Consider the following 115343-nt stretch of genomic DNA (forward strand, 5'->3'; position numbering starts at 1 on the left):
GCACGGACGTTACAACAGTGGTTGGAGGATGCTTCGATTGATGAAGCGACGAAACAGGAGCTTCGTGATTTGCAGGATCAGCCGAAAGAGCTGGAAGATCGTTTCTATCGAAATCTGGAGTTTGGTACAGGTGGATTGCGCGGGGTCATTGGCGCCGGAAGCAACCGGATGAACAAGTACACCGTTGGCCGGGCGACTCAAGGTTTTGCACGTTATCTGCTCGAACAGCATGGGGACAAAGAAGGGAGACCTTCTGTGGTCATCGCCCATGACTCCCGTCACTACTCGCCTGAATTCACGCTGGATGCTGCCTTGGTTCTTGCCGGAAACGGCATTGTTGCCAAGCTGTTCAAATCCTTGCGCCCTACACCGCAGCTGTCCTTCAGTGTGCGTCACTTGCAAGCGACCGGCGGCATTGTGGTAACGGCAAGTCATAACCCACCGGAATATAACGGATACAAAGTGTACAACCACGAAGGTGGCCAACTGGTACCGCATGAAGCTGAGAAAGTTATCCAATACATTCAGGAAGTTCCTTCCCTTGCCGATGTGAAAAAGCTGACCCAAGAAGAAGCCGAAGCACAAGGCTTGCTGGTATGGCTGGGTGAAGAGGAAGATCAGGCATTTGTCGATACAGTTGCCAGCGTGAGTCTGAGTCGTGACCTGATTCAATCAGGCATAGGCCGTGACTTCAAAATCGTCTTCACGCCACTGCACGGCACAGGAAACATTCCAGTACGTCGTGTATTGGAGCAGATCGGTTTTGAGCAGGTACATATTGTGGCAGAACAGGAACAGCCGGATGCTGAATTCTCCACAGTGAAGTCCCCTAACCCGGAAGAACGCGAAGCATTCACGCTTGCCATGAAACTGGGTGAATCCGTAGGTGCTGACATTCTGATTGGTACGGATCCGGACGCAGACCGCATGGGTGCAGTTGTGAAAGACAATGATGGCAAGTACTTTGTTCTGTCTGGTAACCAATCCGGTGCGATCATGGTGCACTACGTGCTGAGCCGTCTGCAAGAGACAGGCAAGCTGCCAAGCAACAGCGCAGTAGTCAAAACGATTGTAACGAGCGAGATGGGCGCGGTCATTGCAGAGCACTACGGTGCAGAAGTGATGAACACCCTGACAGGCTTCAAATATATCGGTGAAAAAATGAACCAGTTCGAAGCAACTGGCAGCCATACCTTCTTGTTCGGATATGAAGAGAGTTATGGCTACCTGGCAGGTAGCTATGCTCGTGACAAAGATGCCATCCTGGCTTCGATGCTCATTGCAGAAGCTGCTGCATATTACAAAAACCAAGGTAAAACACTGTACGATGTCCTGCAGGAGCTCTATAGCCAGTTCGGGTATTTCCTGGAGAAGCTGGAGTCCCGTACGCTGAAAGGCAAGGACGGCGTAGCGCAAATCCAGGCGAAAATGACGGATTGGCGTTCCAATCCGCCACAAGAAGTAGCGGGTATCGCGGTACAAGATGTGCTCGATTACTCTCTTGGTCTGGATGGCTTGCCAAAAGAAAACGTCCTGAAGTTCATTTTGGCAGATGGATCATGGTTCTGCCTGCGTCCTTCCGGTACAGAGCCGAAGATCAAAGTGTACTTCGCAGTACGTGGTGAGAGCTTGGAAGATGCGGAAGGCCGCATTGAACGTTTGGCTTCCACGGTAATGTCGCGAGTAGACGCACAATAAGTACGATTGTTGTACAAAGCACGAATGGTTAAAAGCCTCTCCGCACCGTAAGGTTGGTTGGCGGAGGGGCTTTTCTTTTAGGTGTGATTTTTGCAGAAGTTGAAACAGATTGATCGGATATTCGGAGGCTTGTTGACACAAGCTGTGTATATACCCGTTAATTATTTGAATGAATTACTTGAGCTGAACGTGGATTTGGTTCCAACACTTGAGGAGGTACATGTTGTGCGTCAAAAATGGCTTTATTGGAATACCGCTTCCCGGAAGTGGCTGTGGCTTGTTGTCATTATAGGAATGATCGCTTCCATCCCTGTTATTAGTGATCGGGTACAGACGGAGTCGTCCGCCAAAAAGGTGGAGCTTGTATTCAATTACAGAGGTCTGTTGGATATATCGGCTTATCAAGCCCATCCCCAGGATTTTATGAATGAGCAATTGACTCGTCTGAAAGATGCCGGAGTCACAACGATGGCCGTATTCGAAAGTACGCTGGATGAGCTTAGAAAGTCACGGAAACTGACCGTATATAACGGGCAGGATGTTGCTAACCTGACTCAGAACGTGGTTTCTCCTAACGAGAACTTCACGTATGTATTGTTCACATCCGAAGAAAATGCTCAAACGTATACACCCATTATTGAACAAACGTTCGCGGATCGTCAGATTCCGGTGGTACCATGGGAATTTGAAGGTCGTAGCGGCTTGATTTTGCAGACTCCTCCGGAGAATGCCAACATGCAGCCGATGCAGCCGGATCCGGTTGCCATCCAAATGCTGCGTGATAAAGGGTTTTACATTTTGCCAAGGATCGCGGATAGCGTGCCATACAGCCAAGAATCCATGGAGCGCCTGCTGACCTTCTTCGAAGAGAATGGCGTGAAACGCATCCTGTTTGATGGCGATGCAGTGAAAGGGTACAATGATAATGCGGAGATGAAGAGTCTCGATCAGTTTGCACAATTGTTGAACAAACATGACATTGGACTTGCAGCCATTGAAAACTTGAAGAAACCTCAATCCGGATTTGAAACTCTTGCCTACAAAACGGACTACAACGTTGCTCGTTTGTATTCGTTAAGTGAGGGAGATGCCAACCTGGATGTAGACGTGATTGCGGACCGTTTTGTGCTCGCTACCAAAGACCGTAACATCCGCATGCTCTATTTGAATGCAGGGCCTAGCCGGAACACGGCCAAAGCCATGATTACGGATCCGATTGAGAACCTGATTAACAGTCTGGGTGAGCCAGGGCATGCTATTGAACGCATGGAGAAGCGCGGATTCGAGCTTGGACAGGCTGAGGCTTTTACAGTAAAAGAATCTTCGATTCAGCGTTATGCCAAGCTGGTTGCACTAGTTGGTGCAATTGCCATGATTACCTTGATGGTGTCATACTTCGTACCACTGTTGACCTTGCTTGTGTTTGTGTTAGGTTTGGTTGGAAGTGCGGGCTTGTTCCTTCTGAAACCGACCTTGCTTGAGCAGGGGATTGCCTTGCTTGTTGCGATCTCTGCACCAACCATTGCCATGGTGCTTGCGGTGAGAACCGTGAATTATCAGCAGCAGCGTCAACCCAATGCATCTGCAGGTCGTCGATTGGCACAAACGTTGATCTTATATGTAAGAACGTCCATTCTGTCGTTCCTTGCTGTGCCGTTTATGATCGCATTGCTCAACAGCATTACGTACAGTCTTGTCATTAACCAGTTCAGGGGCGTGAGCCTGCTGCACTTTGCTCCGATGGGACTGGTAGCTATTTATATCTTGTTTTACCGTGGATCGGGTACGATTTCCATTAAGCAGCTCAAAGGAATTCTGCGTACACCGGTTAATGTACTGATGGTTGTTCTGGCGGTTGTTGCAGCCGCAGCTGGATATTATTATTTGACACGTACAGGGAACTCGGGTTCAGTAACCCCATTTGAGATGTTCCTGCGTACAACGCTGGAGGATACATTTGGCGTACGACCAAGGTTCAAAGAATTTGTGCTGGGACACCCGCTGTTTATCGTTGGCGTGTTCGCCGCTTTAAAATATCGTCAAGTCATCTTTGTACTCATTATTGCAGCGATTGGACAGTTGTCCATGGTGGATACGTTCGCGCATATCCATACACCGGCTGTATTATCTCTCATTCGCGGAGTGATGGGACTGGGAATCGGCTTAATCTTCGGTATCATTGCTGTGGGTGTGTGGCAAGTAGCGGAAGGATGTTGGAAAAAATGGTCACCACTTCTCAAAAGTTAGTCATCTCAGGATATTACGGATTCCGCAATAGCGGAGACGAAGCGGTACTTAAGTCGATTCTGACTGCACTGGAAGAGGAGAGTCACAGATCCGGCGTCAACATTGAGCCGATCGTGCTCTCCATCGATCCGGAGTCAACGACCTCCATGTATGGGGTACGTTCCGTTCACCGTATGAAATTGAAGGAAGTTCGCGAAGCAATCAAGGAAAGTGACGGATTGATCAGCGGCGGCGGAAGTTTGCTGCAGGATGCAACCGGACTGAAATCCATTCCCTACTATTTGGGTGTAATCAAGCTGGCCCAGTGGCTGAAAAAACCTACGTTTATTTATGCTCAGGGAATCGGGCCCGTTAACCGTAAATTCTTTAATCCGATGATCCGATCTGTATTCAAGGGTTGTAAGTATATATCGGTGAGGGATGAACAATCCGCAGATTACCTGCGCGGACTTGGACTGCAGTGGAATCAGATTCATGTGGTGCCAGACCCGGTTATGGGACTGCCTTTGCCTGAGGCTAGCAGAAAAAATGATGTTACGACGGGAACTGTGCCGGATCAAGCGAGCGATGGTTCGTCTGTGGGACAAACTAAACTTCCGGTCATCGGTATATCCGTGCGTTTCTGGGAGTCCGATCGGAAGGAACTGACGGCGATTGCCTCAGGACTGAAGAAGCTATGTGCCAAAAAAGCAGTGCATCTGCGTTTTATGCCATTTCATTTGCCAAAAGACGAACAGGCCTCCCGTTTTCTTATGGAGATGCTCGGAGACGTTACTAGTAAAGGCAGCGAGGTCAGTATCACTCCGAATCTGACCGATCCGCAGCTTATGCTGGAGGAAGTCAGCAAGTGTGATATTGTCATTGGCATGCGTCTGCACAGTTTGATCTACGCCGCATCGCAGTATGTGCCACCTGTGGCCATCTCATACGATCCCAAAATCGATCAGTTCATGCTCCGTCTGGATAGTAAGCCTGTAGGGAACACGACTGCACTCGATGGGGACAAACTCGCGAAGAGCGTAGCCTCTCTTCTCGATCAACGTTCACAGTGGTTGAAGGAAAACGAAGATCGCATTACCGAACTGAAGCAGGAGGCCAGAGTCCCTGCACAGCAAATTATTAACTATTTAGGCCGCAAAGGGTGAGATAAAGATGAATCAGACCGGACCAATACCTACCGTTTCGATCTATGGCATTCCTTTTTCAAAACTGACGATGAAAGAAACGGTGGAGACTCTCAGGGAAGCCGTGTTGTCGAAGAAGCCTCATCAGGTCATTACAGCGAACCCGATCATGGTGATGGCAGCACTGGAGAATCCGTCCATGATGCAAGTGATGCAGTCTGCCGAATTGATTGTACCGGATGGTACAGGTGTCGTGTGGGCTGCCAATTATTGTGGGGATCCTGTAGCTGAGCGAGTACCCGGATTTGAGCTTTTACATGAATTGCTGCGGGTTGGAGAAAACTATCGCTGGGGTGTGTATTTGCTCGGTTCCACCCCTGAGGTGATTCAAGAAACGGCAGTTCGGTTACAACAGCAATATCCGGCGATCCGTATTGTGGGTTATCGCGACGGTTATTTTGGTCCGGCTGAGGACGAAGAAGTGGTTGCTTCCATTCGGGAAGCTGCTCCTGATCTGCTGTTTGTGGCACGCGGCGCAGATACGCAGGAGCCCTGGATTCACAAGTATAAGGAGGCGCTTCAGGTTCCTGTAACCATGGGCGTTGGCGGCAGTTTTGATGTCATTTCCGGCAAAAGTAAACGTGCCCCAAAACTGTTCCAGAAGCTAAGACTGGAGTGGTTCTACCGACTGCTTCGCGAACCGAGTCGTGCAGGCCGCATGCTTGCGCTTCCAAAATTCGCGATTAAAGTAATCCAGGACAAAGAAAACGTGACTAAAGCCCGTTAAATACAGGCTATTACGAGAAAAATGCACGTTTTTGCTAAAAATTGAGGTTGGCGTTTCGCGTGTGATCAGCGTATAATTCATTCCGGATTACATGTGTACCAAAGAATGAATCAAACTTTTATTTGCACCGTGTCACTCCGACGTCAGAACAACCTTTCGATCGCTCTTATCCCCAGATTTTTCTGATATCCATTTTAATGGATAAAATCCGGTAATAAAGGCGAACGCTGCGCTTCTACAGGTTATTTCTGACTTCTCCGTTGTAGTGCAAGTGTATTCATTAAATATGGCTAACAATATTTCTTTATATATAAAAAAGAGATCAGGGGATTTATAATTTCGTATGGGTATTATAATTGGGGGTCGAATGTTCAAATGGTAGCGATCTTTATCATTGGATTTATCGTGTCGATGGGACTGGCTCTTGCCCTGACACCGCTTGTCAAAAAGTTTGCGGTTAGAATAGGTGCAATGGACACACCGAATGCGCGTAAAGTGCACACTCGGATCATGCCACGTCTCGGTGGATTGGGAATCTTTCTTGCTTTTATAATTACAGTAGCTGCACTTCTTCCATTTGTATCTGCATGGTTTACGACGAGAGATATGAGTTTTGTCAGTGCCTTTCTGATCGGTGGATCCATTATCGTTCTGATCGGAGCGCTGGATGACCGTTTCGAACTGTCAGCCAAAGTAAAACTGCTCGGGCAGCTCATTGCTGCAGCAGTCGTAGTATTCGGATTTAACATCCGAGTGGATTTTGTGAACATTCCTTTTCAGGATGCGTACTCTTCACTTGAAGCATGGGTATCCATTCCGCTGACGATTCTGTGGATTGTTGGTGTAACGAATGCGATTAACTTGATTGACGGTCTCGATGGTCTTGCAGCCGGTGTATCCGGTATTGCGATTGGTACCATTGCCGTGATGTCCTTCCTGATGGGCAATATGATGATTGCCTTGATGTGCCTTGTGCTGCTGGGCAGCATTATCGGGTTCCTGTTCTTCAACTTCCACCCAGCCAAGATCTTCATGGGAGATACGGGATCACTATTCCTTGGTTTCTCTCTGGCGATGCTATCCATGCTTGGGTTTAAACAAATTGCAGTCGTGTCCTTCATCACGCCGCTGATCATTATCGGTGTACCACTCTCGGATACCTTCTTCGCGATCATCCGTCGTGCGGTACAACGGAAACCGATTTTCTCACCGGACAAAGGTCACTTGCATCACTGCTTGCGTGAACTTGGATTCAGCCACCGTCAGACGGTGCTGATCATCTACGGTATTGCCGCATTCTTCGGTGTACTGGCGATCATTCAATCGTCGGCAGCCATGTTCGAAGCCAACTGGGTAACGTTTGTCGTGATCTGTATCATGATGTTCTTCCTCCAGGTTGGTGCAGAAGTGATTGGACTTGTAAGCAAAACCAGAAGGCCAGTTATTAATTTCCTGATGCGCATGCGCGTCAAGATGAATCCGGAAACTCGCTCGAAATCCTAGATATAAATGGTTGTTTACTGCAATTCTTGAATATTATCCAAGCCCCAAACCTTATCCGTTATGGATAAGGTTTTTTTGTTTAATTTGCTGTTTTTACTAAATAATTGGAACCTGATCGCCGATATAAGAGGTAACTGACTTAAAAAGAGGAGAGATGATTGCATGCAGCGTACGAAGAAGCCGATGATTTGGCTTATGATGGTGGCACTGGTTGTATCGTTGATACCGGCAGGATTTGCACCAGTCGCATCGGCGGCAGACAAACAGACGAGTTATTTTACTCCCGATATTTCTGAATTCAGAAATACGGTTGATCTGACATTGACAGCAGGGGCAAATCAGATAACACGAGATAAAGTATATAAAGTAACAGATGCTCAACAAGCGATTACGGGTACGTATACCAAAGTAACGGGTTCAACACTGGGTGCAAACATTCAATTGTTGAACTGGGACCAAAGCACAAATCGCTGGGTAGAAGATCCTGCACGTGTTGCTCCAGCAGTAGTCACGTTAGATACAGATAGACCTGATAATCGTTTCAAGGCAAATCTCACTCTTTATCCGGGGATGAACCGCATCACATTTACGGGTGCACAAGGACAGAATGAACGTTCCGAAACGTTTTACATCTTATTTGACCAAGTACCATACGTAGAAAAGCTGCAAGTACTCGGTGGGTCCGATAACTTGGACCTTAATGAAGGGACTCAAATTGTAGTAAACAAGGACGAGATTACACTTCAAGGTACAGCTGTGAACGCTACGAAAGTGACGGTGTCTGTAAACAATGGCCAAGCTTTGGCTACACAGCTTTTACAAAATTATTCATTCTTCTCTCCGCAGCTTAAGCTGAATCCCGGCGTGAATGATCTGAAGCTGGTAGTACAAAATGGTTCTGACACACTAACGTTCAACTATTCACTATTATATTATGATGAGAAGAATCCAATCGTGAAGTTGGATCTGTTGGATTCCAGTAGAAATGCACAAAGTTTGCTTGGTGTTGAACCCGTATTTACTGAAGATACGGACCAGGCTAAAGTTCATGTGCAAATGTTAATACCTTATGATGAAGTAAATAAAAACAAGTTCAGTGAAGGCGCTGAAATTTATGTTGACAACAATACGACAAAAGAGACACCTACTTTTACCGAGGAAGTTTTCATTCCAAGTCTGAAAGATAACACACCTTCGTATTGGTTAGTTGCTTTTGATATCAATGCTGTGAACTTTAACAAGGATACAGCTGGCGTGGTTTTGCAAGACCAAAATCATACATTGTCCGTAACTTACGGAACAAAGACTATAAGCAAAAATATGGATTTTCAGTACATGAAAGGTCAGACCGTCATTACTGATCTGAAGTATCTCAAGGGATATAGCGGAAGTGGGACCACTAATCTTCCGACTGGTGAGCCCTTGAACGGTGCTAAAGTGGACTCAGGTGACTTCTACATTATGGTCAACACGAACGGCAAACCAGCTGATCCGTTGACAGGATTGAAAGCCAATTACCTTCCACTCGGGACAAGCGGAATCACGGTGAACCATGTGGCTACAGTGTCAGATACCAGTTATATCTTCAAAGTGGTTGGATTAAAGAACGGTAACCAAACCGTTCGTTTTAACTACGATAGTTCTACAGCCTATAAAGACGTTACAATTTCTTATGCATCCAAAAATTATATTTACGTTGAAAATCTGACCGATGGTCAAACGTATAATGTGGATTCTGGAGCCGGAAAAACACTTGCTGTCAAAGGACAATACATTGACTTTGAAGACACGATCAATAGTAATTATTTCGTTGCAGAAGTGTTTGCTAACGGTGAGAAAGTTAAATCAACCAATACTTCAGAGACTCTTGACCCTACCTGGTTAAATAAAACTACTGGCGCCTTCAATTTCACACTAAATATTTCTTTAGAGAATGGACCTTTGGTCTTTGGGGAAAACAGAATTATTTTGACAGGTACAGGTAAGGATGATAAAGGCCAAGCTCGTGAGATCCGCAAAGAGCTACGGATATATGTTGTAGATAATAATGTATCTACGATTACTAACTTCCAGCCTGCTGTGGGAAAAGATCGTCCTAGTTTTCCACCGAAAGAATTCAGCGCGGACAACCCGCAGCTTGCACAGATTTTCAATCTGACGCCTGAGTTTATTTACAATGATAGTAAGTACACGACTAGTTTAAAGAACTACGATTTGGTTCTGCGTGGTAGCGGTGCAGTCAAAATGAATTTAAATATGGGAACCAAAAATATTCTGTCAGTGGACTTGCCGGTTAACTCAGTAGATAATGCCGTGGTCACTTTTGCCGGTGAACGCTATACTTATGATTTCGCAGGTAATCAAAAAGACTTTATTATGCGCGTTCAGGATTTGGTTGCAGATGCACCGGGAACGTATGTGTACACCTTGGAACTAATCAATGAGACCGGGGCTAAAACTTCGCAAAGACTGGAGATTGTCAGAGAAGTGAGTGCCTATCGCATTCTGTCTCCACAACCGACCGTTGGTAATCAAATTGTGGTAAACAAAAACTTTGTTCACTTTGACATTGAAGCGGAGGGTGCAACCGAAGTTCTTATCGGTAAAGATCCTGCTGTGAAACGTACAGATTTGGGAGAAAACCGTTTTGTATATGACTATGTAGGATTGAAACAAGATAAAGAAAATAAAATCAAAATCACAATCACACGCGCTGGTACAAGTAACACGGATACCATTGAAGTGTTCTACACAGGTACTGTGGGTGTAGATGCTCAGTACATGGCACCGAAAGTGGCAACAAAATATACCGTATTCAACAAGGGACTTCAACTCAGTTTCCCAAAAGGTACTGTAATGCAAAGCACAAGCACAAGAGGTATTACGAAGTACTATCCGGATACGAAGCTTCTATTCGGTATTGCAGACCCTACTACGGGGATTGTAGAACGTCGCAATGACTATGGTAACATTATTGGCTTCCCTGGAACGGGTGAAAATAGTGGTGCTCCGGCTTGGAGTATTCCGGATGAGTACTTGCTTAACTTTGGATCAACAAGTGCATCAAGTAACTTTGGGGCAATCTCTGAAATCTACTGGATTAATGGTGGCTTGGGTGAGTCAGGAGATCTGGGCTCAGCTACGTATGCAGCTCCAACGAATGGATTGACGCCTTACTCCGTAGAAGGGTTGTTTGGAAATCCTCAGACACCTACAGAGCGCAAAATAACACCATCACAGCGGGGAACTCTTACGTTGGCCTTTAATCCTAACGTGGTAGACGAAGCTGGTTCTACAATTACTGTATATCGGTATACAGCAACTCGTCAGTGGGAAAATATTGGTGGTGAAGTTGATACCAAAGCACATACGGTCACTGTGCCATTTGATGAATTCGGCTACTATAAAGTAATGAAGTTGAGTCGCAGCTATAATGACATAACGAATCATAACTGGGCTCGTAATATTTTGAATGGTCTCTATTCCAAAGGATTTATGAACAACTTGCGTTTTGAGCAATTCGGTACAGATGATCAGACAACACGTGGCGAGTTCGCGACATTGCTGGTTAAAGGTCTTAACTTGCCAATTAACTCGGACAATAATCGTACGTTCGTGGATCTCGTACCAGGTGCAAGATCTGCAACATGGGATTATGACCGTATTGAGACAGCGGCAAGAGCAGGGATTGTAACGGGTCTGACGGACGGTGTGTTTGGACCGGATCAACCGTTGACACGTGAACAAGCAGCAGTCATGATTGCTCGTGCTCTGAAGCTGAAATTGGCAACGAATGATAGTAAACTGGATGCTTCACTTGCTAAGGCATTTTTGGATTCAGGCAGCATTGAGAAATATGCAGGTCCATCCATCATGGCAGTTTCGAAAGCTAAAATCATGGAAGGAGCCGCTGTAACGGTTCCGGGCCAGAAGAAGCCACAGTACAATTTTAATCCAAAAGGTAATTTGACTCGTGCAGAAGCGGGTAAAATTGCTGTTGAACTTCTCAAGAAAAGCACCAAAGTATTCCCTAAAAACTTGAGTTAATTCATCCAAGTTCATTTATGCATTATTGGAAGGACCTGTCCCTTGTGCTAAAGGGGCGGGTCCTTTTGACTGTTAAGGAATTGGAAAAGAACACTTTTATAATAGTAGAAAACTGTTTTTTACCAATAACTATTTTTGTAATTTGCTAGAGTTTAAGATACAATAACGGTAAATACACAATGATCTAGAGGGTGAAGTTAGCTAATGAAACCGATTTATTCGAAGGCCCAGCTGGGCTACATGAAAGCAAAGACACAGTTCGAGAAGCAGGCAGTCATTCTGGAGAAGAAAATAGAAGATACACGTAAAACGCAGGAAATTTCCCAGGAGGTAATGGAAGGGCTTGTACAAGCGACTGGCTTCCATGATGCGTATAATAATTTGACTCTGGCTGAGAATGAATTGATTGAATGGTCTCACACCACCATGAAGCATGAAAAGACGTACCGGGAGAACAGACAACCGATTGATGATATGTATCTCAGATTGAACAGTGATCCTAAGATGCGTGCTCAAATTATCGATCTTGCAATGAAAATTCGCTAATTGTTATATAGAAATAACTGGGTAAGAAGGCATTCCTTAAGGAATGCCTTTTATTTTTCTTATGAGGCAATTTGTCGCTTCATGTATAGGCTGAGCGGGTATAAATAAACGTTCAGACCAATTCAGACGCGGTAGAGACCCGTTATGGCTACCACAATAGTACTGATTTTAAAGTTTTGGACCCAGTAAATTACCCGCACTGCATCAATACATAAATAAGTTCAAAACTTTTTTTGAAGAACCCGCAACTTTTTGAAATCTACTGCGTTTAAGATGTAGAGTCAAAAACATTGGGCCTCTTACCAAGAATGACCTCGTGAAGAATCTTGTCTATTTATTAGAAAAAATTGCTTTACGGCGAGAGGAACCCATTGTATAATACGTTAGGTAGGATTAGGAAACTACTCTATTTTCGTATGATTCTAAGGTTAAGCTAGTTTACAAGTTTCTGTGATAAGCTCACAGACATCATTTATATTAACTTGCTCAGGACTCTGGAAAGGGGGTGCAACAATATATGAGGAACACGAGCGAAACTATTAAAGAAAATTCCCATGTTATGAACACCCAAGGAGGAGAAAAAAAGGTTATGAAGAAAATTTTATCCGTCGCTTTGTCTACAGCAATGGCATTCTCGATGTTTGCATCTGTAGCATTTGGTGATACAGCTACTACACCACAACAACAGTTTGATGCATTGAAAGCAAAAGGTATCTTCAATGGTTATCCAGATGGCACAGCTGGTCTGGACAAAGAGATGACTCGCGCTGAGTTCGCTAAAGTTATCACTAAATTGCTTGGCCTGAAAGAAATCACTGGTGTATATTCTTACACTGACAAAAACTACAATGCTAAAAACTGGGCTGCTCCTTACATCGAAGCAGTAACAGCTGCAGGCATCATGGAAGGTAAAAACACTGAGAAAAAAATCTTCGATTTCAACGGTAAAGTAACAATCGAAGAGATGGCTACCATCTTGACTCGTGCACTTGACCTCGAAGTTCCAACTGAAACTAACAACACAGCATCCGCATGGGCTAAAGGTTATGTTCAAGCGGCAATCAATGCAGGATTGCTTGATTCCAGCCTGAACTTCCAATCCAACGCTTCCCGCGAATTGCTCGTTGGCGCTGCTTATGCAGTTGATCAAGAGCAAAGCCTGAAAGTTGCTTCTTACGATGTAACTGAAGCTGGTAAAGTTGTTACTTTCAAAATGAGCGACGGTGAATCCGTTAAAGTAACTTTGGATAAAGCTCTCGAAGCTAACAAAGAAACTGAAGTGAAATTTACTTACAAAGATAAAGAGTTCACTGAGAAAGTTACTTATGTAACTACAGTAGCTCAAGCAGTATCTTCTGTATCTGCTACAAACCTGAAAGAAATCACAGTTAAATTTGATGGTACTGTAGATCAAATTTCTGCTGAAAGCAAAAACAACTATGTTGTGAGTGGCGTGACTTTCAAAAGCGCTACATTGTCTGATGACAAAACAACTGTAACATTGTTGGTGGAACAGAATTCTTCTGCTCTGACAAACCAAAGAGCAACTAGCCTGCAAATCAACAACGTTAAAAACGCTGATGCAACTAAAACTATTACACAAAAAGTTGAGTTTACTCCACTTGATGTTGCAGTTCCAGAAGTGAAAGAAGTTCAAGCTCTGGGAACTAAAGCATTCAAAGTAGTATTCAGCGAGCCTGTTAAACCTGAAAGTGTTATCTCTTCATCTTTCCGTGTAGATAACAATGTAATTGCTGCTTCTGTTAAGTATGTTTACCCTAACACAGCAATCGTAACTACAGACTTGTCTGCTGGTGAGCACACATTGCGTGTGAGTGGCGTACAAGACTACTCTGGTCTGACTATCGTTCCAGTGGAAAGCAAATTCACTGCAGCTGTAGACACAGCGGCTCCTAAAGTTGTAAGTGTAAAATCTAACGACTTGAAGGAAGTAACTGTTGAGTTTGATGAAACTGTGAAAAGTGTAGCAAGTGCTTATGCTAACACTACAGGCAACAACGCTCAATCCATTGAAATCAACGATAACAAAGTTACGCTGACATTCAACAACCCGTTGAACGTATCCGAGAACACAGTCTACCTGACTGCAGTTTCCGACTACAGCAACAACTCTGCTTCCGTTGATGCAAAAGTAACTCCAACACTGGATACTGTTCGTCCTACAGTTGTAGCTACTGAGTTCAAAGTGGAAAATGGTAACTACTTCGCTGAAATCACATTCAGCAAATCGTTGCAAAATGATCCAAGCAGATCTGACAGAGCTTCAAACCCAGAAAATTATGTTCTGAAAGATGCTGACGGTAAAGTTGTGACTGTTACAGGTTTGACTTCTAAAGGTAACCCTGTAATTGCACCAACTTACTACCCTGCTGACAAAAAGGTTAGAGTTAACCTGGGTAGCAGCTTGAAAGAAGATGCAACTTACACGTTGACTGTATCTGGTGTCGCTGACACTGCTTACATCGGAAATGTATTGTTGCCATACACTGCTACACTGAACGCTAACACTGCTCAAAATGGTAAAGTAACTCGTGTTTGGTCTTCTGTTAGCGAAGGCACTCGTTACGTTTATGTTCAATTCAACAAAACTTTAGCTACTACTGGCGAAGGTAATGCTCTTGAAGCAGCTAAATACACTGTATCTTCTGTAGATGCTAGTGGAAATGCTACTGGATCTTATCAAATTGCTAAAGAGAACAATGACATTAACTTGATCTCTACAAACACTGTTCGTATTGCGGCTACTGGAAGCAATATTCCTACTGGTTTCAATTGGGATAAAGCAGTTGTAACTGCAAGCTACATCAAAGATTCTGAAGGTAATTACTTCAATAACGGATCTTACAATGTTGGAGATAAAGTAAGTGATTCAAGAGTTGGTGTTACTGGCGATGTTTATGCTACTAGTCACAATGAAATCAAAGTTAAATTTGATGCAGCATTGTCAAGTGTTAACTTGGGAGATTTCGTAGTGAACGGTGTTAAATCCCAACCAACTTCTTACACTTTGGCTGATAACAACAAAACACTGTTGTTGAAATTTGCTGACAATGCAGTACCAGTAAATGCAGTTGGTGTGACTTTGGAAACTGTTTCCACTCTCACTCAAGACGCTTTCGGTAACAAAATTGAAGAAATTGAAACAGCAATCCCAGTTCTCGATGGAATTGCACCAACAGTTTCTTTGACGAATATCGTTGCTGATGCTGCTACTGGTAAAGCAATTACTATTACTGTTAAAGGATCTGAAAGTCTTAAAGCAGATCTGGATAACTACAAGCAAGATTACATCAACGGACTCTTCACTGTTGATGCAGGTACTGGTGTGAAAATTACCAATGTTCAAGCTATTGTTGAAACTGTTGGAACTGATTCTATCATCACTATCACAGCAACTGCAGATACGAATGTAGCTGGTAAAGTTGTAAATGTTAAATTTGATGGTGCTAAAAACAAAGCAGCAGAAGCTATCACTGATGGACGCGGTAACGCACTTGGTGAGTTCACTTTCGGTAAGCAACTGCCTACTACAAATAACTAATATTATTTTTTCTGAAACAGCCTTGCATCTTAATAAATGCAAGGCTGTTTTTTGTTTTATTTTAATAAATCTAAACAAGATTGCTGTACTAAAAGTTACCTCTTTGAAACTTCCTGTATATATTGTTCGTCTATAATATATGTATTATGGAAATCTATGTATGGAGGTTTCAAGTGAATAATAAATTGAAGAAAGTCATTGTCGCAACTACCGTGCTGGGGTTGACTCAGGCCGCTTGGATGAACAATTTTCAAATTGCAGAAGCTGCAACTTCTTCTAGCAATACAGCTCAAGCTCAAAAAGCTGTCAAAACATTATCTAATGTCCCGGCTGTCAAGCTATCATCCAAAAGCAGTGTTAGACTTACAGATGTCAATGTTCTGACTCAAGACGAAGGCAAGTTGATTACGTATACCCTCACATATACCAACAATGAGAAAAAAAGCTTACAACTGGTTGATTACTGGACAAAGGTTCGAAGCAAGGGTGGAACAAGTTATACTTCCACATTGCTGACGCAAGATGCAGAGAAAAAGAGTGTTGCTGCTGGCTCTACCTTATCCGTTACATATATGACAACTGTTGGAAAAAACATGCAGCTCAGCAATCTGAATTTTGAAATTGTTAAATGGGACTTCAGCAAGCCAAATTATGAAAGCAATCTGGGGAAAATCAATATTCCTGCCTCGTACACAGTGGCTACCCCAGTGAATACAGTCAAAAAGGTACGGATCAATGATATTCCGGTAAAAATTAAAGTCCAGGGCCTACAGACATTCTCTGCCTCGGACACATCCAACTATGCAAGTGTAAAAATTAATCTGCATAACGTTGGTTATAAGGGGTTGGAAAATCCTAACGTGAAGTGGGTTCTGAGAACAAAAGGTGGCAGCAGCTACCCGCTTAATCTAAATTCGAACGATACAACGTACAGCGTACAGCCTCAAGAGTCCAAGAGCATCAACTATATAACAACTGTCCCCAAGAAGGTGAAGCTGGATGGGGCTGAGCTTATTATGGTACAAGAGAACGAAGCTGAGAAATCGGTTATTCCTCTCGCGACCATGCAAATGCCGAAATCAACTTCATTGCAGAATACAGAAATTAAGGTTGGAAAGGTCCATACCATAACGCTCGAAGATAACAAAGGCAAAATGGCTACGAGTGTGGGAGATGTCAGTGTCAGTCAGACTCATGGCAATAACTACTATACGGTCAACTTCAAATTTAAAAACACGGGATCAAGGGAAGTTTCCGTACCCAAATATGATTTCTCGGTTCAAAACAAAAAGGGAAATGATTATCCGTTGTCTACCAAGGCACTGGATAATTTGAAATTGAAACCAGATGAAGAACGCTTAGTTCGTCTGACATTTAGTTTGCCTTACGATGAAGCTGAAGGAACACTGAAATTGGTTATGAATACACCAAAAGCTGAAGGCACCGAGGGTACAGAAAACAAAGAAATTAAATTTTCGTATCCTGCGGGAACGTACATCCTTCCCAAAGCCACTTCCATGCAGCAATCTATTGGTACAGAGAGCACCCTTCAGATTGAAAATGGAACATTGGGTGTCACATGGAATTCTGTTCAACGTCTTCCTTGGGAAAACGCGGATGTTCTGTCTGCGAGAGTTACTTTACGCAATGTTTCAACCAATACTCTTAAACTCCCACAGTTAAAGGGTATGCTATCCATAGATTCAGCAGATATAGCAGATACTCAATTGTTAATTAGTCAGAACTCCGCTTTGCTTGGGCCAGGCATGTCGCTTGATGTACATCTATTAACATCGTTACCTACCAATTTGGATGTAGCTCAATTACAAGTCGCCTTGTCTGAAGTTGTGGGCGAGAATTCATCTGAATTGATCAGACTGACTCACATTGGTCAGCTTCCGCAGGTACCGCAAGTAGAGTTGGGGACCAACTATGCGTTGAATACGCCTGGGAAGAAATCCGAACTCCAAGTAAAGAGAACACTGATCTATCCAGGAACATCTTCTGATATCGTATATACCGAGCTCCAGGTGAAAAACATTGAGGATCGGCAGATCGACCTGGCCAAATTAACGGGATATTACGAATCTAAAAATGGTGAGTATTATAAAACAACGGTTAAGCAGATTGATTATCCAGCAGGACCAGGTGATTCTGCATTAGTAACCATGTGGTCAAAAATCCCAAGGAAAACGGTAGTGTCTGATATGAGGCTGTTGATCGGAGAGACAGTAAGTGGGGATACGGGGAAGGAAGGTTCCACTACAGGCGCTAGATATGTTGATGCGGCTTCGTTTGAACTAAAACCGGATCAGGAGTCCACATTAAATACAATTAAGAATCTTGAGATTTACCCATACAGTCTTCAAACGAGAGATTTTAAAGCTTCTCTTAGTGGTGGGTCTACCGTAAACCTTTCATGGAATTATGATGCTGTACGGAATAATGAATTGAACTTGCCAGAAAGTGAACACAAACTTATTGTGCAGCTGATTGAACCTACTGGAAAAGTATTCGACAAAGAGATTGTGCTTGATAAAGACATGAAGGAAGGTAACAATCAATTTTTGAATTGGACCATTCAGGATGTTGTTTTTGAAGATCGACGCAGTGGAGCTTATACCGTTGCCATATATGATGAGTTCCAAGGTCAACGGATTAAGCTTGCAACACAGGCGATGGGCTTTGTTCCAGCTGTCGGCAATCTACCAGGTGTTGAATAATTGATAGCGTAAGCATCGTTGTTAAATCTTTCTATTAAAGATATGATAGAAAATGACGACAAATATATGTAGATTGTTTTAATAGAAGGGAAGGTACAATCATTAATGAAACCTTATATGAAAGTATCCCTGGCTGCACTGGCTATCGGTGTTGGCGTGTGGGTTGGGTCTGTATACAGCAACACAGCTATCGGTGCAGGAACAAGTCAACCAGGCACAGCGGATGATCCAGTTGTGACAAAGAGCTATGTAGATCAACAGATTCAAAAGGCTTTAAACGGAGGTACTAATGCCGGATCGGGAAGCTCCGCAGGCAGTAATAGCGTATCTACCGGGACAGGCAGCACAGGTGGTGACACCACGCTTCCTCCGTTGGTATCCGGTGCATCTGATGCGGTAGAGATCGTTACCGTGAAGCCGGGTCAACAGCTGATCGGTGCTTCTGGTGCGGAGTTCATCGTACGCAGCGGCAAGGCTGTGATCGTCAGTGAAGGTACGAACGGTGTAGCTGATCTGACGGACGGAGTTGACCTGACGAATGGACAGGCAGCGCCGACCAATCACCTGCTCTCTTTTCCAAGGGATGGACGGGGTATAACGGTATTGGATGGAAACAAGTACAGTCTGACAGTTATGGTTCGCGGCGGATATTCTTTGAAGTAGGTTAAGCATTTATTCGCATTTTTATACATTTCATATGTGTAGATTAACCAGTTCTAACAAACATTTATACGGCTAGGCATGAGGGTTCCTGCTCACTCTATAATTGTACAAAACCAATTAACGGAGGTGCAGGAATCATGGCTAGAAGTAACCGCAAAGTGGTGCCGGAAAGTCGTCAGATGCTGAATCAGATGAAGTATGAGATTGCTGCCGAGTTTGGTCTGAATGTAGGGTATGGTCAAAGTGCCCTTGCTGGTGCAGATACCGAGTTTGGTTCTGAGCTGGGAGCTGTGAGTGATCATTCCTACGGTCAATACAAAGGCTGGGGTCATCTGACTTCCCGTGAGAACGGATCGGTTGGTGGCGAGATAACAAAAAGGCTGATTCGTCAGGCAGAAAAGCAGTTATTATAAGGTTTTTCCTTATCCCACATGGTTTGACACGGCTTGACAAATGCGATAAGATGGCATTTGAGGTATGCAACCTTTTCCAGGAGGAAAAGGTTGATTTTTTGTTAGGGCAATTACCTGAAAAATCCTTATCTTCGTAACTGCGGACCCTGCGTCCTTATTCCGCCCGGAAAGCTTTCGAGGGTACAGTGAACGAATCACCGTAAATGTTTTGTTCGGGCAATCGCCATACTACTAGTTATGGGAGGTTGAAACTTCATGTCTGTTAAAGGCCGACATCTATTCACATCGGAGTCTGTAACCGAAGGACATCCGGATAAGATTTGCGACCAGATCTCGGACGCCGTATTGGACGCGTTTCTGGCGAATGATCCAAACGCTCGCGTAGCGTGCGAAGTTTCCGTGGCTACAGGCCTTGTGCTTGTCATCGGTGAAATCAGTTCAGCTTCTGAATACGTAGACATTCCGGCCATTGTACGTAATACGGTTAAGGAAATCGGGTACACACGTGCCAAATATGGTTTTGACTACAACACTTGTGCCGTTCTGACATCTCTGAATGAACAGTCTGCGGATATCGCACAAGGAGTTAACGCAGCACTGGAGAACCGTGATCCGGCTCAAGTCGCTCGCGAAACAGAAAACATCGGTGCGGGTGACCAAGGTCTGATGTTCGGGTTTGCAACGAACGAAACACCAGAACTCATGCCATTGCCAATCGCATTGTCCCACCGTATTGCACGCCGTCTTGCTGAGGTACGTAAAAACGGTACACTGGATTACCTCCGTCCGGACGGTAAAACTCAAGTAACCATTGAATACGACGGTGACAAAGTCGTTCGTGTCGATACCATTGTAGTATCCACTCAGCACGCTGAAGAGACTACCCTTGAGCAAATCCAAAAAGACATCAAAGAACAAGTTATCCTGCCTGTTGTTCCGGCTGAATTGCTGGATGAGCAGACTAAATATTTCATCAACCCAACAGGACGTTTCGTTATTGGCGGACCTCAAGGAGATGCAGGCCTGACTGGACGTAAAATCATCGTAGATACTTACGGCGGTTATGCACGTCACGGCGGTGGCGCGTTCTCCGGTAAAGATCCGACAAAAGTAGACCGCTCCGCTGCTTATGCGGCTCGCTACGTAGCGAAAAACCTCGTTGCTGCAGGTCTTGCTGACAAAGTGGAAATCCAGCTCGCTTATGCGATTGGTGTAGCCAACCCGGTATCGATCAACGTGGATACATACGGAACTGGCAAAGTCAGCGAAGAGAAGCTGGTTGAGTTGGTACGTAACAACTTCGATCTGCGTCCGGCTGGCATCATCCGTATGCTGGATCTGCGTCGCCCAATTTACAAACAAACGGCTGCTTACGGTCACTTCGGCCGTACAGACTTGGATGTACCTTGGGAGCAAGTGGACAAAGCAGATGCTTTGAAAGCTCAAGCGGGTCTGTAAGTTTCATTGCGATAGATCAAAGCCTTTGGTTCCGATCAGGAATCAGAGGCTTTTTTGCGTACATAAGTGGTTAGCTAGGTAGGGGGTTTATAAAACGAAATAGGATTCCTTTTATTCCCTTTTGGCTAAATAAAATGTCTGTTCTAACCGACATACATAATGAGGTCTGTTCATTAGAGACAGGAGAAGAAATATAAGATGAGGGGGACGAATCGGTGCGTTTGAAACGAATGACCATGAAGAGTACAATCGGGCTTTTAATCGTACTATTAACTGCCCAAGGTTGGCTAACAGGTCTGCTTGGAGTGGAAAACACTGCTTATGCAGCAGATGACTTGACTACGTTAGGGGTCACGGCAACGTTACCTGTAACAGGAGAGAAGAACGTAAATGGAGCAGCCCCATTGGAGATCGAATTTGGCCAACCTGTTCGAAAAGCAGCGGGGACTACCAGTGGATACATATCAATAAAACGTGTGTCAGATAATTCTGAGGTTATTCCACCTATCTTAGTGGACCCTACGGAAGCAAGTAATATTAGCATTACACCAGATGACGCCAGTGTTCCGGATGTAGGGAGAAAAGTGACCATTAATCATGCACCTCTGCCAGGAGGAACATATTATGTTCAAATCGACAAAAATTCATTTGTTTACGCGGATGAGAATAATACTGCTTTCGATGGACTGAGCAAAGAATGGACGTTCCATACACAAGGTGTAGGCACAGCATCCTTGGTAGAGAAGGTTCCCGCGAATGCAGCGATGCAGGTATCACCTTCATCTAACATAACAATGACATTTAGTAAAAAGGTTTATGCAGGTGCTGGGAAACTGCAGATTTTTCAAGGGACTACATTATATGAGGAAATACCTGTGAATGCAGGTTCTCCACGTGTTAATGGTCTGGGGACGAATTCCATTGTGATTGATCCAGAGAAAAACTGGAATAGCAGCAGCACATATTATGTTGTTATGCCAGAAGGTCTTTTAAGGGATGAACTGGGGAACGACACCAGCGGAATTATCGGAACCGAGTGGGGTTTTGGCGTGATTTCGGATCCTACTGCTCTCACCGTATCATCTGTTTCTCCAACGAACGGTACGACGAATGCACCTTTGACGGGAGAACTAACGGTTACATTTAATAAAGAGCTTGATACCAATTATCCAGGCAATGCGACGTTGAGAAAGGCCAATGGTGGAACCGTAGCCGTAACAACAACCATTAGCACTTCAAACAATAGACAGCTGCGAATTGTTCCGCAGAGTACACTGGAAAGCAATACGAATTATTATGTGGATATTCCTGCAAATGTGTTTAGGGACAAGGCCGGTAACCTCTTTACAGGTTTGACAGGTACCAGTTCATGGGGCTTTAAGACGCTTAGCAGAGATACTACAGCTCCGGTTCTCAAAACAGTTAAGATGTATAGTAACAATACGATTCGACTTACTTACGATGAAAGTTTGTTCAGTGCGAATCCAGCTTACAGCAGCTTCACAGTAACAGTAAATGGGGAAGCGCGTAATGTCAGCACTGCATATGTATCAGGAGATAGCGTATATGTCGTACTCGATACAGGTGTAGCTGTAGGGCAGGTTGTCCGGATCGGGTATACCCCTGGATTGCGTCCAATACAGGATAATTCGCTGAACCCGGCTGCTTCGTTTGCAGCACGAGATGTGGAAAATACACTGGACTCGGTCATGTCCAAACCACGGGAAGGCACTGTATATTACAGTACAATTAACCTATACTACCCGGAGACAGTATATATCAACTCCAGTGATGCGGTGTCACAATTCAGTGTGACTGCAGACCAGTCTTCAGTAGGAATCAACAGTATATCCTTAACAAATAGCTCGATGGTTACATTAAATCTGAGTCGTCCCATCACGGATGGGGAAGTGGTGCGTGTCTCGTATGCACCAGGCTCATCTCCTGTGAAAGATAGTCGAGGACAAGCCCTTGCCGGATTTACCGGGTTCTATGTCCGTAATAGCATCGACACCAAGGCGCCTGAATTTCAAAGTGCCGAAATAAGTGGCTCTAAGCTATGGATTCGTTATAATGAACCACTTAGAACAACCAACAAACCGTTAAAAAGTCAGTATTCTGTTCTTGTAGACGGTAAACCATTATTTGTAAACGACACGGATATTGAAGATGAAACAGTCACGTTAACTTTGGCCTCAGCTGTAGGCACGAACCAGAATGTAACACTTTCTTATGTACCGGGTGCATTGCGTTTGACGGACCTAAACGGTAATCCTGCTGGTTACATCAACTTAACACCTGTAAGCTACACATCGGGTAATGGTATGGTGAAATCAGCTATATTGCAAGGAGATACCGTGACTGTTACTTTTAGAGAATCTCTACAGTCACAGACTCTGCTTACCCCATCTCAATTTGGTGTACAGTTGGGAGGCTCACAGGTAACTGTGGTTTCTGCAGCATCAAGTGGTACAACACTAACTCTGAAGTTATCCAGTTCGGGCACCAACGGACAGACAGGAACTGTAAGTTATGCACCGGGGATAATTCCGCTGCGCACGCTTGATAACGTTATTGTTGAAGCATTCGGACCTTTATCGATTAGCCAGACTCAAAGCACGGGTTCAACTACTAATACTGGAAGTTTAAGTGGCAACCTGCCATCATGGCTAACCATATCGGACACATCGGCTTTTAACCAGTCCATGTATGTCATGAGCACGGATGCAGCGACAATAACTTCCGCCCAGTCGCGCAATAGTCGCTCTACCCGTCAATTTAATGTGGATGCTAGCAAGTTAAATCAGGCTTTTCAATATGCAAGCCTAAGCAACAATTCAAGTCGAATGGTCGTATTTGAAGTTCCTGCAACAGAAGCATCAGCTTATGTAGGATTCCCAATAGACACGCTAACAGAAATCGCTTCCCGTGAACGTTTTTCATTTATTGGGGTGAAATACGGAGATCGTCTGTGGTCAGTGCCTTTGTCAGATTTGAATCCTTCCAGTATTGCGCAAAGCGTGAATGCAGCTTCGGGCTCTTCATACTTTTATGTTCAACTCGAATCGGTTCCTGTAACGGTCTCCGGTACAATGGACGGTATGCTTGCATCCGCCGGAGCACAAAGAGTATCTGACATTACGGATGTTTATCTATCAGCATATAATGGCTATAGTGGGCAGCGTGCAGAACAACTGGTGAAGAGTTCAATTGCACTCAGATTGCCTTCCACGACAACAGGACCAGCTACGGGTCTGGTCTACATTGATCAAGGTACTTCAGCTCTGGCTAATATTCCTCATCATTTCTCCAATGCAACTGGAGCGGTTATTATAACAGGACAGCTGAAAGGCAATCAGGCTATTGTGGCTGCATCCCATCCCGTTTCATATCGGGATACTGCTTCACACTGGGCTAAGGACGTCATTGGTGAGTTGTCTGCAAAATGGATTATTAATGGACAAAATGGAACCTTGTATGTTCCTGATCAGCAAATATCACGAGCAGAATTTGCTACTTTAGTGGCAAAAGGGTTGGGATTACCAGGTGACTATGCTAGTGCTCAACAATTCAAAGATGTTCGTTATGGAGATATATCAGGTGCATATATTGGTGCAGCGGCTAAAGCGGGTATCGTCACGGGTAATACGGATGGTACTTTTAAACCGGATAGCCTCGTGACTCGTGAGCAGATGGCCATCATGATGGTTCGGGCTTTGGATTATGCAGGTCAGCCAACCGTTCTGAATACTTCGGCAGCTTCAACACTGTCCAAGTTTAAGGATAGTAACAAAATTCAATCTAAGGATTCTGTTGCTAAGGCAGTACAGGAAGGCATTATTCAGGGAATGACATCGAAGACGTTTGTACCACAAGGTAATGCAACTCGTGCACAAGCAGCAGTAATGTTGAAACGTGTACTGAACAAATTGGGTTATCTGTAATCCGAGTGGAGTTAAACTTTACTATCTAGTTCAAAGCAGAGAGTGAGAGTTTATCGGATTGAGTTTCTCTTTTTTGGCAAGTTAGTAGCAGTGTAAACAATAATCTATGATTTAACATGCGACTTCAAGTGTGGCAATTCCATGCCATACTTGGGGTCTTTTTTTGTGCGGAATACCCTCAAAGTTGGCTGCGGGCGTAACTTTTTCCACGAAAAGCAGTCTATTAATAGTAGAGTATACTAGGGATCTGGCTGTTCTCTGCCATCTGGCAGGACACATGATGTCTAAGATTGATATACAAGATGGGAGAGTCGTTTCAAACATGCTGGGGAAACACGGGAAACCGCTGGAAGACGTGAAGGGCAGCAAGGCGAAGAAATGGGCAATTGTGACACTGGCAGGTGTGATCTGGATTGCACCGGTCTTGGGAGCAGGGCAGCAGGTATGGTCGGGAACGACGTGGCAGTCGGTAGCTGCTGCGGCATCTACAAGTACAAGCAAGTTAAGTGAGGAAATTCTGACTTCCGGTGCGAAGCTCATGAAATACAAATATACAACCACAAGATCCGGCTCGAAAGTGAATGTGCTGGCAGACGTAATTCAGGTAGATCTGCAAAACCCTTATGTGAAACTCGATGTGATGACAGGTAAGGGCGGCAACTTGAACAGTAAACAAAGCACAGGCGGTATGGCCAAGGAAAATGATGCGGTTGCTGCTGTGAACGGTGATTATTTTAACGTTTCCGGGGAGCTTGCTCCAATTGGTGGACAGGTCTCTGATGGGGTTCTGATCTCCACACCTTCGGAACTGACAGGCATGTATGCCCTCACCGTGACCAAGGATGGCAAACCGATGATCGACGAATACTCTTTCGACGGTACGGTGAAGGCCGATGACGGTTCAACGTTTGCTCTGCGCGGAATTAACAAGGAGGATTACACGGTAGAATCAGGCTCGGTCAAATACAGTCACGCCAACTCGATGTATATTTATACACCAGCCTGGACATCAACCAAACGTCCAAATGATCCTTCTACCACACCAACAGAAGTACTGGTACAGAACGGCGTCATTACGCAAATTTCCGATAAAAAAGCATTAGACATGACGGTGCCGGAAGACGGGTACATTTTGCGTGCCCACGGAACAGCAGCTACCTGGATTATGACCCATCTCTCCGTAGGACAGACGCTTAATGCGGACTACAAGCTTGTAGCCAAAACAACGGGACAATCGGTTGATCCGAGTAATCTCGAGATGATGATTGGTGGTCATACCATCCTTGTCAATGGAGGCAAAGCAGCTACGTTCTCCCGTGATATCGCCTCTTCCGGTATTGGTGGTATTCGTGCGAGAACAGCGGTAGGCTATTCTCAGGATGGTCGATATGTCTATATTATTGCGGCTGAGAAAAACAGTAACAGCAGCGGCATGTCGCTGACTGAATTGCAATCCTTCATGACCAGTATCGGCGTATGGAAAGGCATGAACCTGGACGGCGGCGGCTCTACCACCATGGTGACACGTCCGCTTGGGGAAGAAAATGCAAGTCTGACGTTCAATACGGAATATGGTACAGAGCAGCGTCAGGTCGTAAACACGCTCGGCGTATTCTCTACGGCTCCGGAAGGCAAGCTGAAAGGCTTTGCTGTAAGTGGCAGCCAAACGCTGTTAGTAGGACAAGAAGGCAAGTATTCAGCCAAAGGCTATGACACGTATTACAATCCGATTGCAACAGGCGATATCAAGCTGACCTGGAAATCAAGCAACAACGGTATCGTCAGCGTGAGTAATGGCGTAATCAAGGGTGTTAAACCAGGAACGGCTACGCTGACAGCAACAAGCAGCGGTGCATCTTCTACCATTAAAGTAACAGTACTGGGCGGAAGTGAGCTATCCTCTCTGACTGCAGGTTCCGGTCTTGGCTCGCTGAAAGCGGGAACGACCATATCCATCCCTGTGACTGCGAAGACGAAAGACGGGCAAAGTGTAACGGTCCCGGCTGATTCGCTGACATGGGAATTTATCGGATTCAAAGGTAAAGTGGCTGGCGATCAATTAACGGTATCTTCTGTAAATTCAGGAGCACAGGTTGGATATGCCATCGGTCGTTATGACGGCTACAGTACGGTCGTTGTTCTTACGGCTGCTGACAGCGAAACCACCTGGGAGAACTTCGAGAATGTAAGTTATCCAATCAACTTCACAACGAACGCGACTGGCGTAACGGGTTCAGCAGCCGTAACAGCGGGTACAGGTGAAAAGGCTGGCTCCAAAGTGCTGCAGCTGAGCTACGACATGACTGCAGGTACAGGGAAAATGTATGCTTATGCCCAATTGAACGGGACAACAGGTAGAGAAGTATCTTCAGCCGCAACGTCCATGTCGATGGATGTAATGGGTGACAAGAGCCTGAACTGGCTCCGTGCAGAGTTTACGGATGCCAATGGCAAAACCGTGTATGCCGATCTCGCGAAGGCCATTGACTGGAGCGGGTGGAAAAAAGTGAACGTGGACCTGAGTGGTCTGAACATTGCATATCCAGCCAAGCTGAAACGTGTCTATGTAGTCAATGTAGAAGAGGGCCAGGATGAGCGCGCTATGACAGGTACCGTTGCATTTGATAACATCGCCTTCACCATGCCATCGAAATCCAGTGAAGTGGGACTGCCTACAGGAACAGCTTCCCTGGTACTTGGACAGAAGTCGATGACCGTGAACGGAACGAAAAAGGCAATTGATGCAGCACCGGTGCTTAAAAATGGTACAACATATGTCCCAATCAAACATGTACTGGATGCTTTTGGCGGCCAAGCAAGCTGGGATAGCAAAAATCAGCGGATCACCGTTATTCGCGGCGGGAAACTGATTGATCTGGTCGTGGGACAGAAAGAATTCATTTTAAATGGAAAAAGACAAAGCGCAACAGTAGCCCCATATGTATCCGGAGGTAGGACTTTAGTCCCTCTTCGACTCGTTTCCGAGCAGCTTGGATTGACTGTAAAATGGGAACAGAAAACGAAGACCGTTACCATCTCATCGTGATATGGTATGATATATACCGGAAACGATAGAAATGGAGTCGAACTAACGTGGATTTACAAGCCGATGCCATAGACCGCGTCATTAAAAACGCCATACAAGTCATGGAAAACAGCAAATATCAAATGTTCGAAATCATGGACTCAACCCGTGATGAGCTGAAAACTCTGAACGAGGAGTTGAAGTCGGTTCTGAAAGAGACGGCGGAAACGATCGAGAAAGTAGATCAATTGGAGCTCAACTACCGCCGCTCCCGGATCCGTCTGACTGAGGTTAGCCGTGACTTCGTCCGTTATTCCGAGCATGATATCAAGCAGGCGTATGAGAAAGCGACGCAGTTGCAGCTGGACCTGATGATTTATCGTGAGAAGGAAATGTATCTGAAGGCCCGTCGGGATGATCTGCAGAAGCGTGCCAAAAATGTGGAGGCTTCTGTGGAGCGTGCCGAAACGATTGGTTCGCAGATGGGGGTCGTACTGGAGTACTTGTCGGGTGAGCTGGGTCAAGTGACCCGGATTATCGAATCTGCCAAGAATCGACAAATGATTGGTTTGAAAATAATTTTGGCCCAGGAAGAAGAGCGGAAGCGCATTGCACGTGAGATTCATGACGGGCCTGCGCAGATGCTCGCCAATCTAGTACTTAGGACGGAAATTGTAGAAAGAATGCTCATTAAGCAGGATTTTAAGATGGTCCAGGCCGAAATAATAGATTTGAAAGGCCAGGTTCGTTCCAGTCTTGAAGAAATGAGAAAAGTAATATTCAATTTGCGTCCTATGGCACTGGATGACTTGGGATTGATTCCAACGCTTCGGAAATACGTGCAGGATTTTGAAGTGAAAACAAAAATCCGCTCGATTTTTGAAACAAGAGGCAAGGAACACCGCTTGTCTTCTGCAATGGAGGCTGCAATCTACCGTCTCGTGCAGGAGGGTCTGTCCAATGCTGCAAAGCATGCTTATCCCACTCATGTTGTAGTGGAAATTACATACCAGGCTCAGCTCGTCAAAATTGTCGTTCAGGACAATGGGCTTGGCTTCAAACCGGAGCTTCTTGCGAAGAAAAGCAAGGATCACAACCATTTCGGTCTGATTGGGATGAGAGAACGGGTTGAACTGCTGGAAGGCAGAATAGAAATTGAATCCGCAGAAAATCAAGGAACCAAAATCGTGATTCATATCCCGACAAACGTGGATAAGGGAAAGGAGTAGCAGGATGGAAAACCGTGATACTGGTAATACATCAATTAAAGTTCTTTTGGCTGACGATCATCAGCTGTTCCGTGAAGGGCTAAAACGCATTTTGAACATGGAGGACGATATTGAGGTCATCGGCGAATGTGGCGATGGGATTCAGGTGCTTGAATTCTGCAACCAGGAGAAGCCGGATATCGTTCTGATGGATATCAACATGCCTGTGGAGAACGGGGTTGAAGCGACGGAGAAACTGCGTGAGCTGTTCCCGGACGTTAAAGTCATTATTCTATCCATTCATGATGATGAAAGTTATGTATTTGAGACTTTGCGTAAAGGTGCCAACGGATACTTGCTGAAGGATATGGAAGCTGAATCCCTAATCAATGCGATTCGTTCCGTACATGAGGGGCATGCGTTCATTCACCCTAAAGTAACAGGCAAACTGATCATGCAGCTGCGTCGTATGACGTATCTTAATGAAACAGGTGCGATGAGCGAAGGGGCTTCAAAAGAAGCTGGGGTTAAGTTTGTCGCTGGCGATAACAATCCGCTCACTCGTCGTGAAGCAGAAGTGCTTCGTCTGATGGCTGAAGGTAAGAGTAACAAAATGATTGGTGAATTCCTATTCATCAGTGAAAAAACGGTGAAAAACCATGTCAGCAGCATTCTGCAGAAGATGGAAGTAGATGACCGTACACAAGCCGTTATCAACTCCATCAAGTATGGCTGGGTTACGCTCTAATACAAGTATAAGATGTCCTGATAATAAAATAAGAATGGTATCATAGTTATCTGTTCACTCGCACCCTTCCAGATTGCCCGGATTGGTCTGCGGGTTAATGGACTTTATCACTGCATAGGAACAGAGTGTGAAATCGTGCGGAACAAATGTTCAAGCTTGGTATGAATGAGTGGATGAATGACCTGGACTGTCGTTTCCTTCGCGGATGTCATCCAAAAGAAATATGGCGCCTGCAATGTACAGGTGTAACCCTTTCGGGAGTACGGCATATACTGTCGTATACAGGGATGTTCGCCATGGGTGAGCATGACCTTCCGAGGAGGTGCAGTTGCCATGGTTGCTCATTTGACTATGATTCTGCTCATATACTTCCTGGCGGCAGTGGCCGTTCATGCCATGCACCAGCGTCATCTTTCTCGTCCGGAACCCGAGGGTTACGAGCAGATTCTGCTCATTCCTTCCAATCAGGAGCAGCGGATCGAAGGCGTTGTAAGAGCACTTTGCCGGGAGCTGTTTTACCGTGGAAAGAGCTTCACATTGACAGTTGTTGCTGATCGTATGGAATCGGAAACGGTTCGGATTATTGAAAAGCTGATGCGCAAGCAGGGGTTGGAGACTTCATACCTGGCAGTTGTACCACCCGATATGGAACGTCCGGAACCAAATGGAGATCGTGCGTTTCGACTTATTGATCTGCGTGAGCCTGAGCATTAATTTTATTTAACGCCTAATCGAATTTGTTTCCATAGATCCACATGAAGATTACAGCATAGCTGTAATCTTTTTTGTTCATTGTAGCCAAGTCTGCTGTTAAATTAAAAATGGGTTTTTATGCAATCTATGGTTATTGTTTGGATGTGGAGCTCCTGAGATTGAAGTAAGAAGCGATTCGAATCCGTACATCTTAACTTAAAAGTATAGACGGTGCCGATTGGAAAAAGTTTCGCATTTTATGAGATTGATTCGGGGTATTCGTTAAATTGGTAAAATGGGCCTAAAACATGAATTTTAAATTCCTAAAGCTTGTCCTGCACGGGAGCAATTGATATAGTAAAAAGACAATAAGATAAGACATTGTGAAATCAGGACATGAAGCACATGCTCCGGCAGATAGCCGGGTAAGCGTGTGCTTTTTTTGCGTTTCTAGAAATTATTAAGTTTGGGGGAGGGGATTGGATGAGAGTTGCGCTCTATGTGTGCCGAGGCAGGGATAGGTGGAACATGCTACTGTCCTTGGATCTGCGGGTGGATTTCACTTGGTGGTTGGAGGGAGCGAGTGGTCAGCAGGTGCTGAGCTGGTTGTTGTTGGATGAAGCGTTGCCGCTAAGTCAGGCGTCATGGCTGGTTGAACATTTTGAGCTGGAGCGCGGAATGGATCAGTGGAGTGAAATGCATTGGTTGGCATATATGCGCCGTAAAGTGGATGAGTATGACAAGCTGTCTGGGGAACAGGCAGCCAGAAAAGAAGGAGCAGGCTTGGCGGGAAAAGCGGGGATGACTATCGCTGAACTTAGGGCTGGGACAAGTGGGATGGCTGCTGCTCCAGGTGGAGCTGGGGTGGGCGGGATGCCAGCTGCTTATCCCGCCCAAGGGTGGGCTCAGCTGGAGCAGGGCGCGGCTCTGCTGGCTGAGCGGCTTCGCGGCCGCCAACTGCTGGCGGCCGAGGCAGAGGCGCTGCTGGTGGACACCGTCCCGCAGCTGGCCTCCTGGCGCGCGGCTGCGCAGCTCGCGCGCTTGCATGGGCGGCTGAGTATCACAGCCGCCCTGGAACTGCCCACGCGCCGCCGGCCCGCGTGGTTCAGCGCGCAAGGCGCGCCCCGCTGCCGCCGGTGCGGCAGCGATGCCAGGCAGCGCGTGCCCTGCGCTGCCTGCGGCCTGGCGGCGTGCGCCTACTGCGAGGCATGCCTCGCATTGGGGCGCAGCCGTGCCTGTGCGCTGCTGCTGCGCAGCACAGCGCCTGCGGCCGTGCGGGGCACGGCCGCTCTTGCCACCGGCGGCGGGCTCGCCCGGTGGGGGCTTAGCGCAGCGCAGAGCGCGGCAGCTTCTGCTGCGCTGGCGTATTTGGCCCGGCCTACCTCTGCTGAGGATGGGCCGGGGCGGTTCTTGCTGTGGGCCGTGACCGGGGCCGGCAAGACCGAGATGATCTTCCCGCTGCTCCAGCATACGCTGGACCGCGGAGGGCGAGCGCTTGTAGCAACGCCGCGCAGAGACGTGGTGTTGGAGCTGGCGCCACGTCTGGCCAAAGCCTTTCCTGACGTTGCGCTGGCCACCCTGTACGGAGGTAGTACCGAACGGTGGAAAGATGCACAGCTCACCCTCGCGACCACGCATCAGCTGATGCGCTTTTATCAAGGATTCGACCTGGGCATTATTGATGAGCTTGACGCCTTTCCCTATCACAATGATCCCATGCTCGCTCATGCCGCGGCAGCTTCCTGCAAAAGGGATGGGAATTTCATATATCTGTCTGCTACCCCGCCAGCACGTTTACAAAAAGAAGTATCACAGCGGAAACTTGCTCATGCGAGGGTGCCGGTACGCTTTCACCGCTATCCCTTACCTGTGCCGCATTTGATCAAGATACCCACTGTTGCTGAATGTATCAAAAAAAGGAGTCTTCCCGCTGCCCTGAAGAATAGTATCCAAACCTCCTTGCAGCGTGATGCCCAGGTGTTTGTATTCGTAACGCGCATTGCCCAGATCGAGGCCTTTGTTAACCTGATGCGGCGCATATTTCCCCAAATCCATATCCAAGGGACATCATCCCAAGATACGGACCGGGCAAGTAAAGTCATGGCATTCCGCGAACGAGACATCCGTCTGTTGGTGACGACCACCATTCTGGAGCGGGGAGTGACCATTCCGCGCAGCGATGTCTTTATTTTGGATGCAGATAATGGGCTTTTCGATGAAGCTTCACTGGTACAGATGGCAGGCAGAGCAGGGCGTTCCATGGATGATCCGGCAGGCAGAGTCGTCTTTGCATCCTCTAGGCGCACACGTTCTCAGGTGAAGGCGGTGGCACAGATCCGCAAAATGAACACCATTGCACACCGCAAGGGTTATCTGCATCAGCAGAACCAACGATAAATCCGTTCCAATTAGGGAGGTACTGGCATCATGTTGAATCGGCTTAATATAATCGATTTTGTTCACCAACTCACCCATCGCATACATAACCTGCTTGCCCCGCCTGGGGCAACCTGCCTGACCTGTGGCACTCGTGCCGTACTATCTCCAACCTACCCGGGGATTTGTGCACGATGCGCTCAGCAGATTCCATGGATTCGCTCCATCCGCTGTTTGCGTTGTGGCCGGGCCATCGGTTGTCCGGACTGCATCCGCCCACATATGAACAATCGTTCGTTTATCTGCAATCGCAGTGCCGTCCAATACAATGCTCTTATGAAAGAATGGATCGGCATGTACAAATTCAGGGGCCACGTGCGCTACGCACCGCTGTTAACGACACTACTCATTCAAGCCTTTCAAGCCATGAGTGAAGAACTGAGTCTGGTTGCGGCAAAAGAAACCCAGGCTTCTGTGGCTCATTCCGCCACCTCTACTCTACCTCCGGTGGATGCCAGCTTGCATCCACCGAATCCGCGCGCGTCAACTTACGCGGGCGTTCAATCGCCTGGCGCACACGCATCAACAGCCGTCCGCGCCAACCCTCAAGCAGCGACACGCCAACCGAAGTCGCTGCTCCCAAGCCCCAAGCCGCGATGGCGGCCTGACGCGGTGACTTACGTCCCCGTCAGCAACGAGCGCCTTGCCGAGCGTGGCTTCAACCAGGCAGAGCGGCTCGCTACCGGACTCGCCGCAGCCTGCCGTCTACCCGTAGTTGATCTGCTGCAGCGCCGGATCAACACCACCAAGCAGAGTTCCAAGACACGTGGCGAACGGATTGAGACGATGAAGGAAGCTTTTTCAATAAGCCCCGGCGTAATGGATACTTTAAGGGGCCTTTACATTGGCAAAGCAGGATCTAATTCTGCTAGAGAGCACTCTTGTCCACTTCAATTGCTATTAATTGATGATATATACACAACGGGCAGTACCTTGGATGCTTGTAGTATGGTTATTTTAAATGCGGCTGTCTCAAGTGATATTCCAGTAGAGATATATACCTTATCATTGGCGCGATCATAGTAATATTTAAGATTACAGGAGTGTTTGAATTTTAGAGATGTAATAGATTATCATGAAATAAAAGAAAAAAATCTTTTTCACAATGAGGAGAGTATAGGAATTATTCAATTATAGCCATAAAATATCTTCTGAAAATTTGCGTATGTACGCATTCTTGGTCCTCTTGGTGCGCAAATAGACTATGGACTAGATGTGAGAAAATAAGGTAATGTATAGGTATTATCCATCGGAATGAGGAAGTTTGAGAGGGGCGTTTAAGCGATGAATCTGGGTAATTGTCCTCGCTGTGGCAGGTTATATGCATTGAACTTTCGGGATGTATGCTCGAATTGCATTAAGGAAATAGAACAGGAATATCAGACTTGCGTAGATTATTTACGGGAGAATAAAGGCACTAATATACAGGAACTATCTGATGCAACGGAGATTTCCATTAAGCAGATCACCAAGTTCATCCGGGAGGGACGGATTTCCATCGAAAACGCCCCGAATATGATGTATCCTTGTGAGGTATGCGGAACGCTAATCCGTGAAGGGCATATGTGTGACTCGTGCCGTAATCGCTTAACGAAAGACCTGGCTGGAGCAGCACGTGAGGTAGGTCAGAAGGATAATGCCAATATAGGTGGGCGAACCTACACTGCTGTCGACAAACTACGCGATTCATAGGAATGAGGGCTTAAATGCAGTTCCTGCTATAACAAATGTTTTAGAACGTACCGATAAACTTATTAAAGATTATCGGTTTTTTTATTATCCTAATTGTTCGTTAACATAAAGATAATGTAAAAATCCTAAGGCAAAGGAAGTGCACTTCGTATGAAAATCAATGAACCGAACCGAATTGGAGCCATTAACTCTTATCAGCGTAATATTGAAAATGCACTGCAAGGGGAGAGTAAGAAAACCCGACGCAAGGATGAGGTGACTATTTCCCCGGAGGCGATGGAACTGTTGAAGACAAATGAGTCTAACACGGATTCTGCAAGAATTGAGCGAATTGCCGAACTGAAAAGTCAAGTCGAATCAGGAACATATAATGTGGATGTCGGTAAGTTAGCTGAAAAGCTAGTTCCTTATTTTAAGACATACACGAAAGAATAGAGGTAAGTGATGTCTGAAAATCAGATTATTTCTACATTAGATGAACTGAAGTCAACATATGCTGACCTGCTGGAGAATTCTTTAAGTAAGAAGCAATGTATTATCAGCAAAGAATATGGTGAACTCATAACAGCGATGAACTTGGAATCCAGACTGGTAAAGAAGGCTGAAAAACAAGAGCAGGCACTATCGGAATCCATTCAGTATTTCCTTCGTGAAAAAGGGATACAATCCAAATTGAAATTAACGGTTACAGAGACCATGAGACTCGTTTTTGATCCTTCAATCAAGGCTATATTGGATGAAAAACGAAGCCAGCTCGAACATAAGATCCATGAGTTGGGGCGGGTCAATGCATTGAATCAAGAACTTATTCAACAGTCGCTTACATTCATTGATTTTTCACTTAATCTTGTAACCAATGATATGGATGATGTTTCAACGTATTCGTCCTCGCCTGATCGTGAGAAAAGGACACAGCAAAGAAACATGTTTGACACAAGAGCATAGCCGACACAAGTAAGGGAGGAGCGAACAAATGACTTCTACATTTCATGGTTTGGAGACAAGTAAGAGAGCGCTGTTTGTAAATACAACCAGCATGCAAACACTAGGTCATAATATAGCTAACGCTAACACCGAGGGATATACACGTCAGCGAGTTAATTCATCAGCTACTACGCCGATCTGGCAGATTGGTATGACGAAGAGCGCGATGCCAGGACAATTGGGGACAGGCGTTCAGGTAGACAGCATTACCCGTTTACGTGACAGTTACCTGGATACACAATTCAGGAGGGAAAATACATCACTTGGTGCATGGGAAGTACAGAATACAACCATGACTGCGATTCAGGATATTATTAATGAACCTTCGGGTAACGGACTAAGTGCTGTTATGGATGATTTTTGGAACTCATGGGAAACGCTAAACAGAGATCCTTCACTGCTGAGTGCCCGCGTGGCAGTTGCTGGTGCAGCTCAAAATATGACGGATACACTTAAGCATATTAGCGAGTCCCTCACTAACTTGACAACTGACACCGAGTCGAACATTGACAAGAAATTGCAACAGGCCAACAACATTGCGAATAATATAGCACAACTCAATGTGCTAATACGAGACAATGAATCACAAGGAGATCATGCAAACGATTTTAGGGACCAACGTGATTTGTTAATTGACCAGTTGTCCAGAATTGTCAATATTACGGTCACTGAAGAAGCGAATGGGATGGTAAACATTAATGCAGCTGGTGGAACGGCTCTTGTCGCTGGGACCGCTGTTACTGCTCTTACGGTAGTTGATGCTGATATGGCAACTGGAGGAGAACTAAACGGGTACGCCAAGTCATTGCAGGAAGTGGATACGGTCCGCAGTCAGCTGGATGCCATGGTCAATACATTGGTGCATGGGAAGATCAACGTGACGTTGAGCAATGGGTATATCACTCCTCAAGCAATGACAGCTCTCAATAATGTAACTTTGAAAGACGGAAGCACCATCAACGCAGGCACCCTCATTCCAAAAGGTTCCGAAATTACTTCTTCCATGCAAGTGCAAGTGAATGGTTTTAATGGACTTCATGAGCTGGGGTACAGCTTGTCTGATCCGGCCCAGGCTGGCATTCCCTTCTTTGTTCAGTCGACCGGTGGAACACTAACAATAGAGAATATTGGAGTGAATCCTGCCATTACCAAGGATACAAACATGATCGCGGCATCTTCCAAGTACGAAACTGTTAACGGTGTGGACAAAACAATCCGTGGGAACAGTGATATCGCAAATGCGCTTGCGAGTCTGCGGGACGCAACGTTTACTTTTCCCGATAGCATGACCTCCCTGTCACAGGGCACAACAGACGATTATTTTAGGGCTTTGACTAGTGATTTGGGGATTCGGGCAAGCAACGTTGAACGGAATCTGAATAATCAGAATGATATTACAGACTCTCTTGAAATGTCCAGACAATCCGTAAGCGGGGTATCAATGGACGAAGAGTTGGCTGACATGATTCGCTTTCAGCAAGCTTATAATGCTGCAGCTAGGGCAATGACTACTGTAGATGAAATGCTTGATCGTATCATTAACCAGATGGGTATAGTAGGACGTTAATATAAATTAAAGGAGGTCTGTGTTAAATGCGAGTTACTGGAACAATGCAAAATATGCAATTGTTGTATAATCTTCGCAATATAAACTCTTCTATGGTCAAGGGACAGAATCAATTGGCGAGTGGACAAAAAATAAATCGCCCAAGTGATGATCCGATTGGTGTAGGTTATCAGATGCGATATGATACGGATCTGGCCCGTAGCGACGAGTTTCTGGAGAATGCGAAGACAGGTAGCGATATTTTGAAGACTATGGATTCATTGCTTTCTCAAGCTAGTAGTGTCATGCAGAGAGCGAGAACACTGGCCCTGCAAGCATCGAATGATACGTACGACAACAAGCAGCGTGAGGTGATATCCTCTGAAATTAAGCAATTGAAAGAACAAATGGTTACCATAGGGAACAGTACGTACAATGGAAAGTATTTGTTTAATGGGCAAAAGACAGATCAACCTCCTTATACTTCGGATGGAGCAGCAACTGAGAATACGGATCAAGGTCTGTTTTACCTAAACGTAAGCCCAGCAGTCAAGGTTCCGGTAAGCATCACAGGGGAGATTGTTTTTGGTGAGGCAGGAACGGATAACGTATTCAAAGTGTTGGACGATTTGGCCGCAGCACTGGAAACAAATAATAAGGATGGTATAACTGCTAGTTTGGATAAAATTGATACGGTAGCAGACAAAATGATGTTAAGCTGGGCTGAAATTGGTGCACGTATGAATCGCTTTGACTTAATGGTAAGTCGTATTGAAGATGAACAGGTTAACATTACAGAGCAACGTTCGGAAGTTGCCGACGTGGACATGCCTTCTGCAATTACCGACTTGAAAAGTAAAGAAACCGTTTTGCAAGCGGCCTTATCTACAGGCGCAAGAATTATGCAAACCTCCTTGCTTGATTTCTTAAGATAACGTTGGACTGCATTCCTGATGTTTTTTGAGAGGAGAGTGAAGAGAATGAATATCGACACTCAGTCGAGCTCATGGGGAGCGTATATACCAGCCGAAATAACAATCAGCAGGCGTGATGCGGAGATGAGCGTTGACTGGACAGAGGTTTTTAATGATATGGATCTGAAGAGACCTGGTGCTTTAATGAAAGATTTAAAGCAAAGGACTGAGATCCAATTTATTCAAAATCTAGCGACAAAAAGTCAAGAAGGCGACAGGATCGCCAATATTGCATCAGGAGAGAAGAACGTTTTTGGCAATATTGCACATGCTCGCTATATGCGGAATGGTCAGAAGGAGATTAATGTTGAATTAGTTCCTAAACAAGGAGTGCACATTGATTTTCGAATTTTTCCTCCAGAAATTCATATTGAAGCTCGAGGTGTTCTTCCGAGGTGATACAAATAAAATCAGCTGCTTATGGTGTGTTGGAATGTGATGAAAATCAAATTTATCAGTTTGATCAGGAGATCCCTGGTATCCCTGATGTGAAACGTTATGGACTGTTCCCTTTGGAAGACACCCCGTTTTACATTTTACATGGACTTGAAGAAGAAGTCAGCTTTGTCTTGTTGCCAGCACAGCCCACCATGCCAGATTACAGTTTTGAACTTCCTGATGAAGTAACCTATCTGCTTGAAATCACGGAACCTGGCGACTTGGGTATCATGCTTGTTGTTAACATTGTGAATGACGAACTCTTTGTTAATATGGCTGCTCCTATCCTGTTATCTCCGGATGCATTAAAGGGCTGTCAGTATATTATTAAAGATCAGCAGTTACCGATCCGATACCGCTTGCATCCAAAGGAGGACAAGTAGAATGCTTGTGCTCAAACGCCGTATAGGAGAGTCCATTCTCATTGGAAATGATATTGAGATTCAGATTCTGGGGGTTGATGGGGACCAGGTGAAAATTGGATTCAATGCTCCCAAAGACATTCAGATTCTCAGAAAAGAGTTATATGAAGAAGTTGTCGCAGAGAATCAAGCAGCCAAGGACCAGAATAATCATTTACAACAGGAGCAAGTTCTTAATCTGCTTAAACAATTTAAAATGTGATCATTTTAATATTTAGGTGGGGAATTAATGAAAATTCATCAAAACAACGCGTTGAGCCGAGAAATTCATGCATTGCGTGACTCTAACTCAAACTCAAATGTTCTAAAGACATCAGAAGTGAATAGTAGTGAGTTTATCCAGCAGAAGGTTAATTATACGGCTCTGACAGATGAAGAAAAGACAAAAATGGAAGAGCATCTCGCCAAGTTGAATAAATCCTTAATTGATGTAAATAAACAGATTCAGTTCAAATACAACGATGAGACGGAAGAATTGAATGTGGAAGTAATAGACACGTCTACTAAAGAAGTTATTGCAAGCTTGCCTCCCGAATTTTTAATAGAACTTTCGTTGCAATTAAAAGAGATCATTGGCATGTTTTTTGATGAAAAAGTATAAACAAGAAAGGATTGATTGAAAATGACGATTAGTTTTTCTGGTTTGGCTTCAGGTTTTAAGTCTGATGAGTATATTGAAGCCATTATGGCCCAAGCCAAAGTTCCTTATAATAAACTCAACACCAAAAAAAGTACAATAACAGCTTACCAAAATGTATTTAAAAATATTAATACAAAATTGGCAACTTTAAAAGAGGCATCTACAGCACTAAAAGATGCAAGTACATTTAAGACTACAACGGCAACTCCTTCAGACACTACTAAATTAACCGCTACAAGTGGAGATAACGCTATAACCGGCAGTTATTCTGTAAAGGTAGAGAGCCTCGCCCAACAGCAGGTAGTTGCAACTAAGGCATTTACGAGTGCTACAGTAACAGATGCCTCTCTCCCTGATTCTATTACGATAAATGAAAAATCAATTGATCTCTCTGATTTGCAAGGTAAAACCATGGATGAGGTACTCAGTGCAGTGAGTAGCAGAATTAATGCACTTGGCGAGAAGGTTTCAGCGTCGATAGTTCAAACGGCTGCAGGTGAGAAAACATTGACATTAACAGCAACAGAAGCCGGGGAAGCCAATGAAATTTCCTTTGTTGATGATGCTGGTTTTTTTGGATTCACAGAGAAGCAGAAGGCGTCAGATGCTAAATTGACGGTTAATGGAATTGAAGTAACCAGTACAACCAATGCAGTCAAGGATGCCATCCCTGGAGTCGTACTGGAATTGACGGACACGGGTAATTCTACTGTAAAGGTTAGCTCGGATACGAGCGCCATTACAGCTAAAGTTGAAGCTTTTGTCAAGGCATACAATGACATTATTACAACTATAACAAATAATACTCAAAAATCGACTGAGAATAGCGATGGTACCCTTTCTCTTACATTACAGAGTGATCCGTTGCTTCGGGATCTGAAAAGTCAAATGAATCAGATGTTGAATACGCTTGTCAGTGATACGAGCGGTTTTAGAATGCTTTCCGAGATTGGACTTGAAATTGATAAAGGCATTACTTCAGCTTCTCTAATGACAGGAACCATTACTTTTGACAAAGAAAAGTTTGCAGAAAAAATTACAGAGAATCCTGCTGGAATCCAAAAAATGTTTGCTAGCTCAACGGCATCAGGTGATGCTTATGATGGACTAGGAATCATTTTTGAGAATAGAATGAAAGTTTGGAATAACAGTGTTGATGGTTTAATTACAAGTAAGGTCAAAGGGTATGATTCTGAAATCGGCTTTATTACAGAGCAGATGGAGAGCATGAGCAGTCGTCTGGATCTAAAAGAACAGTCACTTAAAAAACAATACGCGCGACTGGAAGTTGTTATATCCCAAATGAATAGTCAAAAAGATTATCTTACAAGTCAGTTGTCGTCTCTAACTAACAGTTCAAGTAGTAGCTAAGGAAATTGAATTATAGGAGTTGAAAATAATGGCGACTAATTTTGGGGGCTATCAGGCTTACCAAAAAAATAAATACCAGACCGCTTCACCTCATAAGCTGACGTTGATGCTCTATAATGGTGCAATTCAGTTTGCGGGTAAAGCGAAGGAAGCCATCCTCCAACAGGATATTCAGCAGACGAATACCTGGGTTCAGAAAACTCAAGATATCGTGTATGAACTTATGTCTTCGTTAAACCTTAAAGAAGGCGGAGAAATTGCAAAAAACCTTAAAAATTTGTATTCGTATGTTGTGGATCAGTTGATACAAGCCAATATTAAAAAACAGCCCGAACTCATTGATGAAGTCGTTCACATTCTAAGTGAATTGAAATCGGCTTGGGAGAGCATTGGAAAGGGTGGTACCCTTGGTTAATCGAATGGCTATAATGAATGCGTTGTTACAACAACGAATGGACCTGTATACTCAATTACTGGAATGTACCGAACTGCAAAAGAACATCTATTTGAATGGAGAGCAGGAAGAGATGCTCTCTTCCTTTTTGCCCATTTCGTATCGTTGGGATAGTATAAGGCGGGAATTAGATGATGTTCAGCAACAATTACAAGCACTGGGCGATGCTGAAACGCAACGTTCTGATGATGTAATACAAATCATGAAGCGAACGTTGGAAAATATTCATTATATCCAGAATGGAATTGATCAAACAACCCAGGATACAAGTGAGAACTTGCAGAGCGTGAAGCAACAGCGAAAAGTCATGAACGCTTATTACAACCTTAAGCAACAGGATCAAATCTCATTGTATTTCGACGAAAAAAAATAAAAAAAGTTCCTTCAAAAGCTAAACATTTCATTGGAACAGCCGATATATATATTAGGCCACAAGGACGTGGCTAAAAAAACACTATCATGGAGGATGATTTAAAATGGGTATGTTTATTAACACTAACGTTGGCGCAATTAACGCTAACCGTAACTTGAACTTCAACAACAGCAACATGAGCAAAACGATGGAGAAACTGTCTTCCGGTTACCGTATCAACCGTGCGGCTGACGATGCAGCGGGTCTTGCAATCTCCGAAAAAATGACTTACCAAATCAATGGTTTGAACCAAGCACAACGTAATGCTCAAGACGGCATTTCCTTGTTGCAAACAGCGGAGGGAGACCTGACTGAAGTTCACTCCATGCTGCAACGTATGAATACACTGGCTAACCAATCTGCGAACGGTACGTATGATGATACAGACCGCGCTAACATTCAAGCAGAAGTTGATGAGTTGGTAAAAGAGATCGACAGAATCACAACAAACTCCAAATTCAATGGTGTAAGCCTACTTGATGGAACCAATACAGATGTGACGTTCCAAATTGGAGTGTCCGGTACTGAACAACTGACAGCAGCATTGAGCAACAATACAGCAACTACATTAGGAGTAGATGGTCTGAAATTAGATACTGCAGCCGATGCAACAGCAGCTCTTGATACTATCAAAACTGCAATTGAAACAGTTTCGACAAACCGTGCATCTCTGGGTGCATACCAAAACCGTTTGGAGCATACTATCAACAGCTTGGGTGTAACTTCGGAGAACTTGTCCGCAGCGAACTCCCGTATCAAAGATGCTGACATGGCTACAGAGATGACAGCATTCACGAAAAACCAAATCCTTGTACAAGCAGGTACTTCTATGCTGGCACAAGCTAACTCTGCTCCGCAAGCAGTTCTGAAATTGCTGGGATAAGTTAGACGAATACTCGAAAGGGTTCCTCTACGGAGGAACCTTTTTTCGTATAATGTTTACAGAATTAGGAGGAAGTTTGAAGGCATGAATGAAGAAAAAGTCAAGGATATAGTCTATTATTATGCCAGATTATTTGAAATGTTGAAGTGGGTCTCTTTTTTTAGATTAATAGTTTATTTCGTTGAGAAGAAAAATGGGGGAATTTCATCTAAGTTTGTTGAACTGTGGGTTTTTTTTCACTGTGTTTTATCTAGTATGACTATATTTGCTGTATATTATTTTGGTGAGTATAAGTGGATAATATACCCTATTATAGTATATGGGTGGATGCGAGTAGTTGAAATTATCATTTACCAAATAAACGTATTGCTGTTTGATCCCTATAGAGCTACTCAAAGTAACCGGCCATACCAAGTTAAAGGTTATTTAAGAATGATTATACTGTTGATACATAATGCATTTGAGATCGTTTTTTGGTTTTCCTCTATATATATGTATTTTTTACAGTATTTCGGTGTTGAAGATGACGTTGCTAATAATATTGTACAGGCCTTTTATATCAGTTTTGTAACTATGACATCCTTTGGACTTCCTAACTTTGTTATTAAGAGTTCATGGGGATTAGGAATTATATCTGTACAATCCTTTATAGGTTTGATTATGACGATGTTAACATTTGCTAGATTTATATCATTGCTACCTATGGTTAGATCAGGTACAAAGAGTGAATCCGACGATAAGTAGAAAATTCTGGGCTGCACCTGTCTGAGAGATAGATTAGTAAATATGAAAAGAAAGATTTAAACATAAAATACCAATAAAACATTTTCTTTACCAATTGACAATGGATAAGTCTGGATGGTATAGTCTGAATTGTGGGCTAAGGTCTTGGCCAGAGCTTCACTTCATTTGATGACGAAGGGAATGTTAGTGCATGCAAGGTAAAGTAAAATGGTTCAACGCAGAAAAAGGTTACGGTTTCATCGAGACTGAAGATGGCGGCGACGTATTCGTACACTTCTCCGCAATTCAATCCGAAGGCTTCAAAACTTTGGAAGAAGGTCAATCCGTAGAATTCGACATCGTCGAAGGCGCACGTGGACCTCAAGCCGCTAACGTAATCAAATTATAATCATCCGGACAATCCGACCTACATATATGGTTAGATGGTTACCAATTGAATTATCGCTAGCAATAGACTCCGGTTTTCCGGGGTCTTTTTTTGTTTTTCTAATAGATTCTTTTTAAGATATTACATAATAGATTGAGAAAAGAGGAAAACGGTTAATTACTTCTTCAAGCGCCCTATATCAACATCATGTAAATACAGGATTTCGCCTAAATATGATGAAATACCGCGAAATATGGCGTTACGCGCAGGTGGGCAGATGTGGCTTGAACAGATGTCATGATTCGGTCACCGGGAGTTTTTACATGGCGCTTACATTCGTGTTATAATGAAGTGGCAAAGGAAAAGGAGGAGTGCCCTATGAATTTAAGTATTCGAGGTCAACAAATCGAGGTTACCGATGCTTTGAAAGATTATGTCGACAAAAAGTTGAGTAGACTCGAGAAGTATTTCGATGCACCCCTTAACTCTGACGGTGCTGTAACATTGAGCACGACGAGAGGCTTGCATACGGTTGAGGTGACGATTCCTTTGAAAGGCATTGTGCTCCGTGCTGAAGATGAGAGTGACGATATGTACGCTTCCATTGACGCCGTGGTGGACAAGTTGGAACGTCAGATCCGTAAACACAAAACGAAAGTTAACCGGAAGTTCCGCCAGGAAGGCAGCTTGAAAACACTCTTCGTTGAAGATCCGACAGGTACAGTAGCTACTGCTGAACTGGATGTGGATACAGAGGACGATGATTTTGAAGTGGTACGGACGAAACGCTTTATGTTGAAACCGATGGACGTGGAAGAGGCAATCCTCCAAATGAACATGGTCGGCCACAATTTCTTCGTATTCTCCAACATTGAGAATGAAGAAGTCAGCGTCGTGTACAAACGGAACGATGGGAAATATGGTTTAATCGAGCAAGGTTAATCATCCTTGTACGATGACTCTGAATGACCCATTAATGGTAAAATGAATACTTACGAAAAATTGGACTACAGGAGGACATCTTCGTATCCTGTATGATTAAATGAACAAACTAACAAGAGCCTCTGTCCCATACGGGATGGGGCTCTTTTCTGCATGGACGCAGCCGGGAAAATTTGTGCAAGTAAGTTTATGAAACTATTTCCCATGCAGCTGCGTCTAATAGAGAGTAGGAAGCAGGAGTACTGCCCACTAAAAAATTGAACTTTTACACTCTTAATGTGTTAATAATGGAGTTTTATGATAGACTCAGTAAACTGAGAGAAGGTTCCATTTTTACCATGAACATTTTCTTGAACTAACCATATGATCTGAAAATATGACAGCGAAAAGAAAGGCTTCCGCTAACGGCTATGATTTTTTGCACCTAAACGTGTACGAAGAGGCTCCAGAAGTTCCAAGAAGTATGCCTCGGCGTGTTGCGGCGACCCTTACAAACTGTTACAATTTATGCAAGAGAATCATTGTCCTGATGAGGAATTGTCAACGAATGATCGCTAATCATAATCAATGACAGGCACAGCACCATGAACATGATTCGTAAGGTTTGGAATTGCCCTTATTATGCAAGGAGCGAGTCCGTGAATATCGAATCAGCTTCATGAGTAATCCTGGCCAAGCCTGGAGTTGATTCATCCATATTAATGTTTTATATCGTTTGTCACCCCCGGGCAAGTGGATGCACATATCCATCCGATGGTGTCGCATGGCGGCAGCAGGGGGTCTATTCTGTTTTGCACGAAAGGGGTATACCATGCTAGGACTTGTCAAAAAGATCTTCGGCGACATGAACGAACGTGATGTTAAACGTCTGATGAAGACGGTCGATGTGATCAATAAACTGGAACCACAATTTCAGGCATTGTCTGATGAGCAACTGAAATCCAAAACCGAGGAATTCCGTGCCCGTATCGAAAAAGGGGAAACAACGGACGAGCTTCTGCCGGAAGCATTCGCAACGGTACGTGAAGCATCCCGCCGGGTTCTGGGCAAACGTCACTATGACGTACAGATGCTGGGTGGTATCGCTCTGCATGAGGGCCGCATCTCCGAGATGAAAACGGGTGAAGGTAAAACCCTCGTGGGAACTCTCCCGGTTTACCTGAATGCATTGATGTCCAAAGGGGTACACGTCGTTACCGTCAATGACTATTTGGCACAGCGTGACAGCCAGGAAATGGGACAGATCTACGAATTCCTGGGCATGACGGTAGGGGTTAACCTGAGCGGCATGGACCATGCGCTGAAACAGCATGCATATGCTTGTGATATTACGTACGGAACGAACAATGAATTCGGATTCGACTATCTGCGTGACAACATGGTGCTATACAAAGAGCAAATGGTACAACGTCCGCTGTTCTTCTGTATCATTGACGAAGTGGATTCCATCCTGGTCGATGAGGCGCGTACGCCTCTGATCATTTCCGGACAAGCTCAGAAGTCTACGGACCTGTACTATGCAGCAGACCGTTTCGTGAAACGTCTGACGCCGGAAGAAGACTTTACAGTGGATATTAAAGTGAAATCCGTTGCCTTGACTGAAGGTGGGGTAGCTAAAGCGGAGAAAGCATTCGGCATTGAGAACTTGTATGATCACGCCAATGTTACGCTTAACCATCACATCGTACAAGCGCTGAAAGCGAACGTAATCATGCGTCGTGACGTCGACTACGTAGTCAGCGATGAAGAAGTCATGATCGTCGATGAGTTCACAGGCCGTCTGATGGCTGGTCGTCGCTATAGTGACGGGTTGCACCAGGCGATTGAAGCAAAAGAAGGCATCGAGGTACAGAACGAGAGCATGACGCTCGCTACAATCACATTCCAGAACTACTTCCGGATGTACCGCAAGCTTGCGGGGATGACGGGTACAGCGAAAACCGAGGAAGAAGAGTTTAAGAAAATCTACGGTCTCGAAGTATTGCAGATTCCGACCAACCGTCCGAACAAACGGAATGACATGGCAGATGTCGTTTACAAGAGCATCGACGGCAAGTTTAAAGCTGTAGTTGAAGAGATCGTGGAACGTCATAGCAAAAACCAGCCGGTTCTGGTCGGTACAGTATCGATCGAGAACTCCGAGCGTCTCTCCGACATGCTGAAACGCCGTGGTGTCAAACACCAGGTACTGAATGCCAAATACCATGCGGAAGAAGCAGAAATTATCTCTGGAGCTGGTCAAGCAGGTGCGGTTACGATCGCAACCAACATGGCTGGACGGGGTACGGATATTATCTTGGGTGAAGGCGTAGCCGAAGTGGGCGGTCTTCATATCATCGGTACAGAGCGTCACGAATCACGCCGGATCGATAACCAGCTGCGCGGACGTGCAGGACGTCAGGGTGACCCGGGTTCTACACAGTTCTATCTGTCACTTGGTGATGAGCTGATGAGACGTTTCGGTGCAGACAACGTACTGAACATGATGGAGCGTCTTGGCTTTGAAGAGGACCAACCGATTGAGAGCCGCATGATTACTCGTGCAGTTGAGTCCGCACAGAAGCGTGTTGAAGGAAACAACTTTGACGTACGTAAAGTCGTTCTTCAATATGATGATGTCATGAACCAACAACGTGAGATTATTTATAAACAGCGCCGCGAGGTGCTTGAATCCGAAAATATCAAACAGATCGTTATGGATATGATCAAGCCTTCCATTGAACGTATTGTTGAAGCACACTGCAGTGACGATATTCCAGAGAACTGGGAGCTGCAGGAAGTGGCGGACTACATGAACAGCAAATTGCTGGATGATGGTGCGATCACCAAAGACGAGCTGTGGGGTAAGGAAGCTGAAGAAATCATCGAGTACCTGTTTGATAAAGTGCAGAAGAAGTACAATGCACGCGAAGAGCGTATCGGTGAAGAAATGGTTCGTGAGTTTGAAAAAGTCGTTGTGCTTCGTGCAGTCGACAGCAAATGGATGGACCACATCGATGCGATGGATCAACTGCGTCAAGGTATCCACCTTCGTGCATACGGCGGTACAGATCCACTGCGTGAGTACCAATTTGAAGGTTTTGAAATGTTCCATCAGATGATCGCTTCGATCCAGGAAGAAGTGGCAACTTATGTGATGAGAGCCCAAATCGAGAGCAATCAGGAGCGTCAAGCGGTAGTGGAAGAGAGCCAGATCTCGACTAGCGGAGAACCTGCTGAGAAGCGTCCGGTAAAAGTCTCCGACCAGATCGGCCGCAACGATCCTTGTCCATGCGGCAGCGGCAAAAAGTATAAACACTGCCACGGCCAAGAATAGTTAAGCGATATTCTCTTACACCATAACGGAGATTGCAGAAGCAATCTGGAGAAGCGAAGCGTTCGCCTAAAAGCTTTCTGAAAGAAAGCTGCATCGGAAGCATACGCTATCACCAGATTTGTTCCTTTTATAAAAGGGAATCAAAAAAAATCTGGGGATAACAGCGATCGGAAGATGCTACTGCAATCGGAGTGTTATGGTGTAATAGCAGCTAGGTTAACTTATATAGAATACATGAACGGCTCCTTGCAGCCGGGCATTTCAAATGATCAAATGAAGGATGCAGAACCGGTGATTGGTGCATAGTTATAACTATGCAGCCATGATCCAGGTGAAGAGAATTGCCGCTATAATGGTAATCTGGACACCGAGGTGAAGCATCTGACACCAGATCTGGAGAAGTGCCCGGTTTGCGGGGAGCTTATCTTAATGAAAAGAGGAATTGCACATGATTGATCCAAGCGTGAAGCAGGACCTGCGTGAAATAGGCAAGAAACTAACAAACCTTAGGGGGTCTCTTTGACTTAGATCTCAAACAGGAAATGATTGAGAACTTTGAAGAGAAGATGTCTGCTCCCGACTTCTGGGACGATAATGAAAAGGCGCAATCGGTTATCGCCGAGATGAATGCGGTGAAGGGATCGGTTGATCAATACGCCAAACTCCAGCAGGACTATGATGATGCCCTAATGATGGTTGAACTGGCTGATGAAGAAGGCGACGAAGATCTGGCTGCCGAGGTTGCCAGCAGTGTTACGGCAATCGTGAGCAAGTTGGAAGAGTTTGAACTTCAGCTTCTGCTGAATCAACCGTATGATAAAATGAACGCAATTCTTGAGCTTCACCCGGGTGCGGGCGGTACCGAGTCACAGGACTGGGGACAAATGCTGCTCCGGATGTACACTCGCTGGGCTGAGAAACGCGGCTTCAAGGTAGAGGTGCTGGATTATCTGCCAGGTGATGAGGCAGGGATTAAAAGTGTTACGTTGTCCATCAAGGGACATAATGCTTATGGTTATCTGAAAGCAGAGAAGGGTGTCCATCGGTTGGTGCGGATCTCTCCTTTTGACTCTTCGGGCCGCAGACATACATCCTTCGTATCCTGTGACGTTGTTCCAGAGATCGACGATACGGTGGAAGTGGACATCCGGACAGAGGATTTGAAGATCGATACGTATCGTGCGAGTGGTGCGGGTGGACAGCACATCAATACCACCGACTCTGCCGTGCGGATCACACACATTCCTACCGGAGTCGTGGTAACGTGTCAGAACGAACGTTCACAGATCAAGAACCGTGAGCGTGCGATGACGATGCTTCGTTCCAAATTGTATGAGCGTAAAATTGAAGAACAAAAACAACAGCTGGATGAAATCCGAGGCGATCAGTCGGATATTTCATGGGGAAGCCAGATTCGCTCCTATGTATTCCATCCCTATAGTATGGTAAAGGATCACCGTACGAGCGTAGAGACAGGAAATACAGGTGCAGTCATGGACGGCGACCTCGATGCATTCATCGATGGTTATTTGCGCAGCCAGATTAAAGTAGAAACCGAGTAATCAAAGTTCCTGTATGGACCGGATACGTGTAGGCGTATGCTGGTGTATACAGGGACTTTTTTTTGAGCCCAAATAGGGAAGAAAAATCAGCAACTTATCAGTCATATAAAAGGAGAACACGACAACCATGCAAGAGCATCAGCATTTCGTTCCAAATCGCAAAAAGAGGTTAACCACCCTTATCCCTCTGAACGGACCCTGGAGAAACGTAGTGGATACGGCATCCATTATTTTTGGTTCGTTTCTCATTGCGGTAGCCTTTAACTTATTTTTATTACCTAATCAGATCGCTTCAGGTGGAGTATCCGGGCTGTCTATTCTCGGAAAGGAATGGCTGGGGCTCGAACCCGCATACACGCAGTGGGCCATTAACATTCCACTACTCATCGCAGGCTTTCTACTTATTGGTAAGCAATACGGGATCCGTTCGGTACTCGGCAGTATTGTGCTGCCCCTATTTGTTTATCTGACAAAAGACTGGGCCATTCCCACGATGAATCCGTTGCTCGGATCTCTGTATGGAGGTATCGGTGTGGGTCTCGGCATCGGCATTGTATACCGGGGAAGAGGTTCAACAGGTGGGATGAGTATCCTTGCCAGAATCGTACAGAAGTACAGCGGGCTTAGTTACTCTCTTTGCGTGGTGATCATGGATGCTACCGTTATTATTATGGCTGCATTTGTATTGTCGTTGGAGCAGTCACTTTATGCACTGATTGGGCTATACGTTACCGGAAAAGTCATTGATGCCGTGGAGATGGGACTTGGTTACTCGAAGGTTGCATACATTATCTCCAACAAGACGGAGCCAATCACCAAAGTCATTCTTGCCGATCTGGATCGTGGACTAACGAAGCTGGAGGCAAAGGGTGGTTACACGGACGACCAGCGTACTGTATTGATGGTCGTGGTTGGGCAAAATGAGGTGCCGAGACTGAAGGCACTGATCCGGTCCGTGGACCCGGGTGCTTTTGTTATTATCAGTAATGCGCACGAAGTGCTCGGCGAAGGCTTCAAGCGAGACGAGGCATAATTTCAGTTAGTGCCCATTAAAGTTTCGCTATAAAATAAAAAGCAGGGATGTCCATTCCAGCCAAACATGGCGGAGGATGTCCCTGCTTTTTACGTTTTGAATTACCCTGTTACAAAATTGGAGAAAGTAAGCGGGAGATCGCTTCTTTGAAACGAATCTTCAGGCTGCGCTTGTTGTACTCCTCCTGCGTCATCTCACGGGACACCTTAAGGTCATGCTCGAAGGTATCAACCAATGCTGTGGCGATGACCTCATCATACATAAAGGCATTCACCTCAAAGTTCAACCGGAAACTGCGGTAATCAATATTGGCCGTACCCACCGATGCGACCATACTGTCGATAATAAGCGTTTTGGCATGGATAAAGCCGTTATCGTATATAAATACTTTTGCTCCAACTTTCAACAGCTCACCAATGTAAGACAGTGTAGCCCAGTATACGAAGGCATGATCCGGTTTATTGGGAATCATGATGCGCACATCGATACCTGACAGGCACGCGAGACGTATGGCTTCGAATACACTGGCATCCGGGATAAAGTAAGGCGTCTGAATCAGAATGGAATGTTTGGCCCCATTAATCATCTTCAGATAACTGTTCTTGATGTGCTCCGTCTCTGCATCTGGTCCGCTGGAGACAATCTGCATCGCCGTCGTTCCTGTACCCTCAATATGTGGGAAATGTTCAGGAACATATGGGGTATCATGCTGCTTGGATGCTTCATTCCAATCCAGAAGGAAGCGCGTCTGAAGCGCATGAACGGCATTTCCCTGAATCCGCAGATGGGTATCGCGCCAATAACCGAATTTGGAATTCAACCCGAGGTACTCATCACCCACGTTAAATCCGCCGGTATAACCGAGGTTACCGTCAATGATGACGATTTTACGGTGGTTGCGGTAGTTCATACGCAGGTTGATCAGACTGAATTTTGATGGGAAAAAGACTTCCACCAAACCGCCTGCTTCGCGCAATTCTTTGAAAAAGCGGTTTGATACCCGCCGCGACCCAAGCGCGTCGTACAGCAGACGAACCTTGATGCCTTCCCGCGCTTTGCGGATCAGGGCATCCCGAATGCGTTTACCCAACCGGTCGCCCCGGTAAATGTAATATTGTACGTGCACATGATCCTGCGCGGCTTCGATATCATCGAGTAACCGTTGGAATTTGTCCGTTCCATCCGTGATGATCTCTACAGCATTGTCTTCCGTAAGGAGAGCACCGTTCTGTTTCAAATTCATGTAGATCATGTCCTGGCTGCTTTCGGTGGCTCTGTTGTTAAATGGCGTCCGATTATCATGCAGCTGTTCGAGCTGTGCGGCAATGCGTTCCTCCAGACCTAGCTTCTTTCTCTCTTTCCATTGGAACAGCCGGTAGCGGGTCAGATTCTGACCTGTTAGTAGATAAAGTACGAACCCAAGCACAGGAATAAAGTTCAATACAAGCAGCCAAGCCCAGGATGCACTGGCATCCTTGCGTTCGAAGAACACGACTGCCGCAGCGAAGATAATATTCAGGCCCAGGAGTACCATAAGTAAAATGGATTCGATATGCACTGTAGTCCCCCATGTCTCGTAATGACCAACGTGAATCCATTCATAAACCCTTCCTCGTGTAGAATTTGTTATGAATAAGACCTTGGTATGTAATGTTTCCTATAAAACGTATTTTAGCAGAAGTATTCGGGTTCGTCCGCAGATATTGGAAAGATATGTTCGGATTTGATAAGAATCCATGTGAAATTGATGGTAGAGTGTTGTATTTATATAACTAGAGTCGTATAATAATACACAAATATGCATAGAAGCGACGGAATTACAGTGTGAGGGCCGTTTGAGGGCATGAGCATCGTATAAGTATCGCATACAACAGGATTGGGGGAGCGAGAGTGAGTAACAAATTGAGAGTGGCAATTGTCGGTTCCACCGGCTACGGCGGGGTGGAGCTGATTCGTTTTTTTCAGAACCATCCACAGGTTGAAATCACTTCGGTGATCTCTTCATCCAGCAGCGGCGAGTCTATTGCAGACGGATTTCCGCATTTGACGGATGTGATTCGCAGGCCACTGGATGGCGTAGTTCCAGCTGAGATTGCAGAACGTGCAGATCTGGTATTCACAGCTACCCCATCCGGAGTAAGCGCAAAGCTCGTTCCAAGCCTGCTTGAAGCGGGGTTGAAGGTGATCGATCTGTCTGGTGACTTCAGATTGAAGGATGGAGCCGTGTATGAACAGTGGTATAAACACCCGGCTCCGCCGAGTGATCTGCTGGAACAGGCTGTATACGGGATGGCCGAAGTGTACGGGGATGAAGTAAAAGGCAAAAACTTTATTTCCAACCCGGGCTGTTATCCTACAGCTACCCTTCTTGGACTTATTCCTGCAGTGGAAGCAGGATGGATCGATCCATCCACGATTATTATCGATGCCAAATCCGGTGTATCCGGTGCTGGACGGGGAACGAGTCTGACGAACCATTATGCAGAGATGAACGAAAACTTCAAAGCCTACAAACTCAACAAACACCAACATATACCTGAGATTGAGCAAGTGCTCGGCAGTATTACGGGAAGTCCGGTTACGGTGACGTTTACAACGCACCTGGTTCCAATGACACGTGGGATCATGAGTACGATGTACGCAAGCCTGGTGGGAGAACACAGTGATCGGGACCTCGTAGATCTGTACCGTAAGTATTATGAGAATCGGCCTTTTGTGAGGGTACGTGAACCAGGAATCTGGCCTTCGACCAAAGAAGTGCAAGGCTCCAACTACTGTGATATCGGATTTGCAGTTGATCCAAGAACCGGACGCTTAACAATCATATCGGTCATTGACAACCTGGTTAAGGGTGCTTCCGGGCAAGCGATTCAAAATATGAACCTGATGATGGGATGGGAGGAAAACCTCGGGCTGAACATGACGCCGGTATATCCGTAAGGAAGGGGAACGGGAGAGCAGGGAAATGCACTTCCGGAACCGTTCAGGAGACCATCGGAATCGGGATTAGCAAGCGGTTAATCGGCATGCAGCCGAACGCACACGGGGGATAACATATGGGAACAAATGTGAAGCAACAGGCTTACACCGTAGTGGAAAACGGAACGATTGTAACCCCGCGCGGGTTCGCTGCTGGCGGACTTCATTGCGGATTGAAAAAAACATCACGCAACGATATCGGAGCGATCCGTTGTGAAGTGCCAGCCACGGCAGCGGCCGTGTATACGACGAACGTATTCCAGGCTGCGCCGCTGAAGGTAACTCGCGAGAGCTTGAGCAATGGACGCCTTCAGGCTGTTGTTGTTAACAGTGGTAATGCCAATGCTTGTACCGGACAACAGGGCGAAAAGGATGCGTATGCGATGCGTTCGGCAGCCGCACGTGAACTTGGTGTAGCTGAAGAGGATGTTGCAGTGGCATCGACTGGTGTAATCGGTGAGTTGTTGAAGATGGACGCAGTACACTCCGGCATCAGTGCACTGCCGGCAAGTTTAGGGCAGGATGCCAATGAAGCGGAGCAATTCTCTCAAGCGATCCTGACGACTGATTTGGTAAAAAAGGAAGCCTGCGTATCTGTCGTTGTAAACGGCAAGAACGTTACAATTGCTGGTGCAGCTAAGGGATCAGGCATGATTCATCCCAATATGGCGACGATGCTCGCATTTATGACGAGTGATGCGGTTATTGGCGCAGAAGCACTGCAAAGTTTGCTGCGTCAGGCAACCAACCATACCTTTAATATGATCACCGTAGATGGAGATACGAGCACGAACGACATGCTCGTTGCAATGTCCAGTGGGATGGCGGGGAACGAAGAATTAACCACGGAACATCCGGACTGGGACGCTTTTGCTGCAGGCTTCACTTATGTGTGTGAAGTGCTGGCCAAAGCCATTGCACGTGATGGTGAAGGGGCAACCAAGCTGGTCGAGGTGCAGGTTACGGGTGGAGTGAGTGATGAATCGGCACAGGCGATTGCCAAAACGGTTATCGGCTCAAGCCTGGTGAAGTCAGCAATGTTCGGTGCGGACGCAAACTGGGGACGGATTATTGCAGCCGTGGGGCGTGCAGGACAGCCGGTTAACCCGGACACCGTGGATATCCGTTTGGGAGATATCTCGGTACTTGAGCAGTCCCGCCCAGTTGTATTTGACGAAGAAGCGGCGCTGGCCTACTTGCAAACTGATACGGTTCGCATTGTGGTGGATCTGCACCACGGCGAAGGAAACGCTACAGCATGGGGCTGTGACCTGACATACGATTATGTAAGAATTAACGCGGCATACCGAACTTAATAAACGATCTTTTAACTATCTTGTGTTATTCAATATTAACAAGTGCAATTTTACATGGTAACGGAGAGGGCAGGACCAATCTGAAGAAGCGAAGCGCTCGCCTTTATCCCCGGATTTTACCCTTTAGAAAAGGAATCAAAAAATCTGGGGATAACAGCGATCGGAAGATGGTGCTGCAATCGGAGTGGCATATGTAAAAGGTTTGGTTTTATATAGAACGAAAACACGAAGGGAGTGCTCCTCATGAATTCAACATTGCAAAATGAGAGTGCCGGAGTGGAAAAAGGTGCAGAAAAGCAGACGTTTGTCATGAAATGTGGAGGCAGTACAATCGCGGCTTTGCCAGAATCCTTTTTTGCGGATTTGCGTGACTTGCAGTCCCAGGGAACTCAGCCCGTCATCGTGCATGGTGGAGGTCCGGCAATATCGGAGAATCTGGCGAAGCTAGGCATTGAAACCGAGTTCGTGAATGGACTCCGCAAAACGACCGAACCCGTGCTGGATGTTGTGGAGATGGTTCTGGCCGGGAGCATTAACAAACAGATCGTACGCCTGATCCAGCGCGTCGGAGGACATGCGCTGGGCTTGTCCGGCGTAGACGGTGGTTTAATCCAAGCCAAACCTGTGACGAATCATGCAGAGATCGGCTGGGTTGGAGACGTAACAGGCGTTCAAGCAGAAATCATTCAGGGCATAGTGAACATGGGATATATGCCTGTAATTGCACCCGTAGGCGTGGATGCAACCGGACAACGGTATAATATCAATGCAGATACAGCCGCAGGTGCGGTAGCTTCCCACCTCGGTGTAAGCCGGATGATCGTTGTGACGGATGTACCTGGAATTATGAAGACCGTTAACGGGGAGAAAAAAGTACTGCCATCGGTCTCCGTACAAGAGATCGAGGACATGATTCAAACCGGAGAAATCTACGGCGGCATGATCCCTAAGGTGCGCGCAGCGATTGCTTGCATTCATGGCAAAGTGCGTGAGGTTATTATCGTGGATGGAAGCGAACCACAGATCTTGAGCCGCGTGCTGAAGGGCGAAACGATCGGAACCCGAATTATCCGCATGCAATAAGGTGAATTTCAAGCAAACGGATAGATTAATATACTGTACGGATTCTATATAAGTTAAATAACAACGTTACACAAGAACGTAGAGTGCAGAACCAATCTGGAGAAGCAACGCGTTCGCGTTTATACCCGGATGTTAACCTCTAAAAATTTGATCACAAAAATCCGGGGATAACAGCGATCCGAAGATGGTGCTGCAATCGGAGTGGCTCTGTGTAGGTTGGTTTGTCTTATATGGAGTACCGGTATACTTACAAAAAGGAACAGGAGTGTGAAAGGTGATGGCAAAAGGCAATGAACAGCCAGGTTCTGGCACAGCAGTAGCGGGAGCAGCAGCAACAGGTGCAGCGGCACAGACGGAAAGCTCTCTTTTCCAAACGTATGCGCGTTATCCAATCAGTCTGGTCAAGGGTAAAGGCAGCTGGTTATGGGATGATCAGGGCAACCGTTATCTCGACTTCATGTGCGGACTCGCTGTAACGAGCCTTGGCCATGCACCGGAGAAAGTGGGAGCCAAGCTGAAAGCTCAGATTGATGAGCTCTGGCATGTCTCCAACCTGTTCCAGATTCCGGGTCAGGAGAAAGCAGCTGCGTTACTAACGGCCAATACTTGTGCTGATGCGGTGTTCTTCTGCAACAGTGGCGCTGAAGCCAATGAAGCAGCCATTAAGGTCGCACGTCGTTATCACCAGAAGGTGAAAGGAAACGACCGTTATGAAGTCATTACGTTTGCCCAGTCCTTCCACGGACGGACACTCGCAACACTGACTGCAACAGGGCAGGATAAGGTGAAAGAAGGATTTCTGCCATTGCCAGCCGGATTCGTGACCGTTCCTTTGCATGATATTGCAGCTTTGGAAGCAGCGATTGGTCCTAAAACAGCAGCGATTATGCTGGAAATGGTTCAAGCCGAGGGCGGAGTATATCCGGTTGAACCGGAATTCGTCAAGCATGTACGGAAATTGTGTGACGAGCATGGTCTCTTGTTGATCGTAGACGAAGTACAGACCGGAATGGGACGTACAGGCAAGCTGTTTGCACATGAACACTATGGCATTGAGCCAGATGTGTTTACGGTAGCCAAAGGGATCGGCAGTGGTTTCCCGGTAGGCGCGATGCTGGGTAAAGGTTTCCTGCGGGATGCGTTTACGCCAGGCAGCCATGCAACGACATTCGGGGGTACACCACTAGCTTCTTCTGTGGTGATTGCCACGATTGAAACGATGTTGGAAGATCGCTTGCCTGAACGCGCTGCTGAGATGGGTGACTACCTGATGAGCTCCCTGCGGAATCGTTTGGCAGACAACTCATTTGTAAAGGAAGTTCGCGGATTGGGGCTTCTGGTCGGAATCGAATGTGCAGAGCCAGTAGGCGATATCGTTTTGGCCGGACAGAAACGTGGCATTTTGTTCGTGACCGCAGGGCCGAATGTCATTCGACTGCTTCCGAATCTGTATGTGAGCAAGGAAGAGATTGATGAAGCGGTATCCCTGGTGGCAACGTTGATTGAAGAGCACGTAGCAGCGAAGAAGGCTTAATCAATTCTGGCAAAATGAAAAACATACTGTACTGGGGCCTCGCATGGCCCCGGCGCAGAACTAGATGATGAATCCCTGCAGCCGCACGGTGAACCTGCGGAAGAGAGCAAGTCATAGCCTGCCTGGCGTGCGCTGCCACGGCTGCTCTCTTCTGCCCGAGCGGGTGCAGGGAACCGGATATAAGGAGGACAACATTCACATGACAGCACAACAAACGGAGAAAATCCAGAAGATTGATCTTAGAGGCCGTGACTTTATTGAGTTTACGGATTACACAGCCGAAGAGATCCGCTACTTGCTGGACTTGGCCATTGAGATCAAAGGCAAGCAAAAAAACGGCGTAGCCTATCAACCGCTGAAAGGCAAAACGATCGGACTTATTTTTGAAAAATCATCCACACGTACGCGTGTATCCTTCGAAGTAGGCATGTTCCAGTTGGGTGGACACGCACTCTTCCTGAGTAAAAACGATATCCAGCTTGGTCGCGGGGAAACAACGCATGATACAGCTAAAGTATTGTCCCGCTACCTGGATGGCATCATGATTCGTACCTTTGGACACCATAATGTAACTGAATTGGCGGAGCATGCCGATATCCCGGTCATTAACGGCCTGAGCGATGCCGCTCATCCGTGCCAAGTACTGGCGGACTTCCAAACGGTATTGGAGCACAAGGGCAAACTGGCTGGCCTGAAAATGGCTTATGTCGGTGATGGTAACAACATGGCTCACTCTCTCATGCTGGGTGCAGCGAAGATGGGAATGCATGTTGCTGTAGCGACGCCAAAAGGGTATGAGCCGGATAGCGCAGTGGTAGAGCAGGCGCGCAGCATTGCGAAGGAAAGTGGTTCTGAAGTGACTGTGACGTACAGTGCTCAGGAAGCTGTGAAGGATGCGGATGTCGTTTATACCGATGTCTGGGCAAGCATGGGCTTTGAAGAGGAGCAAAAGGTTCGTGAGCAGGCCTTTGCTGCGTACCAGGTCGATGAGGAACTGATGAAAGGCGCGAAGCCAGATTATATGTTCCTGCATTGTCTGCCGGCACACCGCGGGGAAGAAGTAAGCGCGGGTGTAATTGATGGACCGAACTCCCTGATCTTTGATCAGGCAGAGAACCGACTGCATGCACAAAAGGCCTTGATGGCCGCGTTAATGAGCGAATAGCCGCTGTTTGTCTAAATGGGTTGATTTTAGGCGCAGGGTTAGCGATGATAGATGAAAGTTTATAGTAACTGAATTTGGGGAGGACCAACGAACATGGCTAAGGAAAAAATCGTACTCGCCTACTCCGGCGGGTTGGACACATCTGTAATTTTGAAATGGTTGAAAGAAACCTATGATGCAGAGATTATCGCATTCACTGCAGATATCGGACAAAAGGATGAGCTGGACGGTCTCGAAGAAAAAGCACTCGCTACCGGCGCTTCCAAAGTATATATCGACGATCTGCGCGACGAGTTCGCCAAAGACTTCATCTACCCGATGTTCCAAGCGGGTGCTCTGTATGAAGGACAATACCTGCTCGGCACAAGTATCGCTCGTCCGCTGATCGCGAAACGCATGGTCGACATCGCTCGTGCAGAAGGTGCTACTGCTATCGCTCACGGCGCTACGGGTAAAGGGAATGACCAAGTTCGTTTCGAGTTGAACGCAGCTGCGCTGACACCAGACGTCCAAGTGATTGCACCTTGGCGTTTGGAAGAATTCCGCAACCAGTTCCCGGGACGTGCCGAGATGATTGCTTATGCAGAGAAACACGGTATTCCGGTAACGGCATCCGCAGCTAAGCCTTACTCCACAGACCGTAACCTGCTGCATATCAGCTATGAGAGCGGTGTGCTTGAAGATCCTTGGTTTGACCCAAGCACGGACGAGAACAAAGACATGTTCCTGCTCAGCAACGCTCCGGAAGATGCACCAGATCAAGCAGAATACGTTGAACTGGAATTCGAACAAGGCAACTGCGTAGCCCTGAACGGTGAACGTTTGAGCCCACTTCAAGTGATGGAGCAATTGAACGAGCTGGGTGGCAAACACGGTATTGGCCGTGTCGACATGGTTGAGAACCGTTTTGTTGGCATGAAGAGCCGCGGGGTATACGAGACACCAGGTGGAACGATCCTGTTTACAGCACATCGTAAAATGGAGTCTATCACCATGGACCGTGAAGTCATGAACCTGCGTGATAGCCTGATCACCCGTTACAGCACACTCGTGTACAACGGATTCTGGTTCGCACCGGAACGTCTGGCGCTGCAAGCGCTGGTAAGCGAAAGCCAGAAAAACGTAACAGGCACCGTGCGTGTAAAATTGTACAAAGGCAATATCATTGGCGCAGGCGTGAAAAGCCCTGTCAGCCTGTACAACCCGGACATTGCTACGATGGAAGCTGATCCAACGCAAGCATATGATCAAGGCGATGCAACCGGCTTTATCCGCCTGAACGCCCTGCGTCTGAAAGTGAATTCCGGCGTGGAACAAAACAAAAAATAAGTTTTTTAAATAGTATCATATCAATACCAATATAACTTTACAGGGCAGGCCGTTCTTGCACATCGGGCAGGGGCGGCTTTGTCCATGAACGAAAGGGGAGAACTCACCGTGAGCAAGCTGTGGGGAGGACGTTTTACCAAACAAACCAATCATCTGGTTGAGGAATACACGGCATCAATCAACTTTGACAAAGCTTTGGCTGAGGAAGATATTCAAGGCAGTCTCGCCCATGTAACCATGCTGGGCAAATGTGGTATTTTGCCTGCGGAAGATGTGGAGACGATTAAGGAAGGTTTGATTACAGTACTGCACAAAATCCGTGCAGGCGAAGTGGAATTCTCTGTTTCGGATGAAGACATCCACATGAACATTGAGAAGAACCTGATTGAAACCATTGGTCCTGTCGGTGGCAAATTGCACACAGGTCGCAGCCGGAATGACCAAGTCGCAACAGACATGCACTTGTACCTGCGTGAGCGTGTAGTTGGTTTTGTTGGCATGCTGCATGCGCTGCAGGAGGCGTTGATCGGACAGGCCAAGGACAACCTGGATACAATCGTACCGGGCTATACCCATCTTCAACGTGCACAACCGATTCTGTTCGCACATCACCTGATGGCGTATGTCTCCATGTTCCAACGGGATGCAGAGCGTCTGATGGACAGCTACAAACGGATTAACGTTCTGCCACTGGGTGCAGGTGCGCTTGCAGGAACAACATTCCCGATTGACCGCCACTTCGTGGCCGAACAGCTCGGCTTCGACGGGGTGTACGAGAACAGTCTGGACGCGGTTAGTGATCGTGACTTTATCGTGGAGTTCCTGGCAGCTGCTTCCCTCATCATGACTCACCTGTCCCGTCTGAGTGAAGAACTGGTGCTGTGGAGCAGTACCGAATTTGGTTTTGTTGAGCTGGACGATGCGTTCTGCACAGGCAGCAGCATTATGCCGCAGAAGAAGAATCCGGACGTTCCGGAGCTTGTTCGCGGTAAAACAGGACGTGTATACGGTAACCTGATCGGTTTGCTGACCGTCTTGAAATCCCTTCCTTTGGCCTACAACAAAGACATGCAGGAAGACAAGGAAGGCATGTTCGATACGGTTGCTACACTGGAAGGTGCGCTGCAATTGTTCGCCCCAATGATTGCGACAATGAAAGTGAACAAGGACCGGATGCGTCAAGCGGTGAATCAGGACTTCTCCAACGCTACGGATATTGCCGACTTCCTCGTGGGCGAAGGCTTGCCATTCCGTCAGGCGCATGAAGTCATCGGTAAAACGGTGCTGTATTGCATCCAGAACGGTAAGTATTTGCTGGATCTAAGCATTGATGAGTTCCGCCAGTTCTCCCCATTGTTCGACGACCGCATCTACGATGTGCTCCAACCGGAAGCGGTGGTTAACGCACGTAACGTCTATGGTGGCACAGCTTCTGGACAAGTGGCTGAAGCCATTGGACGCAGTGAAAAGTTGCTGGAAATTACGGCGCAATGGATCACAAGCCGCGGCTAACGCCACGGCTGCTATGCATTGTTTATAAGGAAGGAACGCCTTCTTAAAACCCCTCAAGTCTGGAGTGGGTAAGAGATTCTGTTACATGAACTCTTACCGCAAGACCTGAGGGGCTTTTTTTCTTTTCAGGAGATTATACACCCGTGTTTAAACTGAAGTTCCAGCAGAAAGGTGTATTTATCTATGTATGGTTAGGAAGGGAAGAGTGGACTAGTACCTGTCATTCCAGGATAATGAATATTTAGAATTTGTGCTAAGTCCTTTAGTGACTTTGGAGCTGTGTGTTATATTCCTTTCCGAATTCTTGGATCTTTCAGACTCAGATAGCTCCATTAACAAGGTTTTCAGCGTGTTAAAGGTTTGAAGTCCAATGTACTTCAGAAGCCGTATCTCCTTCTCACTTGCGTTAACAATATCTTCAATGCAATCGTAACCGTTCCTTCGCAGGATGTTGATTAACTTTTTTATTGTGTTTTCAGGAAATAATTCAGCATCAGCAACTTCCAATAGACATGTAATATCTCTGGATAGGGTTTTGTCATCTAAAGATAACCGATCTCCTAATGTCACAATCTTCATCATCCGATGATTTCCTTTACCGTTATGGCCGTTGTTTTAGTGAGATCAAGGAAATCCTGATTATCTAGTGCGATTAAAGGGCGAGTAGGGTAATTTCTATCGACGAGAACGATTTTACCTTGTCTCCCATCGGATAACAAAACTTCACAACCGAGTTGGGATGCCATTAATGATTCCAAAAAGGTTAACCCAATCTGGGATTCCAGACGATTATCCATAATTTCTTCGTGAATCATATTAACAACATTGAAGAAGGGGTGAGCTTCTCTGTATGGACGAGGGGATATCATGGCCATATAAATATCAGCAAGAGCGACTATTTTGCTCAGAGGGTCGATCTGATCTCCTTTTAAACGATGCGGATAACCACTGCCATCTTCTCTCTCATGATGCTCAAGTGCAACCAAGGCTACACGAGGACTCGCCATGGAGTTCTTCAACATATCATGTCCCCAGATCGTATGCTGTTTCATGATTTCATACTCATTTGCATTGAATCTGGACGTCTTGTTCACTAAATCCGAAGGAAGTTTGGTTGAACCGATATCATATAAAGTTGCTGCAGTAGTCAGTGTCTTTAATTCCTGTTCATCCAAGCGAAGTTGTTTCCCCAGCTTGGTTGCAATGAATGCAACTCCCATGTTGTGGGTATAGCGAAAATCCCGTGTTCCCTTTAGCTCTGAAAGAAGTCGGAACAAACTTGCTGAATTCGATGTGTCCATGATAACCGAAGTTAATTTATCTTCAACTTCTTCAATATCCACTGTTCCGGTGAGTTCGAGGCTGTCTTTCATCCCCTTAAGATAGGACTCCGTTTGCTGAATGAGCTTTTTAGTTGGGATAGAAGGAAAATGTATACGCGGCTGATCGATAGAGTGTATCTTATCATCAGTCTCCTCATCCTCTTCGTTAACTTCTAATGCTGACTCTACATCCAAAATATGAATATTGAATTTTTTTAGTTTGTCGATATGTTCAGGAAGAAGAAAGGTGCCTTTGGCTATCAGAAGTACGCCTCTAACATCCGTAATATTCTGTTTCAAATGTTTCCCTACCAAGTCATCGTAATCTTTAAACTCCATACAGACTTCCCCCAATTTTTATGTAATATATGTATGAGTAACTCTCATATATAAGAAAATAAGAGTTGTTAAATAACTTAATAATAGAGTGTATTAACTATATTTGGTTTGATTCTATTAGTTGAGACGGCTCATCTTATATCTTCGTCATAATCACATTTTTATGTTATGGTTCTTTAGATACATTTAAGACAGCTAAATACTTGATACTAATTACTTACTTGAAACAAATATATGAGACGTTAGAAGGATGAGTTAGTGAGGTATAGTCCTGGTGGCTTATATATCTCAAGACAAATACCCGCTCCTTTAGTAAGAAAAGCGGGTAAAGCGATTCAAGAATATTAAATCTGGAATAAACGTTTTTGTTTAGCGAGAATTTAAGAGAAGAGTGCGTGCCTGTAACCCGAAAATCCTCTAACTTTCTTTCATTGCTCCAAGCGCTTCCCTTTAGTTCCGCTCAGGCAGTGGCAGCCATCGCAGCACATTCTGAATCTTCTCATCCCAGTATGCCCAGTCATGTCCGCCAGGTTCTTCTTCATAGGTCAACTGAAAATCGGTCTGTGCACAAGCCTCACGGAAAGATTGGTTCTCCTCATACAGGAAATCTTCCGTGCCGCAGCATTGATATAGAAGTGGACGCGGCCCTTGGCTTGTCTGACTTTCTTTTAGCAAATGAAGCAGGTCATTCTCCGAGCCCTTGATCTCTGGTCCGAAGATGCGCTCCATTTCGGTCTGCTGCAGTGCAGAGAGAATTTTGTTATCCATATGTGCAGCCATATCCAGAGCCCCCGATAAGCTTGCTGCTGCGGCATATTGCTCCGGTTTGCGCAGGGCCAGTTTGAATGCTCCATAACCACCCATGGACAAGCCTGCAACATAGTTGTCTTCCCGTTTAGAAGACAGCGGGAAGAAGGAACGTGCCAGTGCAGGCAGCTCTTCACTGATGAATGTCCAGTAACGTCCGCCTTCGACCATATCCGTATAGAAGCTGCGATGAACTTGCGGCATGACAACGGCAATTCCAAGGTTCGCCACATATCGTTCGATGGATGTCCGGCGCAGCCAGATGGAATCATCATCGGATAGACCGTGCAGCAAATACAGCGTAGGATGCAGTCCTTTGCCTGAAACGTTCTCCATCCCAATCTGATTATGAGTCTGCTGTGGCAGAATAACATGCATGCTCGTACTGAGTCCTAGCGTGTCGGAGTAAAAATCACATTTAATGAGTGCCATCTCTACAAAGTAACCCCTTTCATGAATTCATTAACTGAATGTTCCGATCTGAGTTGAATGCGGTCATAGTTAATGGCTCCTTCGTTTCTATCACACAGGTTATACCCAAACCCTTTCCATTGCAACAACAACATTCATAGCTAAAGAAAGTGATGTATTAACTAAGATCAGACATTGTTCAATAAGAAAGTTAAATGGATGATGGTTAATTGAAGTTAATTCTGAGTAAAATGATTTCTAAGCTTCACAACGTAACAATGTTATGTTACACTGTTTTCAACACAAAGGGGGACCATATATGACGGATGAATTGATCTCCAAAAAAGACTTGTTGGACCTCACGGGGATTTCCTATGGTCAGTTATACCGCTGGAAGCGGAAAAATCTTATTCCGGAAGAATGGTTTATTCGGAAGTCTTCATACACGGGGCAAGAAACCTTTTTTCCTAAGCAGCAGATCCTGACTCGTATCGATAAGATCCTCAATATGAAGGATGGATTATCACTGGATGAGCTGGCAGATGTATTTTCACCGACACTGGGTGAGGTTGAAATGTCTGCGGAGCAATTAATGGACCGAAACATTGTTTCATTATCTTCGCTTGAACTGGTAAGGGAGGCAGGGCGGGAACAACCAATGTATGCCCTGGAGCAGATTATGATGCTATACGTCCTTGAAAAGCTGTTACTTAGCGGTGATATTACCCGTCAGGAGGGCTCATTGCTGATAGATGTCATGTCTGAGCATTATTATCGTTTTGCAAACAGAGCAAGTGAGCTGCTGCTTATCCGTAAGATGGGCGTACCGACTTTCATGCTTACTGGTTCAGGATCAGAGCTATATTTTGATCAGGGCGTCAAAGTGGTACTGAGAATTCCGCTGGGCACGTTTATGGAAGAGCTGAAACTTAAATTGGGATAAAGGGGAGAATGGACATGGAAGAACGTCATTTGAGAAATGATCTGAATGTATCAGGCTTGAGCCAAACAGCAGGTGGAGCTTTTCACCGGGTTTCCATTGATGGCATGGCTAAAGTAAACGGCAATCTGGATTGTACCTCCTTGAACGTGAATGGGACGTTGAAGATGCATGGAGCCTTAAGTGCGGAAAGTGCAACCATTAACGGCATGTGCACGCTGAATGGTCCTTTGAACAGCTCCCGTGTTCGTGTGGATGGCATGACAACCATTCATGGAAACCTCAGTAGTCCTGAGCTTGAAGTAAACGGCAAATGTACCGTACGTGGACGAGTGGATGGAGAACGTATCGATATTGGTGGCATGATCACGATTGATGGTGACGTACAATGTGAGTCCCTGAATGTACAGGGCAATATCAAAATTAGTGGCTTCCTGAATGCAGGATCCGTTGAGATTAAGCTGCATACATCTTCTTCAGCCAAAGAGATTGGCGGAGAACGTATTGATATTCGTCGAAAGGAGCAAAGTGGCTTTTGGAAAAGTATCGGTCTGGGCGGTACTCCATCCTTTAAAACATCCTTAATTGAAGGGGATGAGATCGTATTGGAAGATACGGAGGCTGATATTGTTCGAGGCAGCAAGGTATTTATCGGCCGTGGCTGCAGCATCAGGCTTGTCGAATACTCAGGCGAGCTTGAGATTGATCCAGATGCCAGGGTGGGCAGCAGCCAGCGCATCTAAGTTGGATTTTGAAAAAAGGGAAGTGATTCAATTGGATAACCATATCGTTAGTCCATCAGACAAGAAAAGTAACTATAGTATTATCGGTGAGGGCAGCTCCGCTGGCGGTGTGTACGCCAAGGTCAAGGTTGTAGGAGATTCCACCTTCAACAATGACTTATATTGTGATCAATTCAAATGTACGGGCACGTCGGTCATCTACGGATCTCTTGAATCAAACGATATTAATATTACGGGAACCCTAACCCTAACAGAACGAGTTATCGGCCCTGAAGATGAGAGTGGGAGTGGCGTATCCGGCTTACATGCAAAAGCTGAAAAAATGAAAGTGGTAGGTGAGTTTCATCTACCAGGTGACTGCCAGGCAGAGAATATCAAACTCAATGGTCGTTTTACGGTCGGAGGCATGCTTACTGCTGAACAAATGACACTTAAAATCATGGGTCCGTCTGAAGCCATGGAAATTGGTGGTTCAATCATCTCTGTGAAGAGTGGCCGAGGGAAGCTGCTCGATGGTTGGTTCGCGAGTAATGCAAGTAACCCATCGATCCTCAAGGTAAGCCTAATTGAAGGAGATGACATTGAGTTAGAGAACACAGTAGCCGAAGTTGTCCGAGGAGATAAAATAAAAATTGGCCCAGGCTGCCGAATTGGTACAGTTGAATACCGTTCTTCTCTGCAGATCCATTCACAATCCGAAGTTTTGGTTCAGCGCAATCGGTCCGTGGACTGATTATTGGGGACGGCTTTTCGGATATACTATTTCAGTCATATGAATAGAGCGTGAATGGAGAGATTGAGTACAATGGTTGCACGAAAAAACAGTATTGGATTGGTGCTGGCAGGGCTGCTGCTCAGCATACTGATGGCTTCGATGGATAACACCATCGTGGCAACGGCGATGGGGGATATCGTCGGGAAACTTGGTGGCCTCGACAAATTTGTTTGGGTTACTTCAGCTTACATGGTCGCCGAGATGGCAGGCATGCCGATTTTTGGTAAATTGTCCGACATGTATGGACGGAAGAAGTTTTTTGTATTCGGAATTATCGTGTTTATGCTTGGTTCGGCGTTATGTGGAACAGCAACATCCATTGTGGAGTTGACCATGTACAGAGCCATTCAGGGGATTGGTGCAGGTGCCTTGGTGCCGATTGCATTTACCATCATGTTTGACGTGGTTGCACCGGAAGCGCGGGGCAAGCTGGGCGGATTGTTTGGAGCTGTCTTTGGATTATCCAGCGTATTCGGACCGCTGCTGGGTGCATACATCACACAGTATGCCACGTGGGAATGGGTATTTTATATTAACCTGCCGCTCGGACTGATTGCGTTTGTGTTTATTGCCTTTTTCTACAAGGAATCTCACCAGCATCAATCCCAGCAGATTGACTGGCTGGGTGCAGTAACGCTGATTGGTGCTGTCGTGTGTTTGATCTTCGGCCTTGAATTGGGTGGCAAAACGTATGCCTGGAACTCGTGGCAAATTCTCGGATTGTTCGCCGGATTTGCAGTGCTGGCGCTGCTGTTCGTATTTGCCGAATCCAGAGCGAAGGAACCCATTATATCCTTTAACATGTTCCGCAACCGCGTGTACTGGTCCAGTAATGTCATTGCCATGTTTAGTGGTGCGGCATTTATCACGGCATCGGTGTACATTCCCATCTTCATACAGGGTGTGCTCGGGGGCAAAGCGACCAATTCGGGTCTTGTGCTGCTGCCCATGATGCTAGGGTCAGTCGTCACCGCTTCAATGGGCGGGGTGCTGATGACCAAGATCAAATATCGGAACATTATGATCCCGACACTGGCGCTGCTGGTTCTTGGTCTTGGGTTGCTGACGACACTGGACGAAAGCTCGTCCCTATGGACGATCCGCGTATTTATGGTGCTCGTTGGTCTGGGTGTGGGAGCTTCGTTCTCCGTGCTTAGCAATGCGGCCATGAATGCCTTCGAACCACAGAGACGTGGTGCCGCAAGTTCTACGCTTAACTTTTTGCGGTCCCTCGGGATGACGATGGGGATTACAATCTTTGGGATTGTTCAGAGCCAGGTATTTACGCGCAAAATGAACGATGCCCTGGCCGGTCCAGCTGCAGAGGCAGGCGGCGCAGGAGCTGGAGTGCCAGCAGGCGGCATGCCGGAGGGCTTGAATCTGAGCGATCCGCACGCCTTGCTCTCTCCGGAGCTTAGACAGGCCATTCCACCTCAGGTGCTGGAGGCTATCACTCATGCGTTATCCTCCTCGATCGTGCAGTTGTTTGCCTGGGCGGCCATTCCGGCGGCACTGGCTCTGATTGCTGCTTTCTTTATGGGAAAAGAAAAGATGGTGATCGGCGAGGAACAGGGAGAATACACAGCAGGGCATTAATATGAAGTGAACAACAAAGACACACCATTCTGTCTCCAAGTGGGAGCAAGAGAATGGTGTGTCTTTTGCTTTGTCCAACTCTTATGGCTGTTTGGTATCACTCACGCCGTCCTCTACAACAGAAGGCTCCTCCGGATCTGGCAGGCTGCTATGACCAGAACGTGCGATAAGGCGATCCTGAGCTTTGTAGGTATCTCGCGAAATGGTTTTGGACTCCACCACTTTGCCATCCACCTTCTTGATACGTACGGTTTCCACAATGTAGCCAGGCTGTCCGTTTTGCAAAACCTGCTGGGCGCCATCCGGCAGCACATTGCTGGATACATACTTTACAGGGGCGCTTAGCGTTTCGATGGTGTGGGATTCGAGCGCGTAGCTGACATTCTCGGGAAAAGTACCAAAAAATTTGACGGTTAATTGGTGATTCTTCACTTCAGCATGGATAAGCAGGGATTTGCCTGTATTGTTCTTGAAACGGAAATTGATAGCGCCAGAAGCAAAAGTGGCGTCCAGTCCTTTCGGCAAATATTTGACCGGTATCGAATGGTTGCGCCGCTCGACAATATCGAGTCCGGTTAACAAGGCTGCATTGTATACGGTGCTGGACACTTGACATATGCCTCCGCCAACACCTGGGGTGAGACGCCCTCTCACAATAACCGGGGCTTCACGGAAGCCGTATTCCTTCTCGGCATGACGAATGATCTTTTCGTAGTCGAACATGCCGCCAGGCTCCAAAATCATGCCGTTCACGGATTGTGCCGCTGCACTGACATTATGTATGCGTCCTTCCGTGCTGCTGCCAAGCCCTGTGGAGAATTGGATGATCTTCCGCTCAATGCCTTCCTTGCGTAAAGACTCCACCGTGACTTCAGGCTGCTGGGTGTATAGCGGCAGCTGAATTAACAGTGAGGCAGGTGTGGTCCCCTTGTTCAGCACGGTGAAGTCGTGGGGAAGCTTCGCCAGCAGCCTAGCCTCCAGTTCATCCCAGGCGATCCGCCGGACGCCCTTCTCCGGGATGTACTGGACCTTGTCGTTTGCGGTAATCCGCCGGACAGCGTCTGCGGGGGTGCCGAAGGTTTCCTTTTCCCAGTCTGGGCTCAAACGTGTTCTAAGAGATTGGGTATTGTACCGTTGTTCGAGAGACCATTCCTCCGCAAAATGATAACGGGCATACGCACGTTCCCACACATTTCCTTCCTCCAGCTCTTGTACCGCCGCCCGAAAGGCGTCCGCACTGTAATTTGCACCGGCTTCTGTAGCAGTTATGTTCAGCGTCAGGGAGGGCTCATCCACCTCCAGCGTAACAGGCCAGTCCCCCAGCTTTTTCAAACGTTCATCCAGTCCTAGAAGCGCCTCACTCCGATTCACGCCCCCGACCTGCCAGCCGCCAACCTGCACCTTACCCGGCAAAGCGGGTTGATTCACATACATATACAACAATCCGTAGGAAGCGGAGCCGATAAAGAGAATCGAGAACACAACAATGACGGTCAAATGTATTTTTTTCATATCCGTACGCTCCTTTTTACTTCTGATGTTCCGCATTTCGTAACACTTTCTATATATATGATCCAATGCAGGAAAACTTTCGGGTACTCAATAGGTAACAAATTTGTTACAATATATTTTATATGTTTCCATCCCAGAGGATCGAAATAAGGGTAAAATGGATTGCTCCTGATGAATTTCAGGTCTTTTTAAAGGAATTGCCGGGATTGTGTCGAAATGATAATGGCTAACTATGTGAGCAGGAAGTGATGATGTGATAGAAATGCAGGACGTGTGGAAGACCTACGCCAATGGGACCCACGCATTACAAGGGGTGTCGGTGAAGATCGACCGCAATGAATTTGTGTATATCGTCGGTCCGTCCGGCGCAGGTAAATCAACATTTATGAAACTGATGTACAGAGAAGAAATTCCGACCAAAGGACAAATATCCATCAATGGATTTAATATCGGCAAGTTGAAACCACGCAAGATTCCTTATGTACGCCGCAACATCGGTGTAGTGTTTCAGGACTTCCGTCTCTTGCCCAAGATGACGGCGTTTGAGAACGTGGCTTTTGCCATGGAAGTTATTGAGGCGCCGAAGCGTCACATCAAGAAACGGGTCATGGAAGTGCTCGATCTGGTGGGACTGCGCAGCAAGGCGAATCGTGAACCTTCGCAATTGTCCGGAGGGGAACAGCAGCGTATTGCCATCGCACGCGCGATTGTGAACAATCCGTCAGTGATTATCGCGGACGAGCCTACGGGTAACCTTGATCCCGAGACGTCATGGGGCATTATGCAGCTGCTGGACGAGATCAATTTCAGAGGAACGACGATTGTCATGGCAACCCATAACAAGGATATCGTAAATACGATGCGTAAACGGGTTATCGCCATTGAGCGCGGCCAGATTGTACGGGATCAGATGAGAGGGGAATACGGTTATGAATTTTAGTACTCTCTTGCGCCATTTGCGGGAGGGATTCAAAAACGTATTCCGCAACGGCTGGATGTCTGTGGCATCCATTATGTCGATCATCGTGTCACTGCTCATTCTGGGGGTATTCATGCTGCTCGTGCTGAATGTGAATTCCATGGCTAACCAGGTGGACAGCCAGGTGGAGATCAGTACGTTTCTGGAGCTGAACGTGGATGAGAGCCTGCGCAATACGCTCGAGCAGGAGATTAGTGCAATGCCGGAAGTAAGCGAGATTCGCTTTGTTTCCAAGGAAGAGGGACTCAAGGAGTTCCGTGAACGTCTTGGTGACAGTGCGAATAACGTACTGGACGGTTTCGATGTGGATAATAATCCGCTGCCGGAGACCATTGAAGTTGAGGTCATTGAACCGGAAACCGTCACTTTTGTGGCGCAAAAAATTGAAGCCCTGAACGAAAAGCACCCGGAGAAGCCGATCATGAAAGTGAACTACGGCAAGGAAACGGTGGAAGTGCTGTTCAAATTTACACGCCTTGTGCGGAATATCGGATTTATTTTTGTCGGAGGACTGGCTCTAATGTCCATGTTCCTGATCTCGAATACGATTCGCGTAACGATTCTTGCCCGTCGCCGGGAGATCGGCATCATGAAGCTCGTCGGTGCAACGAACACATTCATTCGCTGGCCTTTCTTTATTGAAGGAGCACTTATTGGATTTATCGGTTCAGTGATTACGGTAGCAGTACTGTTCTTCGGTTACAGCCGTCTGCTGGCTACCATTGGCCAGGATGTATTCATGCAGATGCTTAACCTGATCCCGCTCAGCGACATTTGGTTGCTGTTTGGAACCCTTTTGATCGGACTCGGTATGCTGGTAGGTATTTTGGGAAGTACACTGTCCATTCGCAAGTCACTTAAGGTTTAATGTTTTATTACTGAAATTGCAGAAATTGTCGAAAAAGAATGACAAAGCAGGTTCACAATTGGACGCTGTTTGACGATATGTAGGGAAGACGCACTCTTAATTAGATGGAAGAAAGCATAAGAACATGATGTTCACCACCTGTGTAGGTTGCTTTCTTGTGAATTCATAGGATGGGGGATCACCATTTTGAAAAAAACAGCTTCGCTGCTGGCCTTTACGTTATTGGCCGGATTGACGCTTCAACCTTCGGACGGATATGCCAAGAGTAGCATTAGCGACATCGATCAACAGATTAGCCAGCTGGAGAGCAAGGCGGCTGCGGCCAAACAGGAACAGAAAAAGGCTGCTTCCAACAAGAAGGAAGCCCAGCATTACAAGAACAAAACCAACGCCTATCTGAAGGTTGTCATGGAGCAGATCAATGTTGTCAGTGATGAACTGGCGAACGTTTCCCTGGAAATTGAGAACACGGAAGAAGATCTTCGCACGACGAAAAAAGATCTCCAGGCTGCAGAGGAGCGCATTGTCGCAAGGGAGAAACTGCTGGAATCGCGTGTACGTCTGATGTATACCGATGGAGCCGTATCCTATCTGGATGTGTTGCTGTCTTCAACAAGCTTCTCGGATTTTCTGACACGTGCAGATTCGCTGAAAACCATTGTGGATCAGGATCAGCATCTGTTGGATGAGCACAAAAAGGACAAGCAGCTCGTTGTCGACAAAAAGGCTGAACTGGACAAGCAGTATGCGGAAGCCAAAAGCCTATATGCACAAAAGAAACAACGCAAAGCCCAGTTAAATGAAAAGGAACAGGAGAAGCAGGTGCTTCTGGCTTCCTATGATGCTAAAATTGAAGAGTCGGAAGAGCTGACGCAGGAGCAGGAAGATGTGTTGATTCAGATCGCCAGCAAGCGTTCAGCATTGCTTCAGGAAAAAAACAAACTTCGTGAGCAGCAGGCAGCCGCCGCTGCCAAAGCAAAAGCAGCCGCAGCAGCTCGGGCTGCAGCAGCAGCGAAGGCGCCAACGAAAGTCAGCACAGGCAGCAGTGAACCCGTGTATACAGCGGGCAATGGTATCTTCTCCAAACCGGTATCCGGCGGACGCATTTCCTCGCCATTCGGTCGTCGTACACACCCTATTACGGGTGAAGTAGGCAAGATGCACAATGGTACCGATTTTGCTGTACCTGTGGGAACCTCAGTTCACGCGGCATCAGGCGGTATCGTTATCATGGCAGAGTGGTACAGTGGTTACGGTTATACCGTTATCGTAGACCATGGTGGCGGACTCTGGACATTGTATGGTCACCTGCGTGAAGGCGGATTTAAGGTAAGCAAGGGAGATACAGTGAGCAAAGGCGACCTTATTGCCGAGTCGGGCAACACGGGTAATTCAACCGGACCTCACTTGCACTTCGAAGTTCGTGAAAATGGTACGCCAGTGAATCCAATGAATTACCTGTAATGGATTGCTTGTGAAGGAATGGAAAAGACATATTCCGTACAAGCTAGACATATACTAAGCTGGCATGTTCAGGGAATAGATTCGGGCATATGGAATCTGACACGCTTCAAAACTAAAGGCGGTGAGCAAACGGATGATGAAGAAAAGATCGGCGCTGCTGCTTGCCATTGTGGCCCTCCTTGGAGGGAGCCTGCTTACGCTGGTACTGATGAGTTATCCCGGTGTGGCCAATCAGACCACTTCGGGTGAAGGCCTGCTGGCCAGTGTAACCGGCAATACGCAGCAGAAGAACGATTTGAAGAAGATTGAAACCGCAATGGATTTGATCTCAAGCAACTATTATAAAGATGTCGATAAGACCAAGCTGATCGATGGTGCGATCAACGGCATGATGGAATCCCTTGGCGATCCATACTCCAACTACATGGGACAGGAAACGGCTGCCCAGTTTGAGGAATCCATTGAAGGATCCTTTACCGGGATCGGGGCCGAGGTATCCTCGCAGGATGGAAACGTCGTTGTCGTTTCCCCGATCAAAGGATCACCTGCCGAGAAAGCGGGTATTCGGGCGAAAGACATGATCATGTCTGTGAATGGCGAATCTCTGCAAGGCCTTGAATTAAACAAGGCTGTTAACAAAATCAGAGGTCCAAAGGGCAGTGAAGCCAAGGTGCAAGTGAAGCGCGCCGGTTCTACAGAATTGATTGAATTTACCATTGTGCGTGATGATATTGATCTGGAGACTGTGTACGCCCACATGGAGGATAACGGTGTAGGTGTCATTACCATCACCCAATTCTCGCTGAATACCGGAGAACGCTTCAAAGAAGAGCTGGCCAATCTGGAGAAACAGAACATGAAGGGTCTGGTCATTGACGTTCGTAATGATCCGGGCGGCGTACTGCAAGTCGTTATCGACATTGCCGAGCAGTTTGTTCCAAAAGGCAAAGTGATCGTGCAGGTCGAGGACAAAAACGGCAAACGTGAGCAAAGCAAATCGAATGGTTCCAGCAAGTCGTACCCGATTACGGTACTGATGAACAAAGGAAGTGCAAGTGCGTCGGAAATTTTGGCCGGTGCATTGCAGCAGTCTGCAGGCGCAACGCTGGTTGGCGAAAACTCCTTTGGTAAAGGCACGGTACAGACGAGCTATGACAAGCAAATGGGTGATGGCAGCCTGCTGAAAATCACCATTGCGAAATGGCTGACTCCGAATGGAGACTGGATTCATGAAAAAGGCATCAAACCGGATATAGCGGTGAACCAGCCGGATTACTTCTCGGTGGCACCGATTAACAAAGAGAAATTACCTTTGAAATATGACAGCAATAGCACGGATGTGAAAAGTGCGCAGACGATGCTGAGAGGGCTCGACTTCAAGCCGGATCGTGTAGATGGATACTATGACCAGAAGACGCAAGAAGCGGTCAAAGCATTCCAGAAGCAGAAAGGCATTGAGGTTACCGGCGAGATCGACGAGAAAACCGCTGAATCACTGGAAGCGGCTCTGATTGAACGTATTGCCAATCCTCAATATGATGCACAGCTGAAGCGCGCGATCGAAAATGTCTCAAAGGATATTTAGACCGTCGTGTCGAAGCCATTAAGAAGGCTGATTATCAGCCTTCTTTTTTTCTGAACCGGCTGAAAGAGAGGGGTGACGGGCCATCATGGAATGGGCTTGGCCGTGGTTAACGACATTAGGGGAAGCATTGCTGCAGTTGTTTACTCAGCCGTTTTATTATATTGCGGTCATTTTGATTGCACTGATCTATCATCGTCAATTACTACAGGAACGTAGGTTGTTTCATGTTCGTCTGCAAAGCTCCATCACCCAGACGATCCGTGCCTTACTCGGAGGTATCGTCATTGGTGTCATCGTCTCGGTGATATCCATCTTCCTAGGGGCGCACCTTACACTTGCCAGTGTCATTTGCATATGGGCCGCAACGTTAATTCTGGCGTTGTTCCGTATTCGCTATCTGTGCTTCGCCTACGCGGCAGGGCTGCTTGGTGTAGTGCAGTTTGGGTTGAACCTGGCCTCTGGCTGGCAGCCGGAGGGGTGGCTTGGCAGTGTCACGGAGGCATTGCGTGCGCTGGACATGCCTGCTTTACTGATACTGGCTGCCTTACTTCATCTAGGTGAAGCAATGCTGATTCGCTTGCAAGGGGTAACCATGGCTTCACCATTGCTCTTTGAAGGTAAGCGCGGCAAGCTGGTCGGAGGATACCAGCTGCAGCATTTCTGGCCGATCCCGATGTTGATTATGGTACCCGTAACGGGGGGCGGAGCAGAACTCGCTTGGAGTCCTCTCTTGAATGCAGGAGGCGGTTATATGCTGATGGCACTTCCGATCCTGCTTGGATTCGGCGAAGTTACGCAGAGTATGCTTCCAGGGCAGAAAGTACAGATTTCCGCCAAGCGGCTCTTGCTCTACGGGACAGGCCTGCTTGTGCTCAGCCTTTTGGCGGCATGGTGGTCCCCACTTATGGTAGTTGCTGCTCTGGCAGCATTTATTGGCCATGAATTTCTGGTGTGGTACAGTGGGTTCGAGGAACAGCATCGCAGTCCGGTGTATGTTCATCCGGTCCACGGCTTGAAGGTGCTTGGCATTATTCCAGATAGCCCTGCTGCAGAGCTGGGCATCGAAGCAGGAGAGACGCTGTATAAGGTGAACGGTGTGATGGTAGATTCACCGAAAGAACTGCATCGTGCACTGCGGATGAATCCTGCCTTTTGCAAACTGGAAGTTCGTAACCATCAGGGGGAGAGCAAATTTATGCAGCGGGCCATCTATGAAGGTGAACATCATCAGCTAGGTGTGCTTATGGCTCCGGACAACCATGAAGCTTGGGCAGTGCAGCTGCGTCCGCTGACATTGTTCCATATCATCACACTCAAATTATTTGCCCGTCGCAAAAATAATCATAATGATGCTGCTCCGCTGGCTCTGCCGGCTCCGGGCGTAAATGAACAAGGATCAGTAGAAATGTAAACAATAAAGGGTACTTCACCGCATGGAAAGCGAGGGAGTACCCTTTGTGTTATTTAAATCTAATTTTTCAACATAAAGATGGCGATCTGTGTCCGATCACGCAGGCTTAGTTTTCCGAGAATTTCGGTGACATAGTTTTTGACTGTACCTTCACTCAAGAATAGTTTAGCTGCAATTTCCTTGTTGGACAGCCCCTCCGATATCGCTTCTGCAACGGCCAGTTCCATTCGTGTCAGACCGTAAGTATCAAGAGGTGGATGTGGATGTGATTGGGGAGCCGCAGCCGGACGAAGCAGCCCCGCAAGCTTGCGAGCAATATCGGGGTGAATCAGCATATCACCGTTATGTACTGTTTTGATGCCTTGAATAATTCGATCGGGAGGTACATTTTTGAGCAAATAACCGCTAGCACCGTTCTGCAGAGCCTGGATAATGTATTCGTCGTCGTCAAATGTCGTCAGCATCAGTACACGCATGTCAGGAAAACGGGACTTGATGATTCGGGTGCCCTCCACGCCATTGCAGTCCGGCATGCGGATATCCATCAATACAACGTCCGCAGCCGTTCCTGACTCCAGCAGTTCAAGTGCCTCACGTCCATTGGAGGCCGTACCTGTGACGATAATGCCGGGATCAAGTCCGAGCAGGACCTTCAGGCTCTCGCGAATAAAAGAGTCATCATCCGTGAGAATCAGCCGAATGGGCTGGATTTGTTCAGCTTCCTTATGGTTACTTGGTTCCATTCGTTCAGACATGGGCACCGTCACTTCCTTTCTCAGATCAGATCAGCCTTCTTCATCATGGGCAAACGTGTAGTTACGGTATAAGGGTAAGCTTGCCGGATCTCAAGCCGGCCTCCAATGGATTCTGTGCGAAGTCGCATTCCTTCATGCCCCATTCCCGATGGGCCCGAATCTGCTGGTGTACTGCTTTTCAATTGTGCTCCCTCAGGCTGGGCTCTCGCAGACTGCTTCGCTTTGATTACTCCATCATTGCTGACGGACATGCAGACCTCACGTTCCCCAAACTCCACTTCCACCGTAATTGTGCTGGCGTTGCCATGTCTCAGGGCATTGGTTAGCGCTTCTTTGGCATTTTTATATAGTACGATCTGCATGCTCGGATACAGCTCACGGGATGAGCCGCGGACTTCATAACTCGTTTTCACCCCCGTCTCCCTGCCTACCTCTTCCAGAAGAAGATCCAGTGCATAGGCTTCGGATACATACGAACTGGAACGCAGTTTGTGAAGGGTAGCACGCATGTCATCCATGCTTGCTGCCAATTGATCACGTATTTGTCTTACCATTTCCGTACCCTGTTCAGTATCCAGAGGAAGGGTTAACAGGGCAGCCTCGGACATCATTTTCGTACGAATGAGGCGGTGTCCGATATCATCATGAAGCTGCCTAGAAATCCGGGTCCGTTCTTCCTCCTGAGCCACTCCCTCAAGCTGCTTCGTGAACAGCAGCAGTTGTGCTCGAGCGTCTTGAAGCTCGTAATGTTTACTGCGAAGCTCGTCATATACCTGTTCCAGCTGTCCGCGACTGCTGGCCATTCTGGAACCCTGCCAGGAGAGTGCGGCGGTAAGAACAAGGATCAGGTTTCCCACCATTCTTCCTGCTGTCTCTTCCAGAAAGGGGAATTTTGGCTCGGTAGGAAGTGAGGCAAACCAAGGAAGCAGCTCTTGAGGCGGAGCGTAGTGCCAGTGTAACGCTATATTTGTGGCGACAAGCTGTGCCCCCAACATCAACCAGCGGGATGTCCCTTCAAGTCGATACATATACACATAGAGTATGGATAAGGACAAGAACAACATGAAGGGTCCGTATACAGCAATCAGCCAGCAGCTCCAGAGCATTTCAGCCAGGATGAGCAGCACATACCAAGCACGAGAACGGGCAAAGTCCTTGCAGACAGCGAGTCCCAGGGCAATGATGATATACAGCGTATATAAATCTTCCTGGTCCAAAGGCAGCATCAAAAGGTACAGGACCGCAGGAACGAGAATTAAACCGTATTGCAGTATACGCATCGGCATAGGTAAGAAACATCCTTTTTAAAATAGAATGGGAAATTACGGGTAATGCACCCCTGATTATAGCACAGCATGCTTCATATGAAGGAGATGACTTAAGTCACCTCCATCTTATGACCTTTCGTACCTTCGCGGGACCATGGGATTCGGTACAATACAAATATGAAATCTGGCGGCGGGATGCTGGAGTGGAAGAGGAGTGTATGAGCGATGGCTATTCTTGAAATGGAACATGTGGTAAAACGGTACGGCAGCAAACTTTCGGTCGATCACTTGAACCTGAGTGTGGAGCGGGGGGAGATATTCGGACTCTTAGGGCCGAACGGAGCTGGCAAAAGCACCACCATCAGTATGATTGCAGGACTGCTCAGCATGGATCAGGGCGAAATCCGGCTGAATGGCATTTCAGTCAAGGAGCGACCGCTTGAAGTCAAACGCAAGATTGGACTTGTGCCGCAGGATCTGGCGCTGTATGAAGCGATGACCGCTGCGGAGAATGTCACTTTTTTTGCCAGGCTGTACGGACTGCGCGGGAAACTGTTGAAGGAGAGGGTGCAGGAATCGCTCGAATTTGTCGGGCTGCAGGATAAAGCGAAGGATGCACCATCCACTTTCTCTGGCGGGATGAAACGCAGGCTGAACATCGCATGTGCCATTATGCACCGGCCAGATCTGATTATTATGGATGAGCCAACGGTAGGAATCGATCCTCAGTCGAGAAATCATATTTTGGAATCTGTGCGCACGCTTAACAAGATGGGATCAACCATTATCTATACAAGCCATTACATGGAGGAAGTCGCGGCAATCAGTAACCGGGTGGCGATCATGGATCAGGGGCACATCATTGCCTGTGGCACCGAAGCGGAATTGAGAGAGCGGGTAGCGTCCGAGGAGAAAATCGTGCTAAGCGCTTCGGGAATTGGCCCCGGTGCCGTTGAGGAACTGAGGCTTCATCCGCGTGTACGTGAAGTAGAAGTGGCAGGAGACACCCTGACCATTACGCTGCCTTCGGCTCAGCAGGATCTGCAGGATATCCTTTTCATCTGCAGCAAACACGAGATAGCCATTCAGTCGCTCCAGGTTGAAGAGCCCGATCTGGAGACATTGTTCCTCAATCTGACCGGGCGAACGCTGCGGGATTAGGAGGTGGCATGGATGAACATTTGGCATATTTGCATGTTTGAAATAAGGCGGATCCTGAGAATCCGATCTGTCCTCTTGAACCTGTTTGTTCTACCGCTGCTGCTGATCTTTATTTTGGGAGCTGCGTTATCCAGTACGATGGACACGGGGAAGGACAACGTGCCTGGACAGGTACGCGTGGGAGTGATTCAGACTGGTTCGAATGCAGGTTCAATTACAGAAGCATTGAATGCATTTGTAGCGGCTCCGTCTGTAGCCGACATGATGAAAGTACAGCACTTTACGTCGGAGGAGGAAGCAGAGCGTGATCTCCGGCAAGGTGAACTCGATTTTGCAGTCTTGATCCCACCCGATCTGGAGGAACGGATGGCGAAGGGGGAAGAGGTGAAGCTGCAATGGATTCTCGGGAAAGACGGCACACTGAACATCGTAGGTGAGACGTTGTTTACCCGCTTCACGGATGAACTGAACAGGCATATGGCAGCAGTTGAAGTGTTGGGACCGGAAGCAAGCATGGCCGTAGCATCCATGACTGACGAGGGCTCGGCCAATTTCTCTTATGTTAACGTCAGCAATCCTGGGACGGCAGGTACTTCATACAGTGCCTCTCAATATTATGCTGCATCCATGCTGGCCATGTTTATGTTATACGCAGGCATGACGACGAGCAGCAGCCTTTTTAGTGAGCGGGACAAGAAAACCTTAACCCGTCTGCAGGCCGCTCCCGTAGGTAATGGTGTCATTTTTGCAGGGAAAATTGCGGGCAACAGCCTCCTGGCTTTCATGCAAGCGCTGATTATTGTTCTGATGACCTATTGGTTATACGGCGTGAATTGGGGGACACATCCTTGGCTGATTGTTCTGATCTGCGTTCTGATCACCATATCTTCAATGATGATCGGTGTAATTGTGGCACTCGTGAGCAAAAGTGCAGCATCTGCAAGTGCGTTAATGCAGGGCATCATCATTGCCATGACGTTTATTAGCGGCGGCTTCACCCCGATTGCCATTGATTTTGTACAGCGGATTGGTGAATTTACGGTGAATCACTGGGCTCTGCAAAGTTTCCTGCGCATGATGCTGAACGCATCGATGAGCGAGATTATGCACAATATTCTTATGCTCGGTGTGGTGAGTGCCGTCTTACTTGCCATTGCAGCTGTGATCTACGGGAAGGTGGGATACCGCTATGAATAGTCTGAATATTGCCTGGTTAATGATCAAACGTACCATAGGACGCAAACGGGGGTTTATGGCATTTCTGCTGCTTCCCTGCCTTGTTGTCACAGGAGCAGTTGCGTTATTTGGAAGCGAGCAAGCCACGCGGGCTGTTATTCCATATGTAAACGAGGATCAAGGGGCAGCGGGTGCGTGGATTGTGAATGAACTTGCGAGCAAGGAAGAATATCTGCTCAAGCCGATGAACACGGAGGCAGAACTGCGAGAAGCGATTACCCGGCAAAAGGGGAATGCGGGGATCATCATCCCTGCTCATTATACGGATGACTTGCTGCAAGGGAAGAAGGTATCGATCGAGCTGGTTGAACTGCGTGTCAGTGAGAGCTCTTACACACTGCGGGCTGCAGTGGAAGGGATGGCTGTGGGACTTCATCAGTCGGCCCAGGTTGTGATGGCGGCAACGAGTGCAGCATCAAATCAAGAACAGATTGCAGAATCGGCAGCAACTCAAGAGCCATTCGCACAGCTGCTGCAGAAAACGGCGGAACATCAGGTCTCCGGCGAAGCTACCGACCTGCAGATGTATCCCAAACCAGGACTGAACAATGTGACCGGATTTACAATTATGTTCATGATGGGGCTGCTGACCAGCGCAGTAGCTGTCATTATGGAAGACCGCAGGCAGCGGACGATGGCCAGAGTGTACACCGCTCCTGTTCGTGCATATGAAATTGCTCTCGGCAATTTCCTGGGCAGCTTTGCCATCGGCATGATTCAGATTGTGCTGGTGCTGGGGATCAGCAGGTGGGTGCTGCACTATGACGCAGGTATTCCATTTGGTGTGCATTTCCTCATCCTGGCTGCATTTATGCTGGTATCCATGGGGATTGCGAGTACGGTGGCCGGATTGATCCGCGAATCCAAAAACGCAAACGTACTGAATTCGCTTATTATCACACCAACCTGCATGATCGGAGGGTGCTTCTGGCCGCTGTCGATTATGCCGGATTATATGCAAAAGCTGGCCAACTTTGTCCCGCAAAAATGGACGATCCAAGCTGTTGAAACCATCTCTGCAGGCGGCACGCTGTCCGACATCAAACTGCCGCTGCTCATTCTGTGTGGCATGGCTGCCATATTGCTGACGGTCGGATCGGTTATTCTCCGTCCTAATCAGCCTGGTGTAGACGCATAACCTATGGAAACATGCTGCGACCATTCAGGATTGGTTCAATTAATTACTAGAAAGACTTCCATAAATTCGAACGGCCGGGTGCACATTTGTGTATCCGGTTTTTGGGCTGTAGTCAGGTAGGGAAGGTGCCAAGGGTCTGATTCGTGGTGCCTGCTTTTGGGTAAATCAGTGAAGTTATACCTATGTCCTCAGGTTGTTAATCTATGATAAATTGTTCGTTAAGGAATGAATTAGACAGAGACCATCCGGTATGCGGAACTTGTATATGCCAGCATATAACAAGGCCTATGGGATTGTCCTGTACATTTTATAGATGTTGAACAGAAAGAGGGTAAGTACTCCATGACAATCATCGGTATTGATCTGGGAACAACGAACAGCCTGGTATCCTGCTGGGCTGGCGGAGAACCCGTTATTATTCCAAATGCACTCGGCAACCGCCTGACGCCTTCCGTCGTTAGTGTCGACGACAACGGGGAGATGCTCGTCGGTGAAGTCGCCAAAGAGCGGCTGATAACACATCCCGAGCGGACAGCTTCTGTCTTCAAGAGGTATATGGGGACCGGGCGAACATTCCATTTGGGTACATATCATTTTTTGCCGGAAGAATTATCGGCTTTTATATTGAAATCGCTGAAGGCGGATGCAGAAGCCTACCTGGGGGAATCCGTGACTGAAGCGGTTATTAGCGTGCCCGCGTATTTCAACGATGCCCAGCGCAAGGCCACACAGCGGGCAGGAGAACTGGCCGGTCTTAAGGTCGAGCGCTTGCTCAGCGAGCCCACAGCAGCGGCCATAGCGTACGGTCTGCATCAGCAGCAGCCAGAGACGAAATTCCTGGTATTCGATCTGGGCGGCGGTACATTTGATGTATCCGTCCTGGAACTGTTTGATCAGATTATGGAAGTGAAGTCGGTTGCCGGAGATAACTTCCTGGGGGGCGAGGATTTCACAAGACTACTGGCGGACATGTTTGCCGAGCAGCATCAGATTGAGCAGGATACGTTGTCAGGCAAGGCACAGTCCGCCCTTTGGAAGCAGGCCGAATCTTGCAAACGTGCGCTTGTTGATGGACGAGAAGGTACGATGTCCTTGACGCTGGAAGAGGGAGTAAAGGAACTACATGTTGACCGTGCAAAATTTGATCAAGCGGCTAAACCGTTACTGGCAAGATTGCAAAAACCGGTCGAGCGTGCTTTGCGCGATGCTTCAGTCAAACTCAATGAGCTGGATGCCGTAATCCTGGTAGGCGGGGCTACGCGTATGCCGCTTATTTATTCGTTTACAGGTAAATTGTTCGGCAGACTGCCTGCGAACCATCTGCATCCGGATGAGGCTGTAGCCCTCGGTGTGGGAATCCAGGCCGCAATGAAAGAACGCCATGCCGATCTGGAGGAAGTGATTCTGACAGACGTATGCCCGTATACGCTGGGAACCTCTGTGTCGATGTCGCTTGGCAATGGACGATTCGAATCAGGCATGTTTGCGCCGATCATTGAACGGAATACAGTCATTCCCGTTAGTAAGGTCGAGCGATACTATACCATGCACAACAATCAGGCATCCATTACTGCAGATATATATCAGGGAGAGAGCCGGCTGGCGAAGAACAATGTCAAGCTGGGGGAACTGACGATCTCGGTACCACCTGCACCCGCGGGGCAACAGGCTGTAGATATCCGTTTCACGTACGATATTAACGGCATCCTGGAAGTGGAAGTGTCTTCGGTGGAGACAGGGGAGAAAAAGGTAGCGATCATACAGGGCAAAGAAAGTGACTTGTCCAAAGAGGAAATTGCCGAGCGATTCAAAGCGCTGGAAGCGATCAAGATCCATCCGCGGAATCGGATGGAGAACCGATTGCTCCTGGCTCGCGGAGAACGGATGTATGAAGAATCACTGGCCGAGTACCGTACGATTATTGCCGAGGCCATGCTGCAGTTCGAAGAGACACTCAAACGCCAGGACGACCGTGAAATCAGGAAAGAAGCAGAAAAGTTGAAGGAAGTACTGGACCAAATTGAAAGAGTGCGGGAGTGATATGTGAATGGACATCTGGACAAGATTGGGGCTTGAGCCTACGCAGGATACGGGAGCCATTAGACGTGCGTATGCGAAGCAGCTGCGAAGTACGCATCCGGAAGACGATCCGGAGGGGTTCCAGGAATTGCGGTCAGCTTACGAGCAGGCCCTGAAGGTTGCGAAAGAACCGATGCCGGATCAGGAACAGCCTGCGGCGCAGACCAGCCCGCAAGCGCAGAATCAGTCTGATAGGGAGCTCCCCTCTGTTCAGGCGGAAGGCCCTCTGCAAGAAGCGACTTCCGAATCCGAAGAAGGTCCTGTCTACTTTACTGTGGATCACTGGGATGCTCCTGTTGAGACGGCAGCCACTTCGCTTCAAGATACAGCGGCAGTGGATGATACGGTCCACTTGCTTGAACGAGCACGGTATATTGTAGAGGATGTATTCAAACGGGCAGATTCCGCCGTATGGGAGGACTGGCTGCAGAGCGAGGAACTATGGCAGCTGGACGTGAAATTTTATACGGGAACGGAATTGCTGCGGATGCTGTATGAACGTCCTTTTTTACCGAAAGCCGTCTGGGGACGGTTGGATGACTTCTTCGGCTGGACGGAACAGCAAGAAGAGCTGAAAGAGGTGCTTCCGGAGGAAATCGCTGAGTATCCGGGCATGGAACTGGGGCGTCCGTGGGAGCTTCGGTATGACACATTTGATCCGGGAAGAGACGTGGACTATGAAACCTTCATTCGTCTGCGTGAAACGGCATTCCAACTAATGCTTCGAGGTGAACTTGCAGAAGCCGCATCACACATTGATGCAGGTATGGCATTGTATCCGGATGACCCGGACCTGATCCGGCTGGCCGCCAAATTCCGCCTGTGGAACAAGGAGGAGGACGCCGCTCTGGTCTTGTTTGAAAGGCTGGCTGCACTCGAACCAGATGCAGTGGACGGGCTGCTGCATAGCGCAAGACTGCTGCATGCCGCCGGGCAGAAGGAGCAGGCTGAGCAGCTATACCGCAAGGTACTGGAACGCGAACCTCACCAACTGGATGCATGGAATGGATTGGCCTTGTTCTATCAGGAGCAGGGTGAATTGGAGACAGCACTCCACATGGTTGAGCAGATCGTTACTCAGTATCCTCACGATCTGGAGATGCAGATTACACTGCTGGAGCTGAAACAGAAACGGGTTGAGCAAAAGATCAGAGCGGCTGAGCAGCAAGCGGATGCGGGCGTTCGTCGCACGCTGCAGCGTGAAGCTGCCGAGGGGTATGCTGAACTGTGGAACGATGAGCAGCTTGTTCAGTATCTGGGCGAAATTAATGTAAACGAGGAGTTGGATGCGACATTATATCTGCTCTGGGCCCAGGGCTTTGTTCGAATAGGTAAAGGCGAGGAAGGGATTGAAGCTCTTCAGTATGCTGAAGCTGCTGCTATCAGAGAAGGAATCAGCAGCTTTCCGATATTGCTCGAACGGGGGCAACTGCATCTGCGCATGGACAATAATACGGCTGCCATAGAGGATCTGGGCAGAGCAGCAGAAATGGATCCGTCGCATGCGGAGGTCAGGCATTTGCTTGCGAGTGCTTACCAGAGAGAAGATCAGCTTGAGCCTGCCATTGAACTATCTGGTCAGGCGATTGAGCTGAATCCCGAGCCCTATGAATATTATTCGCTGCGGGCGCTTTGTTATTTTAGAATGGCACGTTACGAAGAAGCACTTGCCGATTATGAGATTGTTGTGGTTAAGGAGCATGATTTTGCAAATGCCTGGTACCGGAAAGGGTTCGCACATTTGAAACTGGGGCAGTATGCCGAGGCCGTACAATCCCTTGAAACTTCTTTGGTCCATGAGCATGAAGCGGTTATTTATTATTATCTGGCCATTGCGCGAACGAAACTGGGGGAGATGGAACAGGCGCTGCACGATATCCGGCAATTCCGGAGCGAGAATCCGGGGGACCAGGACGGCCCTCTGATTGAAGGAGATATCCTGCGTTTACAGGGGCAGCTTATGCCGGCACACGATACATACGTCAACGGGTTAAATGAACATCCGAACGTATATGAGCTTGCTAAAATGGCGGTCGTTTGCGTGATGGAGTCTGATATGCAGGACAAGGACCCACATTTGAACAAACTTGCAGACATGATGTCCAACATGGAGACCGTCGAAACGTGGGGATTGCTGTTCATTACACGATATCTGGTAGAGGTCCAAGACTGGGCAAGTGTCCGAGCATATGTGGAAGCTTATATAGACGGAGAAGAACCGAAGGATATTGATCCTCATATCTGGTTGTATTCCGGGATTGCAGCCTATCATGCGGGAGATATGGACCAAGCCATTCTTGAACTGGGCAAAGCCTACGGCGCAGGTCTGCGGGGCGATGTGTGCAGTGCTCTGAGCATGGTGTATTACGATAAACATGATTGGGATCAGGCGCTCGCCTATGCCGAAGAAGCTATACACAGTCAGCCAGACCACCCGGATTATGTTGTGCGTCGTAACGCTATTGCTGCTCGTGCGGCAGAACGGGGATTTTCCTTTTTGAAAAAGCTTCGCAAATCCAAGCCGGCGTATGAACTGTGGCCTTCGACTGTACCCCTTCAGCATTTGCAGCCAGATGAAGTCATGGACTTACATTTTACATAGGGAGGAGGGCAAGGATCATGGGACAGGACAGAGGAGCAACTCAGGCTCTGCATGGTGTTACGGATAAACAGCTGTGGTTTCGAGGCATGAGCGCGATCATGGATGAGATGAATGGACTGGATATACGCAACGATTACGAGCATGATGAGAATGAAGAGGAAAAAGGTCGGTTCCGTGCCTCTCTGGAGGAAGAATGGCGAATTCATAACAGGGAAGAGCTCCTGGCGGCTTTGGAATGGATCCGGGAAGGTGGACATCGGGTTGCGTTTGAACAAATGAGGACTTTTATGAATGCATTATCGGAAGCCGATCAATGGAAGTGCATTCACTCCCTTAATCCGGAAACGGGCCGATATCATGAATATCTGGTGGTCAAAACGTACATGTACAAATTGCCCCCTGCTGGTATCGCCGCCTGGGATTGGGGAAGATACGCCAACCTGTGCCGCAAGAGTGCATATGTCGGGTTCATCACTGAAGTGGAGGCAGAACAATTGATTTTGGAGGCGGCCCTTGAAGCGCAATCGGCTTATTCTTCCTGGAAAGAGTACGCGGTTGCTTTCCTGGCAGGCAGATTGTACTGGTTGGAGCAAACGGCCGAGCCGCTGGTTCAGCGTCAGGTCAATTATGTACGTAATTTGTTCGTGCAATCGAACAGCATTTATAACAAAGTGGACTGGAATTTGAATTTGTCCCTATAGTAAAATAGAAACATAAAAGCACGTTCTACTGAATTCGGTTCAGCAGGAACGTGCTTTTTTGGTGAAGTGACGGGATGCCTCGTCCGATTGGAACTTAGGTTTGGGGTTGCAGCTGACGCAGTACGGTGATTTCGACTCTGCGATTCTTTTGCCTGCCGGCTGCGGTGGAATTATCACCTGTGGGACGTGTGTCTGCATAGCCTGCGTACTGAAATCCGTCAGGGTCCAGATTTTCTTTGTCCAAGAAAAACCGTAGCACAGACAGTGCACGTTCACCGGAAAGCTCCCAGTTGTCTTTGTATGTGGAATTCGCGCCGACAGGCACGTTGTCGGTGTGCCCCTCGATGCTGACGACAGTACTCAGGTCACGAAACAGGCTTGCGAGTTTGCTGAGTGTAGGTGCAGCGTCACTTTTGAGGGCAGCCTGTCCCTGATCGAAGAGAAAGCGGTCACTCAGGGTGATGGAGATCCCCTGCGGATTATCTGCTACAAAAATCTGATTTTCCAGTTTATTATCTTCGATATACTGGGTAATCACATTGAACAGATTCTGCAGCTCCTCTTCCTGGGATCGAAACTGTTCTTCCCGCTCAGTCAGTGGCTGACCTTCTTCGGGAGATGTTGTATCTTCGCCCTGGACCTCAGTTGGAGGGACTTCAGTGATAGTATGACCTGCGGTTTCATCAACTCCATTGCCAAGGTCAAGAATGGAATCGGATTGATTAAATGTATTTTGCAGTGATTGGGTTACCACGTCGTATTTGCCGGAATCCAGATTGCTCATGGCGTACATGATGACAAAAAAGATCAGCAGAAGCGTAATGAGATCGGCATAGGTAATCATCCATCGATCCCGATGGTCACCAGGTTCACGTTTTCCGCGCCTTCTACTGCGCCGACTCATCCAATCCCTCCTTCATTACGGGACGTGAGATTTGACGATGCGTGAGGGTAAAGGACTCAAGCCGTTTCCGTACGAGATGAGGATTCTCCCCATTCTGAATGGCGAGCACACCTTCAAGCAGCATCTCCATCATCTGAATATCTTCGGCACCTCGGGACTTAATTTTGGAGGCAATGGGCAGAAAGATAAGATTGGCACTGGCTACCCCGTATAAGGTTGCGGTAAAGGCTACCGCAATGGCCGGGCCCAGTCCGGTAGGATCCGTCAGGCTGCCTAGAACCTGAATCAGTCCCATGACTGTACCGATAATACCCATGGTTGGTGCGTATCCTCCGGCAGACTCGAAGATTTTGGCATAGCCCTCATGCTTCTGTTCTACGGAATCAATCTCCAGCTCCATGATCTGACGGATTACATCCTGATCGGTGCCGTCGACAACCATCTGGATACCATCTTTCAGAAATGGATGCGGATGATCCATCACCTGGCGTTCCAGGGCAAGCACACCTGAACGGCGGGCAATCGAGGACATGTCCACCAATTCTTCCATCCACTTGCGCGGATCATTGTCATTACGTCCAAAGGCCATGCGCAGTGCTGCCGGAATGGTGCGCAGCCGATGAGTCGGGAAGCTGGCAACCACTGCAGCAATTGTTCCACCGAATACAATTAGAGCAGCTGTTTTTTGCACGAGGCCGGACAATTGGCCGCCTTCCCACAAAAAACCGCTGATCACTGCGGCAATCCCGGCTATAATGCCGATAAGTGTCGCAATATCCATAAATTAACCCACTCCTGTCTTTACTTCACGTTTGCATCACATGTACGAACGAGGTATAATTATACGGGAACAAATATTCCTATTACTATAAGTTTTCCCATATGAAAATTCGGGGAACTTCGACAATATATAGTGACTATTATTTTAGACGATAGGGTGAGATACGGCAATGAGCGATATTATAATGAGCGACAAAACGTTCGAGATCGAGTCCGAGTTTTCTCCCCAAGGTGACCAGCCTGCTGCCATTGAAGAACTGGTGCAGGGTGTTCAGGAAGGGAAAAGATATCAGACGCTGCTGGGTGCAACGGGAACGGGTAAAACCTTCACAATTGCGCAGACGATTGCCAAGCTGCAACGTCCCACGCTGATTATTGCCCACAATAAAACGCTGGCAGCACAGCTTGCGAGTGAATTCAAAGAATTCTTTCCAAACAACATGGTTGAGTATTTTGTCAGTTACTACGATTACTATCAGCCAGAAGCATATATTCCGTCTTCCGATACGTATATCGAGAAGGACTCCAGCATCAACGAGGAAATTGACAAGCTGCGTCACGCCGCGACCAGTTCGCTGTTTGAACGCCGTGATGTCATTATTGTAGCGAGTGTGTCCTGTATCTACGGTTTGGGATCGCCGCATGACTACTCCAGCATGCTGCTGTCACTTCGCGTAGGCATGGAGAAGCCGCGTAATCAGATCTTGTCCCGATTGGTAGAGATTCAATATCAGCGGAATGACATCAACTTCGTACGGGGAACATTCCGTGTGCGTGGCGACGTCGTAGAGATTTTCCCGGCATCCAAGGGTGAACATGCGATACGGGTAGAGCTCTTCGGAGATGAAATTGAGAAAATTACGGAAATTGATGTGTTAACCGGAGAACTGATCGGCGAGCGCGATCATATTGCGATCTTCCCGGCATCTCACTTCGTAACCCAGGAAGAAACGATGCGGGTCGCACTTGTCAACATTGAGCGTGAACTGGAAGAACGGCTTGAAGTGCTGCGCGAACAAGGCAAACTGCTGGAGGCGCAGCGACTGGAACAGCGTACACGTTATGATATTGAGATGATGAAGGAAGTTGGATTCTGTTCGGGGATCGAGAACTATTCAGGACCGCTGACATTCCGTGAACGTGGTGATACGCCATACACGCTGCTGGATTACTTCCCGGACGACATGCTGATCGTTGTCGATGAGTCCCACGTGACCCTGCCGCAGATCCGAGCAATGTACAATGGTGACCAGGCACGGAAGACTGTTCTGGTGGATCACGGATTCCGTCTGCCGTCAGCACTGGATAACCGTCCGCTGAAATTCGAAGAGTTTGAAGAGAAGATGAACCAGATCATTTATGTATCGGCGACGCCAGGACCGTATGAGATTGAGCATACAGATACAATGGTGCAGCAGATCATTCGTCCAACCGGTCTGCTTGATCCGATCATTGAACTTCGTCCAACGAAGGGACAGATCGATGACTTGATCAGCGAGATTAACGACCGGATTGCCAAGGACGAACGTGTGCTTATTACAACGCTGACGAAGAAGATGTCCGAGGACCTGACGGATTACCTGAAGGAGATTGGAATCAAGGTGCGCTATTTGCACTCTGAGATCAAGACATTGGAACGTATGGCGATCCTGCGTGATCTAAGGTTGGGCACATTCCATGTGCTGATCGGGATCAACTTGCTAAGAGAAGGTCTTGATTTGCCGGAGGTTTCACTTGTTGCCATTTTGGATGCCGACAAGGAAGGGTTCCTTCGCTCTGAACGTTCACTGATCCAAACGATCGGTCGGGCCGCGCGGAACAGCGATGGCCGAGTTATTCTGTATGGTGACAAAGTGACCGATTCGATGGACAAAGCGATGAAGGAAACGGAACGCCGTCGTGAGATTCAAATTGCATACAATGAGAAGCACGGAATTACCCCACAGACGATTCGCAAAAAAGTGCGTGATGTGATCGAGGCAACCAAGGTTGCCGAATCCAAGAACGAGTATCTTACAGGCGCTGCCGAGAAGATGTCGAAGAAGGAACGTCAATCGCTTATTCAGCGTCTTGAGGCAGAGATGAAAGACGCCGCCAAGAACCTGCAGTTTGAGCGTGCTGCTGAACTTCGCGATGCCTTGCTGGAACTGCGTGCGGAGTAAATTGATAAATAGATATGCAACAAGAGAACGGCCAGTTGGCCGTTCTCTTGTTGAGTAAAGAACCCGCAAGGAATGACCGATAATTAGTCATGTTGAAAACCTGGAATCAGGTCTATACTGATAGAAATGTTGAAATTGGTTAAAAGGTTTATAGGAAAGCATTTGGAAGTCGTGTAGAGGGGAGCCGAGCCAAAGGCAATGGCGACTTACCGCGAGCGAGGCGGAGCCGTGAGCGCCCTCTCGTAGTAGAGCAGCCTTCCAAGAGACTGGCAGCAGGCCGGGATCTTGGGGGAAGCTGCGGGCACACGACATACCTTCACATAGCAAGACCCGACCCCACACCAAGCACAGCCTGTTTCGGGTGTCCAGAGGGCTGCGCCCTATGGGGCCCTCCCTTGGAAGGGAGGGTTTGGGTGGGATCGAAACGCTTGGAAAGCCTTAAAAAGGTTGGATAAGATCACAACATTGAGAGGATGGATAACCATTGGCGAGCGAGAACATTGTCATTAAAGGTGCGCGAGCGCACAACCTAAAGAACATTGATATTACCATCCCGCGTGACCGTTTTGTCGTATTAACCGGTCTGAGTGGCTCAGGCAAGTCCTCGCTGGCTTTTGATACGATTTATGCCGAAGGACAGCGGCGTTATGTGGAATCATTATCTGCTTATGCACGCCAGTTTCTCGGACAGATGGAAAAACCGGATGTTGACTCTATCGAGGGCCTGTCACCGGCTATTTCCATAGACCAAAAAACAACAAGCCGCAACCCGCGTTCCACGGTAGGAACGGTTACGGAGATCTACGACTACCTGCGTTTGTTGTTTGCACGTGTGGGACATCCTCACTGTCCGGATCATGGTGTGGAGATTACATCCCAGACTGTAGAGCAGATGGTAGACCGCGTAATGCAGTACCCGGAACGTACCCGGTTGCAAATCTTGGCACCGATTATCTCGGGTCGTAAAGGTGAGCACAAAAGTGTTTTTGCCGATGTATCCAAGCAAGGCTTCGTCCGTGTGCGGGTAAACGGAGAACTGCGTGACTTGTCTGAAGATATTCAGTTGGAGAAAAATAAAAAGCATACCATTGAAGTGGTCGTAGACCGGATTGTAGTCAAGGAAGATGTGCAAGCACGTCTGGCTGATTCCATTGAAACGGCACTTAATCTGTCCGGAGGGCAACTGCTGGTAGATATTATGGGTGAAGAAGAGCTGCGCTTCAGTTCCAACTTTGCCTGCCCGGTGTGTGGGTTCAGTATTGAAGAGCTCGCGCCACGGATGTTTTCCTTCAACAGTCCATTCGGAGCTTGCCCTGATTGTGATGGACTTGGCGTAAAAATGATCGTAGACCCGGATCTGCTCGTTCCGGATCGAAGCAAAACGATTGAAGAAGGTGCGTTTGATGCCTGGACAGGCGGTACATCCACGTACTATCCGCAGTTCCTGAAATCGGTGTGCGAGCACTTTAATATTCCACAGGATGTACCTGTAGAGGATCTGCCAGCGGATCAGATGAACAAGCTGTTGAATGGTACAGGTTCGGAGAAGGTCCGTTTCCGTTACGAGAATGATTTTGGCCAGCGCAAGGAAGCTATGGTGACCTTTGAAGGGATCGTTAACAATCTGGAACGTCGTTATCGTGAGACGGCATCCGAGGGGATCCGGGAGTTTATTGAAGGTTACATGAGTGCGAAGCCTTGTGGTACCTGCAAAGGAAACCGATTGAAACGGGAAAGCTTGGCTGTTACCATCAACGACCACAACATGGCATATGTGACTGGCCTGTCCATCGGGGAAGCAGGACGTTTCTTCGAATCGCTGCAGCTTAGCGAGAAGGAACAAGCCATTGCCAAACTGATTCTGAAGGAAATTAACAGCCGTCTTGGCTTCCTGGTCAATGTCGGTCTGGATTACCTGACCCTGAGCCGTGCTGCCGGAACATTGTCCGGTGGTGAAGCGCAGCGGATTCGTCTCGCTACCCAGATTGGTTCCAGTCTGATGGGCGTGCTGTACATTCTCGATGAGCCGAGTATCGGTCTGCATCAACGGGATAATGATCGTCTGATTTCCACACTTGCTCACATGCGGGATATCGGTAACACGCTAATTGTCGTGGAGCATGATGAAGACACGATGCTGGCTGCCGACTACATTATCGACATCGGCCCAGGCGCAGGTATTCACGGCGGTACCGTCATGTCACAGGGTACACCGGAAGAGATCATGAATGACGAGAACTCGCTGACGGGGCAGTATCTGAGCGGACGCAAGTTTATTCCTGTACGGACGGAACGCCGCAGTGTAGGAGATCGCTGGCTGGAAGTGCGCGGGGCGAAGGAAAATAACCTGAAGAACCTGAATGTTAAAATTCCGGTGGGTGTATTTACTGCAGTCACAGGGGTATCCGGATCAGGTAAATCGACACTGATTAATGAAATTCTGTACAAAACGCTCGCACGGGATCTGAACCGTGCACGTGTGCGCCCTGGACAGCACAAAGAGATCCGGGGTCTGGAACATATTGATAAAGTCATCGATATCGACCAGTCGCCAATCGGCCGTACACCGCGTTCCAACCCAGCTACGTACACCGGTGTCTTTGATGATATTCGGGATCTGTTTGCACAGACGAATGAAGCCAAAGTTCGTGGTTACAAAAAGGGCCGGTTCAGCTTCAATATCAAGGGCGGACGCTGTGAAGCTTGCCGCGGAGATGGAATTATCAAGATCGAGATGCACTTCCTGCCCGATGTCTACGTCCCTTGTGAAGTCTGCAAAGGGAAACGGTACAACCGGGAAACCCTAGAAGTTAAATATAAAAACAAAAATATTGCGGATGTACTCGAAATGACAGTTGAAGATGCTACACAATTTTTCGAGAACATTCCGAAGATTCATCGCAAAATGCAGACATTGCTTGATGTAGGTCTGGGTTATATTAACCTTGGACAACCTGCAACGACATTGTCTGGTGGTGAAGCCCAGCGTGTGAAGCTTGCTTCCGAACTGTATCGTCGCAGTACAGGTAAAACAATCTACATTTTGGACGAGCCTACAACAGGTCTGCATGTCGATGATATTGATCGTCTGCTTAATGTACTCCACCGTCTGGTGGATTCCGGTGAATCGGTACTCGTGATCGAGCATAATCTCGACGTTATCAAAACCGCTGATTATATCGTGGATTTGGGTCCTGAAGGGGGTAGTGGCGGCGGAACGATCGTGGCGACAGGGACACCAGAGGATATTATTAAGGTGGAAGCTTCGTATACAGGCAGGTACCTTAAACCGGTATTGGAGCGCGACACGGAACGAAGCAAGACGCTGCAATTGACGGAATAGGCAAGACCATATTGTTCATTGAAATGAAATGAAAATTAGTGACCATCCACCCTACTTGATTCATGTACCTTTACTTATCGGTGTCTTGGCGACAAGCCGAGCCGGAACGTAAATTGTTGACTAGCTAACTAGGGTGGTTATCTCTATAATCAATAACCCTTCTTTTGATGAAGGGCAAGGTATTTATTTTCTGATGAGTGCCTTGCTCTATTCAAAAGAGGGGTTATTCCTTTTTCACTGAAGTTAGCATAATAGTTATTTCATTGAAAGTGTTTACATATGAGGTAGGGCAGGCATTACAGCAACCCGAGTTCGAACTGGATTTTTTTCATTTTTCTGGATGATAGGGCTTGCATTACTAGCAGGGGACAGATAACATAGAGGAAGATATTAGGGTATGCGTTAGCTGTTCAACTATGGTGAGGGGGTCTGTCTATCCATGCTGTTTGCAGAAGCTGCCACGGCGAGTACATCCAATTTTAATGCATTTGATATTTTTGTCATTCTGTTTACAATCATTATTTTTATTGGCGTGATTCGTCTAGTTCGAGCACCGAAGAAGAATCTGTTTGCAATCGGATTTGCAGTAGTCAGTCTGCTTGTCTTCCTAATGACGGACTATGCAATGATTAAGAACTGGTTTAGTTAGGATGTTCAGAAAAAATGGCAAACGGAAACAGACAAAACACTTTCCAGGGAAATGGCGGAAGGTGTTTTTTGCGTTGTTGGACGTCGGAGAAGCAATATTTTAACGAGTGGAAGTAGGACTGAAAACATTTGTACAGGAAGAATATGTATGTTAAATTGGAGGATACCGGTATAGCAGATGATAGAGAAGAAATCCATAGAGTTGGATGCTAGGATGGTCGCATAACGGAGGATATATGGAGAGGGTTAGGTGAAAAGATGAGATCGTTGGGGAAAAAATGCATGGCGGTGTGTATGGCTGCTGTACTCGGGGTGAGTGTTGCGTCTACGGCTGGGGCAGCAGAGCAGGCAGCTGGCATGAAGGCCAAAGTCGTCGACGGACAAGTGTATGTCAGTGCCGCTGATTTGGTGAAGTCCATCGGTGGGAATGGCCAGTATGATGCGAAAACGGGAACCTATCAGTATAAGGGGAATGAAGCCATTCCTAAAGTAATTGAGAAGGTGTCACCTTCTGTTGTTGGTATCATTGGCAAAGCGGATGCAGGGCAGGAAGGAGTTACAACAGACCGATATAACCTGGCTCATGGGACTGGCGTGATTATACGCTCCAATGGCTGGATTGTGACCAACGCACATGTGGTGGACGGATTAAGCAACGCCTTGGTTGTGACGACCGATGGCAATACATATAAAATTACGAAAACATACAGCGATCCACTGAGTGATCTGGCACTCATCAAAATTAATGCCAAATCGCTTAAACCGGCGACGTTCGCCAAAGCTTCCCAAACTTCAGTCGGCGAGACGGTTGTCGCTATTGGTACACCCATCTCCTTCTCTCTGCGAAATTCGGCAACCGTGGGTGTCATTAGTGGCCTGAACCGCGGAGTGGAGGCAACCTATCGTTTGATTCAGACGGATACAGCCATTAACCCGGGAAACAGCGGAGGACCTCTCGTTAACCTCAAGGGGGAGGTTGTGGGCATTAATTCCATGAAGTTTTCAGCGGTGGGTGTCGAGAATATGGGATTTTCGATTCCTGTGGATACCGTTCAATATATTATCAATCAGTTTTTTGAATACGGCAAAATCAAACGGGCAAGCCTTGGCCTGCAGCTCGAAGAGAGCTGGTCTGCGATTGTAGGTCTGCCTACGGACGATCCGCTCACAATCACGGGTGTGCTGTCCAGTGAAGCGAAGAAAGCCAAGATTCAGGAAGGAGACGTGTTATACAGCGTAGCAGGTACGCGTGTCTCTTCCGTTGTAGATATTAATGAGCTGCTCAAGAAATATGTACCCGGGCAAAAGGTGAAACTGCTGATGCAGTCCGATGGTGATATTGTCACACGTACATTGGTACTTGCGGATCGTGCGGATATCCAAGATGAGGATGAAGAGCTGTTTCCGGCTGACGAAGAACAATAAAGCCCGGTGAACGACCCAGATCAGAGAGGACGATGGAACGGAATGAAGAAGTCATTTTTACGTGTGCTGAGCACAGGGGTGTTAACCGGGATGTTGACCATGGGTGCTGTAACGCCTGTATGGGCAGCTGAATATACGACGAACGAGCTGCGGATCCAAGCCGGAAGCACGAGCGCCTACATCAACGGCAGCAAGCAAGCGATCGCCAAACCGTATAAGGTTAAAGGTGTGACGATGGTGCCTGTCGGTGTGTTCAAGAAGGCGTTTGGCAGCGAAATTCGGCTGGAGAAAAATGATGTTGTCAAAGTGAAGGAAGGTCCGCATACGGTCACCTTAACGATTGGCAGCTCCATTGCCTGGGTGGATGGGGTCAAAAAGGAAATGGGTGCCGCTCCCAAAATGGTGAATGGCGTGCTTATGGTCCCCCTTCGTCCGGTAGCTGCCGGCATTGGAGCGACACTCGCTCCAAGCAGTTCCGGGGAAGTGGTCATTCGATTATTGCAAACAGATGATTCCGTGGATGAAGATGAGGGCGGCATCGATCTCGACGCAGGCAAAACAAGAATCGGCAACAGCTATTACGGCTGGTCCATTAATTACCCGGCAGATCTGATGGTTTTGCAAACAGGTGAGCAGGAGCGGATGATGACGTTTGGCTCGGCGGACAGCAGCTACTACCTTGAGGTGTATGTTAGCGATCAGGATGTTGCTCTGGATTCGGATGACATGCTGCAGCAGCTGGTGCAGGAGGCCAAGCAGTCGGGGGATACGGTGCTGGACCGGGAATCCGTTGCCAAAGGCAAGACGCCTTATGCCCGAATCGTGGTTAAAGATATGGACGGCATGTTATGGGAGATGCGCCAGTACATTAATAATGGTCGTCAATATGACGTTTACCTGGCAGATTACGATGCACTGAACTACAAGGATCTGAATAAACGTGCAGCGTTCCTCAACTCATTCCAGCCTACCTACGTGCAATCGGACCGGACCATTAAGGATCTGTCGACCGTCGATAATGGCATGCGTTCTGCCTGGAATGACGATTACGGAATCGAGCTAAATGTCCCGGCAGGCTGGTCCATGGATAATACACAGATGACTTATGAATCCAAAGATGGTGCGTTTCTGCAAATGCGCGTGACCTCAGCGCCAGCTGGGGCAACCGTAAAAGACTGGAGCGGTCAACTGGACAAGTGGATGCGAGAAACGTTCACACCTGAAAGTTATGAACCAATTCGTTCGTATACCATAGACGTTTCTGGCGAAACGGCGGAGGTCAATGAGTTCCGTTATAACTTCGGTGACGGATGGCAGACGGAGTTCGATGTACTTTTGCAGAAAAATGGCTATCGCTATTACGCCGAATACACATTCCCTGAGGAGCAGACTCAGGATCGGGAATGGTTTGAGCAGATCATGAATAGTGTTGTTATTGATTTTGATACCGTATCCGATAACTTCGGACAACTGGATGAAGATCCGTATTTGACTGATAAAACGAAGACTTTAACACGTACGTCCAAACGGTACCATTATAGCGTCGACATTCCGCGTTACTGGACGGCGTATAATGACCGATTCGAGTATTCTCCCGTTGTTTATACGTTCACAGGTGGCCAGTTCTCCATTGGCGTAAACGAGGATCAATCTGTCGAAATGACGGTAAGCCAGCTGAGAGAAGCTTATGAGGAAGCTGCGAAAACGCGGAAAAACTTCAAGCTGCTGAACAGTGGGGAGACGACTATTGCTGGTGTTCCGGCGTTCTCCTTCACGTATCATGAACTGGACAATGGCGTGCCGTATACCGGGCAGCAGATCGTCTTTGAACAGAATGGGATAACGTATACCATTACGACGGGACTGAATGATGCCAACAAAACGGATGTGCAGAACGCAGCACTGGAAAAAGCCGTGAAATCATTTACTTTTACAAAATAATGAAGTCTATGCCGGAGGGTCAGATACCTTCCGGTTTTTTGTTTTTGATCAGAATTATTCCAACATTTACACGAGAACGAAGAGTGCAGAACCAATCTGAAGAAGCGGAGCTGAAAGCTTTCTGAAAGAAAGCTGCATCGGAAGCATAAGCCCCGCCTTTATCACGGGATTTTCCCCTTTAGTAAAGGGAATCAAAAAAATCCGGGGATAACAGCGATCGGAAGATGGTACTGCAATCGAAGTGGTAAAGTGTAAAATTATAAGTCAGCAGATGGAAATGAAAATGGTAAACGGTTTTTTCAGGAAAGCGTAGAAGAGTGAGTGCAGAAGTGGTACAATATCTTAGTTCAGGAGTTATGACTGCTGATCTGATAAATTAAAATGACTGTAGGCTTGGGAATCAGGCAATACAGACATAATGTATAGATATAGCGATACAGTGACAATGCAGGCGACGGGATGAAGGTACAGGCTAAACGTATGAGGATACAGGGATGAAATCCGGCGAAGGCCGGTTATGGGGAGGATCTACATGAAAACAGCAACATTACGAAGAGAAGACGTCGAGCTTCTGGCACCTGCAGGTGACTGGGATTGTATGCGTTCGGCAGTGGCTAATGGCGCGGATGCGATTTTCTTCGGAGTCGAAAAGTTTAATGCACGGGCACGCGCGAACAATTTCCGCATGGAAGAACTGCCGGAGATTATGGCGTTTTTGCACAGTTATGGCGTAAAAGGGTTCTTGACCTTTAATATATTGATTTTTGAAAATGAATTGACGGACGCCAAGGAACTGATCGACGCATGCGTCGATGCTGGCGTAGATGCCGTGATCGTACAGGATCTGGGCTTGGTGAAACTGATTCGCGAGATCTCACCGGATTTCCCGATTCACGGTTCCACTCAAATGACGATTACATCACCGGAAGCGGTTGAGTTTACGAAGCCGTTTGATATGGAACGTGTCGTTCTTGGCCGAGAGAACAATCTGAAGCAAATTCAGAAGATTGGTGAACAGGCGAAACTTCCAATGGAAGTATTCGTGCATGGTGCACTGTGTGTATCTTATTCGGGACAATGTCTGACTTCCGAGATGTGGGGCGGACGTTCTGCGAACCGCGGTGAATGTGCACAGGCTTGCCGTTTGCCATATGACTTGATGATCGACGGAGAGCATAAGCCGATGGGTGATGTCGCATACCTGCTGTCTCCGAAGGACCTGGCTGCCATTGACCTGATGCCGGAACTGATCGAAGCAGGCGTAACTTCCTTCAAGATCGAAGGTCGTCTCAAAACCCCGGAATACGTGGCGAACGTGGTTAGCAAATACCGCAAAGCAATTGACCGTTACTTCGACGGTGACAATACGCCACCAAGCAAGGAAGAAATCCGTGAGCTGCAGCAAAGCTTCTCCCGCGGTTTCACACATGGTTTCCTGGATGGGACGAACAACAAACAGTTGGTTGACGGCACGTTCCCGAAAAGCCGTGGTGTTTACCTCGGACGCGTGGATCAAGTTCTGCGTGACGGTGTTGTGTTGAAGCTGGACGCACCTGTGAAGCGTGGAGACGGCATTGTGTTTGACGCTGGTGATCCAACGCAGAAGGAAGAAGGCGGACGGGTATACGATGTACGCCGCAAAGGCGTGAAAATCGAAGGCGAAGCTGGTGGAGGCTGGATCGTGGACATCGTGCCAGGTCGCAGTGACGTGGATCTGCGCCGCGTGAAGGTTGGCGACAAAGTGTGGAAAACGAATGACCCTGCGCTGGACAAACGTCTGCGTCAGAGCTTCGAGACCGAGAAGCCATACCGAGTATTCCCGGTAAAAGTAAAAGTCATCGGCAGCCCTGGGCAGCCGCTCAGCACTTGGTGGACAGACGTGCAGAAAGGCACGACCGTCCGAATCGATTCCGAGATGGAACTGGACATTGCCCAGAAGCGACCAATGACCTATGAATTGCTCGAGGAGCAATTCGGACGTCTGGGCGGCACCGTGTTCCAGCTGGAAGAATTGGACGTCAACCTGCACGGTGACGTCATCATCCCGATGCGCGAGCTGAATAACATTCGCCGTCAGGCGGTGGAACAGCTCGCGGGCGAGCGCCCTAAACCGCCCGTCTACGTGAAACGGGCGGTAGAAGTTTACGGCGATGCGGTTAAACCGGCATCGCCAGTGGCTCGCGGTCAAGCGGAGCTGACCGCGCTCTGCCGCAGCCTGCCTCAGGTCGAGGCAGCGCTGGAAGCGGGTGTCGGCATGATCTACGCCGACTTCGAGTTTATCAAGCAGTTCCCGGCAGCCGTGGAAGCCGTACATGCTGCTGGCCGCAAGATTGCCTTGGCAACGCCGCGCATTCACATGCCTGGCGAGAACGGATACCATAACAACATCTTGCGTCTGAAGCCGGACGCTGTGCTGGTACGAAATACAGGTGCGCTGTACTTCTACCTGCGCCACCGGATGGAGAACCCGGATGCGGATCATCCTGAACTGATCGGTGACTTCTCATTGAACATCGCCAACCATAAGGCTGTTGAACTGTTCCTGGAAGCAGGATGTGACTGGATCACACCATCATATGACCTGAACATTCAACAAATGGTAGATTTGCTGGGTAACTCCCGTACAAGCCAGACCGAAGTGGTTATTCATCAGCATCTGCCGATGTTCCATACGGAGCACTGCGTGTATTGTACGTTTATGAGTGAAGGAACGGATTATACGAACTGTGGACGTCCTTGTGAAGAACAGCGTGCATCCCTGCAAGACCGGATTGGCATGTCCCACCCGGTACGTGTGGATGAAGGCTGCCGTAATACCGTTTATAACGCAGTGGAACAGTCGGGTGCCGAGTACCTGACCAACTTCATGGACCTGGGTGTATCCCGTTACCGCGTCGAGTTCCTGGAAGAGACGCCGGAGCAGGTTATGGAGGTTATTGATCTGTACAACCGTGCACTTCGCGGCGAGATCAGCGGTACACAAGTGTGGAAAACATTGAAAGCAACCAACCAACTGGGCGTTACGCGTGGTCAATTGGTGAAATAAACGGATCGTAGGTTACATCTATTAGGACGATAAGTATTGTAGCAAGCAACAGGTTACAAGCATGAAGCAACCCCAATCTCTGCTTTACGGAGCTCTTGGGGTTTTTTCTGTAAAAGGGACAGGTGGATTGAGAGAATATTCATACCTGCCAGAACGCATAAGGAGGCGAAATACGTGGCGCCATTCACCATGATGGATATCAAATTGCTGTGCGGGGTCACGGCATTCAAACGAGGGGAAGCCTATAACCAGTCCGGCAGGGTGAGCAATCTGGTAGTCAGTGACGATCAGCGTCATTATGAAGCCATGGTGCGTGGCACGGAACGATATCAGGTGAAGGTGGATTTGGACGAAAAAGGGGAAGTTGAGGCAACATGCACTTGTCCAGGCGATGGCCGGTATTATGACTATTGCAAACATGTCGCTGCGGTTCTGCTGGCGATTCATGAATGGGGTGAGCAGCAGGAGCTTAAAGCTGCCGCTACCGGCATATCTCAGGAGTCATCCAAACCTTCCTCAGGGAATTCTTCTAGCTCTGGTATAGGCCCTGCTTCCAGAGTAGGCACGCTGGTGGAAGAGAAGGAGTGGGAGCGTCCCAACTCTTCTTCATCCTTAGACTCGGCTAGGGATGACAATTCGGAACGACACGAAGGTTCAAGTTCAAAACGGTATACGGAGTCCAGTACGAGTACAACATCTCATTCTTTTGCACAAAAGAATGGATCCTCGGCTTTCGGGCTTAATTCCGCTGCTGAAGCGGATCATCAACCGGTTACCCATTTTGCCCAGGCAGGTCGCCCAAGTTCAGCCCCAGGCTGGGGACGTTCAGCAGACAAGCCTTCGTATCGCACAGCCGACCAGATTCTGTCCATCTTTGCCAAGGAACGCATTCCCTTACATGCGGGTGAACGTAAATATATGGCACCTGTCACCCGCTCATCGCTGCGGGAAGAGCTTCAGGTTCAGTTTATATGCAAGCTTGTTCAGGTTCACAAGGGGGGAGCCAAGCTCGCGCTGGAACTTAAGGTCGGAAGTAAACGGCTATACGTAGTGCAAAAGGTGAAGCAATTCCTGAATTGCGTCGAGAAGGGCGAGCCGATGTCGTTTACCAAACTGTTTTTCTATGACCCGTCCATGCATTATTTCAGCCCTCAGGATCAGGAGATTCTATCCATGCTGATTCGTATGAGGCAAAGTGAGGAAGCGTATCGTGAATCCATCTCCGGTTATCTGGGAGCTTCAGATGGCCGGGATATATTGATTGCGCCGCTGGTGTGGAAACCACTGCTGGAATTGCTGCTTCAGGCCGACAGCCGGATGGAGGGTACGGGTCTCGCGAACGGACCGCTCACGTTGGGTGAAGGGGCACTGCCTTTGTTTTATCGGATTGCCCAGGGGGACAATGAGGGGTACCAGCTCGAGATCTCGGGTTTGCGCGAGTTGATTCTGCTTCCGGCTTATGATGCTGCTGTGGTCGAAGGACAACTTCACATGCTGGAGCCGATGCAGATGCGCAGTCTGGAAGACTTGAGCAGGGCGCTCACTTCGTGTGGGATTAAGGAAAGCATCGATATATCATCTCAGCAAGTCGATGAGTTCGTGCAGCATGTGGTGCCGGAACTGCGTACGCTTGGACATCTATCAATTGACTCCCAGGTGCGTGAACGAATTGCAGAGCCGGAGCTTGCGCCTAAGCTCTATATTGATTTTTACAGGGAACGGATCACTGCGCGTCTGGAGTTTGATTATGGTGTAATGGTGATTAACCCGCTGGCGGAATATCTGATCGATGAAGAAGAGAAAAAGGTTATCCTGGTGCGGGACCGTCATGCCGAGCGGAATCTGATCGAGCGACTTGATCGTTCCTTCCTGGAACGGGAAGGCAGTGTGTGGGCGAGCGAGCGTGAAGATGCGATCTATGATGTGATGTATCATTTGGTGCCAGAATTGGAGAAACAGGTGGACATCTATGTCCCGAATGCCGTGAAGGCTATGATGCAATCTTATCCGACCCCTCCCAAAGTCCGGGCAGATCTCGGGAAAGGACTGGACTGGCTGGAGATTTCGTTTGAAATGGAAGGCGTGAACGAGCAGGAACTTCAGGAAATCATGCGCAGCATTGTGGAAAAAAAACCGTATTTCCGCTTGCGCAGCGGTGTCTTTCTTTCGCTTGAGAATGAAGGAGCAGACAGCTTCGCCCACATGGCGGATTCGCTGGGACTTGGAGCGGGCGATATCAAGGGCAGCCACATTCAGCTGCCCGCCGTTCGAGCGCTACAGCTTCCGGGCCGGGATGAGGTTTCCGGACATGTGAAGTGGGGAGGTTCCCTGAAGCGTTTCCTGGATGACCTTCGTGATCCTGAGCGGATGGATTTTGCATTGCCAAATGGACTCGCTCCCGTGCTGCGGGATTATCAGGCCAGTGGATATCAGTGGCTGCGCACACTTGCCTTTTATCGTTTTGGCGGGATACTGGCAGATGATATGGGACTTGGCAAAACGTTGCAAAGTATCGCCTATATCACGGCTGAACTAAGTGAGAACCCGATTTTAGATGGAGATGTTGGAGGACCAGATCGTTACGGGAAAAATGGGATACTGAGAGAGGGTGCCTCAGAGGCCGCCTATACAGGGATTGATCCTATAACCGGATTGCCATGGGATGAGGCATCTCTGGCGGGGCTAGGGAGTGATTCCCATGCATCGGGATCACAGGATGGATTAACCATTAGAAGCCAAGCGACCCATCCACCTGTGCTTGTCGTCGCGCCTGCTTCGTTGACCTACAACTGGGCGAATGAATTTGCGCGTTTTGCCCCGCATTTGCGAGTCTTGATCGCTGCAGGGCAAAAAGAAGAACGAGCCAATATGCTGGCTGACATGGACCAGGCGGATGTAATAGTGACGTCTTATCCATTGCTGCGTCGAGATCTTGACACGTATCTGGGCAGAACATTCCATACGCTTATCCTGGACGAGGCTCAGGCGATTAAAAATTCTTCCTCCCAGACGGCTCAGGCCGTCAAGCAGATTCAGGCCCCGCGGCGCTTTGCGCTCACAGGAACGCCTGTAGAGAACTCGCTGGATGAGCTGTGGTCCATCTTCGAAGCGATTTTCCCCGGTCTGTTTCCAAGCTATCGCAGGTTCCGGGACCTGCCACCTGAGCGCATTGCCCGGATGGTACGTCCGTTCATTCTCCGCCGCCTGAAGAAGGATGTGCTGGAGGAATTGCCGGATCGTATTGAGACAGTACAGCGCTCTGAGCTAACGGTGGAGCAGAAGAAACTGTATGCCGCCTACCTCTCCCAGCTTCAGGATGAGACATCCAGGGATATGGAAGAGAACGGTTTTCAGAAGAATCGGATCAAAATACTTGCAGGCATCACCCGTTTACGCCAGCTGTGCTGTCACCCGGCTTTGTTTGTGGAGGGCTATCAGGGAGACTCAGGCAAAATGGAGCAGCTGCTTGAAACAGTCCAGGATTGTCTCGCTGCAGGCAAACGAATTCTGATCTTCTCCCAGTTTGCAAGCATGCTGAACCTGATTCGGCAGACATTGGCCGCGCAGGGAAGGAATCTGTTCTATCTGGATGGGCAGACACCGTCTCAGAGCCGAGTCGACATGTGCCGCAGATTCAACGAGGGGGAAGGCGAGCTGTTCCTGATCTCAATGAAAGCTGGCGGTACCGGACTGAACTTAACGGGTGCAGATACCGTAATATTGTATGATCTGTGGTGGAACCCCGCGGTAGAAGAACAGGCCATTGGCCGTGCCCATCGGATGGGGCAGAAGCAAGTCGTTCAGGTTATCCGTCTGATTACGGAAGGTACGATCGAAGAGAAGATTCTGGAACTGCAGCAGCGGAAGAAGGATCTGATTGCGGAAGTGATCGAACCGGGAGATGGCGGATCTACGACCTTATCTGAGCAGGATATTCGGGAGCTGTTGATGGTATAATGAAGTCCAATCATATTGGAGTTTTCCATCATTAAATATATTAAAATATAACTCTATCTAGCAAAGGAGTGGGTTCTGCTGCGAATCCGCAAAGCCATTATTCCGGCTGCCGGGCTGGGTACCCGGTTTCTGCCTGCAACCAAGGCCATGCCGAAGGAAATGCTGCCCATCGTTGATAAGCCGACTATTCAGTACATTATCGAAGAAGCGGTAGCTTCAGGTATTGAAGATATCATCATCGTTACAGGTAAAGGGAAGCGGGCCATCGAGGATCACTTCGATTATTCATTTGAACTGGAACAGAATCTGGCAGGCAAACAGAAGTGGGACTTGCTGAACGAAGTTCGCAAACCTTCGGATATGGCGGATATCCACTATATTCGGCAAAAAGAACCGAAGGGCCTTGGCCATGCCATCTGGTGCGCTCGCAAGTTTATTGGGAACGAACCGTTTGCTGTCCTTCTTGGGGATGACATCGTGGAATCCAAGCAACCTTGTTTGGGGCAGATGATGGAAGTCTATGACGAGCTGCAATCCCCAATTGTGGGGGTACAACCTGTCGACTGGAGCGAAGTATCCCGTTACGGAATCGTGGACGGAGAGGTCGTTTCTCCAACGGATGATCGTGTATTCCGTGCCCGTCGTTTAATCGAGAAACCGAAGACCGAAGACGCACCTTCGAACCTAGCCATCATGGGACGTTATATTCTTACACCCGATATTTTCGATATTCTTGGTCAGCAGTCTGCCGGTGTCGGAGGAGAGATCCAGTTAACGGATGCCTTATCCCGCTTGAACGATCAGCGACAGATCCTTGCCTATCATTTTGATGGCCTGCGTCATGACGTTGGGGAGAAGCTAGGCTTTATAGAGACGACCATTCATTATGCGCTGCAGCGCCCGGATTTGCGTGACGATTTGTTGAATTACTTGAAGAAGATCGTGTCATCGAATTAGCTTGCTTCTAAAGGATTAGAGAAAAAAGGTTTGCCCATCGAGGGCAAACCTTTTTTAGTGTGAAATATTATTAATAGAATCGTTAGGACACTTTTTTTGTTAGAAGTTCAGTTCAGCAATCTGTTTAATCTCGTCAGCTTCATTAGGTGCAACAGAGATCAATTTATCATACACCGCTTGATCCTGTTGTCCGTCCTTAACCAGAGCGGCAAGGTACCAACGAGCAATTTCACGGTTGGTCGAATCGGACAGATCCTCAGTAATTCCACCCTTAAGAATTGTTACAGCTCCGGCAGAATCGTTTGACATGTATCTCATTTTTCCTGCATTCAGAATCATTGTTGGAGTAAGCTCGAATGGCTGTCCTTGAAGCTGTCCTTCAGGGAGAGTTTTGAGATGTTCTACGCCATCAACAACATGTTGGTAAGCATCCAGACCTGATGTGAAGTAGGATTCTTTCTTAGCTGTATCGCCTTGTCCCAGTGCCTGATATCCGAGATCGAACGAACGGCTAATTAGCGTCTCATACCAATCCATATCCCAGATATAGTTGTTGGCATATTCTTTTTGGAGAGCATACGCTTGGTCACTATCACCTTTAAGCTCATAGAGCTGGATCAGCTGTTTAACCATACTTTTGTTGTACGGCTCTGCTTGTAGTCCTTTTTGCAGCAGATCTACGCCTGCCGTATAGAACTGCTCATTTTGTGTCTGTTGGAAACCTTGTTGATATAGTGAAGCTAGCGTCAACAGAGAGTCAGAGTGTGTACTACGTATTGCCAAGTCCTTATCAAGTGCAGCTTTAATTTCTTCAAAGGATTGGCTGGTTTGCGCAACTTCCTTGGCTTCTTTTGCATATTGATTTGCTTGCAAGAAGCGGACGAATACAATCAATAGTATGATGATTGATACTCCGGCGATCGCGGTATAGATCCCTCGTGCAGCAGATGGGCTTATCTTCAAACGTTTAACAGGCCGTGGTTCAATCGCGGCTGCCATACCTCCAAATCCGATAAACACCAGCATGCCGATGAAGACGTAACTCATATTAAAATCGAGAAGGCTCAGGACCAGAATAGTCATGGACAAAATGAAAAATACAAAATGAGACTCTCTTTCGCTTTCATCTCTTCGCAAGTAGCTGAGAACGTATTGATAGAAGATGTAGAGAATAAATGCCATGAAAATGATAAATCCGATGATTCCGACTTCTACCAGATACTGCATGAAGAAGTTATGTGCCTGGGCACTTACATAAGGGTTGTTCTGGTACTTCTCATATAGGGCAGTCCAAGCTCCGCCACCTGCACCAATCACTGGATAATCTGCAATGACCTTGGAGGCATCTTTGTAGAAGGTGAGCCGTTCCAGTACACTGTGCTGCTGGAAGTTGATATTTTCCAGACGCGTGCTGATGCTGTCAGGCAAAATGTTACGAACGCTGGTACCTAACAGAAGTACTGCTGCAATAATGGCGAGTAGTGCTGAGCTAAGCGGGATCCAGAGGCTTGAGCCTTTGCGTTTACCCAAGCTTTGTAGTTTCATCTCCATCTTGGGAGCGACCCAATGTTGGATCAACCAGATGATGAATGCCACAACGAGGGATGCGGCAATCAGATAGATCCAACCCTTAGTTGCAAGTCCAGTAGAGAACTGTTGTTGTAATTCGAGCCCAGCGGTATTGACCGGATTCAGAATGGCAATCGTACCAATTCCCGAAATGGCAAGATAAATGAACCATAAGATTTGTTTTGCTGGTTTAAGTAATAACAGGATGATCACGAACACAATTGGCATCATCACGAGTCCTGTCCGCGATAGTGTAAGCAACAGGGACAGTAAGATGGGAACAAGCATGAAGCCATGGACCAACTGCATGTACACCTTTTTTGTACGGATCAGGCTAAAGATGCTAATGAACAGAAAAGCCATCAAGAACGCTGCGTATGTATTCGGGTACTGGAATACGGAAGCAAGCCGCGGACCGTTGGCATCATTCCAGATTGCCTGGTTGTAAACTCCATTTACTACCCCTGAAGAGAACCATCCAACCAGCTTGCCTGCGAAGCTGAATGCACCAAACCAATTCAATAGACCATATCCGACAATTACATATGCAATTCCTATTAAGGAAGATTGTATGATATGATTAATTTGTTTGTTCTGGAGCAAATACATCGTCATGACAAACAGCATGGCATAGATGCACTGGACCAGAATCATGTTAGTCGCCAAGTAATTCGATGCTGCACTAATGAATGAAAGTATGTAGGTTAGTGGTAGCAGAATGACGAATAATGTGAGCCAATCTCGTTGGGATTCTAGTGAGATATTTTTGTAATAGACTACAGTCCAGACAATCAAGAGGAGGGTTGTAACTACTACTGCCCAATAAATGGGTCCTTCAAATTGAAGTAACTGTCCGTTAAATAACGCAACTTGAAATGACGACCAGAGTAAAAATAAGATAAGTCCTATGGACAGTGTCCATAAAAGCGGTGATGCCGAACTGGAACTGGCCTTGCTCGACGTCTTCTTTTGTTTCCCGTATACTGGATTCGACAAGATTCGATTCTCCTTTGCATATAGATACGACAATATTTTAACACAATATAACCTATTCTTCATTTATTTAGATAGCGGAAGCGTCGGGTTGTAATTAGGAAGGTGCGCATTGGTAATATGACAAGGTATTTAAAAGAACTACTCAGAAGGAAAGATCTTCTATTATATTTAGTTAAATCTGGACTTAAGGCAGAGCATAGGAACAGTTACTTAGGGTATTTCTGGTGGCTGTTGGATCCGCTTCTAGGTGCGTTGGTTTACTACTTTTTAGTAGTGATAGTCATGGGAAGAGGAGGGGAGAATTATGGAATTTATTTAGTTATTGGACAAGTTGTCTGGAGATGGACTAATACTTCTATTAATAACTCTTCAAGATCTATCATTCAATATACTTCTATAATTCAACAGGTGAATCTCCCTAAAGCTATTTTTCCTTTGACAAGGGTAGCTTCCCAATTAGTTAATTTTATGTTTGGTCTTATTGTTGTAGTTGTTTTTTTACTGTTTTTTCATATTCCACCGCATTGGCAAATAGCATATTTACCAATAGTTATTTTAGTTCAACTTCTGTTCTTGATGGCAATTAGTTTAATCATCGCGTATGTTTCAGTGTTCATTAGAGATTTAAGCAATATACTCAGTCATTTCATGAGGGTGTGGTTCTATGCTTCGCCTGTTATATGGGAAGGAAGTCGCCTTCCTTATCAGTACGAATGGATAGAAAAAATCAATCCATTGTCCTATATTCTAAAAGGTTATAGAGATATCTTTATCAGTGGAACTTCTCCTAATTTGGAAATTTTAATGGTAATAGGGTTAGTTTCTGTCGTAGTTGTAGCTTGCTTGATTTATTTCTATAGTCGAAATGAACACAAAATAATCAAGGCGCTCTAAAGGGGAGGGAAATCCAATTGACTAATCGTAACGATAAAACGGTAATTTCCTTAGAAAATGTGGGTGTTTCGTTTTCTACAGGAGTGAAGGGTGAAGACTACAAATCCCTCCTTTATAACATGCTTCTTAACAGGAAAGAAGAACAAGATGTTAAACCTAAAGAGGTATGGCCAATAAGAAACATCAACTTAGAAGGATACAAAGGTGAGGTTTTAGGGATAATTGGTACAAATGGTTCTGGTAAAACTACATTGTGCAAACTTATAGCAGGGGTATTGCAACCTGATGAAGGTAAGCTTCAGGTTGATGGTAGAGTGACTGCATTGTTTTCTTTAGCATTAGGTTTCAATAAAGAGATGACCGGTCGTGAAAATGTTTATTTAAACGGAACAATGATAGGAATTACTCGAAAGAAAATAAACGAATTTATCAACGATATTTATGAGTTTTCAGGGATAGGTGATTTTTTTGATCAGCCAGTTAAGTACTATTCAAGTGGTATGAAAGCAAGACTCGGATTTAGTATAGCGGCTTGTTTAGAGCCTGAAATACTTATACTAGATGAAGCTCTAAATACCGGAGATTTGGAGTTTAGTCGAAAGGCAGCTGAAAAAATGAAAGAACTAGTAACCAGGGCGAAGATGGTCGTGCTGGTTACACATAGTTTGAAGTATGCTAAGGAAAATTGTGATCGATTAATATGGGTTGATAAAGGGAGAATTAAAAAGATTGGTATCCCTTCAGAAGTAATCAAATTATACGAAGAACAAGTACAAATGAAGACAAATTCACAATCAAAGAAAAAAACTAGTCTGGATATTACGAAAATTGTGACTAAGAAGAGCGATAACATCGTAATCCAATCAAAAAATCTGGGTGTCTCATATCGGTTAAATCACAAGGTCCATTGGGCCTTGAAAAATGTGGATTTGGAAATATTTGAAGGTGAAGTTGTTGGTATTATTGGACATAATGGAGCTGGGAAGAGTACATTATGTAAAGTCCTAACTAGTATATTAGCCCCTGATGAAGGAAGAGTTTCAATACAAGGGAAAACAACTGCACTTCTATCGTATGGTACCGGCTTCAATGGTCTGTTGTCAGGCCGAGATAATATATATCTTAACGGTATGTTGTTAGGGATTCCCAAAACGAAGATAAAAGAGAACTATAATGAGATTGTGGAGTTTTCTGAATTAGGCAAAAGAATAGATGGTTCTATTAAACAGTATTCTAGTGGTATGAGATCTAGACTAGGTTTCAGCATAGCCGCAGTTCTCGACCCAGATATTTTTATTATCGATGAGGCGCTTTCTGCAGGGGATCTCTACTTTAATCAAAAAGCAAGTAAAAAGATTCAAGAGATGATTAGTTTAGCAAAGGCGGTTATTATCGTTTCTCATAGTATGGGATTTGTAGAAAAGGTATGTACAAGAGCTATATGGTTGAATCATGGGGAAATTGTCAGTGATGGGGAGCCTGCTCATGTAATTAAAGAATATAAAGAACAAGTTCTTCTGAAAAAGAATAAGGACAAAATGGTGAAAAGCTAATGTTAAAAAGTATTGCTCGGGGAAAATGGGCACGAAAATTAGTAGATTATTTAATGAATATTTCTTTGAAAAGATTATCTGAAAATCAGAAGGACTACTTGAAAAGTAAATTATCACTAAAGCAAAAAGAGTTTATAAAGAGATTTGTTGGAGAACAAAAGTATATTGTTCGTATGCAAGTGGAAGAGTATAAGTACAAATTATTAAACTTAGGCTTTCATGAAAAGGCTATTGAAGATTTAAAAAAGTTAACGTTAGATGATTCAAATGAGTTAGCTCACAGGGAAGCTTGTTGGGAATTAGCTCTTTGGTATGCTGATCATCGTACTCTTGAAAGTGCAGAGATTGCCCTTTCTTTCTTAAACAAATCTCTTATCAATGAAACAGGTAGTCATAGACTGTTTCAAGGTGTATTACTTCAAGCTGAATTGTACCAAATGCTTGGTAAAGGAAAACAAGCTGAAGAAATTATTAATAGTAATAATAAGAGTCAAAAGCAAGGTGATTTATTATTGGCCAATGCCAATTTAAAAAACGATTTGCCGACAAAACTCCAATGGATTAATAGGCTAATGCTATTACATGGATTGGCAGAAATTGATTTAGAGAAAGAGGGAAGACAAAGCAATTTCCTATTTGATCGTTTAAAAACTGTAAGTAAAAACAAAAAAAACATATTTGTAACTAAAAAGAAACCTTTAGTTTCAATTATTATGCCGGTGTATAATTCGGAGACTGTGATTAAAACCGCTTTGGATTCTTTGTTATCACAAACTTGGACAAATATCGAATTAATTATAGTTGATGATTGTAGCACAGATCGTACGATAGAAATCATTGATGAGTACATTGAACTAGATACTCGTATAAAACTGATTAAGGCTGAAGTTAACAGTGGTACGTATGTATCTCGTAATTTGGGATTGAAGGTAGCGATGGGTGAATTTGTCACTTGCCATGATGCTGATGACTGGTCTCATGCTGAAAAAATAGAAAGGCAAGTTTTACATCTTATAGACAATCCTAAATTGGTGGCAAATGTTTCGGATCAAAGTCGGTTAACAAACAATTTGCTCTTTTACCGTCGAAAGCAACAAAGGTTATATGTATTTAGTAACATGTCTTCCCTGATGTTTAGGAGACAAAAAGTGAAGGAGAAAATTGGTTATTGGGACAGTGTTCGTTTTAGTGGAGATGGTGAGTTCGTACGGCGTATGAAAAGGGAATTTGGTGAAGCCTCTGTTGCCAATATATGTTCTGGCCCATTATCTTTTACGAGAGTTTCTGAGTATTCATTAACGGAGAATGGTCCTTTTGGATACTATGGTTATTTTTTTGGTGCTCGTAAAGAGTATGTTGAAAGTTTCGATAATTATCATAAACAAGCAGTAAACTTACGGTATGAATTTCCACAGATCGACAGACCGTTTGCTATTCCAAATCCTATGCAACCGAGTATGAATAGATTAGAGAAACCAAGGCATTTTGATGTTATTATTGCTTCAGACTTCAGACTATCTGGAGGTACTACCTCTTCAAACTTAGAGGAGATAAAGGCACAAATACAAGCTGGATTAAGAACAGGTCTTGTACAAATGTCTAGTTATCAGGCAAAGGTGACCAAAGAAATCAATTATAAAATTAGAGAAATTATTGATGGGTCCCAAGTACAAATGTTAGTTTATGGTGAGAAGATAACATGCGATGTATTAATTGTAAGACATCCTCCAGTTCTCCACGAGATACAGAAATATATACCTGAGGTAAAGGCAAAAAGAATATGCGTTATTGTCAATCAAACACCTAAGGTTGATTATGGAGGAGATGGGGCTGTTGCATATGATATAGGACGTTGTCAAGAAAATCTAGAGAGATACTTTGCACAAACTGGTGTTTGGTACCCAATAGGGCCTCTCGTAAGAAATACGCTTATAAAACAGCACGCTAAAGAGATAAAAGAAATTCATTTAGCCGAGGAAGATTGGGTAAATATTATCAACACTGATGAATGGAAACAAAAAAAAAAATTACCAATTGGACACTCTGAAATTAGGATAGGAAGGCATTCTCGAGACCAATACGTAAAATGGCCATCTAATCCAGCTGAACTTCTTCAAATATATCCTGATTCTGCACCTTATGAAATTCATGTTCTTGGAGGAGCGAAAATACCGGAGAGTATTCTTGGGTTTTTGCCCAAAAATTGGAGAGTAATAGATTTTGGTGATATGGATCCAATGAGATTTTTGGCTGGAATAGATGTTTTTGTGTACTACATTCATCCAGAATGTATCGAAGCATTTGGGCGTGTCATTATTGAAGCAATGGCTGTTGGGGTGCCGGTCATATTGCCGCCTAGCTATAAAGATTTATTTAGGGATGCTGCAGTATATGCTGAACCGGAGGAAGTAAAAGTTAAAATTAATATATTGATAAGTGATAGTGAAATATATGCATCACAAATTGCAAAGGCTTTAAACTATATCTCGGATTTTTTCGACTATTCTAGTCACATAAGTAGATTGAAAATAGGGGAGGAGTAAAATGGAGTATCATCACGTGAACAGTGAAGAAGAATCGTACTGGGCAAGAAGGGAAAGATTCATGTATTACCAGTACATAAAATTTATGGTTAAAGCATTGGGGGATGACGCTAAAAGCCTACTCGATGTAGGTTCTTCAAATGCCGAATATGTTGAAAGTTTCAATTGGATAGCTAATAGATATGCTCTCGATATAAATAAACCGTATCAGTCTGGAAATGTTAAAGGTATTCAAATGGATTTTATGGAGTTCCAGCCTACAGAAAGGTTCGATTTTGTTACATGTTTGCAAGTTCTTGAACATATTCAAGATCCAGTTCCCTTTGTGAAAAAGTTATTTGAGGTGGGGAAGCGTGTACTCATTTCTGTTCCATATATGTGGAGGGAAAACTCGGAGGAGGGACATATTCATGACCCAGTAGATTTAGGAAAGGTAATAAGTTGGATTGGGAAGAATCCTGATTATCATATAATAGTTGAAGAGCCTTTATTTAACTCAACAAAGAATAGAAGACTGATATGTTATTATCACTCAGAAGGACAAAAATTTAATATGAATAAGTTACGTCAAGGATTATTAATGGGGAATCTTCAAAATAATGATAAGAATAGGGTTGATTCCAATTTTGAGCAAATAAATAAGCATTTACTCGAAATTAATGAGCATTTAATAGGAATTAGGGAGGAGCAAGAAAGACAGAGTAAATTGATTAGCATTGATTCTACAATAAGCATTAATGTAAATAATCTGACTAGAATAAAGGATGAAAATGAACGGATATCTTCTCGGATATCCAATTACAAGAAGGAAATAAAAAAAACGGAAAAAAAATATAAATTATCATTATTACAAAAAAAAAAATATGAACGAGTTTATGAGGATATTATTAACAGTAAGTCGTGGAGGTATACTAAACCCTTACGGGATATTAGATTGATCTTACAAAGAAAGTAGTGTGCTCATGGAGAACAAAGTACGATACGAGGATGATAACTCATTAAATGGGGCCAAATATCTCGTAGGTAAAAAGCTTAAGCTAGATAAACTAGTTGAAGAAATTGACTTGGAAAAAACGAAAAATAAAAATCTACTTAGCGAACTTGAAAATCTCCAGTTTGTTCTAAGGGATATAAAAGAGAAAACCTATCACATCGACCTAGAGAGAGAGCGTTCATTTACAAAATTAAAAGCGATGGAGAATAGTCATTCTTGGAAAATCACAAGATTTCTAAGGGGAATAAAAAACATAACCTTTAAAAGAAAAGGGAAGTATAAAAGTCAGTATAAAACTACTTCAAAAAATCCAATTGATAGTAAACAAGAACTGAAGAAAATACGTAAATTGAAAGAAAAATTATTTGTTTTAGGCTTCGAAGAGCGAGCATTGAATGAGTTGCATGACATAGTTA

General features: G+C 46.6%; 83 protein-coding genes (2 of these 83 only partly in view). 73 read left to right on the forward strand and 10 right to left on the reverse strand.

What is annotated here, in order from left to right; genetic code table 11:
• The 38 genes from MH144_RS15605 to MH144_RS15790 all read left to right on the forward strand — a co-directional run.
• On the forward strand, positions 1–1698 hold the 3' portion of the coding sequence (locus tag MH144_RS15605) for a phospho-sugar mutase (RefSeq protein ID WP_239302017.1). The gene continues 24 nt to the left of window position 1, outside the view; 1698 of the gene's 1722 nt are visible here — the last part of the coding sequence; its start codon lies beyond the left edge, outside the window; its stop codon occupies positions 1696–1698.
• Between the two features lie 225 nt (positions 1699–1923).
• On the forward strand, positions 1924–3945 hold the full coding sequence (locus tag MH144_RS15610; RefSeq protein WP_239302252.1) for a DUF5693 family protein: 2022 nt from the start codon (positions 1924–1926) through the stop codon (positions 3943–3945).
• Complete coding sequence (csaB, locus tag MH144_RS15615) at positions 3921–5090, forward strand: polysaccharide pyruvyl transferase CsaB (RefSeq protein WP_239302029.1); 1170 nt, start codon at positions 3921–3923, stop codon at positions 5088–5090. The genes MH144_RS15610 and csaB overlap by 25 nt, the downstream gene beginning before the upstream one ends.
• 7 nt (positions 5091–5097) lie before the next feature.
• A complete protein-coding gene (locus MH144_RS15620; RefSeq protein WP_095359951.1) occupies positions 5098–5856 on the forward strand; it encodes a WecB/TagA/CpsF family glycosyltransferase in 759 nt (252 codons plus the stop codon).
• A 375-nt stretch (positions 5857–6231) separates the two neighbouring features.
• Positions 6232–7359, forward strand: coding sequence for a glycosyltransferase family 4 protein (locus MH144_RS15625; RefSeq protein ID WP_239302031.1), 1128 nt, complete (start codon positions 6232–6234; stop codon positions 7357–7359).
• A gap of 162 nt (positions 7360–7521) precedes the next feature.
• Complete coding sequence (locus tag MH144_RS15630; RefSeq protein ID WP_239302042.1) at positions 7522–11406, forward strand: S-layer homology domain-containing protein; 3885 nt, start codon at positions 7522–7524, stop codon at positions 11404–11406.
• A 204-nt stretch (positions 11407–11610) separates the two neighbouring features.
• Positions 11611–11952: a hypothetical protein gene (locus MH144_RS15635; protein WP_239302044.1), complete on the forward strand. Its 342-nt coding sequence runs from the start codon at positions 11611–11613 to the stop codon at positions 11950–11952.
• A 589-nt stretch (positions 11953–12541) separates the two neighbouring features.
• Entirely contained in the window at positions 12542–15514 is a 2973-nt protein-coding gene (locus tag MH144_RS15640) for an S-layer homology domain-containing protein (RefSeq protein WP_239302055.1), read from the forward strand.
• A 173-nt stretch (positions 15515–15687) separates the two neighbouring features.
• Complete coding sequence (locus MH144_RS30995) at positions 15688–18237, forward strand: DUF4352 domain-containing protein (RefSeq protein WP_239302057.1); 2550 nt, start codon at positions 15688–15690, stop codon at positions 18235–18237.
• Between the two features lie 105 nt (positions 18238–18342).
• Positions 18343–18900 carry a hypothetical protein gene (locus MH144_RS15650; RefSeq protein WP_239302059.1) on the forward strand — a complete coding sequence of 186 codons (558 nt, stop codon included), beginning with the start codon at positions 18343–18345 and terminating at the stop codon, positions 18898–18900.
• A gap of 137 nt (positions 18901–19037) precedes the next feature.
• Positions 19038–19313, forward strand: coding sequence for an alpha/beta-type small acid-soluble spore protein (locus MH144_RS15655; RefSeq protein WP_239302068.1), 276 nt, complete (start codon positions 19038–19040; stop codon positions 19311–19313).
• Between the two features lie 255 nt (positions 19314–19568).
• Positions 19569–20771, forward strand: coding sequence for a methionine adenosyltransferase (gene metK, locus MH144_RS15660; RefSeq protein ID WP_175396646.1), 1203 nt, complete (start codon positions 19569–19571; stop codon positions 20769–20771).
• 215 nt (positions 20772–20986) lie between these two features.
• Positions 20987–24715: a SwmB domain-containing protein gene (locus MH144_RS15665; RefSeq protein ID WP_239302076.1), complete on the forward strand. Its 3729-nt coding sequence runs from the start codon at positions 20987–20989 to the stop codon at positions 24713–24715.
• 322 nt (positions 24716–25037) lie between these two features.
• Entirely contained in the window at positions 25038–27761 is a 2724-nt protein-coding gene (locus MH144_RS15670; protein ID WP_239302085.1) for a stalk domain-containing protein, read from the forward strand.
• A gap of 47 nt (positions 27762–27808) precedes the next feature.
• Entirely contained in the window at positions 27809–28969 is a 1161-nt protein-coding gene (locus tag MH144_RS15675) for a sensor histidine kinase (protein ID WP_239302087.1), read from the forward strand.
• Between the two features lie 4 nt (positions 28970–28973).
• The gene (locus MH144_RS15680) at positions 28974–29696 is read left to right on the forward strand and encodes a response regulator transcription factor (protein WP_095291355.1); all 723 of its coding nucleotides are present in this window, start codon (positions 28974–28976) and stop codon (positions 29694–29696) included.
• A gap of 333 nt (positions 29697–30029) precedes the next feature.
• Positions 30030–30410, forward strand: coding sequence for a hypothetical protein (locus MH144_RS15685; protein ID WP_239302089.1), 381 nt, complete (start codon positions 30030–30032; stop codon positions 30408–30410).
• A gap of 573 nt (positions 30411–30983) precedes the next feature.
• The gene (locus MH144_RS31000; protein WP_239302253.1) at positions 30984–32786 is read left to right on the forward strand and encodes a helicase-related protein; all 1803 of its coding nucleotides are present in this window, start codon (positions 30984–30986) and stop codon (positions 32784–32786) included.
• A 30-nt stretch (positions 32787–32816) separates the two neighbouring features.
• Positions 32817–33848 carry a ComF family protein gene (locus tag MH144_RS30815; RefSeq protein ID WP_275440128.1) on the forward strand — a complete coding sequence of 344 codons (1032 nt, stop codon included), beginning with the start codon at positions 32817–32819 and terminating at the stop codon, positions 33846–33848.
• A gap of 261 nt (positions 33849–34109) precedes the next feature.
• Positions 34110–34517: a TIGR03826 family flagellar region protein gene (locus MH144_RS15700; RefSeq protein ID WP_239302091.1), complete on the forward strand. Its 408-nt coding sequence runs from the start codon at positions 34110–34112 to the stop codon at positions 34515–34517.
• A gap of 150 nt (positions 34518–34667) precedes the next feature.
• Entirely contained in the window at positions 34668–34952 is a 285-nt protein-coding gene (flgM, locus tag MH144_RS15705) for a flagellar biosynthesis anti-sigma factor FlgM (protein ID WP_239302101.1), read from the forward strand.
• Positions 34953–34961: 9 nt separating this feature from the next.
• Positions 34962–35462 (forward strand): flagellar protein FlgN, encoded by a 501-nt coding sequence (locus MH144_RS15710; RefSeq protein ID WP_239302103.1) that lies wholly within the window; start codon positions 34962–34964, stop codon positions 35460–35462.
• A gap of 28 nt (positions 35463–35490) precedes the next feature.
• Positions 35491–37068, forward strand: a complete 1578-nt coding sequence (gene flgK, locus MH144_RS15715; RefSeq protein ID WP_239302105.1) for a flagellar hook-associated protein FlgK — start codon at positions 35491–35493, stop codon at positions 37066–37068.
• Between the two features lie 26 nt (positions 37069–37094).
• Positions 37095–37982 (forward strand): flagellar hook-associated protein FlgL, encoded by an 888-nt coding sequence (gene flgL / locus MH144_RS15720; protein ID WP_239302107.1) that lies wholly within the window; start codon positions 37095–37097, stop codon positions 37980–37982.
• A 45-nt stretch (positions 37983–38027) separates the two neighbouring features.
• Positions 38028–38420 carry a DUF6470 family protein gene (locus tag MH144_RS15725; RefSeq protein WP_239302109.1) on the forward strand — a complete coding sequence of 131 codons (393 nt, stop codon included), beginning with the start codon at positions 38028–38030 and terminating at the stop codon, positions 38418–38420.
• Positions 38417–38842 carry a flagellar assembly protein FliW gene (fliW, locus tag MH144_RS15730; RefSeq protein ID WP_239302120.1) on the forward strand — a complete coding sequence of 142 codons (426 nt, stop codon included), beginning with the start codon at positions 38417–38419 and terminating at the stop codon, positions 38840–38842. Before MH144_RS15725 ends, fliW begins: the two co-directional genes overlap by 4 nt.
• A gap of 1 nt (position 38843) precedes the next feature.
• Positions 38844–39083 (forward strand): carbon storage regulator CsrA, encoded by a 240-nt coding sequence (gene csrA / locus MH144_RS15735; RefSeq protein ID WP_239302122.1) that lies wholly within the window; start codon positions 38844–38846, stop codon positions 39081–39083.
• Between the two features lie 27 nt (positions 39084–39110).
• The gene (locus MH144_RS15740) at positions 39111–39482 is read left to right on the forward strand and encodes a flagellar protein FlaG (RefSeq protein WP_239302124.1); all 372 of its coding nucleotides are present in this window, start codon (positions 39111–39113) and stop codon (positions 39480–39482) included.
• A gap of 21 nt (positions 39483–39503) precedes the next feature.
• Positions 39504–40892, forward strand: coding sequence for a flagellar filament capping protein FliD (gene fliD / locus MH144_RS15745; protein ID WP_239302126.1), 1389 nt, complete (start codon positions 39504–39506; stop codon positions 40890–40892).
• 28 nt (positions 40893–40920) lie between these two features.
• Positions 40921–41307, forward strand: a complete 387-nt coding sequence (gene fliS / locus MH144_RS15750) for a flagellar export chaperone FliS (RefSeq protein WP_239302128.1) — start codon at positions 40921–40923, stop codon at positions 41305–41307.
• A 4-nt stretch (positions 41308–41311) separates the two neighbouring features.
• Positions 41312–41719: a hypothetical protein gene (locus tag MH144_RS15755; RefSeq protein ID WP_239302130.1), complete on the forward strand. Its 408-nt coding sequence runs from the start codon at positions 41312–41314 to the stop codon at positions 41717–41719.
• Positions 41720–41822: 103 nt separating this feature from the next.
• Positions 41823–42641, forward strand: coding sequence for a flagellin N-terminal helical domain-containing protein (locus MH144_RS15760; RefSeq protein WP_275440129.1), 819 nt, complete (start codon positions 41823–41825; stop codon positions 42639–42641).
• A gap of 84 nt (positions 42642–42725) precedes the next feature.
• Complete coding sequence (locus MH144_RS15765; protein ID WP_239302132.1) at positions 42726–43385, forward strand: hypothetical protein; 660 nt, start codon at positions 42726–42728, stop codon at positions 43383–43385.
• A 190-nt stretch (positions 43386–43575) separates the two neighbouring features.
• Complete coding sequence (locus tag MH144_RS15770) at positions 43576–43773, forward strand: cold shock domain-containing protein (protein ID WP_024631599.1); 198 nt, start codon at positions 43576–43578, stop codon at positions 43771–43773.
• Between the two features lie 357 nt (positions 43774–44130).
• Entirely contained in the window at positions 44131–44694 is a 564-nt protein-coding gene (gene hpf / locus MH144_RS15775; protein ID WP_095359917.1) for a ribosome hibernation-promoting factor, HPF/YfiA family, read from the forward strand.
• Between the two features lie 811 nt (positions 44695–45505).
• Positions 45506–48010: a preprotein translocase subunit SecA gene (gene secA, locus MH144_RS15780; protein ID WP_239302255.1), complete on the forward strand. Its 2505-nt coding sequence runs from the start codon at positions 45506–45508 to the stop codon at positions 48008–48010.
• A gap of 448 nt (positions 48011–48458) precedes the next feature.
• A protein-coding gene (gene prfB, locus MH144_RS15785) for a peptide chain release factor 2 (RefSeq protein WP_141236954.1) occupies positions 48459–49572 on the forward strand; the annotation gives its coding sequence in 2 pieces (ribosomal slippage) (positions 48459–48530 and positions 48532–49572; 1113 coding nt in all).
• A gap of 127 nt (positions 49573–49699) precedes the next feature.
• Positions 49700–50605, forward strand: coding sequence for a YitT family protein (locus tag MH144_RS15790; protein ID WP_239302134.1), 906 nt, complete (start codon positions 49700–49702; stop codon positions 50603–50605).
• 109 nt (positions 50606–50714) lie between these two features.
• Here MH144_RS15790 and cls read toward each other — a convergent pair whose 3' ends face one another.
• On the reverse strand, positions 50715–52163 hold the full coding sequence (cls, locus tag MH144_RS15795; protein ID WP_110758656.1) for a cardiolipin synthase: 1449 nt from the start codon (positions 52161–52163) through the stop codon (positions 50715–50717).
• Positions 52164–52495: 332 nt separating this feature from the next.
• On the opposite strand from cls, the gene argC reads away from it, so the two are divergent.
• The 7 genes from argC to argH all read left to right on the forward strand — a co-directional run bounded on the left by argC (position 52496) and on the right by argH (position 61523).
• On the forward strand, positions 52496–53545 hold the full coding sequence (gene argC, locus MH144_RS15800; protein ID WP_239302136.1) for an N-acetyl-gamma-glutamyl-phosphate reductase: 1050 nt from the start codon (positions 52496–52498) through the stop codon (positions 53543–53545).
• A gap of 116 nt (positions 53546–53661) precedes the next feature.
• Positions 53662–54900, forward strand: a complete 1239-nt coding sequence (argJ, locus tag MH144_RS15805; RefSeq protein WP_239302138.1) for a bifunctional glutamate N-acetyltransferase/amino-acid acetyltransferase ArgJ — start codon at positions 53662–53664, stop codon at positions 54898–54900.
• A gap of 243 nt (positions 54901–55143) precedes the next feature.
• Positions 55144–55983: an acetylglutamate kinase gene (argB, locus tag MH144_RS15810; protein ID WP_239302140.1), complete on the forward strand. Its 840-nt coding sequence runs from the start codon at positions 55144–55146 to the stop codon at positions 55981–55983.
• 277 nt (positions 55984–56260) lie between these two features.
• Entirely contained in the window at positions 56261–57517 is a 1257-nt protein-coding gene (locus tag MH144_RS15815) for an aspartate aminotransferase family protein (protein WP_239302142.1), read from the forward strand.
• A gap of 199 nt (positions 57518–57716) precedes the next feature.
• Complete coding sequence (gene argF / locus MH144_RS15820) at positions 57717–58682, forward strand: ornithine carbamoyltransferase (RefSeq protein ID WP_239302144.1); 966 nt, start codon at positions 57717–57719, stop codon at positions 58680–58682.
• A gap of 93 nt (positions 58683–58775) precedes the next feature.
• Positions 58776–60011: an argininosuccinate synthase gene (locus MH144_RS15825; protein WP_095291411.1), complete on the forward strand. Its 1236-nt coding sequence runs from the start codon at positions 58776–58778 to the stop codon at positions 60009–60011.
• A 108-nt stretch (positions 60012–60119) separates the two neighbouring features.
• Entirely contained in the window at positions 60120–61523 is a 1404-nt protein-coding gene (gene argH / locus MH144_RS15830; protein ID WP_239302256.1) for an argininosuccinate lyase, read from the forward strand.
• Between the two features lie 210 nt (positions 61524–61733).
• Here argH and MH144_RS15835 read toward each other — a convergent pair whose 3' ends face one another.
• The 3 genes from MH144_RS15835 to MH144_RS15845 form a co-directional block, all read right to left on the reverse strand.
• A complete protein-coding gene (locus MH144_RS15835) occupies positions 61734–62105 on the reverse strand; it encodes a hypothetical protein (protein WP_239302146.1) in 372 nt (123 codons plus the stop codon).
• Complete coding sequence (locus tag MH144_RS15840; RefSeq protein ID WP_239302156.1) at positions 62102–63184, reverse strand: HD-GYP domain-containing protein; 1083 nt, start codon at positions 63182–63184, stop codon at positions 62102–62104. The genes MH144_RS15835 and MH144_RS15840 overlap by 4 nt, the downstream gene beginning before the upstream one ends.
• 450 nt (positions 63185–63634) lie before the next feature.
• Positions 63635–64423, reverse strand: coding sequence for an alpha/beta hydrolase (locus tag MH144_RS15845; RefSeq protein WP_239302158.1), 789 nt, complete (start codon positions 64421–64423; stop codon positions 63635–63637).
• A 298-nt stretch (positions 64424–64721) separates the two neighbouring features.
• Between MH144_RS15845 and MH144_RS15850 the strand changes: the two genes are divergently transcribed.
• From MH144_RS15850 to MH144_RS15865, 4 genes are all read left to right on the forward strand, one after another.
• The gene (locus tag MH144_RS15850) at positions 64722–65345 is read left to right on the forward strand and encodes a YhbD family protein (protein ID WP_239302159.1); all 624 of its coding nucleotides are present in this window, start codon (positions 64722–64724) and stop codon (positions 65343–65345) included.
• Positions 65346–65359: 14 nt separating this feature from the next.
• Positions 65360–66085, forward strand: a complete 726-nt coding sequence (locus MH144_RS15855; RefSeq protein ID WP_239302161.1) for a polymer-forming cytoskeletal protein — start codon at positions 65360–65362, stop codon at positions 66083–66085.
• Positions 66018–66818: a hypothetical protein gene (locus MH144_RS15860; protein ID WP_239302163.1), complete on the forward strand. Its 801-nt coding sequence runs from the start codon at positions 66018–66020 to the stop codon at positions 66816–66818. Before MH144_RS15855 ends, MH144_RS15860 begins: the two co-directional genes overlap by 68 nt.
• A gap of 72 nt (positions 66819–66890) precedes the next feature.
• A complete protein-coding gene (locus MH144_RS15865) occupies positions 66891–68456 on the forward strand; it encodes an MDR family MFS transporter (RefSeq protein ID WP_193723480.1) in 1566 nt (521 codons plus the stop codon).
• Between the two features lie 81 nt (positions 68457–68537).
• Here MH144_RS15865 and MH144_RS15870 read toward each other — a convergent pair whose 3' ends face one another.
• Complete coding sequence (locus MH144_RS15870) at positions 68538–69968, reverse strand: VanW family protein (protein ID WP_239302165.1); 1431 nt, start codon at positions 69966–69968, stop codon at positions 68538–68540.
• 253 nt (positions 69969–70221) lie between these two features.
• On the opposite strand from MH144_RS15870, the gene ftsE reads away from it, so the two are divergent.
• The 5 genes from ftsE to MH144_RS15895 all read left to right on the forward strand — a co-directional run bounded on the left by ftsE (position 70222) and on the right by MH144_RS15895 (position 76275).
• Positions 70222–70908 (forward strand): cell division ATP-binding protein FtsE, encoded by a 687-nt coding sequence (ftsE, locus tag MH144_RS15875; protein ID WP_095291427.1) that lies wholly within the window; start codon positions 70222–70224, stop codon positions 70906–70908.
• Positions 70898–71815, forward strand: a complete 918-nt coding sequence (gene ftsX, locus MH144_RS15880; protein WP_239302176.1) for a permease-like cell division protein FtsX — start codon at positions 70898–70900, stop codon at positions 71813–71815. Before ftsE ends, ftsX begins: the two co-directional genes overlap by 11 nt.
• Before the next feature lie 186 nt (positions 71816–72001).
• Positions 72002–73279, forward strand: coding sequence for a murein hydrolase activator EnvC family protein (locus tag MH144_RS15885; RefSeq protein ID WP_127540985.1), 1278 nt, complete (start codon positions 72002–72004; stop codon positions 73277–73279).
• 133 nt (positions 73280–73412) lie between these two features.
• Positions 73413–74864, forward strand: a complete 1452-nt coding sequence (locus MH144_RS15890; protein WP_127540983.1) for a S41 family peptidase — start codon at positions 73413–73415, stop codon at positions 74862–74864.
• Positions 74865–74949: 85 nt separating this feature from the next.
• The gene (locus tag MH144_RS15895) at positions 74950–76275 is read left to right on the forward strand and encodes a PDZ domain-containing protein (protein ID WP_239302179.1); all 1326 of its coding nucleotides are present in this window, start codon (positions 74950–74952) and stop codon (positions 76273–76275) included.
• 59 nt (positions 76276–76334) lie between these two features.
• On the opposite strand, the gene MH144_RS15900 is transcribed toward MH144_RS15895, so the two are convergent.
• Both MH144_RS15900 and MH144_RS15905 read right to left on the reverse strand, forming a co-directional pair.
• A complete protein-coding gene (locus MH144_RS15900) occupies positions 76335–77030 on the reverse strand; it encodes a response regulator (RefSeq protein WP_239302181.1) in 696 nt (231 codons plus the stop codon).
• A 20-nt stretch (positions 77031–77050) separates the two neighbouring features.
• On the reverse strand, positions 77051–78316 hold the full coding sequence (locus tag MH144_RS15905; RefSeq protein ID WP_239302183.1) for a sensor histidine kinase: 1266 nt from the start codon (positions 78314–78316) through the stop codon (positions 77051–77053).
• A 207-nt stretch (positions 78317–78523) separates the two neighbouring features.
• On the opposite strand from MH144_RS15905, the gene MH144_RS15910 reads away from it, so the two are divergent.
• The 6 genes from MH144_RS15910 to MH144_RS15935 all read left to right on the forward strand — a co-directional run bounded on the left by MH144_RS15910 (position 78524) and on the right by MH144_RS15935 (position 87215).
• The gene (locus MH144_RS15910) at positions 78524–79459 is read left to right on the forward strand and encodes an ABC transporter ATP-binding protein (protein WP_275440131.1); all 936 of its coding nucleotides are present in this window, start codon (positions 78524–78526) and stop codon (positions 79457–79459) included.
• 12 nt (positions 79460–79471) lie between these two features.
• Positions 79472–80656: an ABC transporter permease gene (locus tag MH144_RS15915; RefSeq protein WP_239302185.1), complete on the forward strand. Its 1185-nt coding sequence runs from the start codon at positions 79472–79474 to the stop codon at positions 80654–80656.
• Positions 80649–81833: an ABC transporter permease gene (locus tag MH144_RS15920; protein ID WP_239302187.1), complete on the forward strand. Its 1185-nt coding sequence runs from the start codon at positions 80649–80651 to the stop codon at positions 81831–81833. Before MH144_RS15915 ends, MH144_RS15920 begins: the two co-directional genes overlap by 8 nt.
• A 342-nt stretch (positions 81834–82175) precedes the next feature.
• On the forward strand, positions 82176–83873 hold the full coding sequence (locus MH144_RS15925; RefSeq protein WP_239302189.1) for a molecular chaperone HscC: 1698 nt from the start codon (positions 82176–82178) through the stop codon (positions 83871–83873).
• Positions 83874–83880: 7 nt separating this feature from the next.
• Positions 83881–86514: a tetratricopeptide repeat protein gene (locus tag MH144_RS15930; RefSeq protein ID WP_239302191.1), complete on the forward strand. Its 2634-nt coding sequence runs from the start codon at positions 83881–83883 to the stop codon at positions 86512–86514.
• Between the two features lie 17 nt (positions 86515–86531).
• Complete coding sequence (locus MH144_RS15935; RefSeq protein WP_239302193.1) at positions 86532–87215, forward strand: DUF1266 domain-containing protein; 684 nt, start codon at positions 86532–86534, stop codon at positions 87213–87215.
• A 94-nt stretch (positions 87216–87309) separates the two neighbouring features.
• Here the strand turns inward: MH144_RS15935 and MH144_RS15940 are convergent, their stop codons facing one another.
• Both MH144_RS15940 and MH144_RS15945 read right to left on the reverse strand, forming a co-directional pair.
• Positions 87310–88119, reverse strand: coding sequence for a flagellar motor protein MotB (locus MH144_RS15940; protein WP_127540965.1), 810 nt, complete (start codon positions 88117–88119; stop codon positions 87310–87312).
• The gene (locus MH144_RS15945) at positions 88103–88900 is read right to left on the reverse strand and encodes a flagellar motor protein (protein ID WP_239302195.1); all 798 of its coding nucleotides are present in this window, start codon (positions 88898–88900) and stop codon (positions 88103–88105) included. The genes MH144_RS15940 and MH144_RS15945 overlap by 17 nt, the downstream gene beginning before the upstream one ends.
• A gap of 169 nt (positions 88901–89069) precedes the next feature.
• On the opposite strand from MH144_RS15945, the gene uvrB reads away from it, so the two are divergent.
• The 8 genes from uvrB (at position 89070) to galU (ending at position 106378) form a co-directional block, all read left to right on the forward strand.
• Positions 89070–91061 carry an excinuclease ABC subunit UvrB gene (gene uvrB / locus MH144_RS15950; RefSeq protein ID WP_095359885.1) on the forward strand — a complete coding sequence of 664 codons (1992 nt, stop codon included), beginning with the start codon at positions 89070–89072 and terminating at the stop codon, positions 91059–91061.
• Positions 91062–91545: 484 nt separating this feature from the next.
• The gene (gene uvrA / locus MH144_RS15955) at positions 91546–94404 is read left to right on the forward strand and encodes an excinuclease ABC subunit UvrA (RefSeq protein WP_095359884.1); all 2859 of its coding nucleotides are present in this window, start codon (positions 91546–91548) and stop codon (positions 94402–94404) included.
• A gap of 439 nt (positions 94405–94843) precedes the next feature.
• Positions 94844–95053 carry a DUF2759 family protein gene (locus tag MH144_RS15960; RefSeq protein WP_239302197.1) on the forward strand — a complete coding sequence of 70 codons (210 nt, stop codon included), beginning with the start codon at positions 94844–94846 and terminating at the stop codon, positions 95051–95053.
• 257 nt (positions 95054–95310) lie between these two features.
• Entirely contained in the window at positions 95311–96477 is a 1167-nt protein-coding gene (locus MH144_RS15965) for a S1C family serine protease (protein WP_239302199.1), read from the forward strand.
• Between the two features lie 42 nt (positions 96478–96519).
• Positions 96520–98418 (forward strand): stalk domain-containing protein, encoded by a 1899-nt coding sequence (locus MH144_RS15970; protein ID WP_239302209.1) that lies wholly within the window; start codon positions 96520–96522, stop codon positions 98416–98418.
• A 532-nt stretch (positions 98419–98950) separates the two neighbouring features.
• Positions 98951–101464, forward strand: coding sequence for a U32 family peptidase (locus tag MH144_RS15975; RefSeq protein WP_239302211.1), 2514 nt, complete (start codon positions 98951–98953; stop codon positions 101462–101464).
• A 174-nt stretch (positions 101465–101638) separates the two neighbouring features.
• On the forward strand, positions 101639–105421 hold the full coding sequence (locus MH144_RS15980) for a DEAD/DEAH box helicase (RefSeq protein ID WP_239302213.1): 3783 nt from the start codon (positions 101639–101641) through the stop codon (positions 105419–105421).
• Between the two features lie 78 nt (positions 105422–105499).
• On the forward strand, positions 105500–106378 hold the full coding sequence (gene galU, locus MH144_RS15985) for a UTP--glucose-1-phosphate uridylyltransferase GalU (protein WP_275440149.1): 879 nt from the start codon (positions 105500–105502) through the stop codon (positions 106376–106378).
• A gap of 99 nt (positions 106379–106477) precedes the next feature.
• Here the strand turns inward: galU and MH144_RS15990 are convergent, their stop codons facing one another.
• Positions 106478–108943, reverse strand: coding sequence for an O-antigen ligase family protein (locus tag MH144_RS15990; RefSeq protein WP_239302215.1), 2466 nt, complete (start codon positions 108941–108943; stop codon positions 106478–106480).
• A 117-nt stretch (positions 108944–109060) separates the two neighbouring features.
• Between MH144_RS15990 and MH144_RS15995 the strand changes: the two genes are divergently transcribed.
• The 5 genes in view from MH144_RS15995 to MH144_RS16015 are tightly spaced (at most 17 nt apart) and all read left to right on the forward strand, a layout consistent with a single transcriptional unit that may run on beyond the window.
• Positions 109061–109837, forward strand: a complete 777-nt coding sequence (locus MH144_RS15995) for an ABC transporter permease (protein WP_239302217.1) — start codon at positions 109061–109063, stop codon at positions 109835–109837.
• 17 nt (positions 109838–109854) lie between these two features.
• Entirely contained in the window at positions 109855–111390 is a 1536-nt protein-coding gene (locus MH144_RS16000; RefSeq protein ID WP_239302219.1) for an ABC transporter ATP-binding protein, read from the forward strand.
• Positions 111390–113933 carry a glycosyltransferase gene (locus MH144_RS16005; RefSeq protein WP_239302221.1) on the forward strand — a complete coding sequence of 848 codons (2544 nt, stop codon included), beginning with the start codon at positions 111390–111392 and terminating at the stop codon, positions 113931–113933. The genes MH144_RS16000 and MH144_RS16005 overlap by 1 nt, the downstream gene beginning before the upstream one ends.
• A gap of 1 nt (position 113934) precedes the next feature.
• Positions 113935–114888: a class I SAM-dependent methyltransferase gene (locus MH144_RS16010; RefSeq protein ID WP_239302223.1), complete on the forward strand. Its 954-nt coding sequence runs from the start codon at positions 113935–113937 to the stop codon at positions 114886–114888.
• Between the two features lie 7 nt (positions 114889–114895).
• Positions 114896–115343, forward strand: partial view of a glycosyltransferase family 2 protein gene (locus MH144_RS16015; RefSeq protein ID WP_239302224.1) — the beginning only. The gene runs 1736 nt beyond the window's last position; only the first 448 of its 2184 coding nucleotides appear in the window; it begins with the start codon at positions 114896–114898; its stop codon lies off the right edge, out of view.

Origin of the sequence: Paenibacillus sp. ACRRY (assembly GCF_022346995.1) — a bacterium.
In the GTDB taxonomy this organism is placed as follows: Bacteria; Bacillota; Bacilli; order Paenibacillales; family Paenibacillaceae; genus Paenibacillus.

What these genes read in the sequence shown, in the direction of transcription:
- csaB (WP_239302029.1), top strand. Translation starts at nt 3,921, where the DNA reads ATGGTCACCACTTCTCAAAAGTTAGTCATCTCAGGATATTACGGATTC.
- MH144_RS15620 (WP_095359951.1), top strand. Translation starts at nt 5,098, where the DNA reads ATGAATCAGACCGGACCAATACCTACCGTTTCGATCTATGGCATTCCT.
- MH144_RS15625 (WP_239302031.1), top strand. Translation starts at nt 6,232, where the DNA reads ATGGTAGCGATCTTTATCATTGGATTTATCGTGTCGATGGGACTGGCT.
- MH144_RS15630 (WP_239302042.1), top strand. Translation starts at nt 7,522, where the DNA reads ATGCAGCGTACGAAGAAGCCGATGATTTGGCTTATGATGGTGGCACTG.
- MH144_RS15635 (WP_239302044.1), top strand. Translation starts at nt 11,611, where the DNA reads ATGAAACCGATTTATTCGAAGGCCCAGCTGGGCTACATGAAAGCAAAG.
- MH144_RS15640 (WP_239302055.1), top strand. Translation starts at nt 12,542, where the DNA reads ATGAAGAAAATTTTATCCGTCGCTTTGTCTACAGCAATGGCATTCTCG.
- MH144_RS15650 (WP_239302059.1), top strand. Translation starts at nt 18,343, where the DNA reads ATGAAACCTTATATGAAAGTATCCCTGGCTGCACTGGCTATCGGTGTT.
- MH144_RS15655 (WP_239302068.1), top strand. Translation starts at nt 19,038, where the DNA reads ATGGCTAGAAGTAACCGCAAAGTGGTGCCGGAAAGTCGTCAGATGCTG.
- metK (WP_175396646.1), top strand. Translation starts at nt 19,569, where the DNA reads ATGTCTGTTAAAGGCCGACATCTATTCACATCGGAGTCTGTAACCGAA.
- MH144_RS15670 (WP_239302085.1), top strand. Translation starts at nt 25,038, where the DNA reads ATGCTGGGGAAACACGGGAAACCGCTGGAAGACGTGAAGGGCAGCAAG.
- MH144_RS15680 (WP_095291355.1), top strand. Translation starts at nt 28,974, where the DNA reads ATGGAAAACCGTGATACTGGTAATACATCAATTAAAGTTCTTTTGGCT.
- MH144_RS15685 (WP_239302089.1), top strand. Translation starts at nt 30,030, where the DNA reads ATGGTTGCTCATTTGACTATGATTCTGCTCATATACTTCCTGGCGGCA.
- MH144_RS30815 (WP_275440128.1), top strand. Translation starts at nt 32,817, where the DNA reads ATGTTGAATCGGCTTAATATAATCGATTTTGTTCACCAACTCACCCAT.
- MH144_RS15700 (WP_239302091.1), top strand. Translation starts at nt 34,110, where the DNA reads ATGAATCTGGGTAATTGTCCTCGCTGTGGCAGGTTATATGCATTGAAC.
- flgM (WP_239302101.1), top strand. Translation starts at nt 34,668, where the DNA reads ATGAAAATCAATGAACCGAACCGAATTGGAGCCATTAACTCTTATCAG.
- MH144_RS15710 (WP_239302103.1), top strand. Translation starts at nt 34,962, where the DNA reads ATGTCTGAAAATCAGATTATTTCTACATTAGATGAACTGAAGTCAACA.
- flgK (WP_239302105.1), top strand. Translation starts at nt 35,491, where the DNA reads ATGACTTCTACATTTCATGGTTTGGAGACAAGTAAGAGAGCGCTGTTT.
- flgL (WP_239302107.1), top strand. Translation starts at nt 37,095, where the DNA reads ATGCGAGTTACTGGAACAATGCAAAATATGCAATTGTTGTATAATCTT.
- MH144_RS15725 (WP_239302109.1), top strand. Translation starts at nt 38,028, where the DNA reads ATGAATATCGACACTCAGTCGAGCTCATGGGGAGCGTATATACCAGCC.
- csrA (WP_239302122.1), top strand. Translation starts at nt 38,844, where the DNA reads ATGCTTGTGCTCAAACGCCGTATAGGAGAGTCCATTCTCATTGGAAAT.
- MH144_RS15740 (WP_239302124.1), top strand. Translation starts at nt 39,111, where the DNA reads ATGAAAATTCATCAAAACAACGCGTTGAGCCGAGAAATTCATGCATTG.
- fliD (WP_239302126.1), top strand. Translation starts at nt 39,504, where the DNA reads ATGACGATTAGTTTTTCTGGTTTGGCTTCAGGTTTTAAGTCTGATGAG.
- fliS (WP_239302128.1), top strand. Translation starts at nt 40,921, where the DNA reads ATGGCGACTAATTTTGGGGGCTATCAGGCTTACCAAAAAAATAAATAC.
- MH144_RS15755 (WP_239302130.1), top strand. Translation starts at nt 41,312, where the DNA reads ATGGCTATAATGAATGCGTTGTTACAACAACGAATGGACCTGTATACT.
- MH144_RS15760 (WP_275440129.1), top strand. Translation starts at nt 41,823, where the DNA reads ATGGGTATGTTTATTAACACTAACGTTGGCGCAATTAACGCTAACCGT.
- MH144_RS15765 (WP_239302132.1), top strand. Translation starts at nt 42,726, where the DNA reads ATGAATGAAGAAAAAGTCAAGGATATAGTCTATTATTATGCCAGATTA.
- MH144_RS15770 (WP_024631599.1), top strand. Translation starts at nt 43,576, where the DNA reads ATGCAAGGTAAAGTAAAATGGTTCAACGCAGAAAAAGGTTACGGTTTC.
- hpf (WP_095359917.1), top strand. Translation starts at nt 44,131, where the DNA reads ATGAATTTAAGTATTCGAGGTCAACAAATCGAGGTTACCGATGCTTTG.
- secA (WP_239302255.1), top strand. Translation starts at nt 45,506, where the DNA reads ATGCTAGGACTTGTCAAAAAGATCTTCGGCGACATGAACGAACGTGAT.
- MH144_RS15790 (WP_239302134.1), top strand. Translation starts at nt 49,700, where the DNA reads ATGCAAGAGCATCAGCATTTCGTTCCAAATCGCAAAAAGAGGTTAACC.
- argJ (WP_239302138.1), top strand. Translation starts at nt 53,662, where the DNA reads ATGGGAACAAATGTGAAGCAACAGGCTTACACCGTAGTGGAAAACGGA.
- argB (WP_239302140.1), top strand. Translation starts at nt 55,144, where the DNA reads ATGAATTCAACATTGCAAAATGAGAGTGCCGGAGTGGAAAAAGGTGCA.
- MH144_RS15815 (WP_239302142.1), top strand. Translation starts at nt 56,261, where the DNA reads ATGGCAAAAGGCAATGAACAGCCAGGTTCTGGCACAGCAGTAGCGGGA.
- argF (WP_239302144.1), top strand. Translation starts at nt 57,717, where the DNA reads ATGACAGCACAACAAACGGAGAAAATCCAGAAGATTGATCTTAGAGGC.
- MH144_RS15825 (WP_095291411.1), top strand. Translation starts at nt 58,776, where the DNA reads ATGGCTAAGGAAAAAATCGTACTCGCCTACTCCGGCGGGTTGGACACA.
- MH144_RS15835 (WP_239302146.1), bottom strand. Translation starts at nt 62,105, where the DNA reads ATGATGAAGATTGTGACATTAGGAGATCGGTTATCTTTAGATGACAAA.
- MH144_RS15840 (WP_239302156.1), bottom strand. Translation starts at nt 63,184, where the DNA reads ATGGAGTTTAAAGATTACGATGACTTGGTAGGGAAACATTTGAAACAG.
- MH144_RS15845 (WP_239302158.1), bottom strand. Translation starts at nt 64,423, where the DNA reads ATGGCACTCATTAAATGTGATTTTTACTCCGACACGCTAGGACTCAGT.
- MH144_RS15850 (WP_239302159.1), top strand. Translation starts at nt 64,722, where the DNA reads ATGACGGATGAATTGATCTCCAAAAAAGACTTGTTGGACCTCACGGGG.
- MH144_RS15855 (WP_239302161.1), top strand. Translation starts at nt 65,360, where the DNA reads ATGGAAGAACGTCATTTGAGAAATGATCTGAATGTATCAGGCTTGAGC.
- MH144_RS15865 (WP_193723480.1), top strand. Translation starts at nt 66,891, where the DNA reads ATGGTTGCACGAAAAAACAGTATTGGATTGGTGCTGGCAGGGCTGCTG.
- MH144_RS15870 (WP_239302165.1), bottom strand. Translation starts at nt 69,968, where the DNA reads ATGAAAAAAATACATTTGACCGTCATTGTTGTGTTCTCGATTCTCTTT.
- ftsX (WP_239302176.1), top strand. Translation starts at nt 70,898, where the DNA reads ATGAATTTTAGTACTCTCTTGCGCCATTTGCGGGAGGGATTCAAAAAC.
- MH144_RS15890 (WP_127540983.1), top strand. Translation starts at nt 73,413, where the DNA reads ATGATGAAGAAAAGATCGGCGCTGCTGCTTGCCATTGTGGCCCTCCTT.
- MH144_RS15895 (WP_239302179.1), top strand. Translation starts at nt 74,950, where the DNA reads ATGGAATGGGCTTGGCCGTGGTTAACGACATTAGGGGAAGCATTGCTG.
- MH144_RS15900 (WP_239302181.1), bottom strand. Translation starts at nt 77,030, where the DNA reads ATGTCTGAACGAATGGAACCAAGTAACCATAAGGAAGCTGAACAAATC.
- MH144_RS15905 (WP_239302183.1), bottom strand. Translation starts at nt 78,316, where the DNA reads ATGCCGATGCGTATACTGCAATACGGTTTAATTCTCGTTCCTGCGGTC.
- MH144_RS15910 (WP_275440131.1), top strand. Translation starts at nt 78,524, where the DNA reads ATGGCTATTCTTGAAATGGAACATGTGGTAAAACGGTACGGCAGCAAA.
- MH144_RS15915 (WP_239302185.1), top strand. Translation starts at nt 79,472, where the DNA reads ATGAACATTTGGCATATTTGCATGTTTGAAATAAGGCGGATCCTGAGA.
- MH144_RS15920 (WP_239302187.1), top strand. Translation starts at nt 80,649, where the DNA reads ATGAATAGTCTGAATATTGCCTGGTTAATGATCAAACGTACCATAGGA.
- MH144_RS15925 (WP_239302189.1), top strand. Translation starts at nt 82,176, where the DNA reads ATGACAATCATCGGTATTGATCTGGGAACAACGAACAGCCTGGTATCC.
- MH144_RS15930 (WP_239302191.1), top strand. Translation starts at nt 83,881, where the DNA reads ATGGACATCTGGACAAGATTGGGGCTTGAGCCTACGCAGGATACGGGA.
- MH144_RS15935 (WP_239302193.1), top strand. Translation starts at nt 86,532, where the DNA reads ATGGGACAGGACAGAGGAGCAACTCAGGCTCTGCATGGTGTTACGGAT.
- MH144_RS15940 (WP_127540965.1), bottom strand. Translation starts at nt 88,119, where the DNA reads ATGAGTCGGCGCAGTAGAAGGCGCGGAAAACGTGAACCTGGTGACCAT.
- MH144_RS15945 (WP_239302195.1), bottom strand. Translation starts at nt 88,900, where the DNA reads ATGGATATTGCGACACTTATCGGCATTATAGCCGGGATTGCCGCAGTG.
- uvrB (WP_095359885.1), top strand. Translation starts at nt 89,070, where the DNA reads ATGAGCGATATTATAATGAGCGACAAAACGTTCGAGATCGAGTCCGAG.
- MH144_RS15960 (WP_239302197.1), top strand. Translation starts at nt 94,844, where the DNA reads ATGCTGTTTGCAGAAGCTGCCACGGCGAGTACATCCAATTTTAATGCA.
- MH144_RS15965 (WP_239302199.1), top strand. Translation starts at nt 95,311, where the DNA reads ATGAGATCGTTGGGGAAAAAATGCATGGCGGTGTGTATGGCTGCTGTA.
- MH144_RS15970 (WP_239302209.1), top strand. Translation starts at nt 96,520, where the DNA reads ATGAAGAAGTCATTTTTACGTGTGCTGAGCACAGGGGTGTTAACCGGG.
- MH144_RS15975 (WP_239302211.1), top strand. Translation starts at nt 98,951, where the DNA reads ATGAAAACAGCAACATTACGAAGAGAAGACGTCGAGCTTCTGGCACCT.
- MH144_RS15995 (WP_239302217.1), top strand. Translation starts at nt 109,061, where the DNA reads ATGACAAGGTATTTAAAAGAACTACTCAGAAGGAAAGATCTTCTATTA.
- MH144_RS16005 (WP_239302221.1), top strand. Translation starts at nt 111,390, where the DNA reads ATGTTAAAAAGTATTGCTCGGGGAAAATGGGCACGAAAATTAGTAGAT.
- MH144_RS16010 (WP_239302223.1), top strand. Translation starts at nt 113,935, where the DNA reads ATGGAGTATCATCACGTGAACAGTGAAGAAGAATCGTACTGGGCAAGA.